Genomic DNA, 115,343 nt, shown 5'->3' with positions numbered 1-115,343 from the left:
ATCGTCCCGGCGCCCGCCTCGGACAGTCCGAAGTGGCGGACCTTCCCGGCCTCGACCAGCTCGCGGACCGCTCCCGCGACCTCCTCGATCGGCACGTCGGGGTCGACCCGGTGCTGGTAGAAGAGGTCGATCACGTCGGTGCCGAGCCGCTGCAGCGACGCGTCCGCGACCCGTCTGATCTGTTCGGGGCGTGAGTCGGTCCCGGCCATCCTGCCGTCCTGGATGTTCCAGCCGAACTTGGTGGCGATCACGACCTCGTCGCGCAGGGGGGCCAGCGCCTCGCCGACGAGTTCCTCGTTGACGTAGGGCCCGTAGACCTCGGCGGTGTCGAAGAAGGTGACGCCCTCCTCCTCCACGGCGTACCGGATCACGTCGATCATCTCGTCGCGGTTTCCCGGGTTGGGGCCGTAGCTCTGCGACATGCCCATGCAGCCGAGTCCGACGGCGGAGACCTCGAGTCCCTGTCCGAGTGTGCGCGTGTGCATGGTGTCTCCTCAGGCTTCGGGGATGTCGAGGGCGAAGTTCTCGCGGGTGATGTCGCCGGGTTCCGGGCCGCCGCGGACGCCGGTGTCCAGTGTGTCGATCGCCGCGAGCTGCTCGTCGGTGAGGTCGAAGTCGAACACGTCGAAGTTCTCCGCGATCCGGGACGGCGTCACGGACTTCGGGATCACCTGGCGGCCCCGCTGGAGGTGCCAGCGCAGCATCACCTGTGCGGGCGTCCTGCCGTGCTCGGCCGCGATCCCGCGGATCACCGGGTCCTCCAGCGTGGAGCCCTCCGAACCGTCGCGGTAGAACGTGATGCCCCCGATCGGCGACCAGGCCTGGTTGAGGATGCCGTTCGCAGTGTCGTACTCCAGTACCTCGGGCTGCCGGAAGTACGGGTGGACCTCGATCTGGTTGACCGCCGGTACGACCCCGGTCCGGGAGAACAGGCGGTCGAGGTGGCCGGGCATGAAGTTGGAGACGCCGATCGCGCGCACCCTGCCGTCGCCGAGGAGCTCCTCCAGCGCCTTGTACGCCTGGACGGTCAGCTCGAACTCGCCGGGCAGCGCCTGGTGCAGGATCAGCAGGTCGATCCGCTCGACGCCGAGCTTTCCGGCGGACTTGTCGAAGGCGTGCAGGGTCTCGTCGTACCCGTAGTCCGTGATCCAGACCTTGGTCTCCAGGAAGACCTCGTCGCGGGCCAGGCCGGAGCGGCGGACCGCCTCGCCGACCTCGCGCTCGTTCCCGTAGGCGGCGGCGGTGTCGATGTGCCGGTACCCGGTGGACAGCGCGGCCTCGACAGCGGAGACCGTCTGCTCGGCCGGGGTCTGGTAGACGCCGAACCCGAGGACCGGCATCTGCACACCGTTGTTCAGGGTGACGTTCGGAATGCTCATATGCTCACGCTAAGTCACGAAGGGCTCGCGGGGGAGTACCTGACGGGCCTGGTACTGGCAGTGCCCCCCACGGAGGCGGTCCCGGCGTCACGGAGCGTGGCGCCGGTCGGGGTACCGGCAGTACCTCCCACCGTGCTCGCGGGACGCCTACCGTGGAGGCATGGGAACGATGGACCTGCGCAGCGAGATCCGCGAGTTCCTGAGTTCGCGGCGTGCGCGCATCACTCCGGACCAGGCGGGCCTCCCGGCCTACGGCGGCAACCGCCGCGTCAAGGGGCTGCGCCGCGAGGAGGTGGCGATGCTCGCGGGCGTCTCGGTGGACTACTACGTGCGCATGGAACGAGGCAGCCTCGCCGGCGCGTCCGAGGGCGTGCTCGACGCCCTGGCCTCGGCGCTGAAGCTGGACGAGGCCGAGCGCGACCACCTGTTCGCCCTGGCCCGGGAGTCGGGTGCGCGGAGCAGCCGCCGCGGGCGGAGCACCCCGACGACCGTCCGCCCCGTCCTGCAACAGGTCCTCGACGCGATCACCGACGCCCCGGCCTGGATCCGCAACGGCCGCCACGACGTGCTGGCGATGAACCAGCTCGCCCGTGCCCTCTACGCTCCGGTGCTCGCCGACCCGCGGCGCCCGGCGAACACCACCCGGTTCGTCTACCTCCATCCCGAGGCGGCCAGGGAGTTCTTCGTCGACTACGACCGGATCGCCAACGACGCGGCCGCGATGCTGCGCCTCGAGGCGGGCCGGGATCCGCACAACCGGTCGCTCATCGCGCTGGTCGGCGAGCTCTCGACGCAGAGCGAACTGTTCCGCAAGCGGTGGGCCTCCCAGGACGTGCGTTTCCACCGCTCCGGGCGCAAGCGGCTGTGCCACCCGGTCGTCGGCCGGCTCGACCTCGACTTCGAGGCGATGGAGCTCCCCTCCGAGCCCGGCCTGCACCTGAACGTCTACACCGCCCCCGCCGGGTCCCCGGCGGCCGACGGCCTCAAACTGCTGGCGTCCTGGGCCGCCGGCCAGGAACGGCTGCCCACCGAGGAGCCCCCGGTCAACCGCTGAACCGGATCTTCCGCCCGGGCCGCCGTCCGGCCGAGTCCCGTGTCCGCCCCGCACCGGCGGGGACCGTTCCGGGCGGCGTGAAAATGGGCGGCCCGGTGCGCCCCGGGGCACACCGTTGGAGGGCCTTGCAGTGCTGTTGGGCTTCGGTGGAACCGGGGGCGGGCAGCGTCGGGAGGAGGACTCCCGAACACCGAGGGCGGACCATGAGCGACACGACGCACTCCCCGGACGCCGGCGGCGCCGAGAACGGCACACGCGCACGCGGGCTGGAGGTGCTGCGCGACCCCGTGCTCAACAAGGGGACCGCGTTCACCGCCGACGAGCGCCGCGCCCTGGGGCTGGAGGGCCTTCTGCCCGCCGCGGTCGAGTCCCTCGACCAGAGGGCGCGACGCGCCTACGGTCAGTACCGCGACCAGCCCTCGGACCTCGCCAGGAACATCTTCCTGGAGGCCGTCCGCGATCGTGACGAGGTGCTCTACTACCGGCTCCTGGGCGACCACCTCCAGGAGATGCTGCCCGTCGTCTACGATCCGACGGTCGCACGGGCCATCGAGACCTACAGCACCCAGTACCGGCGCCCCCGCGGCGTCTACCTGTCGGTGGACGACCCCGACGGCGTCGAGCGCGCCCTGGCCAACCTCGGTCTCGGCGCGGGCGACGTCGACCTTCTGGTCGCCTCCGACGCCGAGGAGATCCTGGGGATCGGCGACTGGGGTGCGGGCGGGGGTGCGGGGATCGCCGCGGGCAAGCTCGCCGTGTACACGGCGGCGGCCGGGATCGACCCGGCGCGGACGATCCCGGTGGCCCTCGACGTCGGTACCGACAACGAGGCGCTGCTCACCGGCCCCCGGTACGTCGGCAACCGTCACGCGCGCGTACGCGGAGAGCGCTACGACGCGTTCGTCGACGCCTACGTCACCGCGGCGACCCGGCTGTTCCCCGAGGCCGTCCTGCACTGGGAGGACTTCGGTCCCGCCAACGCCCGCCGCATCCTGGACCGCTACCGGGACTCGGTGCCCACCTTCAACGACGACGTCCAGGGCACGGGGGCGATCGTGCTCGCCGCGATGCTCGGGGCGGTTCGGGTCTCCGGCACACCCCTGCGCGACCAGCGGATCGTGGTCTTCGGCGCGGGGACGGCCGGGCTCGGTATCGCCGACCAGTTGCGTGACGCGATGGTGCGCGACGGCCTGACCGGGCAGGAGGCGACCGGCCGGGTGTGGCCCGTGGACCGGCAGGGCCTGCTGACCGACGACATGGACGGGTTGCGCGACTTCCAGGTCCCCTACGCCCGGCCCGCGTCCGAGGTGGAGGACTGGGCGCGCGAGGACGGCGCCATCGGCCTGCACGAGGTGGTGTCGCGGGTGCGGCCGACGCTGCTGCTCGGCACGTCAACCGTGCACGGGGCCTTCACCGAGGACGTCGTCACGACGATGGCCCGGCACACCGACCGGCCGGCCGTCTTCCCGATCTCGAACCCGACCGAGCGCATGGAGGCCTCGCCGGAGGACCTGCTGCGCTGGACCCGGGGGAGGGCGCTGGTGGCGGTCGGCGTCCCGGCGGAGCCGGTGTCGGTACGCGGCGTCGAGTACTCCGTCGCCCAGGCGAACAACGCCCTGATCTTCCCGGGCATCGGCCTCGGAGCGATCGTCTCCCGCACCCGCACCATCACCGACGCGCTCATCCGCGCCGCCGCCGAGGCCGTCGCCGCCATGGTCGACACCTCCGCGCCCGGCGCCTCCCTCCTGCCGCAGGTGGAGGACCTGAGGGAGGTCTCCGCCCGCGTCGCCGTGGCCGTGGTCCGCAGGGCCGAGCAGGACGGTCTCGCCCGCGTCGCGGTCACCGATCCGGTGCAGCAGGTGCAGGACGCCATGTGGCAACCGGTGTACCGTCCGCTGCACGCCCTGTGAGGCGCCGCCGGGCCCGTCCGGGGCGGGAGGTGGGTCCGGCGCCCCGGCCGTGCTGATGTGCCCGGGGCACCCGCACGCCGGCCCGTGCGGAGGCCCGACCGCCGCGGCCGTCCACCGGTCGCGTCGCGTCCGGCACCGTCACCGCGGCGGGTCCCGTGAGGTCGGCCCGCAGGCGTCCCGGCGAGGGCGCTGCGCCGGGGTGGGGGTGGTGGGGCGAACACGGGACCTGCTATTTTCCGTTCCGCGTTCTCCTTGGACACCTCACATGTATGGAGTGGTTGCGTATCCACCGCACTGGCCCCCGCGTCGCCGCGTCGGCGCTCATCCTCGCCCCCGCCATCGCCCTGGGAACCCCGGCACAGGCCGAGAACGTGACCGGATGCCTCGGTGAGGAGGGAGCCACCGTCGAGGAGGCACGGATCACCGAGGAGGTCCCCCAGGAGATCCTGGCCAGGTCCGGATTCGCCTCGGCCGTGGACGGCTTCACCAGGGACCTGTGCGCCGCGTCGGGGGTGGACGACGCGGGCGCGATCGTCGAGCGCCACGCGGACGCGCTGTGGCGGAAGGCGGTGGACCGGGTCCAGGGGACCGGGTCCGTCGAGGGGGACCTGAGCGCCGGGGACGACCGCCCCCTGTACTGGGCGCGGCTCGGTATGACCTCGGCCCTCCACCGCTGGGAACCGGGCTTCGAGCTGGAGGAGGCCGATCGCGCCGCACTCGTGGCCGACATGGACCGCCGCTCCCGGGGCCAGAACGGCGCCGGTCTCCCCGAGGCCGCCGGGGAGTCCGAGGTGTCCCACATCGTGGTGACCGGGTTCGACCCGTTCCGCCTCGACAACGACATCCGCCAGGCCAACCCCTCCGGTGCGGCGGCCCTCGCCCTGGACGGAGCGGTGATCGAGACCGCCGACGGCGTCGCGGTCGTCAGGACCATGCTCTTTCCGGTGCGCTGGCGCGACTTCACCGACGGCATGGTCGAGGAGGCACTCCTGCCGCACTACACCGGTGACCGGCCGGCGGACGCGGTCATCACCGTCAGCCAGGGCCGGGACGGCCGGTTCGACCTGGAGGCCCACAACGGGGCCTGGCGCGGCGGCTCCGACGACAACGAGTCGGTCGGCACGCCGGAGGTCGCACCCATCCCCGACGGCATCCCCACCGTCACCCCGCAGCCGCAGTGGTCGGACTCCTCCCTCGACCACCCGTCCATCGTCGAGGAGACCCACGGGGCGCCGTTCCCCGTCATCGACAACACCGAGGTGACCGAGATCCCCGTGGGCGGAACCGAGCCGGTGGTGCGCCCCGACGGACCGACGCCCGGCTCCGAGGCGCGGTCCGGTGGCGGGGGCAACTACCTCTCCAACGAGATCGCCTACCGCAACACCCTGCTGCGCGACGCCACCGGCCGGGACATCCCCGCAGGCCACGTGCACACGCCGATCCTGCACTTCGGGCCCGGCGACGGCATCACCGACGCCGAGTTCGAGCAGAACCGCGCGGCGATCGTCGGCCAGGTCGAGGACATCGTCGCGGCAGCCGTCAGGTCGTGACGTCGGCGGGGCGGGCGTTCCCACGGGCGCCCGCCCCCGCACCGGCGGCTTCCCCGGCTGCCGGGCGACGGCTCCGAGGGCACGCGTGCGGTCCCCGACCCAGAACGGCCGTCCGGCCTGCGTCCGCAGCGGGCCTCCCCGCGCGAGCCCCCTGCGCCGTGCCGGTGTGGGGGAGCGTCCGCAGCGGTGCGTCGCGGGAGTCGCTCCGCGCTCTCGCGGGTAGTACTGGTGAACGTCCGACGGAAGGTGGGTTCGAGCATGAGGCCGAGCGAGATCTCCGAGGTCCTGAACCATCCGACGAGCAGGGAACTCCTTGCCCGCGACCTGATCCGCCTGGCCTACGTGGCCGGGGACGGCACACCCCGGGTCGTGCCGATCGGGTTCGTCTGGAACGGCACGAACATCGTCATGTGCACGGCGAAGAACGCCCCCAAACTTCCGTCCCTGCGCCGTAACCCGGCGGTCGCCCTGACGGTCGACACCGAGGCGCACCCGCCGCAGATGCTGCTGATCCGCGGCAGGGCCGAGCTGGACGTCGTCGAGGGCGTTCCGGACGAGTTCCTGGAGTCGAGCGGCACCTACACGATGACGCCCGAGCAGCGGGTGGAGTGGGAGGCCGGCGTCCGCTCGCTCTACGACGGCATGGTCCGGATCGTCGTGAGCCCGACCTGGGCGAAGCTGATCGACTTCGAGACGACCCTTCCGAGCGCGGTGGAGGAGCTGATCCAGCAGCGGGACGCACGCGACGGAGCCTGAGCGTCCCGCGGCACGCGCTGCGCCTTCTCGTGGCGCAGCGGGCGGGGCACAGGTGGGGTGAGCCCGGCGGTCCGCCGGAACACGCGGACGAGTCGGACGACGCCGGGACACGCCTCGTTCGCGATGGCGGGTGGCCCGGGCGGTGGGCCCTGACCGCAGGGGGCCGTGACCGCGACCGGACGCGGCCCCCGGGTGGCCGCCGTGCCCGATTCCCCACGGGCGCGGCGGCCGACGCCTCTCAGGAACCCTGGGGCGCGCCCGCGCCGCGCAGGTGGGACATGCTGCCGTACAGGTCCTGGAGCCGCCGCACCTCCTCGGCGTCGACGAACTGCGCGATGCCGCGGCCGTAGTCCTTGGCGGTCTCGATGACAAACCGGACGGCGGTCTCCACGCTGCGCAGGTCCGTGGCCCCGGTGGCCGAACCGGCCACGGCGGTCTCGGTCACGATGGCCACCCCCACGACGGGGGCGGTGGTGGCCGTGGCCGGCTGCAGGATCGAGTTGACGTGGTAGACGCCGTTGCCGTACGGGGTGATGTCCTGCATGGTCAACGGCATGACGGCGGGTGCGCGCCCGGTGGTGCGGGAGACGATGTCGAGCAGGGTCTCCGGGACCCGGACGATCCATCCGTCGACGACGGCCGGGGTGATGGCGATGCCGTGGTGGTTGCAGACGCGGTTGCCCTTGGTGGTGTCCACCGACAGGATCGCGTCCATGGCGGGCAGGACCTCGTGCCGGTTGCTGACGTCCTGGTCCACGACCGAGTCCATGAACGGGACTGGGTCGTGGGGCTGGGTCGGGGCGTCGGGGTCGATGTGGGTGGCCAGCACGACGTCGCCCGGCAGGGTGTCCCCCCGGCGGCGCATGTCCAGGAGCTTGGCGGCCGCGGCGACGGCGGTGAGGGCGCCGTCGCCGTCGCTGACGAAGCCGATCTGCTCGGGGCGCGCGCCCAGGCCGCCGAGGCGGCCGAGGATGCCCAGGGTGGGGGCCGAACCGCCCGACGACGCCCCGTCGGTGCCGGCGATCGTCACCCGGATGAAGTCGGTGGACCCGCCCTCACCCTCGACGGTCTCGACGGCGACCTCGCCGTCGGTGGCGCCGTGCCGGCGCAGGTACTCCACGACTCCCGCCCCGCTCGCGGTCGGGGTGTCGAGCAGGTCGTGGGTCTCGATGACGTGGCTCCAGGACATGGGTGCCTCTCTCGGGTGGTGGGTGACCGCCGGCCCGGGCGGGCGGTGCGACCGGTGCGGACACCGGTCGCGGCGATCCTTCGGGGTGGGGTCGGGCCACGCGGTCGGTGCGCGGTCGACACGTTCTGCGGGTCTGGGGCTCAGCCTCCGGCTGCTCGCACGGCGGCCCGCGCGCCGGCGAGGACGGCGTCCACGACGGGGACGCCGACCCTGTCGGTGAGCCGGGCGTGCAGACCGATGGTGGTCATGCCGGTGCACGCGAACATCAGGGTGTCCGCGCCCATGGAGACGAGCTGCTCGGCGGCCCTCACCGAGGCGGTGAGTCCGGCTTCGGTCGCCAGGTCGTGGGTCCGGCGCACACCCTCGGGCACGAGCGCGGCGACGCGTGCGGACCCGAGCACGGAGGTGACCGACTCCGGGGTGCGGGTGGTCAGGTCCAGGACGCCGACCCGGGAGCCGAGTTCCAGGGCCCGGTGGGCCGCGGCCTCCCCGGCGCCGACGACGGGGACGCCGACCGCGGTGCGGGCCGCAGCCAGCCCCGGGTCGGCGGCGCAGCTGACGAGCAGTGCGTCCACGCGGTCCTCGCGTTCCATGCGCGCGGCGAGGTCGGCGACCTTGCCCGAGGCGAGCGCGAAGGTCGCGTCGTCGTGCACCCCGTGCGGCTGGTCGGGCAGGCACCGGGAGACGGTGTCCACACCGAACTCCTCCCGGATGACGCGGCCGTGGGCGTCCAACTGCTCCTCGTCGTCGGTGGTGACCACCCGGATGACGCCGATCCTCATACCGTCGCCCCCGCCCGCGCGTCGAGGGAGTCGAGGACCTCCGAGGCCAGGCGCACGCAGACCGATCGGGCCAGGACCACCGGCAGGCCCGAGGCGGCGGCCGCGCGGGCGCGCATCTCCTCGGTGTAGCCGATGCAGTCCAGGGCCAGGAGGTCGGCTCCCCCCTCGGCGAGGCGCCGCGCGGCGGCGGCGAGGTCGTCGAGGGTTCCGGTGTAGGGGGAGCAGACGTCGGTGACGACCCGGGCCCCGTCGGGGAGGCGGCGGCCGAACTTGGCCTCGGTGTCCTGCCGCTGCTCGGGCAGGGGGCACACGACGCCGACGCATCCGGTGTCGCCGAGCAGGGCCGCGGCGCCGAAGGCGATCAACCGGTCGGGGACGAAGAGCGGCTTGGTGTGCTCCAGTTCCGGGAAGGCGCCGGTGCAGGCGAGCAGTACCGCGTCGACCTCCTTCTCCAGGTCCGCGAGGATGCCGGGCAGGCGCTCCATGACCAGGGACTCGCCCAGGACGACGGAGGTGCCGTCGGCGAGGCGGGTGGTGAGGGCGTGATCGTCCGGTGCGACCGGCCGGGCCTCGATCTCGGCGCGGGTGAGGCCGTCGAGGACCCCCCGCTCGACCACGGTGGCCTTCGGCGCCAGGGCGGTGAGCTCCGGTGTCAGGTCCGGGCGCGGCGCCTGGCCGATGGTGACGACTCCGAGTCGTGTCATGGTCCCTCCCGGGGTCATCGGCTGAAGATGGTGCCGACGGAGTGGATGGAGTCACCGGCGATGAGGCCGGCGCCGACCAGGGCGATCTCCTGTTCGCCCTTCTCGCCGCGGCGGCGCTCCCACACGAGGCGGATCGCCAGACCGGCGAGGACGAGCCAGCCGGCGTTGGGTGTGGCCACGAGCAGGCCGGTGGCGAGCAGCACGCCCATCTGGCGCCGGGGTCCGCCCAGGAACTGGACGATGGCGCCGGGGATGGCCCACAGGGCGAGCTGGAGGAGGACCGACGGGTCGGTGAGGCCGGCCTTGATGGTGTCGGCGTAGACGATCGAGGTCGGCGGCACGGCGCCGTCCTCGAACAGGCCCTGCCACAGCAGCGCGACCATGCCGATGGCGACGGCGAACCCGATCATGGAGGAGAAGAGCTGCTGGCGGCGCCCGTCCAGCTCGTACGCGGTGTAGGGGCGCCGGTCGCGGCGCAGCACCCAGCCGGCCTTGAAGTCGTAGCCCATGTCCGCGAAGGCGGGGCCGGTGGCCGCGCAGTAGCCGACGAGCAGGGCGAGCGGCACCCCGGGGATACCGAGTGCCAGGCCCAGGATGAGGAAGATCAGGGTGACCGCGAAGGCGGGGAACCAGCCCGCGTGCATGGCGGCCAGTCCGACGATGAGCTCGTGGACCAGGGCGGCCACGGCGGCGAACAGGACGAACCCGAGGATGCCGAGCCAGCTCATGTCGGCCCAGATGCCGCCGGTGATCGCGAGGACGAGGGCGCCGAGGGCGAACAGGACGTAGCCCGAACCCAGGGCCCGGCCCAGTGTGGCGCGGTCGACCGTGTAGGCCAGGGACGGGTCTTCCCGGGCCTCGCGCTCGCGGGCCGCCTCGCGCTCGCTCTCCCGGCGGCTCTGCCGGCCGGCGAGGATGATGACGATCTGCACCAGCGCGACCACGCCCGCGCCGATCATGACGCCGTGCGGCACGTAGACGGAGTTGAGGTCGACCCCGATCATCGCGGGGGAGTACTGGGCGACGAGCAGGCCGACGGCGAACATGAGCAGGGCCCAGACGTTGCCGATCATCGCGATGCCCGCGGCCGACATCGGCATGCCCAGGAAGGACGCGCCGAGTCCCACGACGCCGCCGCCCACCAGGACGGCGGCCTGGCGGCCGCCCTTGTCCCCGGCCTTGATGGTCTCCGCGGCCGCGACCCCGGGGGGCCAGGCGGCATCGGCCGGCAGGAACCGGGAGCCGAACGCCTTGTACAGGACGAACACGTCGATGAGAAGGCCGAGGGACGCGCCCAGCAGCATCGGCCACACCAGGTCGGGGCGGCCGAAGAGGAACGGGATGGCGATCGGCGTGAGCAGCGAGTTCGCCGCGGCGAAGGTCGCGCCGGAGATCGACGACTGGATGAGGTTCTGTCGGTGGGTGTTGCGGAACGACCGCAGCCCCAGGAACCCGGCCCGGCCGATGAGCATGGCGATGACGGCGCCGATGACGCTCGTGTTGGGGGAGACGCCGAGCGTCGTGATCATGTGGATCCCGATGATCGCTCCGAGGAGGCTCACCAGGACGGTGACGATCACGACGACGGGCTCGAAAGCCCGCGGATGGCGCGTGCCCTCCGGGTGCTGCGGTTCGGTGGACGAACCGGGTGCCGACGGTTCCATGTGTGTCCTTCGAGGATGTCTCGCGTCCGGCGAGGACGGAGTGTCGCTGGTCGGAGGCCTGCGGTGCGCGAATGCCGCGTCCCGGCCCGTCACGCTCAGGCTGCCTCCCGTTCACCCGTCGGAGCAAAGGTTTCCCACTATGTGGGAGTTAAGATCACATTTCGATCCCCGGGAACGGGGTCCCCGCCCTGCGGTCGGACGTAGGGTGAGCCCCATGTCCACCGGTCCCACGGAACGCGCCGGCCCCCTCCAGACGGTCGACCGAGCGCTCGACGTCCTCCTCAGCTTCGACGAGTACCGGACGAGCTGGGGGGTCCTGGAACTCGCCGACGAGTTCGGCCTGACCAAGTCGACGGCCCAGCGACTCCTCGCCTCGCTCGCGGGCAAGGGGTTCCTGCGCGCCGACCCCGACACACGCCGCTACGGCATGGGCCCCGCCATGTGGCGCATGGCCGGGCTGTGGGAGCGGTCCGGCGGACTCTCCGCCCTGGCCGAGCCCCTGCTCGCCGAGCTGGCCCGCACCAGCGGGCGCACCTCCCTGTTCTGCGTGCCCGACGGTGCGCACGTGCGCTGCATCGCCGCCGTCAGCGGATCCGAGGGCCCCCGCCGCGCCCACCCCTTCCTCGACGAGCTCTACCCGGCCCACGCCGGGGCCACCTCCCGCGCCTACTTCGCCTTCCTCGACCCGGCCGAGCGCAGGGCTCTGCTGTCTGGCCGCCCCTCCGCGCGGTTCTCCGACCTCACGCCGTTCGACGAACGCGAGGTCGAGACGCTCTTCGACACGACCGTCGGCCAGGGGTACGCGCTCTCCCAGGGCGAGTACGACGCCGCGTCCCGCGCGCTCGCCGTCCCCGTGTTCGGCGGCAAGCGCCCTGTCGGCTCCATGACCCTGGTGGAGAACAAGTACTCCGACCACGGCGACGACCTGCTCGACCACCTGGCGCCGCTGCGCGGCGCCGGCGACGAACTCACCGGGCTGCTGTCCAACCGCCGCCCGGCACCGCCCACGCGCAGGTGGAGGCGGGGCCACGGCACCCGCCCCGCCCCGCACCCGACCACTCCCTGAAGGGGGACCATGCCCGAGCTGCTGCTCCTGTCCAACTCGACCAACCACGGCCGGGACTACCTCGACCACGCGTGGAAGGACGTGGAGGCCTTCCTGGGCGGGCGGGACACGATCGCGTTCGTGCCGTTCGCCGGCGGAGACCACGACGCCTACACCGCGCGGGTCGCCGAGGCCTTCGCCGCGCGCGGCATCCGGGTGACGGGGGTCCCGGCCGACGCCGGGGCCGCGCGCGTCCTCGACGAGGCGCAGGCGGTCTTCGTGGGCGGGGGCAACACGTTCCGCCTGGTGGCCACCCTTCAGCGCACCGGACTCCTGGACGACCTGCGTGACCGCGTCATCGCCGGACTGCCGTACATGGGGGCGAGCGCGGGCACCAACATCACCGCGCCCACGCTGCGCACCACCAACGACATGCCCATCGTGGAGCCGGCGTCGTTCACCGCCCTGGGGTTCGTGCCGTTCCAGATCAACCCCCACTACCTGGACGCCGACCCGCGGTCGACCCACAACGGGGAGACCCGCCAGACCCGGCTGACGGAGTTCCTGGAGGCCAACGACGTCGACGTGCTCGGCCTGCGGGAGGGTGTCCACCTGCGGGTGGAGGGTGAGGGATCGGACGTGGTCCGCGCGACCGTCGGCGGCGCCGCGGTGCAGCCCGACGCGCCCGGTCCGGCGATCGTCTTCCGCCGCGGCACGTCCCCCTTCGAGGTGTCGGGTGAGGTCACCGACCTGTTCGCCCGCACACCCCGATTCGACCACCCGGTCTGACGCACGGCGCCCGGCCCGCTCCCGTCCTCTTGCCGCCTCCTCGCCGGATCGCAGAGCTGACAGGAGGGGCGGGAGCCCGACTCCGCGGGGAACGAGACGGAGGAGGCGGCTTGCGGCGTCATGGTCCTGTGGCCTCCTATCAGAGGAGATGGCGATCCTCTTCTGTGTCTCTCGTTCCGAAAATCATTCTGTGGCGGAAAGGGCGCCGGAGTGAAGCGGGGGCAGTCGATCGCCGGAAACTCATTTCTGGCGTTCGAGTGTCGTTCCGCAGAACTAATAGTTGCCCAAATGACCATTTTGCGGGCTTGAGAAACCGTTCTCCGTCAGGTGCGTGTGCGTACTGAGCTGGGTACTTACCCCTCATGTCACCCTTGAACGCATTGGCTCTCGTGTGCAGTCTCAAGCCGTCGCCCGCTCCGTCGAGCAGTGAGCTGATGGCGCGACAGGTCCTCGACGCCCTGGTCGGCCGGGGTGTCACCGGTGACATGATTCGGGTGGTCGACCACGAGGTCCGGCCCGGTGTGAAAACCGACATGGGCGACAACGACGCCTGGCCGGGAATTCGAGAGCGTGTCCTCGACGCGGACATTCTCGTGCTGTCGACGCCGACGTGGGTCGGCCACATGTCCAGCGTCGCCCAGAGGGTCCTGGAGCGACTCAACGCGGAACTGGGCGAGACCGACGACCAGGGGCGGCCGAGCATGTTCGGCAAGGTCGCCGTGGTCGCGGTCGTCGGCAACGAGGACGGCGCGCACAAGATCGTCGCGGACCTGTTCCAGGCGCTCGGGGACACCGGGTTCACCATTCCGGCCCAGGGCAGCACCTACTGGAACAACGAGGCGATGAACCCCAAGGACTACAACGACCTGATGCACACCCCGGAGGCGGTCGCCTCGACGACGGCCACCCTGGCCCGCAACGCGGCCCATCTGGCACTGGCGCTGCGTGAGAGTCCCTACCCCGCGTCCTGATCCGGCCGTGGTGCGGGCCCGTATAGCCCGTTGATCGGGCGGGCCGTGATCTGCGCGTGGTCGGGGTGTACGGAGATTCACGGCTCCCGGAGGAGAGCGTGGAGGAGGCCGATGTTTCAGACGCCGGAGGTCGGTTAGTGCCGCAGGCAAGGACAGCGAAAGGAGCCGACCATGGTGGACAGCGTGGCTGAAGTGATGAGTCCCGGAGTGAGCACCGTTACCGCGGAGACGAGCCTGCGCGAGGCCGCGGAGGTCATGCGTGACGCCGACGTGGGCGACGTCGTGGTGACCGATCGCGGTCACCTGCGAGGCATCCTGACGGACCGCGACATCGTGGTGCGGTGTCTGGCCGACGGAGGAGACCCCGACGTGGTCCGGGTCGGGGACGTCTGCAGTACCGAGATGGTGACGGTACCGCGCCAGAGCAGCGTCAAGGACGCGGTGCACGCCATGCGCACGGCGACCGTGCGCCGCCTACCCGTTGTCGAGGGTGACGAGGTGGTGGGGGTCGTGACCATGGGCGACCTGGCCCGGGCGGTTGACAGGAACTCCGCGCTGGCCGACGTCAGCGCCGCAGATCCCAACCGGTGAGAGACCTGCCGCCGGAGGCGCCCCGGCTGACCGGGAGGGACGTCGGGGCGCCTCGCCTGTCCTCCGGCGCCGGACGGGGAGAGTTCCTGCTCGGGCCAGGGCCGGGCGGGGTCATCCTCTGCGCCGACGGCTGCGGAAGGCGCGCGCAGCGGTGCCCCGGGCCCGTGTCAGGCCCTCCGTAGGCCGACGGCCCGGTCAGGCGGCCGTCTCCAACCCCAGGTCCTCGCGGAGCTGCTCCAGGGTCGACCGCAGCAGACGGGAGATGTGCATCTGCGAGTACCCCAACCGCTCCGCGATCTCGGCCTGGGTGTGGTCGTGGAAGTACCGCAGCATCAGGATGTCGCGCTCCCGCTCGGGCAGGCGGGCCAGGGCCGGCTTCAGTGCCTCCCGGTCCACCACCAGATCCAGATGGTGGTCCTCCTGTCCCATACGCTCCTCCAGCGAGGAGCACTCCTCCCCGTCGGAGTCGGGGTTGTCGGGGGCGTCCAGCGACAGGGCGCGATAGAGGTCGGAGACCTGGCGGGCCTCGTCCACCTGGGCCGGGGTCATCCCCAGTCTGCGCCCGAGTTCTTCTCCGTCGGGAGCGCGTCCCAGCTCCTGGGTCATCTCCTGTTGGGTGTGACGCAGGCGGATCCGGTTCTCCTGGGCCGAGCGTGGCACCCGCATGGCCCAGGCGTGGTCGCGGAAGTAGCGCTTGACCTCACCGGTCGCGGTCGGCATCAGATATCCCAGAAAGGGCATCCCCCGCTCGGGGTCGAAGCCGCGGATCGCCTTGCACAACCCCACCATCGCCGTCTGGCTCAGGTCCTCCACAGGCTCTCCGCGCCCTGCGTAGCGGCGCGCGATCCGCTTCATCAGCGGTGCGTAGAAGGCCACCACCCTCTCGTGGAGTTCGGCCGCGCGGGGGTCGCCCCTGTCGAGGGCCTTGAACTGCCTGAGGAGGTCCTCACCCGGGTCCTGTTCTCCCGGTCCGGGGCGGCGCGGAGCCGGGACGAGGGGGCGGCGTGCGGACGAGGCGTGGAGTGGGAACGCGTCTGTATCGGTGGTGGACAAGTGAGAGACCCCCTGAAAGTTGGCCCGTGTGCATGTCACTGCCGGGACGGCAGAGCACCGCTCCTCTGAAGCGCGTACAGGTGCCATCCTTCCCTCTGAAAGGAGACTAAAAGTGATAGAGGGCACTTTTAATGTCAAGTTGACATAAAAGGGATATTTGGCGCAGGGGTCGACCGGCGGGTGGCCTCGCGTGCGAGTCGGCAGGCTTCCCGCAGCCTTCTGGCGTGGCGCGCCGTCTCTTCTCCCCTGCCGCGAGAGCCGCGGTGCAAACGCGACCGTCGGGACGCCTGGGGATCGCGCGGCGCGGCGACCGATCCGCCCCGGCCTCGCCTTCGGTGCCGATCCGGCGGGATCTTCCGTGTCGGGGGCAGGGTGTACGGCGCCGCCGCGTCGCTGTGTCCCCACTCCGCCCCGGTCACTTCTGGCGCCGGGGCGGGGGGCGGTCAAGGGTCGGGCAACCCTCGGTGGCGAGAGGGTGGCGCTCCGTCATATGGGTAGACGACCGACCATGAGACTCGGTGAACGCATCCGCGGGATCGAACGCGAGGGCCGCCTGGACCCGGCGGTCTCCCGTCTGAAGAGAATCGCCGCGCGCATCCCGTCCGGGGCGGTTCGCGACATGCTGCACGGCGTGCAGATCGGGCACCCCCTGCATCCGGTCGCGGTGCACCTGCCGATCGGCACATGGACGTCCGCCGTCCTGCTCGACATGCTGCCCGGGGACCACAGGCGCAGTGCTCACGCGCTGGTCAACACCGGTCTGCTCGCCACCCTGCCCGCGGTGGTCAGCGGGCTGGCCGACTGGTCGGAGCAGGGCGAGCGCCAACAGCGCGTGGGGGTGGTGCACGCGGCGGCCAACGGGGTGGGCGCGCTCCTGTTCGGTGCGTCCTCGCTGGCCCGGGCCGGTGGACGGGAGGGGTGGGGCAGGGCCCTGGCCGTGACCGGGCTCGGCGCCATCGGCCTCGGCGGCCTGCTCGGCGGTCACATCACCTACTTCCGCGCGAGCGGCGCCAACAGCGCCGACTACCTCGTGGACCTGGTGTCCGGGGACTGGCACGACCTCGGTCCGGTGGACGGCTTCCCCGAGGGCGCGGCGGGCCGTGGCGACATGGACGGCGTCCCCGTCGTGGTGGTGCGCACGGGGCAGTCGGTGTCCGCGCTGCTGGGCACGTGCACCCACATGGGCGCCCCCCTGGCGGAGGGCGAGGTGGTGGACGGATGCGTGCGCTGCCCCTGGCACGGGAGCGAGTTCCGACTGGACAGCGGTGCGGTCGCCCACGGGCCCGCGACCGCTTCGGCGGAGACCCTGCAGACCTCCGTCGTGGACGGCCGCCTGATGGTGCGCCTGCGTACCCCCGAGGAGTAGGGGCACGGCCGAACCGCCTCTCGCGGAGGGCCGTCGGATCCGGCGCGGCGGCCTCCGCGGAGGGGCGCCTCATTCCGGAACTCGGTACACGTGTGCTTCGTCCAGCTTCTCGGAACCGAACCGGACGGCCACGTCGAGCGCCTTCTTCACCTGCTCCATGCGCTCGGCGATCTGGAAGCAGGTCGCCTCGTCGAGGAAGACCGAACCGGGGACCAGTCGCAGTGCGGCGAGCGGTTCGCCCCCGCGCCCCGTGCCGTAGGCCGGGAGATGGCCGAGGACGACCCTGGCGTACGGGTTGCCCTCGTAACCGGCGAGCAGTCTGAACAGCCCGTGTGTGTAGCGGTTGGCGTCCGCGACCGCGGACGGGTCGGCCTCGCGCAGGAGGCTGAAGGCCGGTGTGCCGTCCGGCGGCACCGGCCAGTAGACCGAGGCGACTCCGTCGGCGAAGGGGGTGAGCAGCTCGAAGCCGCGGCTCGGCAGCAGGTCCATGAAGGACCGGTTCGCCATGAGGAGGTTCGCCAGGTAGACGCGGAAGCCGTCCACCCCCACACTCTGCACGGCCACCCACGCGGCCAGGACGGGCGCCGCGCTGCGCGAGTGCTCGATGGTGTGCATCAGCACGTTCTCGCCGTGCGGCCGGTGCTCGGCCTCGCCTCGGCCGCCCTCCACCCAGCGGTGCAGCTCGGCGGCGTCACGGGTGAGGAAGAGGCTGGAGGAGTAGGGAGCCAGTCCGGTCTTGTGGAAGTCGATGGTCATCGAGTCGGCTTCCCGCACCTGTGCGAGCAGCCGTGCCGTGGCCCGGACGCGGTCGGCCAGCTCGGGACCGAGGCCGAGGGGGTCGCCCGCGAAGTCGTAGTCGGTGAAGAAGAGCCATGGCCAGGTGACCACCGTGTCGAAGTGCACCAGGGGCCGGTAGGGCAGAGCGTGCGCCTCGCAGACGCGGTCGAGCGCGGTACGGACGGGACGCACCGGGTCGATGTCGTTGTGCAGGATGTTGCCGCCCGAGAGCACGACACAGGCGACAGGCCGCCCCTCGGCCAGCAGTGCGTCGACCGCCGCGGCGATCGCACCGGGTGCGGCCCCCTCGCCGGGGACGGAGGGTACGCGCACACAGGCGTCGGTGCCCAGGCCGAGCAGCGCGCAGACGGATTCGAGGCTGTCGTGGTTGTGGGCGGTGGTGACGACCACCGGTGGGCGGCCCGCGGGCAGGCCGTCACGGAACGAGTCGGGGCTGCACCGGTTCAGCCCCATCCTGACCGCGTAGAGCAGCCCGGCCTTGCCTCCGAACGAGAACACGCCTCCCGCCGTGTCCTGCCAGCCCGCGCGCCGGGCGAACTGCCGGACGAGTTGCCGCTCGACCTCGATCACCCCCGCGCTGCAGAAGTCCCAGAGCGCGTTGGGGCTGTAGAGACCGGTGATCGCGGTGATCGCCGCGGTGTCGAGCAGCGGCTGCGGGGTCATGTTGAACAGGGTGGCCGGGGAGTGCCAGCGCAGCTGACCGAGCAGGGCGCGGACCGCCGTGCCGAGCACCCGGTCGGCGTCCTGGGGGCTGTCGGGCAGATTCTCGTGCTCGGCCAACCACGCGTAGTCCCCGGGAGGACCGCCCAGCCAGGGGTCGTCGGAGTCGGTGTTCCGCGGGAGGGCGTCGAAGGCCACGCGGATCCGCCGGGCCAGTTCCTCACCTCCCTCCCCGGACGGGGAGGGCATTCTGCTCCGCAGTTCCTCGCGGACGGTCTCGAACGCTCGGCGGGACACGTCTTCCCCTTCCTGGGTATGTCCGGTGCCCGGCCGCTCCGGCGGCCCGGGGAGCGGGGGTCACCGCTCCGGGTAGGGGTACTCCTTGCCGTGGTCCCACGGGAACAGGTGGAGGTTCCAGGTGTTGAGCATGTTCACGTACAGGGCCAGGGCGCTGATCAGGGCGAAGTACTGCTCGCGGTCCTCCAGCAGGTCGAGCGCCTCGGTGGTCTCCCTGGTGAAGCGCTCCAGGGTGTGCAGGCCGGTGTAGCCCAGGAACTCCGACGGTGTGCGGATGAAGCCGGGCGTGATCTGCCGGAGGGTGTCCAGCGGGAGGTCGGTCGTCCGCACCAGCCGGAGCAGTCCGTTGAGCGCGCCGTATCCCAGGGGGCGCACCTCGCCGTTGAGGAAGACCATCGTGGAGAAGTACTGGTCCCTGCTCCCGGCCCGGCTGCTGATCCGGCCCGCGTGGATGTCGACGACCTCCTCGGGCGGAACCGTCCAGGACCGCTGCGTGGCGTCGTGGATCTCGTCGACGAGGCGTTCCACGGCGGGGATGCCCGTCCGGGGCGGCAGAGGGAGCGGGTAGTCGCTCACCCGGTCGCCCTTGCGGCGGATCCTGACCTCCACCGCCTCCTTGGTCGTGTAGGCCGCGTCCCAGCAGTGCCGGCCTGCACTGCGCAGGGCGTCGATGTCGTCGGGTACGACGCGGCCGATCGGGGCCGCGGGCAGGTACTCGGTGAGCGGACCGTACTTGATCCCGATGTGCTGCAACTGGGAGAGGAAGACGGTGCCGTCGGGCGCCTCGGTGCGGTCGTCCATCTTGTAGTCGGGGGCCCTGTACACCGGCTCCGCGCTGGGCAGGAGGTGGTACAGGTGGTCGCCGGAGACCAGCGCGTGGTTCTGCAGGCTGTTGTACGGAACGAGCCTGTCCCAGACCATGTCGGCCAGGTCCGGGTTGTGGTCGGTGAGGTCGGCGGTGACGGTGATCTGCGGCTGGACCCATTCGATCTCGAGCTGGCGCATGGCGGTACCCCCTGTGGTCGTGCGGACGGCGGACGTCTCAGCTGCGGAGAGCTCCGGTCGCCTGCTCTCTTATCGCGGCCCTGTCGGGTTTTCCGCGGGGGGTGAGCGGCAGGTCCGACAGGAGATCGACACGCGTGGGCGCGTGGACGGAGCCGAGGGTCTCGCGCACGGCGGTCGCGAGTTCTACGGTGAGGGCCGCGGTCCGCTCCGGGGGGACCGTGGTGGAGGGGACGACGGCGGCGTAGACGCTCTCCCCGGTGTCGGGGTCGGACAGCCCGACGACCACGGCCTGGGCCACCGCGGGGTGGGCGGTGAGCACCTGCTCCACCTGCTGGGGGTAGACGTTGTAGGCGTCCACGATGATGATGTCCTTGACGCGGTCGACGAGGTAGAGGTACCCCTCGTCGTCGGTGCGGCCCAGGTCCCCGGTGTGGAACCAGCCCGCGCGCAGGACCTGCGAGGTCAGGTCGGGCCGCTGCCAGTATCCGGCCATGATCGTGGGGGAGCGCAGGCACACCTCCCCGATCGAACCCGTCGGCAGCGCGCGGCCCTCCGCGTCGCGTATGGCGATCTCGACGTCGGGGAGGGGGCGGCCCACGGAGTTCAGCAGGTACCGCCCGGCCCGGACGTGGTCGCTCGGGTCGAGGCAGCTGATGAACCCCGCTTCCTGCATGCCGTAGTTGTGCATCAGGACCGGACCGAGCCTGGCGACCGCGTCCGCGATCCGTGACGGTGAGGAGGGGGCGCCTCCGTAGACGACCAGTCGCAGGTCCGGTAGGTCCGCGTCCCCCAGGCCGGGGGCGTGGACGAGTGCGTGCACCATGGAGGGGGATCCGAAGAAGTGCGTGATGTGCTCGCGCCTGAGGACCTCCGCCACCTCGTCGGCACGGAAGTCGTCCATGAGCACGGCGGTGCCTCCGGCGGCCAGGGTCCACTGCACGATCTCCCCGCCCAGGTCCGAGAGGGGGATCGCGACCAGGAAGCGCCAGGGGCCCGGGCCGTACATGTGGAGCGCGTTGTCGAGGAACCCCGACGCCGAGGCGAAGGTGTGCGCTATGCCCTTCGGCTCTCCCGTGCTTCCGCTGCTGAAGGTCACCATGGAGAGGCCGTCGTCCGGTTGGGAGCACTCCAGAGGGGCGTCCGGTTTCCCGTCCGCGAGATCCAGTACGTTCTCGCCGAATTCGGAGGCTCCGACGGACAGGGCGCGAGAGATTCCGGCCCGGGCGCACAACGACTCGGCCTCATCCCGCTGGTCCGGATCGAACACGAAAAGCGCCGGTCGCCCCTCCAACAGGAATTTCAGTTTCTCGCCGGTGGAGAAGAAGGGCCTGAGGCCGACGTAGCAGGCGCCGAGTGCCTGTGCCGCGAGGCGCACGATGACCGCCTCGGCGCTGTTGCCGTGCAGGTAGGCGACAGTGTCCCGTGGTCCGAGCCCGTGGTCGGCCAGCGCCCTGGAAACGGCCGAGGTGCGGCGGAGGAACTGTTCACCCGTGATCCTGTGCGCACCGGCGACCACGACGTCCCCGGTCCCCGCGGACTCCACGCCATGCACTATTCGAGAGACATAACCCATCGTCGACATGGCGTGCCGGCCGTTCTGTTCGCGTTGTGCGGAAGGCAGGTTCGGCTGGATTCCCGGGAAGCCCGGATGATGTCAGGAAACCCATCCGCGTGCCGAAAGTAACACCGCGGTCGGCGCTCCGACGGCAACGACACCCGGCAGGGTGCCGAGGCGCGGCCGTCCCCGCCCGGTGCGTCGTCCGGGGTGTGCGCGGGGGACACGGTCGCACTGCGCGGCCTCCCGCCCGGGACGAGGGCGGCCTCCCCTCGGCAAGGCGATCGGGAGCGGGCGCCTCCCCGCGCAGGCCTCACACCGGGTCCGTGCCGACTCCGTCCCGCGCCGCACGGGTCGGCGCCACCTCGCGGGGCCGGGCGGCCGAGGTGAGGAAACCGGCGGCGGCGACGAAGAGCAGGGGCGCAACCAGGGCACCGCGCAGGGTGTACGCCTCGCCCAGGAAGCCGAGCACGGGCGGCCCGACCAGGAACGCGACGTAGCCGACCGTCGCGACCAGCGAGACCCGCGCCGCGGAGTCGGGGCCGGAGTCGCCGGCCGCCGACAGCGCCACGGGAAAGCCCAGCGATGCTCCCAGGCCCCACAGGACAACGGCCGCCGCGGCCAGGAGCGGGCTGTCCGCTCCGGCCACCAGGCCCATTCCCACGACTCCGGCGAACGCACTGGCCGCGAGCACTCCGGCCCTGCCGAAGCGCGCCAGGAAGTACCCCCCGGCGAAGCGTCCCACCGTCATGGAGGCGGCGAACACGGCGTAGACCATCGATCCCGCCGCCGGGTCGAAACCGTGGCCGTCCACCATGATCAGGGGGAGCCAGTCGTTGGCGGTGCCTTCCGCCAGGGCCATCGCGAGCACGATGACACCGATCAGGACCAGGCGCGTGTCCTTCCACAGCGCGCGCCCGGCGCCGTCGGGGCCGTGGTCGGTGGAGCTGGGGCGCGCTCGCCCGGTGCCCGCCGGAACGGCTCCGACGACCACGGCCGTGGCGATCAGGGACAGGACGCCGACGATCACCAGATGCCACGCGACGGAGAACCCGGTGGCGGTGAACACGATGCCGGTGACGGCGCCCACCACGGTGCCCAGGCTGAAGAAGCCGTGCAGGCGGGGCAGCAGCGGCTGGGACAGGGCCCGTTCGATCTCGGCGCCCTCGATGTTCAGCGCGACCTCTCCGCCTCCCATGCCCAGGCCGAAGAGGAACAGGCCCAGGGCGACCACGAGGGCGGTAGACAGGGCCGCGCCCAGACCGATGGTGGGCATGCTCGCGATGCCGGCGACGGCTCCGAACACGATGATCGGCCGGGCTCCCAGACGGGCGACGAGCACCCCCGCGCCGAGGATGCCGATCATCGATCCGGCCGAGAGGCCGAACAGGACCAGCCCCATCTCGGCGGTGGAGGCCCCCAGCGCGTCGCGGATGGCGGGGGTGCGCGTGACCCAGGAGGAGATCCCCAACCCCGGGAGGAGGAAGAGCGTGCACAGCGCGAAGCGCCGACGGTTCATGGCGGTGCCCATGAAGAGCTCCTAGCGGTGAGCCGGCCAATAGTGTGTACAGACGTACACAGTAGGGCTGCCGGTCACCTCCGGGCGCGGGCGGGGTCACCCGCACACCACAATGGCTGTGGGGAGGGACGACATGGGCGGATCACGGCGGGTGGGCAACGACCCGCGGCGCAAGGACCGCATTCTCGCGGCGGCCCTGGAGGTGATCGGCGAGCGCGGGGTGCACCGGACGACCCACCGGGCGATCGCCCAGCGGGCCGCGGTGCCCCTGGGGTCGCTCACCTACCACTTCGACGGGTTGCAGGCGATCCTGGAGCAGGCCTTCGCGCACCTGGCGCGGACCATGTCGGAGCACTACGGGAGCAGGCTGGCGGCGGCCCGGGACCGGGAGCAGGCGTGCGAGGCCGTGGTCGACCTCATCTGCGGCCCCGAGTACGCCACCCCCCGCCAGTTCGTGCTCCTCTTCGAGATGTACTCCTACGCCAACCACAACGACGCGGCCCGGAAGGCCGTGCGCGAGTGGATGGCCGTCAGCCGGAACTCCCTGGCCGCGCACTTCCCGCCGGAGGCGTGCCGGGCGCTGGACGCCATGGTCGAGGGCTGGTCCATGCACCGGCACTTCGAGCGGGACGGCGGCGGCCCGGACCGTGACCTGGTGTCGGCGGCGGTGACCGCCGTCGCCGACCGGCTCGGCTGACCAGCCGCGCCGCCCCGGGCCGCTGCGGCCGCTCCCCGCTCAGTCACGCGGAGACCGCAGGCGGTAGGTCGCCTCGTCGAAGTCCGCGTGCAGGCCCCGCCCGCTCAGGTCCCAGACCCACAGGCCGACGAAGGCGCCGGTGAATCCCATGGTCCGGAGCCTTCCGTCCTCGATCTCCTCGGCGTGCTCGTCCGAGAGCACGGCGGCGTCCAGCGTCGGGCCCAGGGGAGCCCACCCCTCACCGGTGTCGCGGCGGAAGCACACCCGGGCTCCGTCCACGTCCACCCCGAGCCGCACCCGCTCGCCGGCGTCCGCAACGAGGGCCTCCGTCCGTTCCAGGGTGACCTCTCCCCGGTCACAGGCCGCCAGCCCCAGCACCGGTCGGCCCGTGTCGTCGACGCTGCGGTACAGGAAGAACCAGTTCCGGGTGTTGTAGTAGGCGGTGATCCCGGCCAGGTGGCGGGTGTCCGTCGGCCGGTACCGCATCGTCGCCTCGAACGAGCAGTGCGGCGAACTCACCCGCCGGGCGACCAGGCTCGCACCCACCAGGCTCTGCGGTGAGTTCCCGCCGCGCACCCGCAGGTGCGAGCGCCGCGCGGCCGTGGTGACCCAGTCCCCGGTCGCGGGACGGCGCAGCGTGGACCAGTGCGGTCCGAGCACGGGCCCGTCGAAGTGGTCGGTGCCCTCCCCGTGGACGTCCGTGGACGGATCGTCGGCTCCGCTGCCCGCGGTGCTGGTCGGAGATCCCCGGCCCGGTGCGGGGACACGTTGCTCGGGCCGCCCGCCGGGGACCCGGGGCCAGCCCCGCGCGGTCCAGGTGACGGGTGCCAGCGCTGTCTCCCGACCCAGCACGCACGGGCCGCGTCGCCCCAGGGGGCGGGCGACGAGGTAGGCCAGATAGGTCTCCCCGCCGGGGGTGTCCACCAGGCAGCCGTGCCCGGCCTTCTGCAGCGGAGCGTCGGGCCGGGCGCGGGAGGTGATCAACGGTCCGTCGGGGTCGCGTTCGTACGGCCCCGTCAGGGTCCTGGAGCGGGCGACCGCGACGCGGTGCTCGTAGCCGGTGCCCCCGTCCGCGGTGAGCAGGTAGTACCAGCTGCCGACGCGCCGGATCCGGGGGCCCTCGACCCATCCGGGCCCGGCCGGGAGCTCGATCCGGACCGGTGCGCCCACCAGCGTCCGCGCCCGGCGGTCGTAGCACACGGCCTCCAACCCCGAGGAACCGCCGTGTCCGGGACGCCAGTCGTGGGCCAGGCCCACCAGCCAGCTCTCGTCGCCGTCGTGGAGGAGGGAGGCGTCGAAGCCGCGCGCGTGCAGGGGGACGGGATCCGACCAGGGGCCGTGGACGGTCGGCGCCGTGACGAGGAGGTTGGGGCTGTCGGTGAACCCGCCGGCGTAGGACGTCACGTTGCTGTACACGAGGTGGAAGAGCCCGTCGGCGTGGCTGAGGTCGGGAGCCCACACACCCCCCGAGTCCGGTCGGCCCGCCAGGTCGAGCCACGGCGGCCCCGGCAGCGCACCGCCCAGGGGACGCCACCGGACCAGATCGGTGGAGTGGTGCAGGCGTACGCCCGGATACCACTCGAAGGTGGACGTGGCGAGGTAGAAGTCCCCACCGACGCGCAGGATGCACGGGTCCGGATGCGACCCCGGAAGGACCGGGTTGCGGATGGGTGCGGGTTCGGACGGCATGGGGGGTCCTCTCACGTCACTGGTCCGGCGGGGAGCCGGGTACGGATCTCCGGCCGCCACGGGGGTTCTCCCCCGATTCTCACCCGCCACCGTGACCGTGCGCTCACCAGGTGTTTCCGTTCGGGTTCTCAGGGTTCTCTCAGGAAGTTCTCGGGCTTCTCGTACCCCCGTCGGATTGTGTGCCCTCGGACGTCACCACGAGATGAGAGGAGGCACAGCGGCACCGGAACGAACAACGGCCACGAGGGGCGCAACGCAGAACGACGGCAGCGACGCCGGGCACCGGCTCAGGTCGCCCGGCAGGCTGCACGCCTTCAACCGGTACGAGCTGAAGTACCTGGTCCCCGTGTCCCAGGTCGCGGAGGTGCGCGCCGAACCCGGCGCGCGCATGACCGCCGACCGCAACGCCGGCACCAACGGCTACGCCGACCGGATCTGCGCGGTCGAGGACGGTGCCGTCGTCGAGTTCGGCACGCCGGACCGGATCATGACCGACGAGGTGCTCACCCGGGTGTTCGAGACCCCGGTCACCGTCATGGACGGACCGAACGGACCGCTCGCGGTCCACTACTGAGCGCCGTCCCCTCAGAGCCGGGGTCGGCCGCGTCCGTCGGCGTGTGTCCACGGCCCCTCGCAGGCCACCTCCGCCGCCTCCTCCGTACGGCCGTCCTCCAACAGCCACACGATCACGTGCAGCTGCTCCCGGTAGGCGATCTCCAGCACCCGCGCCGACGGCCGCCTCCGCGCGCCTAGCATGGCCCGTAGTCCGGCAGGCCGGCGCAACGTCCGCGGCCACCGCTGCCAGCCGTCCCGTGTGACCACCAGACCCCTCCCGTCGTGCCCGCCCCGGATCCGCCCGGGCGGCGGCCTTCCTGGGGATTCTCGCTCACGGGCCCGGGCCCTGCGTTGCGATCAGGCGAAGAGAGGTGCCGAGAAGATGAAGGCAGGATCGACGGGGGTGGCGGACCTGCGCGACCTCGCGCTCCTCGTGGAGGTGATCGACGCGGGATCGATCACGGAGGGAGCCCACCGGTGCCGGATGTCGCTGTCCGCCGCCAGCGTCCGCATCACCGCACTGGAACGCCACTACGGCCTGCGGCTGCTCGACCGTCGCCACCGGGGGGTGTCACCGACCCCGGCCGGTGAGGCACTGGCCGCGAGGGGCCGGATCCTGCTCGAAGAGGCCCGGGAGCTGGAGGCGGGCATGGCCGCCCGCGCCCGCGGACTGGAGAACAGTGTGCGGTTGGCGACCAACAGCTCCGCCGCCGACGCCCTCACCGAGTTCCTCGCCGCCACACTCAACCGCCTGCCCACCACGGCGGTCACCCTGGTCGAACTGGGCAGCGAGGCGGCCGTCGCCCACGTCCTCGACGGTCTCTCCGACATCGCGGTCGTCTCCGCGGTCCCGCCGGACGGGGCTTTTCAGACACGCCGACTGTGGGACGACGACCTCGTGGCCATCGGCCCCGTCTCCTCCCGGCCCCGGCCCCGGCGACCGCTCCGACTCGCGGACCTGCTCCGTGAACCCCTCGTCGGCCTCCTGCGGGGGAGCCCCCTGCAGGACCTCGTCGACCGCCAGGCACACGGGTCCGGAACGGAACCGGCCTACCGGGTCCGCCTGCCCTCGCTCGGGGCCGTCTGCGCCGTGGCGGGCACGGGAGTGGGGTGCGCCGTGGTGCCGCGGGAGGCGGCCCGGCGCCACGGGGTCTCCCCGGCGGCCCTGTACGAGTTGGACGAACCGTGGGCGCCGCGGCACGCCATCCTCGTCGCCGCAGACTTCTCCGCCCTCACCGAGAGCACGGCCGCGTTCGTCCGCCACCTCCTGGAATACTCTCCCGGCCCGGACGGGGAGGACTGACCCGCCGGAGCGGGAGCCGTCACGGGCGGACCCCGCCCGGGGCGCACGGCGGACGCGCGCCGCCACCGGCGTGCATCCGCGCCCCGGGACACCCGCCGCCCGTGGGCGCTCCGCGCGGGTCAGGCGGGCAGGGAGCCCCGGCGTTTGCCGTACCCGGACGGTCCATGGGATCCGTCCAGGGCCGCGACCGGGTAAGGCTTGTGCCATGGAAAACCACGACGACCGCATCCGAGTGCGCGGGGCCCGCATCCACAACCTGAAGAACGTGGACGCGGAACTCCCGCGTGACGCGCTGGTCGCCTTCACCGGCGTCTCCGGGTCCGGCAAGTCCTCGCTGGCCTTCGGAACCCTGTACGCCGAGTCCCAGCACCGGTACCTGGAGTCCGTCGCACCGTACGCGCGGCGCCTGCTCCAACAGCTGCCGGCCCCCGAGGTGGACGACATCACCGGGATGCCCCCGGCCGTGGCGCTCGCCCAGCCGCGCACCGCGCCGTCGGTCCGCTCCACCGTGGGCACCCTCACCACGGTCTCCAACACGCTGCGCATGCTCTTCTCCCGTGCGGGGGCCTACCCGCCCGGCGCGGACCGCCTGGACTCCGACTCCTTCTCCCCCAACACCGTGGTCGGGGCCTGCCCCGTCTGCCACGGCGAGGGGGTCGAGCACGAGGTCACCGAGGAGTCGCTGGTGCCCGACCCCGCGCTGAGCATCGCCGGGGGTGCCGTCGCCTCCTGGCCGGGGGCCTGGCAGGGCAAGAACCTGCGCGACATCCTCGACACCCTCGGCTACGACATCCACCGGCCCTGGCGGGAGCTGCCCCGGGAGGAGCGCGAGTGGATCCTGTTCACCGACGAACAGCCGGTGGTGACCGTCCACCCGGTCCGGGAGGCGGGCCGCGTGCACCGGAGCTACCAGGGCAAGTACAGCAGCGCCCGGCGGCTGGTGCTCAAGGCGTACGCCTCCTCCGCCAGCGAGTCGCGGCGCCGGCGGGCCGCGGAGTTCATGGTCGACCGGACCTGCCCCGAGTGCGACGGAAGGAGGCTGCGCCGGGAGGCGCTGCTCGTCACCTTCGCCGGTCACACCATCACCGAGATGGCGGGACTGCCCCTGACCGAGCTGGTCGCCCTGCTGCGCCCCTGGCGGGAGGACACGGGGGCGGCCGGGGCCCTGGCCGGGGAGATCACCGGCAGGGTCGAGGTCCTGGAGGAGCTGGGCCTGGGATACCTGAGCGTGGACCGCCCGGCTCCGACCCTGTCCACCGGTGAGTTCCAGCGGATCCGGCTGGCCACCCAGCTGGGTACGGGCCTGTTCGGCGTGGTCTACGTCCTGGACGAACCCTCGGCGGGCCTGCACCCGGCCGACTGCGAGGCGTTGTCGGGGATCCTCCGCCGCCTGCGGGACGGGGGCAACACCGTCTGCTTCGTCGAGCACGACCTGGACATCGTGCGCGGGGCCGACTGGATCGTGGACGTCGGTCCGGAAGCGGGTGAGCACGGCGGACGGGTTCTGTACAGCGGCCCGGTGGCGGGGCTGCGCGACGTTCCGGAGTCGGTGACCCGCCGCTACCTGTTCCACGACGCCCTGCCGGAGAGACGTCCCCGACCGCCCCGCGGGCGACTGGAACTGCGTGGGGTCACCCGCAACAACCTTCGCGGACTGGACGTCGACGTCCCCCTGGGCGTGTTCACCGCCGTCACCGGGGTGTCCGGTTCGGGCAAGTCCACCCTGCTGTCGGCGATCGGGGAGCGGGCCGCCGAGCACGGGCGGGCGGTGTGGGTCAGCCAGCAGCCGATCGGGCGGACCCCGCGCTCCAACCTGGCCACCTACACCGGGCTCTTCGACACGGTGCGCAGGCTGTTCGCCGGCACCGACGAGGCCCGGTCCCTGGGGTACGGGCCGGGACGGTTCTCCTTCAACGTCGTGGGCGGCCGCTGCGCGACCTGCGAGGGGGAGGGGTTCGTGTCGGTGGAGCTGCTGTTCCTGCCCACCACCTACGCCCCGTGTCCCACCTGCGGCGGGTCGCGCTACAACGACGACACCCTCCGGGTGCGGTACCGGGGGCGCACCGTCGCGGACGTGCTGGCGATGTCGGTCGAGGAGGCGGCGCGCTTCTTCACGGAGGAGCCGTCGGTGCTGCGGTCGCTGGAGACCCTCGCCGGGGTCGGGCTGGGCTACCTGCGCCTGGGGCAGCCCGCCACCGAACTCTCCGGCGGCGAGGCCCAGCGGATCAAACTGGCCACCGAGCTCCAGCGCCGCCGCGTCGCCGACTCGGTCTACCTGCTCGACGAGCCGACCACCGGGCTCCACCCCTACGACACCGACGTCCTCATGGGCCGCCTGGCGGAGCTGGTCGGGGCCGGTGCCACCGTCGTGGCCGCCGAGCACGACATGCGGGTGGTGGCCACCGCCGACCACGTCATCGACCTGGGACCGGGCGGCGGCTCCGAGGGCGGCCGGATCGTCGCCCAGGGGGGTCCGTCGAGGATCACCGCAGCGCCGGACAGTCGGACCGGCGCCTACCTGAAGGGGCTGCTGTGATGCGCCGCGCTCTCTACCTCCCGCCGTTCGGGGAGCTCGCCCACCCGAACGTGCTCGCCGATCTCGCCGCCTCGGCCGAGGGGGCCGGTTTCGACGGCGTCTTCCTGTGGGACCACGTCGTGCGCCCGCTCAACCCGGACCTCCCGGTCTGCGACCCCTGGATCGCGCTCGCCGCCATGGCGTCGCGCACCGAGCGGATCACCCTGGGCACCCGGGTCACCCCGCTCTCCCGCCGCAGACCACAGGTGGTGGCGCGGCAGTCGGTCGCCCTCGACCAGCTCAGCGGGGGGCGTTTCGTCCTCGGAGTGGGCCTGGGCGGGGACAACGGCGGAGAGCTCGGCAGCCTGGGAGAGGTCACCGGCCTCCGGGCCAGGGCGGAGATGCTCGACGAGGGTCTGGAAGTCCTTCAGCGGCTCTGGAGCGGTGAGGAGGTCCACCACGAGGGTCCCCACTACAGGGTGGACGGCCTGCGGTTCCTGCCCCCGCCGGTCCGACGGTCGGGGATCCCGGTGTGGGTCGCTGCCCAGTCCACGAAGGCGGCTCCGCTGCGCCGTGCGGCCCGGTTCGACGGCCTGTGCCCGGAGGTCCCACCGGAGGAGCTCCGCGAGATGCTGGCCGTCGTCGCGGACCACCGGGGCGGCCTCGGCGGCTTCGAGGTCGCCGCGGGCGGCCCGCCCGACGGGGACCCGGAACCCTACCGTGAGGCCGGTGCGACATGGTGGCTGGTCCAGTTCCCCGAGGTGACCGCGCGCGGTGAGGTGGAGGAGGCCATCGCGGGGGCGGCTCTCCACGGAGGGGCCTGACGCCTCCCGATCGGGAGGAGCACCCGCTCCGGACGTCCCGAGGGGATGAGATCCGGGGGGACGTCCCCGCCCACCCGAGGTGGACGGGGACGTCCGACGGAAGCGGTGCCCGCCGCCGCCAACCGTCTCCGGGCGGGCCCGGCACCGGAGAACGGCCGGCAGATCCCGAGGGCGGGGAGAGGTCGGATGTCCTATCGGACCTCAACCGTGCCCACGGAACGGGGAGCGTGTTGCTACGCCACCTTCTTCACGAACGCGGTCATGATCTGAGCGCCCGCGGAACCGGTGATCGGCGTTCCGGAGTTCGCGGTCGACCCCTGGGCCTTCCGACAGGCGAGAACCGCCGCGACGGTCTTGGAACCGTAGTCGCCGTCGATCTTGCCGGGCGTGTGGCCCGCACGTTCGAGCAGCTCCTGCAGGTACGCCACACTCTCGCTCTTGTCACCTTGCTTGAGTCCGATCATGTCACTCTCCGTTTCTGCAGGTGGGACTCTTGGAGACCCACGATGTGGTATTGCTGCAGGTCACGGGCCTTCATGTTGCGGATGGTGGCCCAGCGTGACAATAGTCCGGTGGATGGGTCGGAGCACCGGAGTACGGTCCGTGTCGCGTACCGGGTGGCCCGGTGCCGCGCTGCGGGGAGGCGCTCCCGGGGCGGGCCGCAGGGCGAAGGCCCCGGTCCGCGGGCGCTCGCTGTCACCCGGGCGGAGCCTCTGCCGCGGAGACCGGAGACCGGAGACCGGAGGGCGGCGACGGCGCGGGCCGCTCCGGTGCCCCGCACCACCCGGCCGGAGCCGACACGCCGTGCCCGCCACATCCTCGGGCCGTCGGCGTGTTCCGGGGCGGTGCGCCGCCCGGACGGCACGGGGGACGGGCGCCGGGGCGCGGCGGCCCTCCACGGCCCGTCCCGGAGCCCACCTCCCGTGTTCACCGGGGCACGAGTCTCAAGGTCGCCCCACGAGCGGTGGGGGCGACCATCGGATCGACGTAGGCACGGCTGTACCGGCCGTACTTGTCCTCGTAGGCGGCGTCGATCCGGCCGAGCACGTCGGGCTCGGTCTCCGCGCCGAAGACCACGTCCTTGTCCACACCTCCGGACTCGATGTGGCCCCGCCCGCTGCTCTCGGCGGCCGCGAACCACTTTCCGGCGTGTCCGCGGTAGGAGCGCACATAGAGGTCGTCACCGACCTGCACCACCCAGATCGGGGTGGTGCGGGCCGGCGATCCGTCGGCGTGCTCCGGTGTGATCCTCAGTTCGTCGGCTGCGCCGATCCGGTCCAGTTCCTCGTCGTTCCAGGCCACGGTACGTCTCCTTCACCGGTTGAACGGGCACGGCAGGATGTCTCAGACGCGTGTGCTGGTGCGCGCGCCGTGGTACTCCTCGTCGGTGACGTGGTCGAGCCAGGTGGTCTCCGGTCCGGAGTCGGGCCCGGGGTTCTCCCACAGGGCCAGGTGGACCATGAACCGGTCGGGGGCGGCCCCGTGCCAGTGCTCCTCGCCGGGCGGGGTGTAGACCACGTCCCCGGGGTGGGCCTCCAGGATCGGCCCGCCGCGGGACCGGACCAGGGCCACGCCCTCGACGATGTAGAGGGTCTGTCCCAGGCCGTGGCTGTGCCAGGCGGTGCGCGCACCGGGAGCGAACTTGACGGTGTTGGCGCGTGCGCGCGAGGGCTCCTGCCCGCTGTAGATGACGTCCCACCAGGCGTCCCCGGTGAAGAACTCTGCGGGTGCCTTGCTGGTCGCGGGTTGCCGGAGCAGTTCCATGGTTCTCCCTCTGATCGGCAGCGGGATCGTGAACCCCCGTGGTGAGCGGTCCCGGGGTCCGCCGCGTGCTCGGTCGCCGGAGGCGGGTGCCACGGGTGTTCTTCCTCGCCGCGCGCGCGGGTATGCCCGGCCCGCGAAAAGTTGGGGAGGCACATACCCGCCCCTGGTCCGGAACCCGCCCCCGGAGCGCGCGCGCTCGCCCCGCGGCCCGGGCGCCCCGCGGGTTCCGGGCCGGACGGGGCGGCGCGACCGCCCGGCGACCCGCGCCGGACCCGTCCGGCCCCCAGGCGTCCCTGACGGGTTCTGACAGGCCCTCCCACGGTCACCGCCCCGGCTGTTTGACTGCTTGCGAGGGCGGTCGGCGCACACGCGCCCGCCCTCCCGACCCGTCGCGCGAACGGTCATCGCCGCGCGCCGCGCGGTCGGCGGCACACCCATCGCACGCACATCCCTAGGAGATCCATGTCCTCCGTTCGCGCCTACACGGCCACCTCGCCGACCGCGCCGTTGGCGCCGGGCACGATCGAGCGCCGGGAGGTCGGCCCCAAGGACGTCCTCATCGACATCGCCTACGCCGGCATCTGCCACTCCGACATCCACACCGTCCGCGGGGACTGGGGCCAGGTCCCCTACCCGTTGACCGTCGGCCACGAGATCGCCGGAGTGGTGGCCCGGGTCGGCTCCGAGGTCACCCTCCACGAGGTCGGCGACCGGGTCGGTGTGGGCTGCATGGTCGACTCCTGCCGCGAGTGCGCCAACTGCCTGGCCGGAGCCGAGCAGTACTGCCTGCGCGGGTTCACCGACACCTACAACGGCACCGACCGGGACGGCACGGTGACCCAGGGCGGCTACTCCGAGCGCGTCGTGGTCGACGAGCACTTCGTCCTGCGCATCCCCGACGCCATCCCCTTCGAGAAGGCCGCACCGCTGCTGTGCGCCGGGATCACGACCTACTCGCCGCTGCGGAACTGGAACGCCGGGCCGGGCAAGAAGGTCGCCGTCGTGGGCCTGGGCGGCCTCGGCCACATGGCCGTCAAGATCGCCCACGCCATGGGCGCCGAGGTGACGGTGCTCTCCCAGAGCCTGAAGAAGCGCGAGGACGGCCTGCGGTTCGGCGCCGACCACTACCACGCCACCGGCGACCCGGCCACCTTCGAGCGGTTGGCCAACACCTTCGACCTCATCGTCAACACCGTCAGCGCCTCCATCGACATGGACGCCTACCTGAACCTGTTGACCCTGGACGGCACGATCGTCAGCGTGGGCGCCCCGCCCGAGCCTGTGCCGGTGACCCTGTTCACGCTGTTCGAGAACCGGCGCTCCTTCGCCGGTTCGAAGATCGGCGGCATCGCCCAGACCCAGGAGATGCTCGACTTCTGCGCCGAGCACGGCATCGCCCCGGAGGTCGAGATCATCGGCGCGGACGGGATCAACGACGCCTGGGAACGGGTGCTGGCCTCGGACGTGCGGTACCGGTTCGTCATCGACACCTCCACCCTGGCCACCGGCTGACCGGAGCGGAGACCGCGGTGGGGCCCCCCCCCCCCCGCCGGGGGCCGCCCGCGGGCGGCCCCGGTCCCACGTCCTACTGGCAGGCCTCGCACTCGGGGTCGTCGATGGAGCAGGCCTGGCCGTCCACGATCTCGAACTCGTCCTCGACCTCGGTGTTCACGGCGGGCGCCGCGACCGGCTCGGGAACGGGGGCGGGCGCGGGAGCCGCCGCCGGGGCGCTGCTCGCGACCGGGGTCGCCGCGACCGCGTTCAGGCGGCCGTCGGTGCCCTTGAGCGTGCTCTTCTCCACGTGCGTGGCGCTCTGCGAACGCAGGTAGTAGGTGGTCTTGAGACCGGAGCGCCAGGCGCGGCGGTACAGGGTGTCGAGCTTCCTGCCGCTCGGGGCCGCCATGTACAGGTTCAGGGACTGGGCCTGGTCGATCCACTTCTGGCGGCGCGAGCCCGCGTCCACCAGCCACTCGGGGTCGACCTCGAACGCGGTCGCGTACAGGGCCTTGAGGTCGTCCGGGACGCGGTCGATGGCGCCGAGGCTGCCGTCGTGCATCTTCAGGGCCGAGACCATGTCGTCGTCCCACAGGCCGCGCGCCTTGAGGTCCCGGATCAGGTACGGGTTGACGACGGTGAAGTCGCCGGACATGTTCGACTTGACGTACAGGTTGCGGTAGAGCGGCTCGATCGACTGGCCGACACCGGTGATGTTGGCGATGGTCGCGGTGGGCGCGATCGCCATCACGTTGGAGTTGCGCATCCCGGTCGACTTCACGCGCTCGCGCAGGGAGTCCCAGTCCAGGGTCTCGCCGCGGTCCATGTCGAGGTCGCCGCCGCGCGAGTCCGCGAGGAGCCGCAGCGAGTCGATCGGCAGGACGCCCCGGCTCCACAGCGAACCCTCGAAGGACTCGTAGGAGCCGCGCTCTGCGGCCAGCTCCATGGAGGCCTCGATGGCGTAGTAGCTGATGAGCTCCATGCTCTCGTCCGCGAACGTCACAGCGCCCTCGGAGGCGAAGGGGGTGCGCAGCTTGAACAGGGCGTCCTGGAAGCCCATGAGGCCGAGCCCGACGGGGCGGTGGCGCAGGTTCGCGCGGCGCGCCTCGGGGATCGTGTAGAAGTTCACGTCGATGACGTTGTCGAGCATGCGCACGGCGGTGCGGACGGTCCGGCGCAGGCGCTCGGCGTCCAGGCCGTCGGGGCCGACGTGCTGGGCCAGGTTGACCGAGCCCAGGTTGCAGACGGCGACCTCGTCGGCGCTGGTGTTCAGCGTGATCTCGGTGCACAGGTTGGAGGAGTGCACGACGCCGACGTGCTGCTGCGGCGAACGCAGGTTGGACGGGTCCTTGAAGGTGATCCAGGGGTGGCCCGTCTCGAACAGCATGGTCAGCATGCGCCGCCACAGGTCGACCGCGGGGAGCTTCTTGGCGACCTTGATCCGGCCCGCCTCGGCGGCGGCCTCGTACTTCTCGTAGGCCTCGGCGAAGTCGGTGCCGTACTTGTCGTGCAGGTCGGGGACCTCGTCCGGCGAGAACAGGGTCCAGCTGCCGCCCTGCTCCACACGCTGCATGAACAGGTCGGGAACCCAGTTCGCGGTGTTCATGTCGTGCGTGCGGCGGCGGTCGTCACCGGTGTTCTTGCGGAGGTCGAGGAACTCCTCGATGTCGATGTGCCAGGTCTCCAGGTAGGCGCACACGGCGCCCTTGCGCTTGCCGCCCTGGTTGACCGCGACGGCCGTGTCGTTGGCGATCTTCAGGAACGGGACGACGCCCTGGCTCTTGCCGTTGGTGCCGCGGATGTGCGAGCCGAGGCCGCGCACCGGGGTCCAGTCGTTGCCGAGCCCGCCGGAGTACTTGGACAGCATCGCGTTGTTGCTGATGCCGTGGAAGATGGCCTGGAGGTCGTCGCCGACGGTGGTGAGGAAGCAGGAGGACAGCTGCGCGCGCACCGTGCCGGCGTTGAACAGGGTGGGCGTGGAGGCCATGAAGTCGAACGAGGACAGCAGCTCGTAGAACTCGATGGCACGGGCCTCGCGGTCGTCCTCGTTGAGGGCCAGACCCATGGCGACGCGCATGAAGAACGCCTGCGGCAGCTCGTAGCGGACCTCGTCGCTGTGCAGGAAGTAGCGGTCGTAGAGGGTCTGGATGCCGAGGAAGGTGAACTGCTCGTCCCGCTCGGGGTACAGGGCGGCGCCGAGCCGGTCCAGGTCGAACCCGGCGAGCGCGGGGTCCAGCTGGCCCAGGTCGATGCCGCGGCGGACGTAGGCGGCCAGGTAGGCGGCGTAGCGCTCGCCCATCTCGGACTGCCCGGCGGCGTCGGGGGCGCCGCTGATGAAGGTGAGGGCCTCACGGCGCAGCTTGTCCAGCAGCAGGCGGGCGGCCACGAACGAGTAGTCGGGGTCCACCTCCACGAAGCTGCGGGCGGCCATGACCAGGGCGAGCTCGACCTCGGAGTCGGGGATGCCGGGGTAGAAGCCGCGGCGGGCCTCGGTGAGGACCTTCTCCGCCGAAACACCGGTGAGCCTGGCACAGGCCTCGGTCACGACGTGCTCGATCCGGTCGATGGCGGCGGGGGGCGCGCCCTCGTTGGTCGGCTCGGGCCGAACGGATACGGGCACGGCCTCGACGTCAAGGGTCATACAGCGGCTCCAACCTCGGTAGAAGAGTCCCGGCGGGGAGGGGACACGATAAGCAAGGTGCGCGGCACGCACCGGTGGACCGACGCACCGGGTGCGTGCGGTCGTCTGACCGGTGGGTCGCGGCGGCTCACCCTCGAAGCCCCGTCGTCGGCGCACGCTCGCGTGCGCACCGGCGGCAGGTCTTCGGGCTCGTGGGCGACCTACGCACCGTCGCTTCCCAGGGCCTTCGGGGGTCCCCGGTGCCTGTGACGGCTTCGTTCCCACATACCGCTGCGGGGCAGCCCCGGCTTCACACCGGGTTCCCTCTTGCCTCACCCCGAGGGGTGAACCACCAGCGGGACAGATACTACATCTAGGGGGCCCCGCGTTGGAACACCGCAAGATGATGGCGTGTCACCGATTTCTCGGATTCTTCGACGATCGTCGAACACACGCGCGGGCCGTGGTATGCGGGGGCCGCGAGCGCCCGGTTCAGGGGGATTGCGCGCCTCGTCGGGGCAGCTGGGAGGCGACCGGACACAGCCTAGATCGTCGCCGGGGCTCCCCGGGACCGCGCGGGTCCTCCGACGGGCCTCCGAACGTCCGGAATCCCGTCTCCGAAGCGGTTCGGACCGTACCGGACGACTCGGCGCCGCAGACCACACCGCCGTATCGGCGGCGGTCGGTGACGGGCCGGGGCGCCCGGACGGTGATCTGTCCGGGTGCCGCTCCGGGCGTGTCGGAGGGACGCCCGCACGTAGGAAAGCTCACTCCGCGGACGCCGACGCGGGCGTCCCCGGCCCGAACCTCCGGTGGGGGTGGCCCGGGCCGCCGCCGTACGGCGGCGGAGGTCACTCCTCGTCGAGTCTGCTGTCCAGCTGGTCCTCCGCCAGACCGAGGTCGGTGCGGATGCGGAACCTGATGCGCAGGAGCTCCACCAACAGGTCGCGGACGTAGGGCGAGGACTCCTGGTCGAGGAAGCGGCGCGCACCGACCGTCGCCCACCGTTCCGCGCCCTCCAGGTCGTCGTGCGCGTACAGTGCCTCGGCGACGTGGATGAAGGTCTGGAGTCCGGGCGGTTCCTCGCCCTCCAGGCGTGTGAGGTGGACGTAGGCCTGGTCGACCTCGTCCAGTTGCAGGAGCGCGCCGGCGCTGAGCGCCCGGGCGTCGATCACCGTGGCGCCGCCGTCGTCGATCGCCCGCTGGTAGGCCGCGCAGGCGCGCTCGAACTCCTGGGCGATCTCCCACTGCTCGCCCGCGCGCACGAACAGCTCGGCGCGCGAGACCTCGCTCCCGGCGTCGACCCGGTTGGCCAGGTCCAGCAGTTGGGCGGCGACCCGTCCGTGCTCACCGGACCGGACAGCGTGGAATTCCCAACGGTCGAGTTCAGCCGTCGTCACGTGGGTCAAGCGCATCGCCCCCATCCCCTACTCGCACTCCCGCGCCCCGTCAGGACCTGGCCCGCTCCAGGGCCTGCCAGAAGCCCTGGCGCAGCCCGTCGCGGACCTCGTCGCGCAACAGGTGGTCGATCGGCAGCGAGGAACCCTGGAGCAGACGCGCCTCCAGATCGGAGGGCATCCTGGGCCTGCGGGCGAGTACGGCCTCCACCCACAGAGCGGGCGCCTCGCGAGCGATCGACTCCGCGAAGTCGTTCCCTTCCTTGTGCGCAACATGCACCGCTTCGTCAACGGTATGCGCGGCGGGGCGTGTCTGCTGGGGATATCCAGGACTGGGACGGGATTCCTGGTAGCCGCCGGGACTGAACCGGTCGGCTGGTTCGGGACCAGTACGTGGCTGCCCCCCGTAGGGGGAGGCTGCCCCACCGCGGTGAGCGGTGTCAGTTTCCGTACTGGTCCCATAGGTAGGGTTTGCGTCGGCCGCTCCCCCGTATCCGGAACTGTCCCCCCCGCCGTAGCGCGGATCCTGACGTGGGTCCTGGGGTGGCGCGTTTCTCGGCGGTGGCGCGTGGCCGGGTTGGCCGTCCGGGGCGAACGAGCGCTGCGCCCCGGTGCCGGAGGCGAAGGACTGCTGGGGTCCCGTGCCGTTGAAGGACGGCTGCGGACCGGTCATCGGCTGCCCCTGGCCGGGCACCGACCTGCCCGGAAGGCCGTAGCCCCCCTGGTCGGCCCCCCGCATCGACGGGTGGCCCTCGGTGACGGGGTAGCCCTGCTGCCCGTTCTGTGCGGGGTGCCCCCCGGTCATCGGGCCGCCGGGGTAGGAGCCGTTGCCTCCCACGCCGGGCGGGGTCTGCCCACCGGACGGGAACCCGTTGGCGTCGATGCCGCCGGGCTGCTGGCCGCTGTCACCGCCCGGCCCGGCGAGGTGGTCGCCGCCGCGCTGCTGGGCGAGGGACCTGCGCATGGCGCGCAACTGGTCCATGGCGCTGCCCTGGGGAACGGGCTGGCCGCCGGTTCCCGCGAACATCGCCTCCAGGCCCCCGCTGGGGGAGCCCGCCGGGTCGACCCTGCTGCCGCCGGACTGCGCCGCGACGGGCTGCCTCGGGGTCTCGGGCGCCGACCGGGCGCGGCCGTTGGCGAACGGAGTGGTGGTCTTGGCCGCGGTCTCCTGGGGGGAGCCGCCGCTGGAGAGCAGGTTGACGTGCGGGCGCAGATGGCCCGCCCCGATCTCGATGAGGTCGTCGCACTCCCGGCGCAGGGCGCGGGAGATGGTCCAGTTGCCCTCGACGGAGATGTGCACGACGGTGACGCGCACGCCCATGTCCTGGACGTCGGCGACGACGGACGCCATGTCCTCGTCACCGCTGACCAGGACGGCGTCGCACAGGACGCCGGTACGGGCCAGCGTGGTGATGTCGCGCTGGACGTAGCTCTCCACGCCCTCGCGTCGACCGGGCCGTATCCTCGCGGCTCGGAACTTGATGCCGGGGATGTCGGCGATGCCGTCCTGTTCCTGGGAGCGCCGGTCGTCGGCGACGGCCTCGTACCAGTAGCAACGCAGCAGCGGAAGACCGGTGCGGTCCCGCGCCACCTCGTTGAGGAACTGGACGAGTCCGGAGTAGTCCCAGGAGACGGAGTCCCGGTTGCGGGTTCCGTGCACGGCCATCGCGCCGTCCGCGAGAAGGTATCCCGCGTCAACGAACAACGCGCAGCGGTCCACGTGACACCGCCCCCTTCCCTTTTGACTCTGGGGCCATATCCATGACCGGGGCACAGCCTAGCCAAGTCTGTCTCGTTTTGCGTGCCCTCCGTGAATACGCAAAGTCATGAGGTCACTACGCACAGGCGACCCCCCGGGGCGGATGGGGCTTCCCAGCCCCTCGGGCCAGGTTCGGAGCGCGGCGCGAATACCGGACTTCAGGTACGCATCGGGGCGGTCACCGCCACGACTCCCACCAGTACGGCGTCCTGCTCGGTGAGGATTCGGATATCCGTTTCCCGACCGAGTACCGCGTCGAATCGGACGACGTCGGTGCCGAAGGTGAGGGGGTCCCCCACCGCCCCGCGGGCCGAACCGGCGAACGCGTTGTCCGCCTCCCCGTACCCGCTGCTCGGCGCGACCACCTGGCCGTCCACCGTCACCCTGTCCCCCCGCAGGTCGGCGTCACCCTCCCAGGCCACCACGTCGACGTGCGAGGGGACCGCGGCGGGCAGCAGCCCCGACACCGGGAAGGACATGCCCGTGTCGTCCCGGAAGACGGCCCCGGTGTCGTCGAGCACCATCGCCTGGTTGTAGGAGCCGATGCCCGGGTCCTCCAGGACCACCACCAGGCTCCACCCGGCGTACACGCCCCGGCCCTCCCTCGCCGGTACGTCGCCCACCCACCACTGGCCGCCGCCCTGCGCCCGCACGAGGTCGGTGACGTCGGCGAACGCCTGGTAGGCGGGGTAGGCGGGCAGGTCCGCCACCTCCGTGTCGGTGGCGGCCACGGTCCGGTACTCCGTCATGCCCGGCCCCTTGACCCGGGCGGTGGGGGAGTCGGGGGCGCCCGCCGCCGAGAAGTACAGGCCCGCCCAGCGGACCGCGCCGCCTTCGGGGAGGTCCCAGGTCGCGGCGCTCGACGAGGTGGTGGTGGGGTCCTGGTCGTCGTCCAGCGGCGCCATCACCCAGTTGTCGTTGTCGCGGTGCCGCCCCTCACGGAGACGGGCCTCGGCACAGGGGCCGCCCGGAGTCTGCGCCCCCGCCCCGGGAGTCGGGGACGGGCCGGGGGCCGCCTCCGGGGACGGCTCGTTCCCGTGGCCGCCCTCCTCCGCGTCCTCCGCCGTTTCCGTGGGCGGATCGTTGTCCGGCGGGACGTCGGTGACGTCAGGCGCCCCCTCGCCCCCCTGGCCCCCGGGGTCCACTTCCCCCTCGGGGGGCACGTCCGCCTCGGGCTCCGTCGCCACCGGTTCCCGCGGAGCGCGGGACAGGTCGGCGTCCGGGGCGGTCGGCACGTCGGCGCCGGTGTCGGCGCCGTCGGGGAGCACCCCGGTCTCCGGGACGGCGTCGGGAACAGTGCCGGGGACCTCCGGCCATTCCGGCCAGGGCCAGGGCCACGGCCAGTGCCCTCCCGGAGGCCGTTCCGGCTCGACACAGGTCATCAGCGCGTTGCCGACGCTCTCGGTCCGTACCCGGCCCGCCGTCGCGTAGCGCGCGGTCACCCCCTCGGAGGTCACCCCCCGCTCCCCTGTCGCGCTGGCGGCCACGCGGCCGGAGGACACCGTCACCGACGCGGGGACGCCGACGTCGGCTCCGGCGTCCACGCGCACGTCGAGGAACTGCGTGCTGTTCTGCCCGGCCGACATACGCGGGTGCACGCACTCTCCGCCGCCACTGCCCGACGAGCAGCTCCAGTCCCCGTTGCCGGCCGCCATGGGGACCGCGCTCCCGGCACCGCCGGAGGAGACCATCTCGACCCCGGGCGGCAGGGTGATCATCGCGATGACGTCGTCGGCCGTGGGGGCACCGATGTTGCGCACGTCCAGGACCATGATCCCGTCGCTGCCGGGGAGGAGCGCGCCGACCGGGTCGATACCCGCCGCGAACAGCGGTTCGGGGGCGTCCTCGGGCACCTCCTCTTCCGGGACGTCGGCCGGCGGCGGGGCCGCTTCCGCCGGCGGGGCCGGCGCCTCGGGGCGGTCCGGGGCCTCCGGGGCCTCCGGACGCTCCGGGGCGTCCGGCGCGGCGGGAGGCGGGGCGTCCGCGGGCGGGGCGCCGGGAGGCGTGTCCGGAGGCGTGTCCGGAGGCGTGTCCGGTGCGGGCTCCGCGGGCGCTGGAACAGGTTGCTCCTGCGGGGCCGCGACCGGGGGCGGGTCGTACGGTGTCGCCGGCTGTTCCCCGCCGACCAGGGCGAGGGCGACCGCGACCGCCACACCGGCGGCGGCCGCGCCCCCCGCCGTCACCTGCTGTTGGCGGCGCGACATACGACCCCACCAGGCGCCCGTGGCGGTGCCGGCCGGGGTGAGGGCGAGGTAGCCCGCCGCACCGGAGCCGACCACGAGCGGAAGAACGATCCCGCGCAGGCCGACGTTGACGTCCATCAGTTCCGCGTACACCTCGCGGCAGTCCGCGCAGACGTCCATGTGCGTGTCGACCTTGGCGGTGTCCCGTTTGGACAGCCCTCCCCGGACGTAGCCGCCGAGGAGCCCGAGGGTCGGGCGGCACGCCTCGGCGGCGGCGCCGCCCGCCAGGTGCATCTGGAGGTAGGCCTGCCTGAGCCCCTCCCGCGCCCTGTAGGCGAGGGCGGCGACGCCGTTGGGGTTCATGCCGAGCAGGGGCGCGGCGTCGGCCGGCTTGGTGCCCTCGATCTCCGTGTGCCACAGGACGGACTGCCACCGCTCGGGCAGGGAGAGGAACGCGCGGGCGATCAGGGACCGCTCCAGTCCCTCCAGCGCCGGATCCACGAAGGGCTGGCCGGGGTCGAAGCTCTCCATGTCGTCCGTGACGAGCTGGCGCTTCTCCCCCCGCCCCCGGTCGTAGGCGGCGTTGCGCACGGCGGTGAGCAGGTAGGGGCGGAAGGAGTCCTCGGGGCCCTTGCCCCGCTGGATGACGCTGAGCACCCGGGTGAACGCCTCGGCGACGGCGTCCTCCGCCTCCGCCTCGCCCCGCAACAGCTGCCTGGCCAGTCCGCGCGCCGACACCACGTGCCGCTCGTACAGAGTCGCGTAGGCGGCGGTGTCCCCGCCACGCACACGCTTGATGACCTCAGCGTCACCAAGGAGTACCTCTGTGTGGTTTCTGTCGGCGTCGGGCACCGAGGTCCTCTCACTAGATCCCGTCACAAGCCAGGAAGAACACCGGCTCGGTGTCGGAAGAACACGTACTCGAAAAAATATCCCGCATCCGCGTCATGACCGCTACCGATCTCGGTAATCAGGGGTGAAGGCGAGCGGCGGAGGCCCGTCGCGGGGGCGCGGGTCCCCGCCGCTCACCGGAGTCGGACCGACGATCAGGAGCGACACCATGGGTGATGCCGAGACGGGAACCGGGACGCGGGACCGCGGGGTCCACGCCCGGCAACTGCGCGCCCCGTGGGGGCGGCGGAGCCGGGAGGCGGGCTGGAACCCCCCGGACGACTGGTGGACCCCTGCCGTGGACGCGGTGTGCGAGGCCTTCACGACCGGGACGGACCTGGCCGAGCCGTGCACGCGGCTGGGCGAGGCGCGGGCCCGTTCGGGGGTGGGGATCGGCCAGAGCCTGGACGACCTCGCCGCGTTCACGGCGCTGGCGGGGTGGCGGAGCCCACCGCTCGAACTGGTGCGGGCCCTCGCCGAGGGGTGGGCCGACGCCGGGCGGGGGCGGGAGACCTGCCAGGACGCGCTGACCGGCCTGGCCACCCCGGAGTACCTGAGGACCCGGATCGGCGAGCTGTACCGGAACGCCGACGGCGGCCCGGCTCCGGCGTGGGGCCACCGGCTGGCCGTCGTGTCGCTGGATCCGCAGATCGACCCGTGGCGGCGCGCGGCCCGGCTCATCGTCCTCGGGTACGAGCTGTGCCGGTTCTTCACCCGGGGCGAGTCGGTGTGCCTGCTCGGCCGGGGCCGGATCGGGGTGATCGCCCCCGACTCCGACGACCTGGACCGGGAGCTGGACGAGCTGCGCAGGGGCATCGGCTGGGAACACGGCGCCGCCGTGTGGTCGGTGGCACTCCCTCCCACGCACCGGGAGGCACTGGCGTTGGTCGGGGGCCTGGAGAGGCCCGGATGACCGAGTGACGCCGTCCTGGCACCGGTCGGCCCCGCCCCGAGGGGTGTGCGGCCCCGTGCCGGACGGCGGTCGGCCGGACCGCGGACTCGCTGAGGGGACGACCGCGTCCGGCCGTCCGCCCGCCGAGCGGAGGCCCCGGGTTCTCCGGCCCCGGGAGAGGACGACCCGGGACCGTTCGGCGGAAGGGGGAGCGCCGCGCGCCGGCGCCCCCGGAGGCGTGTCCGCAAGGGGAGGCGGACGCGCCTCCTCCTCATGTCACCCGAGGTTGAGCCGCCCCCGGGTGGCGCCGAAGACCACGCGCTTCCAGGCAGTCGCCGGGACGGGCCTCACCGCGGCGATCCGCTGCTCGAACCCTCCCGGGACGGGAACGTGACCGTCGCTCGCGGCCACGGCCGCCATCGCGGCCACCTCGGTCACCGTGGGACCGGCCGCGCCCGCCGTGCCCGCGGCCTCGATCCAGGACTCGATGCCCGCGGTCTCCGGCGGAACGGACCGCGGGGGGACGTCCGCCGGGGCGGGGTGGTCCACCTGCGGGGGAGGATTCGCGGAGCCGGTCTCCGGCCGCCCGTCCCGCTCGGGGCGCCCGTCCGGACGGGACCAGTCGGACTGCGCCGGCGGTCCGGGCTCGTGCGCCTGCTCGAAACCGGTCAGGCCCTCGAACCGCTCGGCCGCTTCGGCGCGTTCGAGCCCGTCGGACCGCCAGCCCTCCGTGTAGGGCGCGGCGGGGATGTCCAGGAAGCCGGTCACCTCCAGGGGACCGGCGCTCCCGGGACCGACGGCGACCGTGTCGAACGGCGGCACGGGGTCCGGGCGGGCCGGCGTGACCGGTCCCGACGGGGGCCGCTCGGGACCGGACCGCGGCGCGGTCACGGGCCCCGGGTCGACCGACGGAGCGGGCTCGGGCGGGGCTGCGGCTCGTGAGCCCCCCTGCGCGGATGCGCGGGCGTCCTCCACCGCCTCGGCGCCTGTCGGCCCGGGCTCGGTGACGACCTCGTCACCCGCCCCCGCGGTCGGGGCGGCCTCGGTGGCGGAGGACGTCTCGGGAGCCGCTTCGCTGCCAGGAGCGGGTTCGCCGCCCGCGCCGTCGGTCCGCGCCGGGGCGGGAGCGGTCTCGTCCCCGCCGAGCAGGGAGACGCCCCGGTACAGCAGTGACGCGTCGCCTTGCCCCGTGTCCGCGGGGGCCGGGGGTGTGGGGGGCGACGCCTCGGCCCGTGTCCGCGGGAGCGCGTCCGGAGCGTCTGCGGTGTCGGCGGCCCCGGAGTCCTCGGCGGTCTCGTCCTTCTCCTTGTCCTTGCGCGCACGCCGGTCGGCTCCGAGGACGAGGAAGACGTCCGTCTCCTCGGCGTCGGGGTCGGCCCCGCCCGCGTCCTCGCCGGGGGCGGTCGGCGGGTCGGCGGGGCGCGGCGGCCCGACCTCGCGGGGCGCCCGCGTCCTGTCGGCCGCGGGCCGCGGGTCCGCCGGTTCCGGAGGCGTCCCCGTCCCGAACCAGGCGCGGGCCGGGGGGACCTCCGTGTGGGCGGTCGCGGGCGGCTCGTGCCGGGGCGGCCGGGGAGCCTGCGGGGGCGGTGTCCGGGGCGGAGCGGATGGGGGCGGAGCCGACTGAGGCGGTGCGGGGGCGGACGCGTGGTGCGCGGGTCCGCCCGGGGTCGCGTCCCGCACGGGGTGCGGCCACATCGGCTGCTGCGGACCCGAGGGCGGGCGCTCCCACGGCGACTGCCCGGGTCCGGGCTGCGGGCGCGCCTCCGACCCCTGCGGACCCGACAGCGGTCCGCCCGGCCGCTGGGGAGCGTTCCGGAACGGCTCCTGGGGCCCGGACCGGGGACGGACCTGCGGCTGCTGCGGGCCCGACCGGGGACCGCCCGGCCGCTGGGGAGCGTTCCGAAGCGGCTCCTGAGGCCCGGACGGCGGACCGCCCGGCTGCTGCGGAGCTCCCCGGAGCGGTTCCCGGGGATCCGACGGCGGAGCCTCCCACGGCGAGCGCTGCGGGCCCGACGGTGAGTGCTGCTGCGAGGACGGCTGCCCGCCGGGGAGCGCCTGCGCACCGGGGTACGGCTGCTGCGGACCGGACGGCGGCCGTTCCCACGGTGTGTGCTGCGAGCCGGGGTCGGGCGGCGGCGGCGGCGGAGCAGGCGTCGGCATCGGGGCACCGGACAGGAACGCCTCGGCCATCGAGTCCTGGGCGAAGGTCCGCGGCTGCTGCGGCTGCTGCGGCGGCTGCTGCGGGGCCGGGGCCGGGGGGTTCTGCGGGCCGGAGGGCCCCGCCCACGGCGGCTGGTTGGGTCCGGTGGGTTCGTGGGGGCGCGGCGTCTCGACCGCGTAGGGGGTCGGGGGGAACGGGCCCGGCGGCGGGTGGCCGCCCTCGTCCGCACGGCCCTGTTCGGGACCTACCGGGAACCACGGGGCGGGCCGGCGCGCGGACGGCTGCGCACCGCTGTCACCCCACTGCGGCGGCGGGGCCGGCCGGCCCTGCGGTCCGGTCCCGGTCGGCGGGTGCGGCGGGGCGGCGCCCGCGCGGTTCGGGTACGGGGGGACCTGCGGACCGCTCGGCGCGGAGTTCTGCCACGGCTGCGGGTTCGTGCCCACGGCCGGAGCGGGGGGCCCGTGGCCGGGGGGCGTGCGCGGACCGGAGCCGTCCGGTCGGCCGCCGGCGGGCGCGTCCCGGCCCGTCCCGGGGCCGCCGTGCGGCGGCGTGCCCGGGTCGGGGTGGCGCGGGCGATCGCCGGAGGGGTTCTCCGCTTCGTCGTGGGGCGCGGGGCGCTCGTCCCCCCTCCCCGGGGTCCCCCGGGGAGGGGTGCCCTGCTCGGGATCGGTCCCGTGGTGCTGGTTCACGGACTACTCCCCTCCTTCCGTGCGTGCGCGTGCGGGCGGGGCGCCGCCGACGGCGCGGCCCAGTGCCTCCGCGGCGACGAGCTGGACCATCCGGTGGGTGGCCTCGCCGATCAGTCGCGGGAGCACGGCGGCGCCCTGCGCGACGTGCCGGTCGTGCGGCAGGACCACGACGGCGGCACCGCTCTCGGAGATGATCCGGACCGTGCGCGCCACGTCGAACTCCGGGTCCTCGCGCCGCTGCTCGTCGAAGACGACCACCACGGTCCTCTCCGCCTCGCCCCGCCCCCTGCCGGCCAGGGAGTCCAGCTCGCGCCCGACCCTCAGCGCGGACTCGCGCGTCGCCCGGACCACCCGCACCCGGGAGTGCGCGCCCGCGCCGACGGCGGCGGAGAACGCGCCGTCGTCGCGACCCGCGACGAGCGTCACCCCGAAGAACCTGGAGATCGGAAGCAGTCCGGCGGAGTAGGCGTCCGCCCGCTCCGGGTCGGCCCTCACCGTCCACAGGCCCTCGTTGACCTCTCCGAGGCTGCCGCACACTGACTCGAACCCGGTGGAGTCCACCCCGTCCAGGTCGCCCGGCTCGGCGGCTCCCAGGCGGTCGGCCATCGAGGGCTCCCGTCCGGTGGCGTCCACCGCCAGCACCCGGTCGTGGCGGAAGTGGGCCAGCGCGCGGGCGACGAGGGCGGTGACCGCCGCCGCGTCCGCGCCCGTCCCCAGGTCGTCGACGAGGATCCGGCGCCCCGTCGAGGTGGGGCGCTGCAACCGCCGCCCCAGCTCGATGGCCTCCGCCACCGCGTCCACGGGCCGGAAGGGCCGCAGGACCGTGCGTCCGACCCTGCGGGCCCAGCCGTCCGCGGCCACCGGCCGGGACGGGGCGTCGGGTGGAGCCGGGTAGGCGTGCACGGGAGGCGCCCCCGGTGTGTGGGTCTGTGAAGCGTTCATCGTCCCCCGCTCAGAAGGTCGTGAGGAGTCGCTGGTAGGTGCCGAACGCACCGATCGCCAGGGGCACCAGGACGACGACGGCGACCGCCTCGAACCTGCTCGTGACACCGCGGAGCCTGGCGCGCACGTGCTCGGGCTGTTCGATGGACAGGACCACCGCCGGGATGGCCGCGACCGCGACCGCGATCCCCAGCGCGGGCCACACACCCCACGCCACGGCGTCGGCCCACGCGAACAGGAAACTCACCAGGACCACCAGGCTCGCTCCGATGAGTGCCGACTTCTGGGCGACCAGGGGGAAGAGCCGGGCCCGGCTGGCGACCACCAGGGCCAGCACGACCGACAGTCCCGCCGTCCACCAGTCGAAGTGGGTGGCCAGGCCGATCCCGGCGGTGGCCGTGGCCACGGCGACCGAGACGGTGGCGATCACCAGGCTGCGGTGGGCCCCGGCCACCGACGTGAGGACGTCGCCGCGGGCCACGGCGTCGCCGGAGCTGCGCCGGTCGTCCAGCACGGCGAGCCCGGAGAACGTCAGGGCCAGCCGCAGGAGCAGGCTCAACAGGATCACGCAGGCCACGGTCATGATCGCGGCGACCTGGTAAGAGGGCAGGCCGAACGCGGCGCCCGCCGACCACACGGCCGCCAGGGCGAGCCCCACGCCGCCGCCGGTCAGGCCGCCCCGGCCCAGGGCCGAGGTGAGCCCGAGGAGCAGGACCAGGCCGGACACGAGGGCGGCGGTGCCGCCCCAGCGGGCCCATTCGGCCCAGCCGAACTGGTCGCAGGCCAGCCACAGGGCCAGCCCGCCGACCGCCGTGCCGCTGATCGCCAGCGCCGTGCCCAGGGGTTCGCGCCAGGTCGGTCCGATCGCCGCACCGACCGCCACCAGGAGGGCGGCGACCACGGCCAGGCCGACGACGCCACCGCCCGCGGAGAAGTACCCCTGGAGGACCCACCCCGCCCCGAGGGAGAGGACGACCAGCGCGAGTGTCGCGGTCCACCGGGCCGCCTCCGGGCTCCAGCGCCCCAGGTGGCCGTCCAGTGCCATGGACACCGCCTCGGGCACCTCGTGCACGACGGGCGCCGGCACCGGCTCCTCGGCCCGGACGAGCCGCAGCACCGCCCCGTCGGCGACCTGCCGGTCGGCGAGGGTGGTGTCGCCGTCCAGGACGATCCCGGAGGCTGTCACCAGGTGGCGCAGCTTCGCGGGGTTCTCCACCTGGTCCCCGAGGAGGTCGAGGACCTCCGGCATGAGCGCGCCCACGGGTTCGCTCGCGGGCAGGACGGCGTCGACCCTGCGCTCCTCACCGACGAGCGTCACCCGGCTCCAAGCGGTCATTGCCTTCCAATCCTGCTCTTGCGTCTCGGGTGGCGGTCCACCACCGTTTTCGGGCCCGGACACGGGGGCGGCCCCGTGTCGGCGGGGTCAGGCGGGTACGTCGCTGACGGCGATGCGCTCCAGGTAGCCGTTGCCGACCAGCCAGCGGACCGTGGGGGCGGGGGGAACCTCGGAGAACCCGGCCGTGTCGAGCGTGAAGCGGATCCCTCCGCCGGGCAGGTCCTCGTGCGCGGGCGCGGTGGTGGCGCTCACCTGGAAGGGGTGGATGACCCGGAAGCGGTGGTAGAGCTCCTCGCCGCCCGCTCCGGTGCGGGCGTATCCGGGCAGACCGCGCTCGTCGAACGGGGTCCCGTCGGGGAACAGGTACCGGCCGCTCTCCTGCCCGAAGGAGTCGACGACGTCGCCGACCTCGAGACCGTGCAGGTAGGAGCCGCCGCTGCGCTCCTCCAGGCTCTCGCGGACGTCGGTGACCAGCTCCGCGGAGGCCTCCGCGGCCTCGCCCTCCTCCGACTGCGTGAGGACGGTCGGCGGGGGCTCGGTGGTGGCCAGTTCCTGGTAGAGCCAGCGGGCGGCCTGGTCCTCGGTCGTGAACTCCATGCCGGGGCGGCCCTGGTCGAAGTCGATGACGGCCGCGGCCAGGTAGCCCTCCTCGTCCTGGGTGATCAGGTAGTAGCTGTCGACCGTCTCGGGCGCGGGGCGGGGGTCTCCGGGGAGCACGTACAGGCTCGCGGGGACCCCCGCACCGTCCAACTCCTCGCGGGCCAGGTCGAGGGTGACCTGGGCGCCGACCCAGTCCCCGGGGATGGGCGGCACGGCGTTGTTGGCCGGGCCGGACGCCTCCTGCTCCTGTTCGACCCGCTGGGTGCTGAGCTGGGTGCTGACGAACGACCAGCCGACGGTGCCGCCGCAGATGACGGCGGCGAGGCAGGCACTGATCGCGACCTTGCCGAAGTTCTCGTCAAGGCGGCGCCGGGTGCGCTGCCCTCCGAAGAGGACCGCCTCCCGGAGGCGCTGTCGGCGCACGGCGACGGACTCCAGCAGCTGACTGTCGTAGTCGCGTGCCAACCGTGCTCCCCGTTACCTCTCGTGTGTCTCCCGCCCCGCCCCGGGACCGGTCAGATGTTCTGGACCGCGGAGTTGGCGCGGCTCAGGGTCTCCTGCGCGGTGGAGTCGTTGGTCTCCAGCGTGTCGCGCACCAGCCGGATGATCTCACGGACCTCGTTGCCCGCGTTGTGCCACTTGAGTTCCTTGGCGCTGTACTCCTCGGACACTCCGGTGGCCTCGAACTCGGCCATGGCCGCGCTGACATCGGTGTCGCGCTCGCCGATCAGCGTTTCGAGGCGGTTGGTGATGGTGTTGATGTTGGCCTGGGCCTCCTGGGAGGCTCCGACGTCGTAGGCGTTCGAGCTCATGCGGACTCCTCAGGAGTGATCAGCGGAACTTGGCCGCGTCGAAGTTGGCCGCGCCCATGTTCTGGTTGGCGTCGTCGGCCATGGTGTCGGCACCGGTGGTGAAGGCCGCGTTCATGCCGCCCTGCCCCTCCTGGATGGAGCCGAGGCCGGCGCGCAGGTCGGCCGTGATGCTGTCGGCCTGCAACTTGAAGGAGTCGAAGGCCGCCTTGCCGGCGCCGTCGAACTTGCCTGCGAGCGGTTCCGCTGCCTGGACGAGTTGCTGGATGAGGCTGGTCAGCTCGTCACCGGAACCACCGGTGTTCTGGGCCAGCGTGTTCAGCGTGCTATCGCCGACTTCCCAGCGTGACAACTGTTCACCTGCTTTCCTCGGGGGAACTCGCGAGGCGGTCGCCTCCCGAAGGGGAGGATGCACGCGGAGTGCCCGTGGTTCGGAGGGAGAGTCCCGGAACCAGAGAATGGACTCGATCGCCCCTGTGGGGGAGGAACTGCATAATACAAGCGACCTGTGACGGAGAAATAGACGCACTCCGCAACCTGTGGACAAGGGGCGCCGCGACACGGGCCCGGGTCCCCGCAGCCGTCCGCACCCGGGGAGACGGGGCAGGTGGCGGCTGTTACCGGCCCCGGGATCCCCTCCCCCTCCATCGCGACCGATCCGTCGGCGTCGGCGCCGGCCGGGCGGAACGATAAGCGGGTGCGCAGGTCAGAGCGGACATATACGCCTTGAATTCCCCGGAGAATCCGTGTCGGCGCACGGAAACCCCCCGCGGACGCCCCCGTCTCATTTCCGGGGCGAGCTCACCGCCCGTCCCCGCGTCCCTCCACCCCGCCGACCACGGCGGACGGTCGGAGGCGTCCGGGAGGAGGGGTGGGAGGACGGGTGGGAGGACGGGGCCCGGGCTCCGGCCCCCGCGACACCCCCTCCGCTCACCGAGCGTGGGTGGCCACATCCGGCCAGTGCCCCGCCCTCACGGCTCCGGTCCGCGCGCAGCGCGCGCCGACGCCTGCCGCACGCTCCCTCCCCGGGGCGGGCCGCTCCCCCCGCACCGCGCTACGGAACCCGTCCGGCGGAACCGCCGTCGTCGGAGCCGCCCGGGGGCCGCCCCGCGCCCGCTCCCGCGGCCGTGCCGCTCCCCTCCCGGCGCCGTTCCGGACGGCCCTGGCCCCGCCGTCGGTGCACCCCGTGGTCCGGGACGATCGCGACCGGGCCCTCACCACCGGTTCGGTAGGGTTCTCCGCGCCAGGTGACACTCCCGAAGGAGCCCTCTTGAGTCACGACGTGGTCGCCCTGCTGACCGAGGCCCCCGCCCGGCGCAGCCTCATCGACGCCCTGGTCGCGGCCGGGCCCGCACTGCGCGTGCGCTCGGTCTCCGAGGGCGCGGTCATCGAACTGCGCGACGACTCCGGCAGGCTCGTCGCCGCCATGCAGGCCGCCCAGCGGCTGGCCCTGTCCGCCGAGGCGGACCGGCTCCTCACCGACGGGGTCAGCGACGACCTGCCCGCCCAGCCCTACTGGGTGGAGGCCCGAGGCGCCGAACTCGCGGACGTCGACACCGCCGCGCTGGTGCTCCGGTTCGCCGAGCACCTGGTCGAGCGGCACGGCGGAGCGGTGTGGGTCCCGGAACCGCGGCTGACCGGGCGCGACGGCAACCTCACCGGCGCCACGGACCACCCCGCCGTCACCACCCTGACGGAGAAGGCGTTCGTGGTGGTCCAGGACCGCCCCCTGGTCCCCATGAGCGGATGGCTCGTCGACGCCACGGCCCGGTACGGCCGTGACGGCCGCCACCTCCAGGTCGTCACCCCCGCGGACAGCAGGATCACCCACTCCCTCCGCTCCCTGCTCACCGACCGCACCGCGCGCTGGGTCGTGCGCAACCGCGACGGGGGCCACCACGACGGGTTCTCCGGCGTCCCCCTCGTGTGGGACCCGGAGTCCGCGTTCGTCGTGGACGGGCCCGCGGCCCCCGGCGCGCAGCCCCATCCCGACTTCCGCTGGTCCGAGGCCGACGGCGCCCCCGGCACGCAGCTCCTGCTCGACTTCCAGCTCGTCCACCCCGCCACCGTGAGCCTCCGGCTGGGCGGGGCCGTGGAGCTGGTCGCCGGCCACCTCGCCGGCTCCGCCCCCGCCCTGTGGGGTACCAGCGAGCCCCTGACGCACGCCTGGGACCGCGGCCGGATCACCGACCTGTGCCGCCGCCGAGCCCCCGGGGCCACATGGCTGACCTTCACGGGCCCGCCGGAGAGCGTGCGCGGGAAGGACGCCCTGCCGTTCACCGGGACCCTGCGGGTCAGCACGGTCCCCGACGGCGTCCGGGAGAGCGTCACCCTCGCCGTGGGCCGTCCTCCCGGTGAGGAGCCGGACTTCTCCGCCCTGAACGCCATGGTCAAGGAGCTCTCCGCGAACGAGGCGCTGCGCAGCCTGACCGTCCAGCGCCTCCTCGGCCGGGGCGACCTCACCTACGCCCCTCGCTGGTCCGGCCTGCCGGTCCCCGTGGGCCTGGCCGTCGGCGTCGACGGCGTCTCCTCGATGGGCACGGACCGCGCCCTGTCCGCGCCCGTCAGGGGCGTGCCCTTCGGCCCTCCGATGACGCCCGCCGTCTGGTACCGGATCGGCGACGGCACCGAGCCCGACTCCTGGGACCGCTTCCGGGCCCTCATGGACCACCTCCGCCCGGCCGACACGGCGTCCGCCTGACCCGGCGCCCCGCTCCGCGGTCCGGGGCGGGGTCGCGGGTCGCTTGGGCGGCCGGGGCCCCCGGCCGCCCGGACCGTACGCCCTCCCCCGCGCCCGTGGCCCAGGTCCCGTGGCTCTCCGGGACTCCTCGCGGGACAACGCTTTCTTTCACCCCGTCGCGGTGGAACCATCGGAGCGGAACGCGCATCACACCCGGTGTCCGAGAAAAGTACGCGGACGCGTGACGACGAGAGGCAGTGCCACGCCGGCCCCGGAGGTCGACCCCGTGACGTCCGACCTGATCGAGCCCCCCGCCCCGGAGTGCCCTCCGAAGGGCGCCGAAGACGCCGCCCCGTCCGCGCGAGCCCCCGCGGACGGCCCCACGGCCGCTCCGGGAGCCGCAGCTCTCTCCGCCCCCGGCGGCTGACCCCTCACCCGAACCGCAGCGACCTCCCACCGCGGCCGACCCCCGCGGCCGACACGCGACGCCAGACCCGCGCCGCCCCCGACGTTCGTCCCCCGGCGGCCCCCGGCAGCACCCCGGCCGCACGTCCGGAAAGGAACAAGTCGTGTCACAGTGGAACATCCAGCCCGCTGCGGTCGGCGGCGTGCTGACGGCCGTCGTCGGACACCTCGGCGAGGAGGGCGGCGGAGACGGCCTCATCGGCGTCATGCAGAAGGTCGAGGAGCACATCGTCGACTCCGGCGACTACTCCAAGAGCCCCATCATCGGCATGGCCCTGGGCGAGTTCGCCGAGCACTACTTCGGGATCATGGGCGACATGGCGGGCCTGACCGTCGCCGCCGTCACCGGCGCCAGCGAGGCGACCACGCACTACGTCGAGGGCGACCTGGAGATGGCCGCGGAGTCCCAGGCCAACGCCGGGGTCATCCCCGAGCCGGAGCCCGCTCCGAACCACGGCCCCAACCAAGCGGTGTAGCGCTCCTCCCCCGACTCCCCCTGCCGGAGCGGTCCCCGCCCCCGGCACGAGGGCCCGGACGCCCCCGCGTCCCGCCCCCCACGTACGCACCCCGGGAAACCCCACGGTCCTCGAACCCGTCCGCGGTCTCCCCAGCACACAGGTAACGGTGGCGACTTTGTCCGACGACGGTCTGATCGACCCCAGTGCGTTCCCCATCCCCGAGACCCTCACCTACCTCCTGGACTCGGTGGCGTCGAAGCTCAAGACCGACGGCACCGACCTGTCCGACACCGGTCACGACATCACCGGCGCGTGGGCCGGCCTGGACGGCATCTACGCCGCCCCGGAGTCGGAGACCCTCTTCGGCGTCCTCGCACCGGTCGCGAGCGACGGCGACGAGGTGTCGTCGGCGCTGTCCGGCGCCTCCGACGCGCTGACGGAGTTCGCCGAGACCGCGCGCGGCATCAAGGACCGCTGGTACACCCTGCGCACCGACTCCTACGCCTTCCTCGCGAGCATCGACTACGGGGACAAGGAGGACTGGGACGAGGGCAGCGGCATGCTCTGGTGGAAGGAGGAGAGCCCCAAGGTCGCCGAGCACAACGCCCTGCTCGAGCGGGCGGCCGGACTCCAGCACGAGTTCGAGGAGGCCGAGCGCACGTGCGCGAACGCCATCACCGCCCTCTTCGGCGGCACCACCTTCATCGCGCAGAGGGCCGACGGCAGCGTCGAGGCGGGCGTGGGCCAGTTCGTGTACGGCTTCGACGAGCCCCTCGAGGGCGTGGAGACGGAGTGGGGCTCCCCCCAGACCACCGACTACGCCTGGTACACCGACGCCACGGACGCGGTCGGGGACTACGTCGTCGGCATGGCGGAGGACCTCGGCGGCATGGTCGGGGCGCACGGCCCCGAGGGATGGTTCTCCGGTTCGTGGGGGGACAACCTCTGGGAGTACTGGGGCGGAACCGTCGAGTCCCTGGGGTCCCTGGCGGGCGTGTCCAAGGACGAGAGCGGCAACTGGGGCTTCTCCTGGGAGACCGCCGGGAACGCCTGGACCGAGGCCGCCCACTCGGTGGTCCCGTGGCGTGAGTGGGGCGAACGGCCCTGGTACGTCATCGGCACCGCGGCCCTCAACATCGGCGCGACGGTGGGCGGCGCCCTGCTGACCGCCACCGGCGTGGGCGCGGTCGTCGGCGTCCCGCTGCTGGCCTGGCGCGGTTCACGCATCCTGGACGGCGTCAACGGCGGCCGGACGGACGCCGACCTGCCCGACGCCGACAGGGTCGACCTGGACACCCTCCTGGCACGCGTGCCCAGGTTCGGCGACGGGTCCGTCACTCCGGTGGACCTCAGCAGGCTCGCCGACCTCGACATCGACTCGGGGAGCTTCGACCGCATGAGCGAGGCCCTCCGACGGCTCGACGCCACGACCGGCGGCGACGGGGCCGACCTGCCGTCCGGCGGGGACGGGCGCCGCACCCCGACGGGCGACACCGACGACGGCGCCTCCCCGGACACGACCCCGCGCTCCGGGACCGACCCGGAGGCCGAGGAGCAGCACGGACCCGCGGGGGACGGGAACGACGGGCGGGCGGACCGGGACGCCGACGAGCCGACCTATCCGACCACCGAGCTGCTCGACTCCAGCCAGGACTTCCTCGACGGCGTCGACCCCGATTCCGTCCGCGGTCTGCGGGAGGGGATGGACGACCAGGAGAACGACTGGGTGACCTCGCAGGTCCCGGACGACCTCTCCTCGCTCGACGACACCCCGGTCCAGCGCTACGAGAACGACCCCTCGCGTGTGGAGGCCGACGCCGAGCGGCCCGAGGAGCTCGCGCGCGTGGGCGGCGGCGAGTACGAGATCGCCGAAGGAGCCGACGGCAACCGCGTCGACGCGCGCAACGACGGCACGGTGAACAACAGCGCGGGCTCCACGACGAACGCCGACACCCCGCGCGGAGGCACCACCGTCATCGAGACCGACTCCGGCCGCGGCGGGTCCGGTGGGGGCGGCGGAGGCGGCGGCACGGGCGGCGGAGGCCCCGGCGGCGGGTCGCCCTTCCTCCCCGACGGCGGGGACGGGTCCGGCCCGGACGGTCCCGGAGACGGCACGAACGGGAACGACGGCGGCGACGGCGACAGCGACCTGCCGAGCAGCGTCGACGACCTGAGGAACCACAGCTGGGGCGACACCCCGGAGGGCAGGAGGCGCTTCTACGCGCACTTCGAGCGTCTCCTGAACGACCGCGCCAACGGGATCTTCGACGAGTTCTACAAGTCGAACGGCCACAGGCTGAGCCGTTTCACCACCGTGGGCCCGGACCGTTTCACCCTGCCGAAGCTCGGCTGGTTCGACGGGGAGCAGAGGTGGGTCGTCAAGGACGCCCTCGCCCCCGCCGACCCTCCGTCCTACAGGGGAGACCTGAGCAAGGCCGACGCGCTCTTCCCGCGCGACCCCGGCAACCCCGCCTTCGACTACCTCGACCGCTTCGCCGAGGACCGGAGGAACGCCATCACCGCGGACACGGGCGCGCAGCGCGAACTCAGCAGGCTGGAGACGCAGTACAAGGACCACCTCGCCTCCGGCGGCGACGTCCCCCAGGACCTCGCCGACGCCAGGACCAGGTACGCCGAGCTGCACACGGAGATGGGCAGGGCCTCGGAACGCTTCGGCGAGGCGACGGCGGACATCGCCGTCCCCGCGGAGTTCGACGGTCGCCCGGTCCTGGACCAGGACGGCAATCCGGTCCTGGACGACCAGGGCGACCCCGTCCACAGGCCGAAGGTCGTCGAGCAGATCGCCCTGCCCGACACGGGGCCCAGGAGCGGGGCCCACCAGTTCGACCAGATCTGGCGCACGGAGGACGGCGGGATCGTCGTCGTCGAGGCCAAGAGCAGCACGAACACCGCGCTCGGCGAGCGTATCGTCAGGGGGGACGGCGGGAAGCCGACGAGGGTCTCCCAGGGCACGCAGGCCTACCTCGAATCCATCATGGAGAGCATGAGGGAACGAGGGGAGAAGGACGGGACCAACTCCTTCACCGAGGAGGACCTGGCCGACGAGATCCAGCAGGCCCTCGACGGAGGCAAACTCCACTATGTGGAGGTCAAGGGCAACCCGGTCACTCAGGCCGATGGCCAGGGAGCCTCTCAGGACCGGAGCGCAGGGTACTCCTTCCGCGAATTCAACCTGACCCGGAGGTAGGAACATTGGCCTATCGCATCGCACGTCACACGATCGACATCCCCGCCTACCGGGCCAAGGAGAAGCAGTTCCCGGAGAAGCGGGCCAAGAAGATCGCCGACCTCTCGCAGCACCCGGAATCCATCGGTATGACCTCCTCCACCGTGTTCCGGTACGCGAAGATCGCCCTCACCCTGGACCCCGAGGGCGGCAGACTGGAGACCTGGGAGGCCTGGACCTCCGCGATGCAGGTCCTCAACGCCGTCTTCGACCTGAGCACCGCCCCGGAGGGCACCGAGATCCAGTGCCTGATCGACCAGGAGGTGCGCACCCTCACCGCCACGGGCCCACGCCTCTTCACGAATCCCGGCAACTGGGAGACGGCGTTCTTCCTCGCCGTCACCTGCCGTGACGAGAAGCGCTGGCGCACACTCTGCGAGATCCCCGTCGACCTCCTCCGCGAGCACGGGGGAGACCGCTACAACGCGTACACCTACCACTGGATCGCCGCGCTCCAGGCGTTCGTGCTCAACCGCCCCGGGCTGGTCGACCACCTCGCCAGAGCCGTGGAAGCGTCCTACCCCCGCAACGGCGCCTTCGGCGGCGACATCCTCGACGACATCGTCCGCCCGGAGATGAACGCCTTCAGGTTCTTCGTCACCGAGGACTCCGACGAGTTCAACAGGGCTCTCGCCCAGGGGCTCGCCAGCTTCCACGCGCACTTCACCGCCGACGCCGAGCGCGCCGAGGACGTCCACGGCACCGTCCCCCTGGGCCTGCTCGCCCTCGCCTGCTGGGCCCACGACCGCAGTCGGCACCACGCCGGGTTCACCCTGGACGTCGAGTCCGGCTACCTGCCCCCCTACATCCTCGACGGCGGCTGGGTCGGAGAGTTCCCCACCTGACGGGCGACGCCCCGGAGGACCACACCGTCGGGCACACCGCCCGGGGCCCGGCGGCCGTGGGGTCGTGGACGGGTCCGCCGGTGCGCGGGCCCGTCCCGCACGGGCCGGGGACGCGAACCACCCGGGCACTCCCGGTATCCCATCCGGTATCGGTCCCCCCGAGTACTGAGGAGGCTCCTTGAGCCACGACGCGGTCGCCCTCCTGGCCGGTCCCCCCGACCGGCGCGCCCTCACCAAGGCCCTGGTCGCCGCCGGCCCCGACCTGCGGGTGCGGTTCTCGGCCGACGGAGCCGTGGTCGAACTGCTCGACTCCGAAGGCCGCCTGTTCGCCGCCATGCAGGCGGCCCAGCGGCTGGCCCTGTCCGCCGAGGCCGAGAGGCTCCTGGCCGACGGCATCGGCGACGACCTGCCCGCCCAGCCCTACTGGGTGGAGGCCCGCGGCGCCGAACTCGCGGGAGCCGACACCGCCGGAGCCGTCGGCCGCTTCGTCAGGAACCTCGTCGAGCGGCTCGGCGGGGCCGTGTGGGAGCCCGAGCCGCGGCTCGCCCGCGGCGACGCCTTTCTGGACGGCACCACCGACCACCCTGCCGTCACCACCCGCACCGACAGGGCCGTGGTCGTGGTCCAGGACCGCCCCCTCGTCCCGCTGTCCCCCTGGATCGTGGACGCGGTCGCCGTCCACGGGCGCGAGGGGCGGCGGCTCCAGGTCGTCACCCCCTCCACCAGCCGCATCACCCACGCCCTTCGCTCGGTCCTGGTCGACCCCACCGCGCGCTGGGTGGTCCAGGCACCCGACGGCGCCTACTTCGACGGCTTCTCCGGGGTCCCCCTCGTCTGGGACGAGCAGGAGGCCTTCGTCGTCGACCGGAGCGCCCGGGTGGAGGACGGGCCGCACGAGGCGTACCGCGCACCGGTCGGCGTCCCGGGCTCCCACCTGCTCGTCGAACTGCGCGTGGAGCACCCCGCGGGCCGCGCCCTCGTCCTGGGCTCCGCGGCCGAACTGCTCGCCGAGCGGCTGGGCGGCTCCCCTCCCTCGCTCTGGGGCACCAGCGAACCCCTGCCCCAGGCGTGGGACCGCGCGGTCGTGACGCGCCTGTGCCGCGAGCGCGCGCCCGGCCAGACCATGTTCGCGTTCACCGGCCCGCCCGAGAGCGTGCGCGGGGAGGGCGTCCTCCCCTTCAGCGGCATCCAGCGGGTGGTCCGTTCGGCGAGCGGGGTGCGCGAGAGCGTCTCGCTGGCCGTGGGCCGCCCCGCCGGGGAGGAGCCCGACCTGGACGTGCTGTCGTCGTTGGTCGCCGAACTCGCCGGGAGGGACGTCCTCCGGACCATGACGGTGCAGCGCGCCGCCGGGCGACCCGATCTCACCTATGAGCCCCGCTGGTCCGGATTCCCGCTGCCGGTCGGCCTGGCCGTCGGGGCGGAGGGCGTCTCGGAGATCGGCGCCGACCGGGCCCTGTCCGCGCCGGTGCGCGGGGTGCCGTTCGGGCCGCCGCTCACCCCCTCGGTCTGGTACCGGGTCGGGGACGGCACCGAGCCCGGCGCATGGGAACGCTTCCGCGGACTCATGGGCCATCTGCACCCGGACGGCGATCCCGCAGGTCCTCCCTCCGGGGGGACCTGACCGGTGCCCGCGCGACGCTTCGTCCCCCGATGGACGGCCAGGACCGCTGAGTCCCGTCTTCGGTAGGGTTCTCCCGAGCACGGGCGCCCCCGCCCCCACGCCCTCGTCTTCCCGCCCCTGCGCCGAGAGGAAAGCCGATGAGCCTTCGCGTCGTGCACCGGCCGACACGAACCGTCCATCCCACTCCGGTCCAGGACCCGCACGAGGTGGAGGCCCCGCCGACCCTCCCCGACGGCAAGGCCCAGGGCAACCCCCTGATGACCATCCTGCCCATGGTCGGCATGATGGCGTCGCTGACAATCATGATGGTCATGCGCAACCCGGCGTTCATGGCCCTGGGCGGCGTCGTCCTGGTCGTCGCCCTCCTCGCCGCCCTGGGCATGCTGTTCTCGCGGCGCGGCCAGGTCGCCCGTCAGCGCCGCAACCAGCGCGAGCTGTACCTCCAGTACCTGGAGGAGCTGCGGGAGGAGCTCGGCGGGTGGGAGCAGCGCACCCGCGCGCACGCCCGCCTGCTCGACCCGCCCCCCGAGGCCCTGTACGACGTCGTCCGCGACCCCACCCGCCTGTGGGAGCGCCGGCGCAGGCACCGCGACTTCCTCCGGGTGCGCGTGGGCAGCGGCCTGACCGAGGGCCGCCCCCTCCGCCTCGCCGAGCAGGGGACCGCCCTCACCCCCACCGACCCGTTCATGCTCTCCGAGGCGCAGGCGGCCATCCGCCGCTTCGAGTCCGTCCCGGAGATGCCGCTCACCCTCCCCCTGGACATGGCCGGGAACGTCAGCGTCATCGGTGAACGCGAGGACGTGATGCGCCTGGTCAGGTCGCTCGCCTCGCAGTTCGGCGCCTTCCACGCCCCCGAGGACGCCGGGCTGGCCGTGTCCTACCCGGCCGAGAACGCCGACGACTGGTCCTGGCTGCCGTGGCTGCCCCAGGCCCTCGACCCGCAGCGGCGCGAGGGCGGCGCCGCCGTCCGCCTCATCGCCCCGACCCCCGCCAAGCTCGGCGGACTCATCGCCGACGAGCTGCGCTCCCGCACCGACTTCGCGTCGGAGGTCCGCCGGGGCATGGGCAAGCGCGAGGCCTACCGGATGATGCGTCGCCTGCTGGTCATCCACGACACCCACGGCGAGGTGGCCGCCGAACTGGTGCGGCCGGACGAGGCCGTCGACCCGGCGGACCTCGGCGTCACCGTCCTGCACCTGGTGTCGCGCCAGGTCGACGAGCCCGGCGACGTGAACCTGCGGGTCACGGTCCGCGGCGACCAGGTGCGGATCGAGGAGCTGCGCGGCGCCGACCCGGTGGTCACCAGCGGCACCGTCGACGACGTCTCCGCCGCGACCCTGACCGGCCTGGCCCGCATGCTGGCCCCGCTCCGCCTGTCCCCGGAGTCGATCGAGGAGACCGCCCAGGAGGGCGGCAGCGTCGACTTCCCCGCGATGATGGGCGTGCAGGACCCCGGCGCCGTCGACGTGCAGCGGCTGTGGGCTCCGCGCAGCGAGCGGGCGTTCCTCCGCGTGCCGATCGGCGTGGACGACATGGGCCAGCCCGTGATCCTCGACCTCAAGGAGTCCGCGCAGCTGGGCATGGGCCCGCACGGCCTGTGTGTGGGCGCCACCGGTTCCGGCAAGAGCGAGATGCTGCGGACCCTCGTCCTGGCGCTGGCCGCCTCCCACCCGCCCGAGCGGGTGAGCATGGTCCTGGTCGACTACAAGGGCGGCGCCACGTTCGCCCCGTTCGAGGACATGCCGCACGTCGCCGGGGTGATCACCAACCTGGAGGACGACGCCGCGCTGATCGAGCGCGTGTACGCGAGCCTGTCCGGCGAGGTGCAGCGCCGCCAGCAGATGCTCCGCGACGCCGGCAACGTGTCCAACATCGGCGACTACACGTACAAGCGCGAGCACGACCCGAGCCTCCCGCCGCTGCCGCACCTGCTGGTGATCATCGACGAGTTCGGCGAACTGCTGACCGCCCGCCCCGACTTCATCGAGCTGTTCCTGTCCATCGGCCGCATCGGCCGGAGCATCGGCGTGCACCTCCTGCTGTCCAGCCAGCGCATCGAGGGCGGCAAACTGCGCGGCCTGGACACCTACCTCTCCTACCGGCTGGGTCTGCGGACCTTCTCCGAGGAGGAGAGCCGCACCGTCCTCAACACCCCGGACGCGTTCCACCTCCCGTCACTTCCGGGGTTCGGCTACCTGAAGGTCGACACCAGCGTCTACCAGCGGTTCAAGGCCGGGTACGTGTCCGGCGCCTACCGCGGCCCGGTGGCGGAGGAGGAGGTCACGGAGGGCACGCCGTCCGTGCGCCCGTACACCGCGTACAACGGCGAGGCCGAGCAGGACCCGGCCGCCGCGACCGGATCCGCCGGCGAGGACACACCGATGCCGACCCGGACGGTCGGCCCGACCCTGCTGGACGTGATGGTCGGCCAGTTCGGCCGCCACGGGGAGCGGACCCGGGAGATCTGGCTGCCCCCGCTGCCGTCCGCGACCACCCTGGACACGGTGGCGGGAGCACCGGAGGAGGGCGAACGGGGGCTGCGCCTGCCCGGCGCCCACGAGCCGATGCACGTCCCGGTCGGGGTACTGGACGACGCCGCCAAGCAGTGGCAGGGCGTGTGGAAGCTCGACCTGACCGCGTCCGGCGGCCACGCGGCCGTCATCGGCGGCCCGCAGAGCGGCAAGACGACACTGCTGCGCACCCTCGTGCTGTCGCTCGCCCTCACCCACACACCGGACCAGGTGACCGTGTACTGCCTGGACCTGATGGGCGGCGGCCTCCAGTCGCTGGCGTCGCTGCCCCACGTGGGCGGGGTGGCGGTGCGGACCGACAACGAGCGGGTCCGCCGCACCGTCGAGGAGATCCAGGGGATGCTGGAGCACCGGCAGACGGTGTTCCGCGACCGCGGGATCGACTCGGTCGCCCAGTTGCGCCGCATGCACTCCCGCGGCGAGGTCCCCGAGCTGGCCAGTGCCGACGTGGTGTTCTGCATCGACGGGTTCGGCGCCCTGCGCAAGGACTTCGAGGACATCGACCCGAAGGTCACCGACCTCCTCCAGCGCGGCGGCGGGTTCGGCGTCCACGTGGTGGCGGGCATGCTGCGCTGGAACGATGTCCGGATCGCCGCCCAGTCCAACTTCGGGCAGAAGGTGGAGCTGCACCTGAACGACTCGTCGGACTCCACGATCGACCGCAAGCTGTCGGAGACGATCAGCGCGAAGGCCCCCGGGCGCGTCCTCACGGACTCCGAGCTGTTCGGCCAGGTGGCGCTGCCCCGGATCGACGGGGTGGCGGACGGCGACAACCTGGGCGAGGTCGTGGAGAAGACCGTCCGGTCCGTGGACCAGGCCTGGCGGGGCAAGCGCGCCCCCAAGGTGCGCATCCTGCCGCACAGGCTGTCCGCCCGCACGCTGCCGACGGTCGAGTCGGAGCCGCGCACGGTGCCGATCGGCGTGGACGAGCGGGCCCTGGAGCCCGTCCTGCTGGACCTGTTCGACCGGGATCAGAACCTGCTGGTCCTGGGCGACGGCGAGTGCGGCAAGACCAACCTCCTGCGGCTCATCGCCGAGGGGATGGTGGAGCGCTACTCGTCGGACGAGGTGGTGTTCGCGGTCATGGACCCGCGGCGCACCCTGCGCAACGTGGTCCCGGAGGAGTACATGGGCGGCTACGCGAGCAGCCCGCGCGTGTGCGCCGGGCTGGCGGGCGGCGTGGCCAAGGAGGTGGAGGGCCGTCTGCCCGAGGACGGGGACGTCGACTCCCTGGAGCCCGGCTCGTTCAAGGGCCCGCGCATCGTGGTGCTCGCGGACGACTACGACGTCCTCACCACCGCGGGTCAGAAGCCGCTGGCCCCGTTCGTGCCGTTCGTGCCGAACGGACGCGACATCGGCCTGCACTTCGTGGTGGCCCGCCGGGTGGCGGGGTCGGGGCGCGGCATGTACGACCCGCTGGTGCAGGCGATGCGTGAGATCGGCACGAGCGCCCTGGTGATGTCGGGCGACCGGAGCGAGGGGCAGCTGCTGCCCCGGGTGTACGCGGCCCCCCAGCCCCCCGGCCGCGGCAAGTGGGTGACCCGCGGGGACACGGGACGGCTGATCCAGACGGCGGTGCGCGAGGCCCCGATCCCGGACCGGGCCTGACGCCCGCGGTGCCGGATCACGGCGGCCGGACCGGGAGCGCGTCCCGGCCCGGCCGTCCCGCCCCGGCACGGCGGTCCCCCGATCTCCCACGGCACCGGTGCCCGTTACATCCGGTCACGGGCGAAAACATCTGGATGGCCGCCGTCCGCAGCTGGTAGCTTCTCGCGATGAAGCGATTCGCAGGGTTTCTCGTCGGTGCCGGATTCGGCCTGGCGTTCGTTCTCGCCAACTCCGGTCCGCCGCTGCCCTCCGCGGTGGCACTCGTCCTCCGCGTCCTCGCGGTCGCCGCGCTGGTCGCCATCGTCGCCCTGGTCGTCTCGATCGGCCGCAGGCCCGTCGGAGAGCCGGGCCCCGACGCCCCGCGGATGCGGTTCGACGCGTTCTTCGCCGTGGTCCTGGTCGTCGAGGTCGTCGCGCTGGTCGGCGGGATCCAGGTGCTGAGGATGCTGGACGCGCCGATGCAGGCCAACGTCGCCTGGATCGCCCTCGTGGTCGGACTGCACTTCCTACCCCTGGCCCGGCACTGGCGGACCCGGTCGTTCGCGTACGCCGCCGCCACCATCTCCGCCCTCGGCCTCGCGGGGCTGGTGATGGCGTTCACCGGGTACCCGGAGTGGGTGCCCTTCGTGAGCGGCGTGGTCAACGGTGCGGGCATGCTCGCCGGGATCGTGGTCTCGCTCACCGCCTCCCACCGGCAGGCCGCGACGGCGCCCGTGGACGCCTGACCGCACCCTCGCCGCCCCCGTCGCACGGCACCGTGCGCGGGGCGCGGGCGCCGGCCGGGGGGACGGCCGGCACCTCAGGACATACCGCGCAGTCCGACGAGGAGGTCCGCCAGCGCCTCGGATGCCCCCTCGGGCGACGTCTCGCGCACCGTCCAGCCGCGCATGCCGGCGAGCCGCGCCACGTGCGCGAGGGCCGGGTCGGTGAGCAGGTAGCCGCAGGGAGCGTCCGGCCAGTCGGCCACCACGGGCAGCTGCTCGGACCGGTAGGCGGGCGGCTCGCCGGAGGGCGGGGCTGCGGGCTCCGCGCCGTCCGGGCTCTGCGAGCGGACGAGGTCCGCCCGGTTGGCGCTGCCCGGCTGGGGCAGGAACGCGTCCACCAGCACGTAGGCGAACACCGGGCGGTGGGCAGCCCGCTGCGCGGCGCCCACCGCGCCCAGCAGCGGCCCCGTCCCGCCCTCGGCGACCAGTGCCGTCGGCGCGTCGGGCGCGACCAGCCGGTTGATCTCCAGGCTGGCGCGTGCGACGTAGCGGGCCGCGTGCGGCGGGAGTTCGTCGCCGCCCACCTCGGGTCGGACGGCGGTCAGCCCGTGCCCGGGCAGACTCCGGGCCAGGTCGGGCAGGCGGGTGGCGGCGCCGAGGGGCGGGGGGAGGAGGACGGCGATCACGCGGTGCCGTCCCCCCTGGTCTCGTCGCGCACCCATGCCAGGTACGAGGGGTTCCCCCCGGTCACGGGCACGGCGACGACCTCGGGAACGTCGTAGGGGTGGATCCCGACGATGTGGGCGGTGAGGTCGTCGAGCCGGTCCGCGGCGGTCTTGGCGACCACCGTCCACTCCTCGTCGTGCTGGACCGCGCCCTCCCAGCGGTAGAAGCTGGTGATCGGCCCGCCCACCTGTGCGCACGCCGCGAGGCGGTGCTCGACGAGGGACCGCGCCACCCGTTCGGCGGCGTCCCTGGAATCGACGGTCGTCTCGACCCGGACGGTCTCGTGCTGCGGCATGGTCGCCCCCCGACCCGGACGCCGCGGTCCGGACCGCCCGACCGGGTGTTCTAGGCTCACTGATCATGAGCGAACGTGATGAACTCCTGCGTCAGATCAACAATAAGGCGGTCGTGCGCGGGAAGGTGACCCTGTCCTCCGGTCTGGAGGCGGACTACTACGTCGACCTGCGGCGGATCACCCTGGACGGGGAGGCCGCGCCGCTGGTCGGATCGGTCATGCTGGACAACGTCGCGGATCTGGAGTTCGACGCGGTGGGCGGCCTGACGCTGGGCGCGGACCCGGTCGCCACCGCGATGGTGCACGCCGCGCACGCGCGCGGCCGCAGGCTCGACGCCTTCGTGGTGCGCAAGTCGGGCAAGGCGCACGGCCTGCAGAAGCGGATCGAGGGTCCTGACGTGCGGGGGCGGCGCGTCCTCGCCCTGGAGGACACCTCGACCACGGGCGGTTCGGTGATGGCGGCCGTGGAGGCGCTGCGCGAGGAGGGCGCCGAGATCGTGGCGGTCGCGCTGATCCTGGACCGGGGCGCCCGCGAGCGGATCGCGGAGGAGGGCCTGGACTACCGGGCGGTGTACGACGTGTCCGACCTGGACGTGTAGCCCGGCCGTCCGTCGCCGGGGTGCCCGGCTCCGGCCGGGGACTCCCGGTTCGGGGCCGTCGGCGTCGGGAGCGGAGCCCGTCCGCCCGACGCCCGGGGGAGCCGTGGTCAGCCGTCTATCGTGAAGCTGTAGCCGGGTTCGCGGTCGGCGATGTCACGCGGGTTGCCGTTGACGAAGACGTCGACGGCGGCGGGTTCTCCTATGGTGACCTCGAGCCCGCCCTCGGCGCTCGCGTAGTTGACCGACTGGCCGTGGGTGACCTCCTGGTCGAGGAGGACGTCACCGCCGGGTACGCGGACGAAGACGTTGCTGGACTCGCCGGTGACACGGATGTGCAGCACACCCATGTTCTCCGGTTCCTCCGCTTCCGCCGCCGTTCCCGAGGCGTTGGCGCTCACTCCGGTGCCGGTGCCCGGGATGGAGCGGTACAAGAAGAATCCGCCGAGGGCCAGGAGCGTCACCAGGAGCACGACAGCCCCGACGATGGCCATCACCTGGCCAACGCCGCGAGGGTCATTCCTATGCCTTCCCACGGCGTTGAATGTAGCGTGTATCACGACAAAAAGCGACAGTGATCAGCCTTCTGTCCTGGGCTTCCCATGATGCGTTCATATTCGACCGTCGAACGCACAACTTTTCACACCGATCGCTCGGGCCCGGAATCGCCCACCCCGCCAGCTGCGAGGACGCCGACACCCTCGGACAATTTGGTCTAGACCTTTTCAAGAGCTCCGTGAATTCGGGATACTTGGGTGACACCTGGTGGACACGTCCGGACGCACGGCCCTCCCCATGGGCCTTCCTCCGCGCTCCGGCCCCCACCGGGAACGCACGTGGGGTGCCGTCGGCACGAGACCGGCGGCCGCTCGCTCCAGGCCGAATCCAGGGAGAGTCAAGCCATGCCCATCGCCAGTCCCGAGGTCTACACCGAGATGCTCAGCCGCGCGAAGTCCGAGGGCTTCGCCTACCCGGCGATCAACGTGACCTCCAGCCAGACGCTGCACGCCGCCCTGCGCGGCTTCGCCGAGGCCGAGAGCGACGGCATCGTCCAGATTTCGACGGGCGGAGCCGAGTTCCTCTCCGGCGCCTCGATCAAGGACATGGTCACCGGTTCGGTCGCCTTCGCCGAGTTCGCCCGCGTCGTGGCCGACAAGTACCCGGTGAACGTCGCCCTCCACACCGACCACTGCCCGAAGAACAAGCTCGACGCCTTCGTCCGTCCGCTCCTGGAGATCTCCAAGGAGCGCGTGGCCAAGGGCCAGGAGCCGCTGTTCCAGTCCCACATGTGGGACGGCTCGGCCGTCGAGCTGGAGGAGAACCTCCAGATCGCCGAGGAGCTGCTGGCGGCGTCCAAGGCGGCCCGCACGATCCTGGAGATCGAGGTCGGCGTGGTCGGCGGCGAGGAGGACGGCATCGTCGGCGAGATCAACGAGAAGCTCTACACCACCCCGGCCGACGCCCTGCGTACCGCCGAGGTGCTGGGCCTGGGCGAGAAGGGCTACTACCTGACGGCCCTGACCTTCGGCAACGTGCACGGCTCCTACAAGCCGGGCTTCGTCAAGCTGCGTCCCGAGGTGCTCAAGAACGCGCAGGAGGCCATCGCCGAGAAGCACGGCAAGGCCCAGGCGTTCGACTTCGTCTTCCACGGCGGCTCGGGCTCCAGCATCGAGGAGATCCACGAGGCCATCGGCTACGGCGTCGTGAAGATGAACATCGACACCGACACCCAGTACGCGTACACGCGCCCGGTGGTCGACCACATCCTGAAGAACTACGACGGCGTGCTGAAGATCGACGGCGAGATCGGCAGCAAGAAGGTCTACGACCCGCGCTCCTACGGCAAGGCCGGCGAGGTCGGCATGGCCAACCGCGTGGCGGAGGCCGCCCAGCAGCTCAAGTCGGCGGGCAACAAGATGAAGTAGGGGTCCGTCGCCCGCCGCCGCGGCGGGCACGACCCGGCGCACGGTGCCCGGCGGCCGTTCACGGCAGCCGGGCGCCGTGCGTCACGGCACCGGGCCGTGCCGCGCCCTCCGCGCCGTGCCGCGCCCTCCTGAGCCCGCCCCCGGACATCCGCCCTGTGGACGACCCGGAGACGTGCCCCGACCGGGGCATCCTGAGGGTCCGGACCGGAGGAGGGGCGGATGCGCGACGTCGTGGGAGGCACCGTGAGGGGTGTCGTACCGGTGGCAGGATGGGGTCATGAACCTGCACCAGAACCTGCTCAACGAGCCGCCCGAGACGCGTCTGGCCGACAACCCCGAGGCCCGGGAGGCCCTGGCCGCGGCGGACGACCCCACTCCGGTCGCGGGACGCTTCCCCGAGTACTCGGCCGCGTGGGCGCGACTGGCCGAGCTGGCCCTGGCCGACGGCGAGCCCGTCGCCGCCTACGCCTACGCCCGCACCGGCTACCACCGCGGACTGGACCAGCTGCGCCGCTCCGGCTGGAAGGGCCACGGCCCGATCCCGTGGGAGCACGAGCCCAACCGGGGCTTCCTGCGTGCACTGCACGCCCTGAGCAAGGCCTCCGAGCAGATCGGAGACGCCGAGGAGTCGGAGCGCTGCGCCACCTTCCTGCGCGAATCCAGCGCCGAGGCCGCCAAGGCCCTCAACGCCTGACCCACTGCCGCCGGGGTCCCGCGCGGACCCCGGCGGTGAGGGCGGCCCGGCCGCGGGCCCTGCCCCGAGCCGGGCGGCTCTCTCCGCCCCGCGGTCGGCACCTCGGGGCGGGGCGTCGGTCCGCCCCGGCGCTCCTGCCCGAGGCCGACCGTCGGAGCGACCGCCCTCAGGAGCGCGGAGCGGCCGCGTAGAGGCCGACCAGCCGGGCCAGGTGGGCTCCGGCGATCCGCAGCGGCGCCTCGTCCCGCGCGACCTGGGCCGCCATCTCGGCGCCCTCCAGGGTGCTGATCACGGTGTACGCCAGTTCCCGGGCGTCGTCCCCGGCGAAGCCGTGCTCCCGCAGCCGCTCGGCCACCAGGCTGCGCCAGTGTGTGAAGGCCTCGTCCGCGGCACGCCGGATGTCGGGCACGCTGCCCGTCACGCCCAGGGCCGTGGAGGCCACGGGGCACCCGTCCGCCCAGTCGGACTCGCGCATCCCCTCGGCCAGGCTCCGGGCGCAGGCGGCGATCCCGTCGGCCGGGTCCTCGGCCGCCGCGAGGCAGCGGGCCAGCTCTTCCGCGAACTCCCTCTCCCCGTGCCGGATCGCGGCGACCGCCAACTCCTTCTTCCCGCCGGGGAAGAAGTGGTACACCGAGCCGAGCGTCGCAGCGGCCCCCGCGGCGATCTGCTTGACGCCGGTGCCCGAATAGCCCTGTCGCTGCATCAGCCGTGACGTCGCCACGACGATCCGTTCACGGGTGCCGGGCCCGGCGTCCCCTTCGTCGTCGCTCTCGTGTCGCGCGTTGGTTGTCACCCCCGCACTTTAGCGAATAGAACGCTCGTTCTAGAGCCGTGCTATGTTTTCGCCACTAGATAGAACGTTCGCTCTAGAAAGGGGCACGCATGGAGACCCAGCAGGAGCCGGCGGGAGTGACCGTGATCGGCTTGGGCCCGATGGGGCGGGCCATGGCCGCGGCCTTCCTCGATCGCGGACACCCCGTCACCGTGTGGAACCGCACGGCCGCCCGCGCGGACGGCCTCGTGGCCAGGGGCGCGGTACGGGCCGCGGACGTCGGGGAGGCACTGGCCGCGAACGAGGTGGTCGTACTCAGCCTCACCGACCACGCCGCGATGTACGCCCTCCTCGGACCCGCGGCCCCCGCCCTCCACGGCCGCGTGATCGTCAACCTCGGCTCCGACACCCCGGAGCGCGCCAGGGAGGCGGCGCGCTGGCTCACCGGCCACGGCGCGCACCACCTGACCGGGGGCGTCCAGAGCGACCCGTCGGGCATCGGCTCCCCCGGGTCCTCCACCTTCTACAGCGGCCCCGAGGAGGTGTTCCGACTCCACCGGGGGACGCTGCGGGTCCTCACCGACACCACCTACCTGGGCGAGGACCCGGGACTGGCCGCGCTGTACTACCAGCTCCAGATGAACCTCTTCTGGACCTCCCTGCTCGGCTGGCTCCAGACCCTGGCCATGGCCGGGGCACACGGCATCACAGCCGCGGACCTGCTCCCGCACACCGAGACGGAGTCCCTCGCGGCCATGTTCCGGTACTACTCGCCGCGGATCGACGCGGACGACCACACCGGCGGCGCCGAACGGCTCTCCATGGAGGTCGCCAGCGTCGGACACGTCGTCGCCACCGCGGCGGAGGCCGGTGTGGACACCACCCTGCCGTCGGCCCTCCTCGCGCTCTCGCGCCGGGGGTTGGACGCGGGCTACGCCGAGTCCAGCTTCACCAGCCTGGTGCGGATCCTGGCGAAGCCCTCCGACGCGCGGGACGTCCCGCCCCCCGCCCGGGAGGTGCGGGCCTGGGAATGAGCCCCGGTCAGGAGGCCAGGGCGGAGCTCCGCGCCGGTGTCCGGCTCCGGCCCGGCCGGCTCCCCGCGGGCGGCCGGGCCCCTCCGGCCGCCGGGAAGGGCGGCCCGGCCGGCGTCGGGGCGTGTGGCGAAGGTGCCACAGCGCCCCACTTAACCCGGATGCGCAGGTCGTGTACGCTCAATACGCAACGGCCCCTGTCGCTGCCTTGCGCCAGGGGTTCATCCATGTTCGGGGTGGAACCCCGGCCAGGTGTCGAGCGAAAAGGTAGAGATCCAGATGCCGGCGATCACGCTCGTGGGTGCCCAGTGGGGCGACGAGGGCAAGGGCAAGGCGACCGACCTCGTCGGCGACCGCGTGGACTACGTGGTGCGCTACCAGGGCGGCAACAACGCCGGCCACACCGTCGTCATCGGCGACAAGAAGTACGCGCTCCACCTGCTCCCGTCGGGCATCCTGTCCCCCAACGTGGTGCCGGTGATCGCCAACGGCGTCGTCATCGACCCGGGCGTCCTCCTGGAGGAGCTCCGCGGCCTCGACGAACGCGGCGTGGACACGTCCCGCCTGCTCATCTCGGCCAACGCGCACCTGATCATGCCCTACCACCGGGCCCTCGACAAGGTCAGCGAGCGCTTCCTCGGCAAGGGCAAGATCGGCACCACCGGTCGCGGCATCGGCCCGACCTACGCCGACAAGGTCTCCCGCCAGGGCGTGCGCGTCCAGGACATGTTCGACCCGTCGATCCTGCGCAAGAAGATCGAGCTGGCGCTGCACGACAAGAACCAGCTGCTCACCAAGGTGTACAACCGGCGCGGTCTGGAGGCCGAGCCGATCATCGAGGAGTACCTCGGCTACGCCGAGCAGCTGCGCCCGTACGTCGCCGACACCTCGCTGATCCTCAACAAGGCGCTCGACGAGGGCAAGACCGTCTACCTCGAGGGCTCCCAGGGCACGCTGCTGGACATCGACCACGGCACCTACCCCTTCGTGACCTCCTCCTCGCCCACCTCGGGCGGCGCGGCCGCGGGTTCGGGCATCGGCCCCACCCGCATCACCAAGGTCGTGGGCATCCTCAAGGCCTACACGACCCGTGTCGGCTCCGGCCCCTTCCCCACCGAACTGCTCGACGAGCAGGGCGAGTGGCTGCGCACGCAGGGCGGCGAGTACGGCGTGACCACCGGGCGCAACCGCCGCTGCGGCTGGTTCGACGCGCCCATCGCGCGCTACGCCACCCGCATCAACGGCATCACCGACTTCTTCCTCACCAAGCTCGACGTGCTCACCGGTCTGGAGCGCATCCCGGTGTGCGTCGCCTACGAGGTCGACGGGGTCCGCCACGACGAGATCCCGATGACCCAGACCGACTTCCACCACGCGAAGCCCGTCTACGAGTACTTCGACGGCTGGTCCGAGGACATCACCGGCGTCCGCGAATTCGACGAACTCCCCAAGAACGCGCAGGCCTACGTGCGTACCCTGGAGGAGATGGCGGGCGCCCCCGTCTCCGCCATCGGTGTCGGCCCCGGCCGAGACGAGACGCTCCAGCTGCGTTCCCTGGTCTGACCCCGCCCGTCCGCCTTCAACACGAAGAGGCCCCCTGTAGTGAAAGCCCTCGTTCTCGGCGGCGGAGGCCGCGAGCACGCACTCGTCCGCGCCCTCTCCCTGGACCCGGGTGTCACCGGCATCCACAGCGCGCCCGGCAACCCGGGAATCTCCGAGCTGGCCGAGAACCACGTCATCAACGTGACCGACGGTCTCGCCGTGACGGAGCTGGCCGCGCGCATCCGCGCCGAGCTGGTCGTCATCGGCCCGGAGGCCCCGCTGGTCGCCGGCGTGGCCGACGCCCTGCGCGAGCGGGGCATCCCCGTGTTCGGCCCCGACCAGGAGGCCGCTCGGCTGGAGGGCTCCAAGGCGTTCGCCAAGGAGGTCATGGAGGCGGCGGGCGTTCCCACCGCCAAGGCGCGCGTGTGCCGCTCCGCGAGCCAGGTCTCCGAGGCGCTCGACGAGTTCGGCGCCCCGTACGTGGTCAAGAACGACGGTCTCGCCGCGGGCAAGGGCGTCGTGGTGACGGACGACCGCGCCCTCGCCGAGCAGCACGCCAGGGAGTGCGGCCGCGTGGTCATCGAGGAGTTCCTCGACGGCCCCGAGGTCTCCCTCTTCGTGCTGAGCGACGGCGTGCACGCGCTGCCGCTGCTGCCCGCGCAGGACTTCAAGCGCGCCTACGACGGCGACCAGGGCCCCAACACCGGCGGCATGGGCGCCTACGCGCCGCTGCCGTGGGCTCCGGCGGGCCTCGTGGACGAGGTGATGGAGTCGGTCGTGCGGCCGACCCTCGCCGAGATGAACCGGCGCGGCACCCGCTACCAGGGCCTCCTCTACGTGGGTCTGGCGCTCACGTCGCAGGGCCCGCGCGTGGTCGAGTTCAACGCGCGGTTCGGCGACCCGGAGACCCAGGTGGTCCTCGACCGGCTCGCCACCCCGATCGGCGCGGTCCTCCAGGCCACCGACACGGCCGGGCTGGGCGGCATCGGCTCCCTGCAGTGGAAGTCGGGCGCGGCCGTCACCGTGGTGGTCGCCGCGGAGAACTACCCGGGCGACCCGGCCAAGGGCGATGTGATCGGCGGCCTGGCCGCCGCCAACGCGCTGGAGGGCGCGTACGTCCTGCACGCGGGCACCGCGTGGGAGGGCACCGACGGCGTCAAGGCGAACGGCGGCCGAGTCCTCAACGTGGTCGGCACAGGCTCCGACCTGCGCCAGGCACGCGAGCGGGCGTACGAGGCGGCGTCCCGGATCGAGCTCCGCGGCTCGTTCTACCGCACCGACATCGCCGAACGCGCCGCAGCCGAGCTGTAGAAGGACCGGAGAACCCACATGAGCGGCTTCGTCGTCACCCCTGAACCAGTCCGCGTCGAAGGGCTCACCCACCTGCACACCGGCAAGGTGCGCGACCTGTACGCGGCGGCGGACGGCAGTCTGGTGATGGTGGCCAGCGACCGCGTGTCGGCGTACGACTGGGTGCTGCCCACCGTGATCCCGGGCAAGGGGCGCCTGCTCACCCAGCTGTCCCTGTGGTGGTTCGAGCAGCTGCGCGACCTCGTTCCCGACCACGTCCTGTCCGACGTCCCTCCGGAGGGGGCCCCGGCCGACTGGGCGGGGAGGACCCTGGTGTGCCGCCGGCTGGACATGGTCCCGGTGGAGTGCGTGGCACGCGGCTACCTGACCGGTTCCGGCCTGGCCGAGTACCGGGTGGACGGCACGGTGTGCGGGGTGCCGCTCCCCGACGGGCTCGTCGACGGCTCGGAGCTGCCCGAACCGATCTTCACCCCGGCGACCAAGGCCGAGGTCGGCGACCACGACGAGAACGTGTCGTTCGAGGTCGTGGCGGACCGGCACGGGGCCTCCCTGGCCGCCGAGCTGCGCGACCTCACCCTGCGGGTCTACCGGCGCGGCCGGGAGCTCGCGAGGGAGCGCGGCGTCCTCCTCGCCGACACCAAGTTCGAGTTCGGCCGGGACGCCGACGGCGCCCTGGTGCTGGCCGACGAGGTGTTCACCCCCGACTCCTCCCGCTACTGGCCCGCGGACTCGTGGGCTCCGGGGCGCCCGCAGACCTCCTTCGACAAGCAGGTCCTGCGGGACTGGCTGTCCTCACCCGAGTCGGGGTGGGACCGGGCGTCGGAGACCCCGCCGCCCGCGCTTCCCGAGCACGTGGTGGAACGCACGCTGGGGCGCTACACGGAGATCTACGAGCGCCTGACCGGCCGGAAGCCCAGCCTCTGAGCCAGGACTCGGCAGTGATTCGGCGCACGCGGCAGTCGTTTCACGTTCGAGACCACGTATGGTGGTGACGTTGTGCGCGGCGCCCCGCCGGTGCTCAGCCACGTGCACGGCATCCCTGAACTTTCCCTTGGGCCGAATACCTCTTTGACTGTTTGGCCGGTCTCTATGCACGATCGGCGGGTATACCACGTTCTGTGCCGGTACAGGCGGGTGGGTGCTATAGAGTCGTCGCGAGCACCGGTTCACTGGCCGCGCAGGTCACGCGTGAGATGGTCGCAACGTTTCAGGGGAAACCAGCGTCTCAACGCACATAGGTGAAACCCGACGAGGGTGACCTATTTTCACATCTGCCTCACGAAGGAGCACATGAGCATGGGCCAGGAGGTTCGTTACCGCGTCCGCGGCGGACGCCCCCTCAGTGGAACGGCGTTCATCCAAGGCGCGAAGAACGCCGTCCTGCCGATGATCGGGGCCGCTCTACTGGCGGCCAAGGGTCGTACCGTGCTGCGGAACGTGCCCGTCATCGAGGACGTCTACCGCGCACTTGAACTCGCCGACCACGTGGGTGCCAAGGTCGAGTTCCACGAGGCCGAGCGCACCGTCGTCATCGACGCGTCCCGTCTCAACGACCCCGAACGCGCCGTCCTGCCCGCCGAGATCGCGGCCCGCTTCCGCGGCTCCGTGCTCTTCGTCCCCGCGCTGATGCACCGCACCGGACGTGCCCGCATCGAGGGCGTCGGCGGTTGCAACCTGGGCAGCCGCAACCTGGACTTCCACTACCGGGGCTTCGCGCGCCTGGGCGCCGAGGTCACCGAGGACCCCGAGCGCAACCACATCAACGTCGAGGCCAGCAACCTCCGCGGTGGTCGCCTCTACCTGGACACCCCGTCCCACACGGGCACCGAGAACCTGCTCATGGCCGCCGTCCTGGCGCCGGGCACCACGGTGATCGAGCACGCCGCGCTCGAGCCCGAGGTCATCGACGTCATCAACTTCCTGAGTGCCATGGGCGCGAAGATCAGCGGTGGCGGCACCGGCCTCATCACCGTCGAGGGCGTCGAGGAGCTCACGGCGGTCGAGCACACCATCATGTCCGACCGCATCGACGCCGGTGTGTTCGCGATGACCGTCGCCGCCACCGGTGGCGAGGTCAGCCTGGTGGGCGCCCACCTGGACCACCTGGGCGTGGCCCGCTGGAAACTCGAGCAGATGGGCGTGGGCTTCTCCCAAGAGGGTGCGGTCCTGCACGTACAGAGGGACCCCTCTGTTCCGCTGCGCCCGATCAACGCGGTCACCTCTCCGTTCCCGGGCTTCGCGACCGACCTCCAGTCGCCGCTGATGGCCCTGGCCACCCTGGCCGACGGCGAGAGCTACATCCATGAGGCCATCTACGACGGCCGGTTCGCCCTGGCCGACGAGCTCAACAAGATGGGCGCGAAGATCGAGGTCGAGGGCACCCGCGCGATCGTGCACGGACCGACCAACCTGCGCGGGGCCGAGGTCATCGCCCACGACCTGCGCACCGGTGCGGCCCTCGTCCTCGCCGGACTGGTCGCCGAAGGTGAGACAATCGTGGCGCCCGGATACCTGGTGGACCGCGGTCACACTCAGTTCGCGACGAGGCTCGCTGCGCTCGGTGCGGACGTGGAGCGCCTCGGCGACTCGTAGGAAGCCGAAAGCGCAGTTCAAGCCGGGGTGGGGGCTTGTCTCCCACCCGGGCTTTCGGCGTTGATATCGAAAACGATCTTCTTTGGCCCCGCACAATGGGTACGATCTCGGCAATCATGCCGTGACAGAGATCGGGTCGGGAAACCAGTGGGCGCACATAGTGAAGAGCGTGGAATGGTAGCGGGGAGCAACCCGAGGTGAGTGCCCAGCGTACTGGCGATTTGACGATCGGCGTCATAGGGCCCCATGAGGTGGTCGAACGGGTCATGCTCATGGGCCCGGGGTCCACTGGGCCCCTCAACGCCAGACTCATCGCAGCCGCGTACCGAGATGAGCAAGAGGCGACGGACAAGGTCGTCAGACTGGGTTCGGCGATCGATGCCTATCTGTTCGCCAGCCCTGTCCCCTACGAGTTCGCGCGCAAGGCCGGGGTCCTGACGATGCCCGCCACCTTCGTGCCGCTCGGCGGGGCCAGCCTGCACGAAGCCCTGCTCCGAGCGACCCTGGACGATCGCTACGACCCGACCAGAGCAAGCCTGGACGTGCTCAGCCGTGCCGACGTGGTCGAGGCCTACTCCGAGGTCGACCTGCCCGTGGACGGCATTCACGTGCACGAGGAGCTCACGAACACGGCGCAGCTCACGTCCTTCCACGAGGGCCTGTGGCGGCGCAAGGCCACCCGCATGGCCATCACCTGTGTACGCGGTGTGGCCGAGCGCCTGGAGGCCATCGGCGTGCCCGTGATCCGGCTGCGGCCCACCAACGCCGGCGTGCGCAGCGCCCTGCAGACCGCGGGTCTGCTGGGCGCACACCACCGGCTGGAGGAGGCCCAGCTGGGTGTCGTGGTGGTGGACGTGCCCACACTGCGGGACTCGTCGCGCAGGTCCACGCCCCGGTACTGGCGCGAGGAGCTGCGGCTGTCCCTGCACCGGCTGCTCCTCCAGGAGGCCCACCGGATCAACGCCACCGCGCACCGCCTGGACGATCATTCGTTCATGGTGACCGCGACGCGGGGTTCGCTGGTGACCGCGACCGAGGGGTTCCGGCAACCGCCGTTCGTGGAGCGGATCAAGGCGGAGCTGGGGATCGCGATCGAGGTCGGGATCGGCATGGGACGCACCACACAGGACGCCGAGGCGCACGCCCGGGCCGCCCTGAACCGCGCCCAGGCGTCCCGTCAGAGCTTCGCGGTGGACCGCGAGGGTCGTTCCCTGGTCCCGGCGCAGCGCGCGCCCGCACGGCAGTCCTCCGAACCGCTGCGCACCAAGGGTCGCGAGACGTTGATTCGGCTTTCGGAGAAGATCGCCGAGGAGGACGGCCCGCTGGTGGTCGACGCGGAGAACGCCGGGCGCATGCTCGGTGTCACCTCCCGGACCGCGCGCCGACTCCTGCGCACCCTGGTCGAGGAGGGGCTGGCCTGGCCGCTGCCCCCGAACCGCACCCTCCAGCCCGGCCGTCCGCGTCAGCTGTACCGGCTGATCGTGGAGAAGCTGGACAAGGACGCGGCCGGCAAGTAGGCGGCAGGCCTGTAGGCGTCACACGTGCGCGAACGGGGGCGGTTCCGATCGGGACCGCCCCCGTTCGCGTGCCGCCGCGGAGGCGATCTCAGGCCCGGAACGTCCGGCGGTAGGCGTCCGGCGGTACGCCGATCGTCTGGTGGAAGTGGCGGCGCAGCGTCGTCGCGGTGCCCATGCCCGCGGCCGAGGCGATGGTGTCGACGCTGTCGTCCGTGGTCTCCAGCAGCTCCTGCGCGCGGCGGATCCGCTGCGCCAGCAGCCACTGGAGCGGGGTGGTGCCGGTCACCGAGCGGAAGTGGCGGGTCAGGTGGCGCGAGCTCATGTTCGCCCGGCGGGCCAGGTCCTCCACGGTGAGCGGCTGGTCCAGCCTCCGCATCACCCAGGTGAGCAGCTCGGCCAGGGGATGGCCGTCCCGGGCCGGCACCGGTGTGGTGACGAACTGGGCCTGGCCGCCGGCCCGGTGGGGCGGCACGACCAGGCGGCGGGCGACCACGTTGGCGACCGCCGAGCCGCGGTCTCGACGGACCAGGTGCAGGCACAGGTCCATCGCCGCCGCCTTGCCCGCGGAGGTGAGCACACGGCCGTTGTCGACGTAGAGCACGTCCGGGTCGACCTCCACGCGGGGATGGCGCGCGGCCAGTTCCTCGGTGTGGGCCCAGTGCGTGGTCGCGCGCAGCCCGTCAAGGAGGCCGGCTGCGGCGAGCACGAACGCTCCCGTGCACAGGGAGACCACCCGCGCGCCCGCCTCATGGGCCGCGCGCACCGCCTCGACCAGGTCGGCCGGCGGGTCCTCGTCGACGTCCGCCAGGGCGGGCACGATCACGGTGTCCGCCCGCACCAACCGGTCGAGCCCGCTGTCCGGCTCCAGCAGGAACCGGCCGACCCGGACGGGGTGCGTGCCGCACACACCGACGTCGTACCAGGGTCCCGGCAGGGCGGCCGGGGCCGAGCCGAAGACCTCGTAGGCCAGGGCCAGTTCGAAGTGCAGCATTCCGTCGGTGGCGGCGACAGCGACAGAGTGCGGGTCAGACGTCATGTCGGGAATTGTACGGGCCATGTCGTTCCGGACACTGTCGGCGAGGGGGCGATCGGGACAGGATTTCCCTCGTGGATCACTTCGAGCACACGGGAGCAGACATGGCATCGGGTCGGAACGTGGCGGTGTACGGCGCCTACGGGCACACCGGGCGGTTCGTGGTCGAGGAGTTGCGCGAGCGCGGACACGTCCCCCTGCTCCTCGGCCGCGACAAGGACAAGCTGCTGGCGCTGGATCGGTCCCGACCGGGCCCCGGGACGCGGCAGGCGTCGGTCGACGACGCGGCCTCGCTCGACCGCGCGCTGGACGGCGCGGCCGCCGTGATCAACTGCGCCGGGCCCTTCGCCACGACCGCCGCCCCTCTGATCGAGGCGGCGCTGCGCGCCGGCATTCCGTACGTCGACGTCGCGGCCGAGATCGAGGCGAACCTCGACACGTTCGCGCACTTCGCGGAGCGCGCCCGCGCCGCGGGCACCGTGGTGGTCCCGGCGATGGCCTTCTTCGGCGGTCTCGGCGACCTGTTGGCCACCATCGCGATGGGCGACCGGGCGGCGGCGGACGAGGTGCACATCGCCTACGGCCTGAGCAGTTGGCACCCCACCGCCGGGACGCTCGACGCGGGCGCGGTCTCGAGGCGCCGAAGGGACGGCCGCCGTGTCCGCTACACCGGTGGGCGGCTGGAGTACCACGACGACGCCCTGACGACCCTGGAGTGGCCCTTCCCCGCCCCGCTCGGCCCCCGGAGCGTCATCGGGGAGTTCACCATGGCCGACGTCGTCACCGTCCCCAGCCACCTGGACGTCCCGGAGGTGCGCACGTACATGACGGCCCGGGCCGCCGCGGACCTGTCCGCTCCCGACGCCTCGGCGCCGACCGCCGTCGACGGGCGCGGCCGCTCGGCGCAGACCTTCGCCGTCGACGTCCTCGTCCGCTCCGGCGGTACGGAACGCCGCGCGTCCGCCACCGGCAGGGACATCTACGCCGTCAGCGCGCCGCTCGCGGTGGAGGCCGTCGAGCGCATCCTCACCGGTCGGACCCGGACCACCGGCGTCGTCTCCGCGGGCGCGGTGTTCGACGCCTCGGACTTCCTCCGCGCCCTGGCCCCGCACCTCTCGCTGCACCTCCCGCCCGACACGCACGGCTGACCTGTGTCCGTGCCGGGACGCGGCCGGTGCGGCCGACCGCACCCACGGGCGCCGGGCCGTCCGGGTCGGGCGGACAGGTCGCCCGGGGGCGGGGAGACGTGGTTGTCCACAGGCGGCGGGGGAACCTTGCCGGCCGAACCGCCTGGTGGGAGCCTCGAACACGGAGGCGCCGCGCGCAGGCCTCGGGCCGGTGGGGCTTCCGCGGGCCGACACCCACCCGCAGCGCTCCTTTTCCGCCCTTTCCATCCACAGGCTGTGGATAACCACCTGACCCGCGCCGCCTCCGACTGTCGGACTCCCCGGCACGAACGACGACGGGACGCCCGTGTCCGCGGACTCCGGAAACGGCGGCAGTGGCAGCGACGGCGGGAGGATCAGCGGAAGGGACGGCGCGCACACGGCTCCTCCTCGTCGGCGGCCGTTCCGGGTCGGCAAGACCACGGCCGCGTGGGAGGTGTCGGCGATGCTCCGGCGGCGCGAGGTCGCGCACTGCCTGGTCGAGGGCGACTTCCTGGACCAGGCGCACCCCGCCCCGGCCGACGACCCGCACCGGTCGCGGATCACCGAACGCAACCCCACCGCGGTCTGGGCCGGCTACGAGGCGCTGGGCCACCACCGTCTGATCTGCACGAACACCGTGAGCGTCCTGGAGGAGGACATGGTCATCCGCGCCATGGGCGGCGGAGGCACCGGGATCACCCGCGTCCTGCTCGGCGCGGGCGAGGAGACGGTCAGGGGGCGGCTGACCCGTAGGGGGTCCGGCTCCCAGCCGCTGCCCCACCTCGAACGGAGCCGACGGGCGGCGCGGCTCCTGGACCCGGAGGCGCCGCCGGGCACCGTCCGCGTGCCCACGGGCGGTCTCACCGCCGAGGAGGTCGCCGCACGGATCGTGGCCGCCACGGCCTGGTGACACGTGGGGCCGCCGACCGCTCCGGGCCCCTCCGGCCGTCCCCCGCCGAGGGCGGCGGGACGGCCGGGTCAGGGGTCCGGCGGCCGGCGGTGTCGCCCCGGGACCCCGGAGCCCGGGGCGACGCGGCGAAACCCCTAGCGGCGCTTGGCGTAGGAGGTGGCGGCGGCCAGGAACACGTCGTTCTCCTCCGGCGTGCCGAGGCTCACCCGCGCGCCCTCACCGGCGAACGGGCGCACCGAGACGCCGACCCGCGCGCACGCGGCGGCGAAGTCGAGCGTGTCCCCGTCCACCCGCAGCCACACGAAGTTGGCCTCGGTCGGCGGCACGGTCCACCCGGAGGCGATGAGCGCGTCGCGGACGCGGTCGCGTTCCTTGACGGTGGCCGCGACCCGCTCCATCAGCTCGTCCTCGGCGGCGAGGGAGGCGATCCCGGCCGCCTGGGCGAGGTGGTTCACCGCGAACGGCACCAGGGTCTTGCGGACGGCGTCGACCACCGGCGGGTGGCCGACCAGGTAGCCCAGGCGCACCGCCGCCAGGCCGTAGGCCTTGGAGAACGTGCGCAGCACGGCGACGTTGGGCCGGTCCCGGTACAGGGTGATCCCGTTCGGCACGCGGGGGTCGCGCACGTACTCCAGGTACGCCTCGTCCAGGATCACCAGCACGTCGTCCGGGATCCGGTCCAGGAAGGCGACCAGTTCCTCCTCGCGGACCGTGGTGCCGGTCGGGTTGTTGGGGTTGCACACGATGACCATGCGGGTGTCGGCGGTGACCGCGTCGGCCATCGCGTCGAGGTCGTGCGTCTCGTCCCTCAGCGGGACGTGGACCGGCGTGACCCCGGCGAGCCCGGCGAGCAGCGGGTACGCCTCGAAGGACCGCCAGGCGTAGACGACCTCCGCCCCGGGTTCGCCGACCGCCTCCAGGAGCTGCTGGAGCATGCCGACGGAACCGGCCCCCAGTGCCAGGTGCCCCTCGGGGACGCCCAGGTGCCGCGCGAGCCGGGAGGTGAGCTCCTCGGCGCCCGGGTCCGGGTAGCGGTTCAGCTCGGCGGACGCCTGGGCGATGGCCTCACGCACCGACGGGAGCGGACCGTACGGGCTCTCGTTGGAGGAGAGCTTGATGGACCGGCCCTCGGGGCCGACGACCTTCTTGCCCGGCTTGTACGGCGGGATGCTCTCCAGCACCGACCGCAGATATGGCGATTTCGACTCCGACACCATTGTCCTTCCTCAATACTTTGTGCTAACCCCGCGACACGCTCAGCGATCTCGCGCCCGGGTCGATCACCGCTCCCAGCGGAAATATCGCACAAACGAGGAGATAGCACCATGCGCTTGCGTCCCTGCCCTGCCAGCTCAGCTCAGATTTCGGCTGGTCAGAACCCCCACCTGAGGGGAGGGCGCGCATACGTCCGGCCATTGGCTCTCCCCATGGTCCTACCCGTGGTGCTCATGCTCAGCGCGTGCGGTGGCGGGGCCGAGGAGAGCGACGATCCCAACGCCGAAGCCGCCGCCGCCCTGTACGACGCGCATCCGCTGCACGTCCGCGACGCCACCCTCGTGCCCGAGGGAAGCGAGAGCGGTACCTACTCCGAGCTTGTCACAGTGCAGTACAGCGCGGATGTGCGGGCCTCCACCGAGCTGGACAAACCCGAGTGCATGGACGCCGCGAACGCCTGGGGGGAGCTGGACGGGGTGCAGGAGGCTCCCGCCTCCGTGGCCGCCTACGAGTGGGCCGAGGGCTCGGTGTCGCACATGCTGGTCCAGCTCGACGAGGGCACCGCCGCGGGGGCGCTGGCCGCCAGGCCGCCGGCGAGCTGTGCCGCGTACACCGCCACCTACGAGGACGGAACCACCACGGACTACGGGGTGAGCGACCTGGAGGAGGTGGCGGGGATCGGCGACGAGTCGCGCGCCTACTCCATCGAGGTGGTCACCGGGGAGGAGGAGAACCGCATGTTCAGCCTCATGTACCGCAACGGCGGCCTCGTGGGCACCACGTCGATCCTCGGCCCCGGCGAGCTGGAGGACTACGAGGAGATGCTCGTGGACTTCAGTGAGGCCGCCGTCGAACGCCAGAACCAGATGCTGGGCTGACGCGCACCGGCCCTACAGCGCCGCCGCGTGCCGGGCCCCCGCCGCCCGGGGCCGGGCGGGTGTGCGCGCCCGGTGACAGGACCCCCGGGGCCGGGCCGGTGTCCTCGGACGCCCCGACACGGGACCGGCTCCGGCCGGAGCCGGTCCCGTGCGGGCTCCGCTCACACCGGCTGGCCGGTGTCGGCGTCGCGCTCGTCGGGGATCCGGCCGGCCGGGTGCTCGCGCGCCAGCTGGAGCGTCTCCGCGGCCCTGGCCGCGTCGTGCCGCTCCGCGTCCCGCCTGGCCGCCTGGCGCGGTCGGGGCAGCTTGCGGGGCGGCCCGAGCAGTTCGAGGCTGGTCACGGCGCCGAAGGACGCGATCACCGCTCCGCTGCCCCGGTCCACGAGCACCGCGCGCACGGCGGTGCGGCGCCGCCCGCCGACCCGGACCGCGTACACCACGTCCATGCGCCGCCCGTGCCGCATCCCGTCGTAGCGCAGGAACCGCCAGCACCCGTGTCGCCACACGTCGTCCGGCTCGGGCTTGATCATCACGTTCTCGTTGGTGCGCCACACGTCGCTGCGGCGCAGCCTCCGCATGGTCCGGCGCATCGAGAACTCGCGCTGCTCGCACGGCTCCCGATGGAAGGTCCGGGCGGCGACCTCCCGCAGCTCGGGGCTGAGCGCCGCCAGGAGAAGCAGCGCCGCGCCGAGGACCCAGGCGTGCAGCGGCGCGGGAGCGGTGGCCACCTGCCATCCGTTGGGTTCCAGGCCCAGTGTGGCCAGGGCGGCGACGGACAGGAGCCCGGCGCGGGTGAGCGTGCGCCAGCCGATCGGGGCGCGGCTCAGTCCCCCGAAGCAGCCGCAGCCCGCCTCCGGGTCGCGTCGGCGGGCCAGGACCAGGACGACCACGGACGCCGCGAACACGGCGGCGGTGCCCGCGCGCACCGCTTCGCCCAGCACGCCGGTGAGGGTCAGAAGGCCGACGGCGAGCCCGACCTCCATCAGGCCGGTCCCGACGGTGACGGGGCGGCGCAGGCGCTCGGGCACCAGGACGGCCAGGCCAGAACCGGCGGCCTGCCTGGTGGTCTTGCTCACGGCGCCGAGCAGGAGCAGGACCGCCAGGAGCGGTAGCTGGACCTCGCGGACAGCGTCGACGATCTCCGGCAGCATGGTCATCCCTCCCCGTTGTGAACCGTCATGGTCGCGTTGAAGCAGCCGTCCTCCAGGCGCCCTCCGAGTGCGACGAACGCGGTCATGGTGAGGGAGGCGATCCGCCCGGCCCCCTGCCCCCCGCAGGTGGGGCACAGGTCGCACATCCAGCTGTCGGCGGCGGCACAGTCCACGACGGGGAGCACGGCGGTGCCCCGCGTGCAGTCGTTGCGCAGGCTCAGCGTCGCACCCGCGGACAGCAGGGGAAGCGGGACGCAGGAGGTGCGCCGGTCGCACTCCGCGTCGTGGCCGACGGGGTCGAGCGCCGGATAGGCGACGCCGTCGACGCGGGCGCGCGGGTCCAGGTGGGACGAGCGCCCCCAGGCGGGGTCGTACCAGGTGGCGATACCGCTCAGCGTGGTGGCGTGGCGGGGCGTGGGCGGCCTGGGCGGTGTGGCTCTGAGCGGATAGGGCGGTTGCGTGGTGGCGGGCCGGGCCGCCCACACGGCCCCGTCACGCCAGACCCCGACGGCGTCGAACACGTAGCCGGGTTCCAGTCGCGGGTGGCGGACCGTGATCCGACCGGAGGTGCGGTAGGGCAGGACGACGGTCAGGTGGGGGCGGCCGTGTCCGGGGTCGATCTCCAGGCTGTCGTCGTCGCGGTCGACGATGACTCCGGTCGCCCTGGCCGCCTGCGCCCACACGCGTTCGGCGACGAGGCGGCCGTCGTGCGAGCAGAGCACCACGACGTCGTCACCGTTCCTCAGGTCGCTGGACTGGACCTCGCCGCCCCGCCAGAACGAGGTGACGCGTTCGTACAGGAACCGCGACTCACCGCCGGGCGTGGCCAGGCAGAGCATGTACGGGGTGGCTTCGACGATCACGCCGCGCACGACGCGGTCGCCCACCGGTGTGGGTTCGAGCGCGGTCTCGGGGCCGAGTACCGCCGCGGTGAACCTTCTGCGGTCCCGTCCGCTGTCCGTCATCACTGACATGTCGTCTGCGCCCCCTTGTCACCCGACTCGTCACTCTCTGCCCATTGTCCCGATCCGTCCCGCGCGGCACTGCCCACACGCCGACACGCACCTGTTCGTGTCGTCGGCATGTCCTGGCCATTGCCCGCGGCAACGCTCCGGGATCCACATGCGACCGGCGGGGAACTCCACGCGGATCTCCCGCCGCACCAGGACAACGCCTGCGCACGACCGAGTCCAGCCTGTGGCCGCAAAGGTGCGGATAGACCCTATACACACCGAATGATCCATAAAAATGACCAAGAACCTGCGCGGGGCGATCAACCCCGCCCCGCCGTCGTGGGCGTCCTGGGCGACCGTTTCCCCCGGCGGACTCGGCCGCCGCCACGCCTCGCGGGCGCCGTCGACCGCCCTGCCACGGCCGTCTCCGCGGGGGATCGCGGGCAGCCCGACCCCCGCACACCGGGACTCGCCCCCGGACTCCGCGCCCGCAGCGGAGGAGCCGGGAACCCCTGCCGTCCCGTTTGTCGGCTCGTGGGGCACAGGTGCCTGGATGTTTGCTTTCGCTGTGTGAGAGTGAGGGGGAGAAAGCATGACAGAGCAGCACGCAGCACCTGTGAGAGTCGGTGGTCGGCGTGACGGGAACTACCCGGACCCCCAGGTACGACGAGTTCAGCCGTTACGTGGCCGAGCGGGGCCCCGCCCTGCTGCGCATGGCCCGATCCCTCACGAACAACCTCGCCGACGCCGAGGACCTGCTCCAGGCCGCCCTCGTCAAGACGTTCCTCTCCTGGGAGCGGATCGCCAACCCGAAAGCGCGTGACGGCTACGTGCGCCGGGCGATGGTGAACACCCAGATCTCCGAGTGGCGCCGCAAGCGCCTGGACGTCTACCCGACCGACGACGTCCCCGAGCAGCGCGTGGACGACCCCACCTGGCGGAGCGACCTCGCCGACGTGGTCGGCCGTGCCATCGGGCGGCTCCCCGACCGCCAGCGCGCCACGGTCGTGCTCCGCTACTACGACGACCTCACCGAGGTGCAGATCGCCGAACGCATGGGTGTGACGCTCGGGACCGTGAAGAGCACGCTGTCCCGTGCCGTGGACAAACTGCGCCGCGACGCCGACCTCATCATCGAGCGCACCACCGGCTGAACCCTCCGCCCCGTCGGCGCGGTCTCCGCGTTGGCCCACCGTGCTGGCCCGCACAGAACCGCGCGGGCCCTTCGCACGCCGCCCGGGCGCGGCCGACGACGGGCCACGGGGTCGAGCGCATCCCGCCCCGGGGCGACGACGATCTGGGACGCCGTACCGTGACGCACGGCCCGGTGCCCTCCGGCGGAACCGCCTGCGGACTCGACTCCCCCGCCCGCACCGCGCGCCCTCCGTCACCCTCGGTCGCACGACAACCGCCCTGGGGCATGATTATTGGGGTTCTCGGCGGGAATGTCCTGGTCCGGTAGGTGGAACTGAGGACCAGCGGCATGCGACCGCGCGGCCCGGTTCCCGTGAACAGGGCGTCGACGAGGCAGGACCGGACACCGCCGTCTCCGACAGGAGCCGACGGTGTCGACGGATCCGGTGCGCGTCGGCGCCCGGCGCGGAACCGCACCGGGCGAGGGCCGCACTGCGGCGCCGCCGCACCGCGTCCACGACGACTCCGGCAGACCGGGCGGAACCCGGTTCCGCACGACACGGGGGTCGTGGCACGGAGGCGCGGCGCCACGGTCCGCAGCCGCCCGCCGACGAGGGAAACGACGGACACCGAGAAAGGAGAGGCGTCCCATGACCCTGGTAGACGTCCACATCCAAGATCGATATCCGACGCGCGTGGACTCCGGCTCCGGCCGGGCATGGATCGTCCGCGACGAGCCGGCCGTCCGGCCCGGAGTGCAGAAAGGCCCTGCCTCCGCCGCCGAACTCACCGACCACGCCCGCGACGGGTTCCACATCCAGCGGGACCTGCTCTCCGACCAGGAGGTCGCGGGCTGCCTGGACGAGCTCCGGGAGATGACGAACGACCCGGCGCTCCGCGCCGACGAGCGCACGATCATCGAGCCGGGCTCCGACGAGGTCCGCTCGGTCTTCGACGCCCACCTGATCAGCGACCGGATCGCTCACCTGATCCGGGAGCCCCGCATCCTGGACAGGGCACGGCAGATCCTCGGGTCCGAGGTCTACGTCCACCAGAGCCGGGTCAACTTCATGCCGGGTTTCCGGGGCAACGGGTTCTACTGGCACTCGGACTTCGAGACGTGGCACGCCGAGGACGGAATGGCCGACATGTCGGCCGTCAGCCTGTCCATCGGACTGACCGAGAACCACGCCTTCAACGGCGGGCTCATGCTCATGCCCGGCGCCCACAGGACGTTCGTCCCGTGTCTGGGCCGAACCCCGGACGAGAACTACAGGTCCTCGCTCCGGGCCCAGAAGGTCGGCGTCCCGCAGGAGGAGGACATCGCCGAACTGGCGCACCGCCACGGGATCGAGCAGTTCACCGGTGCGAGCGGTTCGGCACTGTGGTTCGACTGCAACAGCATGCACGGGTCGGGCAACAACATCACGCCGTACCCGCGTTCGAACATCTTCGTCGTGTTCAACAGCGTGGAGAACGCTCTGGTCGAGCCGTTCTCCGCGCGGGAGCGCCGGCCCGGATTCGTCGCCTCGCGCGACTTCACGCCGCTGCGTCCCTGACAGGAGAGCCGCGCCCGCGGATGACCGTGCGCGCGTCCGTCCGGCCCGTCCCACGGCGGGCCGGACCCGTGTGTCCGCGATGACGCCGGCGCACCGCTCGACGGGTGGGGTCCGGCCGGGGACTCCGCCGCTTCCCGCGCCCCGGGGCAGGACACTTCCTCCCGTGGCGGCCACGACGTCGCCGGTCTCCACGATCAGTGGACCGAGGCGGCGCCGGTCCCTCCGCCGTGGAGGGAGTCGGCCGGCGGCTGCCCGGCTCGGCTGCCCGCCGGGGCTCCGTCGGTCCGGCCCAGCCAGACGTCGGCCTCCACCACTCCGGAGGAGTAGGAGCGCTCCGAAGCGACCCGTCGCGCCCGCTCGTGGAGGTGGCGCGCGCGGGAGTGCTCGCCGCGCGCGGCCGCGAGGCGGCCCAGACGGAACAGCGTCTCGATGGCGTCGACCCACAGGCCCAGTTCCTCGGCGGCCCGCAGATCCTCCTCCAGCAGGTCGGTGACACCGAGGTCGTCGGGACCGATCTCCGCGGCCCGGGCCAGCGACGCGTTCGCCCGCAGCAGCCCCCAGCGGTCCGCCAGGTCCAGAAAGGTCCCGGCGCTGCGCCGGGCGTCGGCACGCGAGGCGGACACGTCGCCGTCGTCGAGGCGGTGCCCGGCGCGCTCCGCCAGCGCCGCGGCCTCCACCCAGCGGTCACCCGTCTCTCCGGCCCGGGCCAGCGCCTTCTCCACGAGGCCGCGCCCGGCCTCCCGCTCACCCGCGCGGTAGAGGACCGACCCCGCGAACCAGAGCAGCCGCGACGCCGCCGCATCCACGAGGCCGTCCTCGCGGAGCACGCGCCCCTCGAAGGCAGCGAGCCAGCCCTCGGCGAGGCACCGTGCACGCGGGGGCCCGCCCGGGATCCGCAGCGCTGCGTCGAAGGAGCGTCGCGCCTCGGCCACCCGGTTGCGCAGGCGCCAGTACCACGCCAGCGCGTCGACCAGCCGCAGCGCCGCGTCGGCGTCCTCGCCACGCACGGCCAGCTCCAGCGCGTGGCGCAGGTTGACCGTCTCGGCGTCGAACCACGCCAGGGCCCGCCGCTGCCGGGCGCCCCTCAGGAGCGGGTCCTTGCGCTCGGCCTCCCGAACGTGGAAGGCGATGAACCTGCGGCGCGCGTCCTCCAGTTCGCCGGACTCCGCCAGCCGTTCGAGGCAGTACGCCGCGACCGACTCCAGCAGCCGGTACCGCTCACCCTCGCGCACCACGAGGGACCGGTCGACCAGACGCGACAACACGTCGAGCACGTCGTGCCCGTCAGCGCAGACGGCCCGCGCCCCCTCGAGCGTGCACCCGTCGCGGTGCACCGCCAACAGGCGCAGGACCCCGCGCTCTCCGTCGGCCAGCAGGTGCCAGCTCCAGTCGATCATCGACCGCAGTGTCTGCTGCCGGGTGGGCCGACCGCGTCCCGGCCCGGTCGGCAGGGCGAAGCGGTCGTCCAGACCGGCGGCGATCTGCTCGGTCGTGAGCGCGCGCAGCCGGGCCGCGACCAGCTCGACGGCGAGGGGGATGCCGTCCAGGCGGCGGCAGATGGCGGCGACGGCGGGGGCGTTCTCCGCCGTCAGCGCGAATCCGGGCGACGCTGCCCGGGCCCGCTCGACGAAGAGCCGCACCGCGCTGGAGGAGGCGATCATCTCCCGCGGATCGCGGACGCGCTCGGGTAGCGTCAGCGGCGCCAGCGGGAAGACGGTCTCCCCGGGCACGTCGAGCGACTCCTGCGTGGTCACCACGATGCGCACGCCGTCGACGGCCAGCAGCGTCCCCGCCAGCTCCGCGACCTGTGCGACCACGTGCTCGCAGTTGTCCAGGACGACGAGTGTCCGCCGACCCTCCAGAGCCCCGCGGAGCCACTCCACCAGGTCGGAGCACGGGTCCGTGACTCCTTCGCACAGCCCCAGCGTGGTGATGACACGCTCGGTGAGCTCGGCGGCCGTCGCCCCGCGGTCCACCCCGGCGAGTTCCACGATCCACGCGCCGTCGGGGAAGCCCTCGGCCAGCGACCTCGCGACGGCGATCGCCAGGCGGGTCTTGCCCACGCCCCCCGGGCCGGTCAGGGTCACCAGGCGGTCGCCGTGGGGGGCGGAGAGCAGCTCGCGAACGTGCGCGCTCTCGGACTCACGGCCGATGAGCGCCGTCGGCGGACTGGGCAGGTTGCTGCGAGGTCGGTCCGCGACGCGCGGAAGCACGCTCGCCTCCGGTTCCTGGCGCAGGATCGAGGTGTACAGCGCGCTGATCGCCGGGTCGGGGTCGACCCCCAACTGGTCGCGGAGCCTGGTGCGCAGGTCGTGGAAGACCCGTAGGGCGTCCCCCTGCCTCCCGGCCCGGAACAGGGCCAGCATGTACAGGCCGTGGAGCCGCTCCCGCAGAGGGTGCTCCTCCACCAACTCCCGCAGCCCGGCGACCGCCCCGGCCCCCTCGCCGGCTTCGATGCGCGTCTCGCCCAGGCGCTCCGCGGCCCCGACCCTCAGTTCCTCCAGACAGGCGGCCTCGGCGCGGACGAACGGCTCGTCGGCGAAGGCCGGCCCCCTCCACAGGCCCAGCGCCTCGGCGAGCAGCCGCGCGCGGGCACCGGGGTCGTCGGTCCGGTCCGCTTCCTCGACGGCCCGCCGGAACCGGGCGGAGTCGAGCTCGCCCTCCTCGACGCGGACCCGGTAGCCGGCCGGGGAGCGGAGCACGCGTTCGGCTCCCAGGGCCCTGCGCAGCTGGGAGATCTTGGTCTGCAGGGTGTTCAGGGGACGGCCGGGCGGGAGCCCCTCCCACAGGTCCTCGATGAGCTGGTCCGCGGAGACGGGACGGCCGTGGTGCACCAGCAGGTCGGCCAGGACCCTCAGGACCTTCGTCTCGGTGATCGGGACCTCGTCGCCGTCGGAGTCCCGCACAGTGAGCGAACCGAGCACCCCAAAACGCATGGCGTCAGCATACAAGTCGCTCTCGGACCGCCGTGCGCGCCGCGTGCGGGCGACGTGCGCGGCCCCCAGGAGGCTGGAACCGTTCCGATGACGAGAGGAGCCGTGACATGACACGCCCCAGCAGTGGAAGGGCCGGCCCGGTGGAGTGGGCCGGGTTGGCCGTGCTGGCCCTGCCCACCGTTCTCCTGGGTCTGGACCTCACCGTCCTGCACCTGGCCCTGCCTTCCCTCGCCGTGGACCTGAGCCCCAGCGGCACACAGGAACTGTGGATCGTGGACGCCTACGGCTTCCTGGTCGCCGGGTTCCTCATCACGATGGGCACCCTCGGGGACCGCATCGGCCGCCGCCGGCTCCTGATGATCGGTGGGGTCGCCTTCGTCGCCGCCTCGTTCGCGGCCGCCTACGCGCCCACACCCGAGGTGCTCATCGCCTCCCGCGCCGCGCTGGGCGTGGCCGGGGCCACGCTGATGCCCTCCACGCTCGCGCTGATCAGCAACATGTTCCACGACTCCCGTCAGCGGGCGCTGGCGATCGGCCTGTGGGCCACGTTCTTCGCCGGCGGCATGGCGGCCGGGCCGCTGGTCGGCGGTGTGCTCCTCCAGTACTTCTGGTGGGGTGCGGCCTTCCTGCTGGCGGTCCCGGTGATCGGCCTGATGCTCGTGCTGGCACCGGTCCTGCTGCCCGAGTACCGCGCCCCGAGCAGTGGCCGCTTCGACCTGCCCAGCGTGCTTCTGTCACTGCTGGCCCTCCTGCCGGTCGTCTACGCGGTCAAGGAGTTCGCCAAGGAGGGGCCGAGCCTGCCGGTGCTCACCGCGGCGGCGGCCGGCGCGGTCTTCGCGGTGGTCTTCGTCCGCCGCCAACTCCACCTCCGGAACCCGCTCCTCGACGTGACCCTCTTCGGGAACCGCGCCTTCAGCGTCTCCCTGGGGATGATGCTCGTCGGTCTGGTGGGCGTCGGCGGAACCATGTTCCTGACCACCCAGTACCTACAGCTCGTCGAGCGGCTCCCTCCCCTGGTGGCCGGCCTGTGGTACGGGCCGCCCGCGCTCATGATGATGCTCTCGTCGATCCTCGCTCCGGTCCTGGCTCGGCGCGTCCGCCCGGGGTACGTGGTGGCGGGGGTGTTGGGGCTCTCCTCCGCGGGCTATGCGCTGATGGGCCTCGTGGGACCGTCCGGCGGGCTGTACCTGGTGGTCGGGGCCTTCTCGCTGGTGTACCTGGGGCTCGGCGCGATCGCGGCCCTGGGCACCGACCTGGTGGTCGGTGCGGCTCCCCCCGAGAAGGCCGGGTCCGCGTCGGCCATGTCGGAGACCGTCCAGGAGCTCGGACTGGCGGCCGGTATCGCCCTGGTCGGCAGCCTGTCCGCCTCTCTCTACAGCAGCAGGATGGACACGGAGGCGCTGGCCGCCCTCCCGGCGGACACGGCACGGACGGTGGAGAACAGCCTTTCCGGAGCCGCCTCCGTCGCCGAGGAGATCCCCGCGCCGGTGTTCGGGCAGGCGCAGGAGGCGTTCATCGTCGGCCTGAACACGGTGGGCTGGACGGGTGCCGCGGTCGTCCTCGTCCTCGCGGTGGTGACCGCGGTGATGCTCCGGCACCTGGGCGCAGGGGACGCCGTCGGCCCCGAGGACGGCGCCGGGGAGATCCGGTCCGACCCCGGTGGGGCCGCCGACGCCGCGGGCCGTACCGCCGCCGACTCCGCACGATGAGGCCGCGGCCTGCCCCGAGGCCGTGCCACCGAGCGGAGCGCCTGTGACGGAAGGCACCGCGGACGGGAGGGGCACCGCTGGAGGGCCCTACGGCGGGCCATAGGGACCTCCTGAATCTAGTCGTGCTCCTGGGTTCGCTGACCCTCACGAGCACTCGCTCGAAGGGCTTGAACCAAGCCGACAATGCCGCCGGCGCCGCTCGCACCTAACGGGACAGCGAAGGCGGCCCACAAGCCGCCGGCTACGAGCGCCCACACGGCCAGAGCCTCGAACAGGCAGCAGATCAGGATGGCAATCGCTATGGCGATACTGCGGGGGAAGCGACGCGGTGTGCCCCTAGGGCAATGATCTCCGACCCGTCAGGGGCGCGGGCCGGGGACTTCGGTGGGCGGGGGCGTGGGGACGTCGCCCTCGGTTGGCGTGGGCTCCTCCGATGGGGGCGTCCCGATGGGCGTCTCGAACTCGTCGGCCATGGTGCGCATGAAGAGCGCGGTGTCGGCCGCGGCGGTGTCGGGGTTGTCGAGTTCGGCGGTGCCGACCTTGGCGATGGGGCCGTCGCCGACCTGAACGTAGACGTGCACGGGAACCATGGGTGCCTCCGAGGGTGAGAGTGGGGTGCCCCGGTCGGCCGCCCCTCAAGCGGCCAGCCGGGACGTGCCCGGACCGGGTCGACGCGCACGACCTCCCAGAGGTGCGCGGGCATCGGGTCTCGGGCCCGAGGCGCGGCCGGGGTTCACCCGGGTTTGCGCCGGTCTCCGGTGTAGACCCCGGTGACGTCGTGGTGCCAGGTCTGGCAGATGCGTCGGGCCCTGTCGGGGTCGACGTACTCGGTGAGGTGGCGGACGCACCGGGTCCAGTCGCCCGGGGTGCCCCAGCGGATGCGGAGTGCCCCGGGGCCGGTCGTCCAGTAGAGCTTGAGCTGGTTCGTGGCCACACGCACTTCTCGACGCTGCTGTGCCTTCCCGGTTGTCCTGGTGTCCGCCTGTGGCCAAACGTCCTGAGGGGGTCTTGGCGCCCGTCTACGGTGGCGGCATATCCCAGCGCTGCCTTCGGAGACGCCTGTGTCGTACCCCCCGCCCCCGGGCCAGGACCCCTATGGCCATCATCAGCAGCCGCACCACCAACAGCCGTACTACCCGCCGCCCCAGCAGCTTCCGCCGCCTCCGCCGATGCCCCGGTACTCCAAGAGCGTGGAGAAGCGGCGCGGCCTCGGTGGGCTGGCGAACTCGACGCACCTGCTGCTGACGATCTTCACCTGCGGCATGTGGCTGATGATCTGGATCCCGTGGTGGATCTTCCGGGTGATCGTGCCTCGGCGGCGCGTCACGAAGACCTACTACCGGTGAGGGCCGCCATGCGGCACTCCACGAAGCTGTTCATCCTGGTCGGCGTCGCCCTCGTGGTGACCGGTGTCGTCGCGGGGCTCCTACCCATCGAGCCCATCGCCCCCGTCCAGTCCGGGCCCCTGGCCATAGGCGAGTGCGGGAAGGTGTTCGATCGCGAGAGCAGCTACCTCGGAGGCCCGGAGTGTGCGGCCGCTTGGTCGAACCGAACTCTGCTTGTGTGGGGGTCGATTGTCCCGGGCGCCGTGCTGGCCTTCGGTGCGCTGATCATGGACCCGTCGGTCGGCAAGAAGCGGGACCCGGCGGTGAGGTAGTCGCCCGCCCCGCCAGCCCCCGCCATTGAGGAGAGTTCCGTGACCCCTGTTCAGGTCATCCGCACGGTGGCCATCGCGCTGATCGCTGGCGGCGCAGCCCTCGGGCTGGTTCCCAGCGGGTCCTGTGGGGCTGGGTGGTGGTCCCCAGCGAGCATCAATGCTTCCTACGGGTGGTTCGCTTACACGCAGGAGCCGCCGCCCATGATGATGGCCGATGTGTGCGGGACGGCCATGGCACCGGTTGGTTCGTGGGCGATCGCGCTGATCGTAGGCGGGGTGGCCCTGTTGGTCTCGGTGTGGATCAACACCTCGTACCAGGTGAGGGGCGAGCCCCAAGCGAAGTAGTCACCCGCCCCGCTCGACGCGCCTCCCCCTCAGGGACGCGGAGCAGGGCGGGACGTTGGGCGCCCGGCAGTCGGGGACGCATCACGGGGTGGATGCTTCCTGCCAGGCGAGTCAGGTGGAAGGGACAGATGGTTTCTGCGTCCCGCGTGAGCGTGGTGGGCTTCCTGGTGGCGGGCGATCGACTGGAGGTGGCGCGCGTCTCAGCCCCATGGCTTCCGAATCGGCCGAGGGCATGGTGTCTGCCATGTGACCCGATCGGGCGTCCTAGCGGAGGACCCTGGGCCAATAACGGCCATGTAAGGATCCTTCTGAAACGCCACTTGGCGTGAAGGATCGCTACAGGGAGACTCATGGGCGCGGTCAAGAAGACGTTGGCGACCATCGCGGCGACGAGCATGCTGCTGGCCGGGGGCGTCGCGACAGCAGCACCAGCATCGGCGGCCGACATCGATAGCGGCATCTGGTCGGTGGCCGGCGAGGCACAGCCGCCCACCACGCTGCAGACCTGGCTCGACTGGAGCTACATGACGTCGACCACGAACCGGCACAGCCCGCGATCGATTAATTCTGGTGGCGCCACGATTGAGGTCCGCTCGGGCACCTACAACGGTGTGCAGTACGGGTGGGGGCGCGTAATAAACGCGCTCGCACTTAGCTACATTCGGTTCGAGGTCGACACCAACGGTGACCGCCGACCCGACCTCCAAGATTGGGAGAACGCGCAGAACGGATCCACTAAGTGGACCGATGGCTACCCCACCTCTTCGTCGAGCAACCGGGCCTTCCGCGCCTGCGCAACTTGGGGCTATGACGTCACCTGCAACCTGGCCGGCCCGTCCAACACCACCGACTGGTGGTGACATCTGGGAGGCAGTAGGTGAGCCCCGTTCCGTCTCGACGTGCTTCCCTCTCAAGGACACGGAGACAGGGGCGGGACGTGGGGCGACCGGCGGTGGGGACGCGCTGGCGGGGCCGGTGATGGGCTGCAGGGCGGGGCAGTGAAGGACGGATTGTCCGGCCCCCGGCTTACGCTGCTCGCAAGTGCATTGGGAGGAATTCAGATGGCCAAGTACAAGATCAACGAAGGCGTTTCCGGTCTCCCCGACGCCTTGAAGCCAACGGTTGAAGCGGACTTCTTCGATATCGACGAGAACTTCATCACCTTCAGCCGCTTCGGCGATCCGAATTTCGAAGTCTTCGCGATTCGACAGTCCCGCGTTGAGGTTCTGAAGCGCATCGAGGAGTAGGAACGACGACGGCCCCGACCGTGTCCCGGTCGGGGCCTTCTGGCGTCTTCAGGCACAGCTTCGCCACTGCTGTGAACCCGTCAGATAGAAGACTACCACCTGTAATGGGTATTGTGTGCTCACTCCTTACGGTGCTTGTAGTGGATCCGGCGGGCGGCCTCGGCGGTGTACACCTGCGACAGCCAGAATTTCCGGGGCCTGCCGCTGCCGGGGATCGGGCGGAGCTGTCCGCGGCGTACCCACGTGTCGATGGTGTCCGGGGAGACCCCGACTTCCTCGGCGACTTCCTTGCCGGTCATCCTCGCGTCGCCCTGGTGGCTCATGCGCTGATCCCTTCGGTGATGGTGTGCCATTGGGTGGCGTGCCACTGGTGTCGGCGGGGCGCGGTCTCGTCGTCGCACGGGCAGGCGGGGTCATCGCACCAGCAGGCCGTGTTGGAGCACGTGACCACGCCCCGGTCGGCGAGCTCCCGCAGGCTCTTCGCCCCGCAGTACGGACACCGGGCGGTGAGGCGGCGAACCTCGCCGAAGTCGCCGAGCGCCCACCGGGCGCGCGCGCGGAGCCGGTAGGCCTCGGCGAGCACGTGCGTCATGAGGTCGTCGACGGCGCCCACCTTCGGGAACAGCTTGATGATGTTGCCGATCCTGCGGTTCGTGGTGGCCGCCCCGCGCACCTGCGGGGCGACCCGTTCCCGGACGGCCTCTTCGAGGTCGGCGATGTCGGTGTCGATGTCGCGGCGGGTCTGCATGACGGTGAGGTCGCCGGGCGCCGGGGATGCGCCGAGGGGCTTGAGTCCGCGGGCGAGCTGGGTGAGGGCGTCGTGCCGCTCCTGGGCGTGCACGCGGTGATCTCCTCGGCGATGGGCACGGCCAAGAAGAAGAAGCTCATCACGGTGAACCCGTGCGACTTCTTGGAGTTGCCCAAGGCGAAGAAGTCCCGTCCGCTGGCGTGGACGGCGGAGCGGGTGCGCCGCTGGCAGGAGAACCGGAAGCGTCCGGCGCGGGTGATGGTGTGGACGCCGGCGCACGCGGGCGCGTTCCTGGACTACGCCGAGTCGACGCACGAGCGGCTGTTCCCGCTCTTCCACCTGGTGATCACGCGGGGCCTGCGTCGTGGGGAGGTGGCGTCCGCGCTGTGGGTGGACACCGACCTGGACGACGCGAAGACCATGAGCGTGCTCGCCGGACCGGACGAGGAGGACGAAGGGCCCAAGACCGAGAAGTCGGTCCGCACCTTCAGCCTCGACGAGGCGAACATCGCCCTGCTGCGCAAGTGGCGCGCGGCCCAGAACGCCGACCGTCTGGCGGCCGGCGAGAACTGGGTCGACTCCGGGCTCATCTTTGCCCGCCCGGACGGGTCCGCGTTCCGCGACGAGTATCTGAGCGAGCGCTTCGCGGCCGTGACGAAGGCGGCGAGGCTGCCCCCGATCCGGTTCCACGACGCGCGCCACTGTGCGGCGAGCTTCGCCCTGGCGGCCGGGGTGGACATGAAGGTGGTGTCGGCGACGCTGGGGCACTCCCGCTACAGCTTCACCGCGGACACGTACACGTCGGTGGTGCCGGAGGTCGCGGCTGCCGCCGCGGAGGCGACCACGGCGATCATCCCGCGCCGGAGCAGCTTGGGCGCGGTGTAGGCCGTCTCAACCGTTTGGCCTCACGTTGGCCTCACATCGGGGCCCAGAGAAGACTGAAGGGGTCCCGTACCGAAGCACGGAACCCCTTCCACCTGCGGAGGATCGGGGATTTGAACCCCGGAAGGCGTTGCCACCTAACCGCATTAGCAGTGCGGCGCCATAGACCTGACTAGGCGAATCCTCCTGGCTGGGACAAGACTACAGACACCACGGACCGTTGCGCAAAACGAATGCCCGGGGAGCACCGGGACCGCGGGCTCCGGAGGGCCGGTCGGCCGTGCGGAACCGCGGTCGGGGCGGTGGCGCCGCCGGACGGCGCTCCCCCGTCCGCCCCTGGCAGGACGGGGCCCGCGGCGGGCCCCGTCCTCGGGGTCACGGGCTGCGGGGCGTACGCCCCGCGGCCCTCACGGGGGTCAGCCCGTGTAGTTCGGGTCCCGCTCCACCGGGGGAGCCGGAACAGCTTCGGGCGCGCCCGAGCCCGGGTTGGGGGGCGACGCGACGGGGCTCTCCTCGTCCGGGGCCGGCGCCGGGGTGCCGGGCTCCTCGCACGGCTCCTGCGTCCAGGGGCCGTCGGCCTCGTCGGGCTCTGCGGCCTCGGACCCGCCCTCGGTGGGCTCTGCGGGGACGGCGGTGGGCTCCTCGTAGCACTGGCCGGGGGAGGGCGGGGCGGACGGGTCGTCGGCGGCGAACGCAGGGGCGGCGCCGAACAGGGCGAAGGCCGCGATACCGGTGGCGAGCAGGCAGGTCTTCAGACGCATGGTGGGTCCTTCGGGTCGGTCGTTGTGCGCGGGGTACCGCCCCGCGCGGCGGTTCGGAGGCCGGGTTCAGCCGGAGATCTCGACCGGTGTGCCGATCGGCAGGTTCTCCGCCATCCACGTGACGTCGTCGTTGGAGACCCGGATGCACCCGTGGCTGACCTGGCGTCCCAGGGCGTCCTCGTCGTTGGTGCCGTGGACGGCGAGCTGGCCGGGGCCGCCCGCGAAGGTCTCCAGCGTCTCGGAGAAGCCGCTCAGCCCGAAGGCGTAGACGCCGTAGTCCCCGTCGGGGTCCGGGGGCTGGAGCAGCTCGGTGAAGTAGTAGCGGCCGGGCGGGGTGGGGGTCTCGCTCTCCCCCGTGCCGATCACCCCGGCGCGCACCTCTTCCTCTCCGTCGTGGACGGTGAACTCGAAGGCCTCCGTGTCGATCTCGACGCGGAACCTGGTGGTGGACAGCTCCACCTCGTCGCTCCTGATCCAGCCGGTGGTCCCGTTGGGCCGGACCGGGAGGAGCACCTCCAGCCACTCGCCCTCGTTCTGCTCGACGAGGAACGTCCGGTCCACCCCGAAGTCGTTGGGGCTCTCGAGGGTCTGCGACACCTCGTCGCCCCCCTCCTCGGTGTGGACGTCGATCGCGTCACCGACGACCGTGGCGAGCTCGGCCCCCTCGGCCCCCTCGGCCCCGGTGGTCCCGGCGGCCGGTTCCCCGGTCTCCGGGACGTCCTCGGACGCGGGGGCGGACGAGCAGGCCGTGAGCGCGGCCAGGGCCGCGGCGGCCGCGAGTGACGGCAGGGCCCCGGCGGTTCGTCGGGGCGGCGTGGATCGACGCATGGATTTCATCCGGCTTCGTTCGGGAGGCGTCCGGCGGACCGTTCCGTGCCGGACGAGCTCGAAGACTGGCGAACGAATGTGAAGAACCCGTGTTCCCGTCGTGTGTGTCCTGTGTGGTGACCTGGAGCGGCCCGAAACCGCCGGTCCGGGTCCCGTGGGGGGCACATACGATCGAGCCGCGGCCGCCCCCCCGGAGCCCGGCCCGCCCAACCGAGTCGAGCGGAGGTCGCCGTGTGCGCGCATGTGCTGGTCGCCGAGGACGACGTGAACCAGGCCGACCTCATCCGGCGTTATCTGGAGCACGAGGGGCACTTCGTCCGCGTCGTGCACGACGGCCGCGCGGCGGTCGAGGAGCACCACCGCGAACGGCCCGACCTGGTCGTCCTCGACGTGATGATGCCGGTCATGAGCGGCCTCGAGGCGTGCCGGACGCTCCGGGCCGAGTCGGACGTCGCGGTCCTGATGCTCACCGCGCGCTCCACCGAGGAGGACCTGCTGACCGGGCTGGACCTGGGTGCGGACGACTACGTGACCAAGCCGTACAGTCCGCGCGAGCTGATGGCGCGGGTGCGCACGCTGCTGCGCCGGTCGCGGAGGGACCCCGACGAGCAGGACCGGGTGCTGCGCGCGGGGCCGGTCGCGGTGGACCCCTCGCGTCACGCCGTGCGGGTGGACGGCGCCCCGGTGGAGTGCACTCCCGCCGAGTTCCAGCTGCTCGCCGCGCTCGCCGCCCAGCCGGGACGGGTCCTCACCCGGGCCCAGCTGCTGGAGTACATCCACGGCATGAGCCGGTTCATCACCGAGCGCACGATCGACGTCCATGTGAAGAACCTGAGGAAGAAACTGGAACCGAACCCCCGCCGGCCGGTGCGGCTGGTCACGGTCTACGGCGTCGGCTACAAACTCGTCGGGACGGGCGATGGCTCGTCCCAGGGTTAGGGGCGCCCTGCGGCACAGCCTGCTGGCACGCCTCCTGGCGAGTTCGGTGCTGGTGGCGGTCTGCTCGATCACCGCGACGGCGTGGCTCGCGGTGCAGGGGACGTCGGAGTCGATCAACGTCCAGCAGGGGGAGACCCTCGCGGTGGACACCCGTATCCACGACACGCTCGTCGCGTACGCGGCCACCCATCCCGTGTGGGAGGGGGTGGGGGCGACGGTGGAGGAGCTGGCGGACGAGACGGGTCGGCGGATCGTGCTGACCACCGAGAACCACGGCCTTCTGGTGGACTCGGCGGGCGGGGAGCAGCCGCTTCCGTTCCGCACGTCCTCGGTGGTCGACCCGCTGGCGGTGGACGTCACGCTGGCGTCCGACCTCTCCGGGCGCATCGACCCGCGCGCGGTCGGCCCGTTCGCCCTGCCCGAGGAGGATCGGGCGCGGCTGCTGGAGGTCGCGGAGTCCGGAGCGGCCTGCCTCAACGAGGTGTACGTGTTGGCGGTGGAGGTGGAGGCCGGTCCGAGCGGGCGGCCCACCGTGACCGGGGACCCGGTGGACGAGTCGGTGTGGGCCGCCTGCGGGCTCGACGCGTTGGACGAGCCGACCGAGGGCGAGCAGGAAGCCCTGGCCGAGCTGAACAGCCTGGTCCTGGCCTGTCTGGACCTCGGTGAGGACGAGCTCCCCGAGGCCGGGTTCCGGATGGACGGCGCCACCGGGGTCCCCGTGGCCGAGCCCTTCGCGGCGTGGGACATGCCGGACGCGGACGAGGCTCGCGCACCGCGGGAACCGGAGGCGGGCGGGCCCACGGAGACCGACGCCGACCCCGGCATGCCCCAGGCTCCGAGCGACGCACCCGCGGACGGCGGGGCGGGCTGGGGCGGAGCCGAGGAGCCCGCTCCGGCGGACCCCCCGATGGAGCAGGAGGCCCCGGCCCCGCCCCCGGGCACCGCGATTCCGTACGCGATCCCGGACCCCTCGGATCCGCAGTCCTTCGGTTCGCCTCCGCCGCCCGCGCCCCCGCGGTTCGACGCGCGGACCTCCGCCTGCCTCGACTCGGGTGTCCGCGAGCAGCTCGACCCCTACGTGGCCCCGGCCGCGCTGCTGTTCATCGACGACCCGTCGGAGGAGCCGGAGTCCGGGCTGTCGCTGTCCCGGGAGGGCCTCCTGCGCGTCGCCGGGGTGGTGTTGCTGGTGCTGGTGCTGACGGTGGTGGTGAGCGTGGCGGTGTCAACCCGGCTCGTCCGGCCGGTTCGCGCGCTGACCGACGCGGTGCGGCGCATGCGCGCCGGTCAGGGGACGACGCGGGTCGAGGTCCGCGACTCCGGGGAGATCGGGCAGCTCGCGGCCGCGTTCAACGAGATGTCGGAGCACCTGACGCGTCTGGAGGACCAGAGGAAGGCCATGGTCAGCGATGTCTCCCACGAGCTCCGGACCCCGTTGAGCAACCTGCGGGGCTGGCTGGAGGCCGCCCAGGACGGGGTCGCGGACCTGGACCGGGAGCGCATGGGGATGCTGGTCGGCGAGACGCTGCTGCTCCAGGACATCATCGACGACCTCCAGGACCTGGCGTTGGCGGACGCGGGGAAGCTCCGGCTGTCCCCGGAGCCGGTGGACGTGGGCGCCCTGGTGCGCCAGGTGGTGGACGGTCAGCGGCTGCGCGCGGAGACGGCGGGGCTGCGGCTGCTCGCGGAGGTCGAGGACTCGGTGGCCGTGGTCGACAGGACGCGGGTGCGCCAAATGGTCGGGAACCTGGTCGGCAACGCGCTGCGGCACACACCCGCGCCCGGGACGGTCGCCGTGCGGGTCCGCCGCGAGGGCGGGGCCTCCGCCGGGTCCGCGGACACGGGTGCGGGTACGGGCGGGCCGCACGGGGGCACGGGCGGCGAGGTGGTCGTGGAGGTGGAGGACACGGGGGTCGGCATCGCCGCGGAGGACCTCCCGCACGTGTTCGACCGGTTCTGGCGTGCCGACAAGTCCCGCAACAGGCGGACCGGCGGCAGCGGGTTGGGCCTGGCCATCGTGCGGGGCCTGGTGGAGCTGCACGGGGGCTCGGTGTCGGTGGAGAGCGTGCGGAGCGTGGGCACCGTCTTCACGGTGCGGCTGCCGATCGCGGGGCCGCCGGAGCCGCCGGGGCCCTCGGCGCCCTGAGACGGGGACCGGTGCCTCCGGCCCCGGCGGTCGGCCGGTCGTGGCGCCCGGGCTGCGGCCCGGACGCCACGTGGGCGCGTGCCGGATGCGCACGGCCCGACCGGCCCCACCCGTCCCCCGGTGTCCGGGCGCGCCCCGACCGGCTCCCGGGGCCCTCGCGGTCTACTCCAGTCCGCGGCGGCGCAGCAGGGGCCCCATCTGCGGGTCGCGGCCGAGGAAGCCGCGGAAGGCGCCCATCACGTCGGTGCTCCCTCCCACCGACAGCACCCGGGAGCGGAAGCGGTCGCCGTTCTCCCGGGTGGGCCCGCCGTTGGCGGCGAACCACTCCTCGTTCTCGGCGGCCAGGGCCTCGCTCCACACGTACGAGTAGTAGCCGGCGCTGTAGTCGTTGGAAAACACGTGCATGAAGTAGGCGCTGCGGTAGCGGGGGCGCACCTGCGTCAGGGCGATCCCCCAGGACTCCAGGGCCCGTTCCTCGAAGGTGGCCGGGTCCACGGTCTCCCCGGCGCCGACGCGGTGCCAGGACCAGTCGAGCAGCGCGGCCGCGAGATATTCGACGGTCGCGAAGCCCTGGTTGAACCGCGCGGCCGCGGTCATCCGCTCGACGAGTTCGGCGGGCACGGGCTCGCCGGTCTCGTGGTGTCGCGCGTAGTTGGCGAGGATCTCGGGCCAGTGCGCCCACATCTCGTTGACCTGGGAGGGGTACTCGACGAAGTCCCGGGGGACGCTGGTGCCCGAGAAGCGGGGGAAGCGGACCGCCGAGAACAGGCCGTGCAGGGTGTGGCCGAACTCGTGGAAGGCCGTGCGGACCTCGTCCAGGGTGAGCAGTGTCGGCCCGGACGCGGGCTTGGTGATGTTGAGGTTGTTGACCACCACGGGCCGTTCGTCCATGAGGTACGACTGGTCGACCAGGTTGTGCATCCAGGCGCCGCCGCGCTTGGTGGGGCGGGCGTACGGGTCGAGCAGGAACAGCCCGAGCGCGGCGCCGTCCTCCTCGAACACCTCCCACACGCGCACGTCGGGGTGGTAGCCGCGCAGGTCGGCGCGTTCCGTGAAGGTGATCCCGTACAGGCTGCCGGCGGCGTGGAACACGCCGTCCCGGTAGACCCTGTCCAGCTCGAAGTAGGGCCGCAGGGCGTTCTTGTCGAAGTCGTGGCGCGCCTTGCGGACCTTCTCGGCGTAGAAGGACCAGTCCCACGGCTCGATGGGGTGTCCGGCCTGTTCGGCCAGCGCCTCGGCCTCCTTCAGGGCGTTGCGGACGGCGGGGCCGACCAGCTGCCCGAGCCGGTCCTCGACCGCCCCGACGGTCTCGGCCGTCTGGTCGGAGACCTTGTGGGCGGCGTGGTCGGGGTAGCCGAGGAGGTTGGCCCGCTCGACCCGCAGCTCGGCGATCCGCGCGGCGAGGTCGAGGTTGGCCGGCGCGCGCTCCACGCTCAGGGTGTACAGCCGCTCGCGCGTGGCGCGGTCGGTGAGCTGGGCGAGTGCGGGCTGCATGGTGAAGTTGAGCAGCGGGAGGACGTACTCCCCGTCCTTCTCGATCGCTCTGATCTGGGCTTCGTCCAGTCCGTCGAGCTGGGCGGGGTCGCGGACGACGAGCGCCGACTCGGAGGTGGCGCCGAGCACGTTCTGCGCGAAGTCCGTGGCGAGTCCGGCGAGCGTCTCGTTGAGCTGCCGCAGCCTGTCCTGCTCGTCGGCGGTGAGGTCGGCTCCGGCGTTGACGAAGTCGGTCCGGTACCGCTCCAGGAGGCGGGCCTCCTCCGGGTCGGAGGCGGTGACCCGCTTGATCCTCTCCCACAGTCCGCGGTGGAGCGAGATCGCGTCGCGGTGGTTCGCGGCTCTGGGCGCGATCTCCTTCTCGATCTCCCTGATCCCGTCGGTGGCGTCGGAACCGGCGAGGGTGTGGAACACGGTCTCGACGCGGTGGAGGGTCCGGCCGGACCGTTCCAGGGCGACGAGCGTGTTGTCGAAGGTCGCGGGCTCGGGATCGTTCGCGATGGCCTCGACCTCGTCGAGGTGTTCCGCCATGCCCCGCGCGAACGCCGGGACGAAGTGCTCCTCGCGGATGCCGGCGAAGTCGGGCAGCTGGTAGGGCAGACCGCTGGGAGCGAAGAACGGGTTGTCGGTCAAAGCTCGGACTCCTCGTGTTCGTGCGCGTGGCCCGGAGATCCGCGTGCCGGGAATGCCGGTGCTGTTCTATCGTGACCGGCCTGCCCTGTCACGCCGCATATGCACCTCACCCGGGGAAACCGCGCGAAATCCCGGCCCTGTCGGGCTTCAGGGAACCCCATTCCTGTCCAGAACGTCCGACAAGGGGCCGATGATGCCGGATTCGTCCGGTCTCTTCCACGGCGGGCGCGGCTCCGGCCCGACCGCGTTTCCCCCACTCGCGGACCCAGGGGAGGACCCTGTGCAGCATCCCCCGTCGCCCCCGCCCCCTCCGGTCGGGACGCACGCGCACGGCGCCCGGAGCTATGTCCGGGAGTACGAGCTCCGGCTCGTCACCGGGTACACCCTCATAGGTGTGATGTCCACGTTCCAGCTCGCGAACTTCGCGGCGGTGGTCGTCGCCGCCGAGACGCAGGGCCCCTTCGGGCTTCTCAGGGGCATGGCATGGGCGCCGTACGCCCCGGCCTGGGCCGACGCGATCGGCGTGCTCACCCTGGTGGCCGTTCCGCCGCTCGTGTGCGTGTTCCTGGTGTGGCTGCTGAACCTGTGGCCCGCACCGAACCTGCTTCCCCCGTGGACGACGCCGGAACACCTGCGCGCCGCCCGGGTCCTCCACCGCCACGGCCGGCTCGGCGGCGATCCCCGCACCGCCATGGTGGCCCGGTCCCTGTCGGAGGCGCTCCTCGTTCACGCCGACCTGATCACCCCGCGGTTCCGGTTCGCGTTCACCGCCGTGACGATCGCCTGCTCGGCGTTCATGGTCGCGGTAGGGCTCTACCTGACCGTGCGGTACCTCGGACAGGACGACCTGAACGGTCTCGCGTCCGGGGCGAGCGCCCTCGCCTTGTTCGTCGGCTTCCTGTGCCTGGTCCCCCTCCCGATCGCCACGCGGTCGAGGGCACGCCGGTACCGCGACCTGTACGACGCGGCCCACCGCGGACCGCTCCGCCGGGGGGCGCCCCGGTGAGCCGGGGGCCGGGTCCGGGTCCGGCCGCCGATCCTTCACGACGCGATGTGCCCCGGCCCGGCTACCGGGCCATGTCCCGGTACCGCCGGACGCAGAGCGGGAAGAAGACCGCGACGATGAGCAGGGGCCACACCACCGCCATGAGCAGGGCGTTCTGTGCGATCCAGGTCTCACCGCCACCCCACCCCGGGTTGCCGAACAGCTCACGGGTGGCCGTGACCGTGGACGACAGCGGGTTCCAGGCCGCGACGGTTCCCAGCCACAGCGGCATGGTCGCGGTGGCGACGAACGCGTTGGACAGGAAGCCCAGCGGGAACTCCAGGGTGTGCACGGCCGTGACCGCCCCCTCGCCCCGGGCGAGCAGGCCGACGTAGATGCCGAGCCACACGAGGGAGAAGCGCAGGAGCAGGAGCAGGCCGATCCCGGCGGCGGCCTCGCCCCCGGTGCCGTTCCACTGCCACCCCGCCAGCAGGCCGCAGCCGACGAGGACGGCCAGCGTGATCGTGGACTTGAGCATGTCCGCGGCGCACCGCCCCACCACGACGGCCGACGGCGCCATGGGCATGGAGCGGAAGCGGTCGGTGACGCCGCGCGCGACGTCGCCGGACACGGCGGTGACCGTCTCGCCCACGCCGAAGACCATCGTCATGGCGAACATGCCGGGCATCAGGAACTCGCGGTAGTCCCCGCCTCCGGGCACGGTCATCGCCCCTCCGAAGAGGAACCCGAACATCAGCAGCATCATCACGGGAAACAGCAGCCCCGCGACGAGCTGGCCCGGTCGGCGCAGCCAGTGGAGGAGGTCGCGCCGGGTGATGGTCCACCCGTCCGCGACCGCCCAGCGGACGCGGTGGGCGATGCCGCCGTCCTCCTCGTGGGCGACGCCTCCGGCGGTCGCGTCGGCCGGGGCCGCCGGGGCGGCGGTGGCGTTCATCGGACGGGTGCCTCCTCGTTCTCCGTGAGGTGCAGGAACACCTCGTCCAGGCTGGGTCGGCGCAGGGCGATGTCCTCGACCTCGACCCCGTGGTCCTCCAGGGCCCGCGCCACCTCGGTGAGCGCGGCGACCCGGTTCTCGACGCCGACGCTGATCCGGCGGTTCTCCGCGTCCGTCTCCGGCCGCGCGCCGACGACCCGTCGGACGAGGCCGGCGGTGGCGTCGAGCTCCGCCGGGTCGCGGACCACCAGGTCGAGCCGGTCGCCGCCCAGGCGGGACTTGAGCTCCTCGGGGGTGCCCTCGGCGACGACCCGGCCGGAGGAGACCACCGAGATCCGGTCGGCGAGGCGGTCCGCCTCCTCCAGGTACTGGGTGGTGAGCAGGACGGTCGTGCCGCCCGCGACCAGTTCGCGCACCGCGCCCCACACCTCGTTGCGGCTGCGCGGGTCGAGCCCGGTGGTGGGCTCGTCCAGGAACAGCACGGGCGGCGCCAGGATCATGCTCGCGGCGAGGTCGAGACGGCGCCGCATGCCGCCGGAGTAGGCGCCGACCGGCTTCCTCCCGGTGTCGGCGAGGCGGAACCCCTCCAGCAGCTCGTCCGCCCGCGCGGCGGCCCGGCGGGCGCCCAGGTGGTGGAGGCGCCCGAACATCTCCAGGTTCTGGCGCCCGCTCAGCACCTCGTCGACGGCCGCGTTCTGTCCCACCAGCCCGATCCGCCGACGCACCCGGCCCCCGTGGGCGGTCACGTCGTGGCCGGCGACGCGGGCGGCGCCCTCGTCGGCGCGCAGCAGGGTGGTGAGCACGCGCACGGCGGTGGTCTTGCCCGCCCCGTTGGGTCCGAGGAGTCCGCAGACGCTGCCCGCGGGCACGTCGAGGTCGAACCCCCTCAGGGCCCAGCTCGTCCCGTACCGCTTCCCCAGACCGCGCGCGGTGACCGCGCTCTCGGTCGTCTTCACGGTGTTCCCCTCTCCGGCAGCCGTCCCCGATTTTCCGTACGCCGTACTGTACGGCTTACGTTTCGAGGAACACAAGGACTCCGCGGATAATTCCGTACGGAGTAAGGTATTTCTCGGAGGGCCGCTGACAGGCCCCTCGCCCGGCCCCGGCGAACCCGGACCCGGCGCCCACGGTGAGCCGGTCGGCACGGGCGGGCCCTGCGCTGCGCCCCGGGATCGCCGCACGGCGGCGCCGCGCGACCCCGCGCCCGGCCGACGGCGGCCGTCCGACCGCGACACGCCCACCCGTCCCCCGGACCGTCGGCGGCCTCCGGAACAATGCGGGGGACCGCAGTCGAGACCGGAGGAGCACCCATGCCCGACCAGGACCAGCGCTGCGCCTGGGCCAGGAACGCGTCGGAACTCATGACGGCCTACCACGACGAGGAGTGGGGCCGGCCGTCCCGGGACGACGCGTACCTGTTCGAGATGCTCGTTCTGGAGGGCGCACAGGCAGGGCTCTCCTGGTCCACCGTGCTCAACAAGCGGGAGAACTACCGCCGCGCCCTGGAGGGCTTCGACCGCACCCGGGTGGCGGAGTACGGCCAGGAGGACACCGACCGGCTCCTCGCGGACCCGGGCATCGTCCGCAACCGGCTCAAGGTGGCCTCCGTGGTGCGCAACGCACGCGCCTTCGAGCGCGTGCGCGGGGAGTACGGAACCTTCGCCGACTACCTGTGGGGGTGGGTCGAGGGCGAGGTCCTCGTCAACCGCTTCACCGACGCGTCCCAGGTGCCGACGAGCACGCCGCTGTCCGACCGCGTCGCCAAGGACCTCAAGAAGCGCGGCTTCAACTTCGTCGGCACCACGATCGTGTACTCCTACCTCCAGGCCGTCGGGGTGGTCGACGACCACCTGGTCGGGTGCCCCGCCAAGCCGTCCTGACCCACTCCCCCGCGAGGTCCGCCCCGGCCCTCCCACGCCCGTTTCCGTACGGTGTACTGTACGGCATACGGCAACGGCGGGCCATGCCGCCGCCCCACAGCAGAAGGAGAGCCATGACGTTCCTCGTCGCGGGAGCCACCGGCACGGTCGGCCGCCACGTCGTCGGTCAACTGCTCGACGCCGGACATCCGGTGCGCGCGCTCACACGGGACCCCGGCCGGGCCCGCCTGCCGGAGGGGGCGCAGCCGGTGCGGGGCGACCTCACCGAACCCGACAGCCTCCTCCCCCACTTGGAGGGGGTCACCGGCCTGCACCTGATCACGTTCGGAGGGGACGACTACGCGCCCCTCACCACGGCGGCACGGCTCGTCGAACTCGCGACCCGGGCGGGGGTCCGCCGCGTGACGGTGCTGTGCGACTTCTACCCCGGCCCCGTCGAGGAGGCCCTGGCCGCGAGCTCCCTCACCTGGACTCTCCTGCACCCGGTGGAGTTCATGGCCAACACCCTGGACTGGGCGGAGTCCGTGACGGGGGACGGCGTGATCAGGGAGGCGCGCACGCACCCCAGCGCCCTCGTCCACGAGGCGGACATCGCCTCCGTGGCGGTCACGGCGCTCACCGGGGACGGCCACGGAGGCCGCGCCTACGCCCTCACCGGCCCGGAGGCGCTGACACCCGGGGAGCGGGTGGCAGTGCTGTCCCGGGTGGTCGGCCGGGAGATCTCACTGGTCCGCATCGGCCCCGAGGAGGAGGCCGAGCGGCTGCGCGCCCTGGGCCACGACGAGGAGTACGTCCGGTTCGCGGTCCAGCTGGCCACGGAGCCCCCGGAGGTCGGCACCCGGGTCGTGCCCACCGTCGAGGAGGTCACGGGCAGGCCGGCACGCGGGTTCGAGGCGTGGGCCGAGGAGCACAGGGACGCGTTCCTCCCCCGGGGCTGATCGCACGCCGGAGGTCCTGCCCGGGGAGGGCGGCGGCCCGCGCACGGGAACCCTGACGGGGCCGGAACCGGGGACCGCGGGGCATGACCGCCCTGCCGTACACTGACCGGGCACCGGACCGGAAGAGCAGGGCCGTCAATGTCCACGCAGCACACCACGAGCGGCGACCCCGCGCGCAGCCTCGCCTTGCTGTGGCGCACCCAGGAGCCCACCAGCAGGCGCAACAAGCCGGACCTGAGCGTGGACCGGATCGTGTCGGTGGCCTCCGAACTCGCCGACTCCGACGGGCTCGGCGCGCTCTCCATGCGCAAGGTCGCCGAGCGCCTGGGCGTCGGCACGATGTCGCTGTACACCTACGTCCCGGGCCGGGGCGAGCTGGTCGACCTGATGCTCGACGCCGCCTACGCGGGCCTGCACGCGGGCGGTGCGCGGCCCGACGGATGGCGGGACCGGCTGGACGCGATCGCGCACGCGAACTGGCGGCTGTTCCTGCGCCACCCGTGGATGCTCCAGGCCTCCCGCGGACGCCTGCTGGGCCCCCACCTCGTCGCCAAGTACGAGTACGAACTGGCCGCCGTCGACGGCCTGGGCCTGACCGACGACGAGATGGACTCCACCGTCAGCCTGGTCAACAGCTACGCGGAGGGCGCCGCCGGCCAGGCCGTGGCGGGCAGTGAGACCGAGCGGGCGTCGGGCATGACCGACGGCCAGTGGTGGCGGACGCACGGCCCGATCCTCGCGACCCTGGTCAGGGAGAGCGACTATCCGATCGCCTCCCGCGTCGGGAGCGCCGTCGGGCGTGAGCACCGGGCCGTCTACCCCGCCGAGCACGCGTTCGCGTTCGGCCTGGAGCGCGTCCTCGACGGAGTCCAGGTCCTCGTGGACTCCCGGGCCCCCTCGGCACGGGACACGTAGCCCTCGCGGGGCACGCCGCCCGATCCCGCCGACGCGTCCGCCGGGCTCGCGCGCGGGCGCGGTCCCGCCGCCGCGTGACCGGTCCGTCCGGTGTGCGCCCTCCTGCCCGCGACCCGCCGGGGGAGCCGACGCGCTTTTCCCGTCCGGAGGCGCCCGGATCGATACGGTGAGGTCCGGAACCACACGGAGCGAACCCGGGGAGCGGTATGGGGGACATCGGCCTGACGTTGATCGGGGACCTGTACCGCAGGTACCGCGAGCCCCTGGCGAAGGTGCGCGACGCGCAGCGCGGGTTCCTCCGGGACATGCGGGGCCGCATGACCCCGCAGCTCGACGACCTGGAAGCGGAGATCACCTATCTGCTCCTGCGCGAGACCCGGCCGGACACGGTGATGGAGCTGGGCACGTTCCACGGCTGGTCCACGACGTGGATCCTGTCGGCGCTGCGCGACAACGGGGCGGGGACCCTGCACTCGTTCGACATCGTGGACAACGTGGTGGAGAACGTGCCCGCCGACCTGTCGCTGGGCCGCTGGGAGTTCCACCAGGGCGACGTCCGGGAGAACATGTCGCAGGTCCCGGAGGGGATCGGCTACCTGTTCGTGGACGCCGCCCACAACGGCCGGTTCGCGCGGTGGTACCTGTCCGAGCTCTTCCCCCGTATCGCCCCCGGCACCCCGGTCAGCGTCCACGACGTCTTCCACGGGAAGCGGGCCCTGCCGCTGACCGAGGGCGCGGTCGTGCTGGCGTGGCTGCGGAGGACGGGCACGGACTTCTTCACACCCTCCCGCAGGAGGGCGCCCGCCCCGTACACGGCGCTCCTGGAGCTCAGGGAGGACCTGGGACTGGGAGAGCCCGTGCGCACCAGCACGGACAACCCGATGATCTACTTCCGGATGCCCGGACTCCCGCCCGCCGCCTGAGCCGCGCCCCGGCTCGTTCCGGGCACGGCGCCGGGGCCGCCGGGCCTCCGCCGACCGCGCGGCGCGTCCCCCTCGGACGGGCGTCCCGTCGGGGCCGGCGCCCGGCCGCCCCCTCGGCGGCCGCGGGCAGGACCCCGGTCAGGGGGCGACGGCGCCCCGCTCCTTGACGAACTCGGTGATGGAGGAGACCACGTAGTCGATCATCTCGTCCGTGAGGCCCGGGTAGACCCCGGTCCAGAACGTCTGGTCGGTGGCGATGTCACTGTTGTCCAGGTTCTCCGCCACCCGGTGCGGGCGGTCGAGGTAGGCGGGGTGACGGGTGAGGTTTCCCGCGAAGAGCAGCCGGGTGCCGATTCTGCGGGATTCCAGGAACTGGACCAGCTCCGCCCTGCCGAACGGCGCCTCCGGATCGACGGTGAGGACGAACCCGAACCAGCTCGGGTCGCTGCCGGGTGTGGCCTCCGGGAGGATCAGGCCGGGGACTCCGTCCAGGCCCTCCCGCATCCTGCGCCAGTTGCGCCGCCGGGCCTCCCCGAAGGAGTCCAGCTTCTCCAGCTGGCTGAGGCCGAGCGCGGCCTGGAGGTCGGTGCCCTTCAGGTTGTAGCCGACGTGCGAGAACGTGTACTTGTGGTCGTACCCCTGCGGCAGGGTGCCCAGCTGGTAGCTGAAGCGCTTCCGGCAGGTGTCGCTCTCACCCGGCTCGCACCAGCAGTCCCGGCCCCAGTCGCGCATGGACTCCACGACGCGCGCCAGCATGAGGTTGGACGTCAGCACGCACCCGCCCTCACCCATGGTGATGTGGTGTGCCGGGTAGAAGCTGACCGTGGAGAGGTCCCCGAAGGACCCCGTCACCTGGCCGTCGTAGTACGAGCCCACCGCGTCGCAGTTGTCCTCGACGAGGAACAGGCCCCGGTCCTCGGCGATCTGCGCGATCTCCCGGGCCTGGAACGGGTTGCCGAGCGCGTGGGCGATCATGATCGCCCGGGTGCGGGGGCCGATCGCCCTCTCCACGCGCTCCGCCGTCGTGTTGTACGTGCGCAGTTCGATGTCCACGAACACGGGAACGAGCCCGTTCTGGAGGATCGGGTTGACGGTCGTGGGGAACCCGGCCGCGACCGTCACGACCTCGTCGCCGGGGCGCAGCCGGTCGTCCTCCAGCAGGTGGGAGGTCAGGGACGACAGCGCCAGCAGGTTGGCGGAGGACCCCGAGTTGGTCAGGTGGGCCTTGCGCCTCCTGAGCTTCCTGGCGAACACCGACTCGAATCGGCGCGCGCTCCTGCCCGCCGCGATGCGCATGTCGAGGGCGGCCTCGGCGAGCGCCACCCGGTCGTCCTCGTCCAGGACGGCGCCGGACGGCCAGATCTCCGTCACGCCCGGCACGAACTCGCGCTCGGTCCGCCTGGACCGGTGGTAGGCGCGGACCGCGTCGAGCACGGCCGCGGCCTCGTCACTCGTCTCCATGCGTGGTTCTCCCCTCCTGGGCGGGCGGTGCGGGAGGGCGCAAGCGCTGCCGACCGCCCCCGTGGACACCGGACCTCGACCGTCCGGGGTCTGTGCGCCCCGGCACGGCGCCGGACACACTAGGGCATGTTCCGCGGAAGCCCACCCGCCGCGCGGGTGCCGGCGCCCGCGCGCTCCGGGGGGAGCGGGGACCGCCCGGCCTCCGGCGGGCCGTCCCCTGGCCGGGCCCGGGTACGGCGGTGTCCCCCTCCGTCGCGCTCTGGCAGTATGTGCGGCGGCGCGACCGGAGTGGGCCGCGGCAGCCGGCGCTCGGGAGCCGGCCGACACGAGGGAGGTCGTGTGTCCTCGACGCTCGGAAGGACGGGAGCGCCGGTGCGGCTCGGGGTGCTCGGCTGCGCCGACATCGCGTGGCGGCGCGTCCTGCCGTCCGTCGCGGCGACGCCCTCGGTGCGGCTCGTCGCGGTCGCCAGCCGGGACGCCGCCAAGGCGCGCCGGTTCGCGGACCGCTTCGGCGGCGAGGCGGTCACGGGCTACGCGGACCTCCTCGCGCGGGACGACCTCGACGCCGTGTACGTGCCGCTGCCCGTCGGCCTGAGGCACGAGTGGGTCGGGCGCGCCCTGGCGGCGGGTCTGCACGTCCTCTCCGAGAAACCCCTCACGGTCGGCCCCGACACGTCGGCCGAACTGCTGACCGAGGCCGGGCGGCGCGGCCTGACCGTCATGGAGAACTTCGCCTTCCGGTACCACCGGCAGCACCACGAGCTGAGGCGGCTGGTCTCGGAGGGCGCGATCGGGCGCCCGCGCGCGCTCATGTGCGAGTTCGGGGTGCCCGAGCGCGCCCCCGGGGACATCCGGCACGACCCCTCGCTGGGCGGCGGGGCGCTCCTGGACGTGGGCGTGTACCCGCTGGCGCTGGCGCAGTTCCTGTGGGGCGACGGGCTCCGGGTGAGCGGCGCGGTCCTGGAGCGCGGCGCCGACACGGGGGTGGACGTGCGCGGCTCGGTGCTGCTGCGCGCACCGGACGGCGGGACGGCGCAGGTGGGGTTCGGGTTCGGGCTGCACTACCGCAACGAGTACACGGTCTGGGGGGAGGCGGGCGCCGTCCGGCTGGACCGCGCCTTCACCCCGCCGGAGACGCTGGAGCCGGCGTTGGAGCTGCGGACCGGGGCGGGGGCCGAGGACCGGCTGTTGGAGCCGGACCACCAGTTCCGCAACCTCCTGGCCGCCTTCGCGGAGGGGGTGCGCGGTCCGGTGCCGGTGGACACGGCGCCGGTCCTGGAGCTGGCCGACCTCGTCGACCGCGTCCGCCGGAGCGCGGCGGAGGCCGTCACCGGCTGACCGACCCGGGGTTCAGCCGCGTGTGAGTCCCACGAGCGCGTCCGCGAGTTCGGCCGGGGACGGCAGGGCCGCCATCGCCTCGCGCACGCCGGCGGCCCCCTGGGCGAAGGACGGGTCGTCCAGGAGCCGGGAGGCCGACCGGCTGATCGTCTCCGCGGTCATGGCCCGGTGGGGGACGGTGATGGCCGCTCCCCCGTCGGCGAGCATGTCGGCGAGCATCGGGTCGTCGAACCAGCTGGGGACGATCACCTGCGGGATGCCGTACGCCAACCCGGTCAGGACCGTCCCCCATCCTCCGTGGTCGACCATGGCGTCGCAGGTGGGGGCGAGTGCGTGCAGGGGCACGTACTCGGTCAGGCGGGTGTTGGCGGGGACGGGGCCGAGGGCGTCCTGTTCGTGGGCGGGCAGGGTCGCCACGACCTCCACGTCCAGGTCGGCCAACCCCTCCAGCAGTGCGCGGAACAAAGCCTTGCCCCCGCTGTCCTGGCCCATGAGGGTCGTGCCGAGGGTGAGGGCGACGCGGGGGCGTTCGGGTGGGGTGCGCAGCCAGTGGGGGACGACGGCTCTGCCGTTGTAGGGGACGTAGCGCATGGGCAGGTAGGTGAGGTCGTGGGGGGTGGGGACCCTGAGGGAGGCGGGGATCTGTTCGAGGGTGGCCTGTCCGTGGACGAGGGTCTCGGAGTACTCGACGCCGTGGCGGGCGGCGCGGGCGCCCAGCCAGGCGGACAGGGGGTCCTCCCGCTCGGCGGCGGGCTGCTCGGCCATCCGCGCCAGGAAACGGCGGCGGGTGCGGGCGAAGATGTCGGCTCCCCACAGGTAGCGCACGTGGGCCGCCCCGCACGCCTGCGCCGCGATCGCCCCCGCGAAGCTCACCGATCCCCAGACGACCAGGTCGGGCCGCCACTCCCGGCAGAACGCGACCAGGTCCTGCTCCATGGGGTCGTTCACCATCCGCCACCACCACGGGACGACCGTGCGGTAGCCCTCCAGCAGGTACTCCCAGGAGACCTCGTCGTCGGGGGCGGTCACCCGCCCGAACAGCGGGGCGTCGTTCAGGGTGTCGTGGAGGTCGAAGACCTTCATCGTCCGCCAGAAGCCGTGGTCCCGGCCGACCGGGACGAACGGCAGACCGGTGTGCCGGACGACGGGAGCCAGCGCGGGCTGGCTCGCCACCCGCACCTCGTGCCCCGCGGCCCGCAGGGCCCACGCCAGGGGCACCATCCCCAGGAAGTGCGGCTTCTCCGCAGCCACCGTCAACAGCACACGCAACGTCCCGCACCTCCTCGAAGCGCTTCGGAGACTAGGGGAGGGGACGCGGCGCGTCCACCCGGGGCGGTCGGTTCGGGCCGAGTGGCGCCCCGGCCGGAACTGGTAGACATGGCGCCGCGCCGCGGGATGCCCCGCGCGTCGTCCGAACCCCCCCAGCGCCGACGTCGGCCGCGACCCGAGGAGAGCCCACCGTGCGCATCGTCGTGGCGTCCCTGGCAGAGAAGACGAACTTCCTGAGCCTGGTCCCCCTGGCCTGGGCCCTGCGCGCAGCCGGGCACGAGGTGCGGGTGGCGAGCCAGCCCGCGCTGGCTCCCGTCGTCCGGCACACCGGTCTGCCGTTCGTCCCGGTCGGCCGGGACCACGGCTTCTGGCGGCACCTGACCGCGCGCTCCTCCTTCGACGGGCTGCGCGGAGGGGTACCCCTCTTCTCCGCCTTCGGCAGCGGGCGCGGGCAGCGCCCCTGGGCGGAGGAGCTGGAGGACTACAAGCAGGTCGTCACCTGGTGGTGGCGGATGGTGAACGACCCCATGGAGCAGGACCTGGTCGCGTTCTGCCGGGAGTGGCGGCCCGACCTCGTGGTCTGGGAGCCCATCACCTTCTCCGCGGCGATCGCGGCGCAGGCCTGCGGGGCGGCCCACGTGCGCCATCCCTGGGGCGCGGACGTCTTCGGCGCCGTGCGCGCGCGTTTCCTGGCGCGGATGGCCGAGCAGCCCGCGGCCGAGCGGGAGGACCCCCTGTCCGCCTGGCTGGGCGCCCGCGCCGCCCGCCACGGCGTCGAGTACTCCGAGACCCTGGTCCACGGACAGGCCACCCTCGAACAGATCCCCGCCTCCCTCAGGGTCCCCACCCCCCACGACCTCACCTACCTGCCCATGCGCTACGTCCCCTACAACGGCAGAGCCGTTATCCCCCACTGGCTGCGCACCCCACCCGAACGCCCCCGCGTGGGATTGAGCCTCGGGTCGAGCACGGCGGCGTGGCTGGGCCGTTCCGGTGTGGACGTGCCCCTGGTCCTGGAGGGGTTGGCCGACCTGGACGTGGAGGTCGTGGCGACCCTGCCCGCCCACGAGCAGGACGCCCTCGGCCCCGTCCCCGCCAACACCCGCCTGACCGAGTACGTGCCCCTGCACGCACTCGCCCCCACCTGCGACGCCATGGTCACCCACGGGGGGACGGGCACCGTCCTCACCGGGCTGGCGCACGGGGTGCCCCAGCTGGTCTCCCCCCGGCCCACGTTCGACGAGTCCCTGCTGGCCTCGTCCGTGGCCGGTATCGGTGCGGCCCGGGTGCTGGATCCCGACCAGGTCACCCCCGACGCCGTGGCCGCCGGGGTGCGCGCACTCCTGCACGACCCCCGCCACACCGGAGCCGCCGACGCCCTGCGCCAGGAGATGGCCGCCATGCCCTCCCCCGCCGACCTCGCCCACACCCTCACCGCCCTCACCGACCAGCGCTGACC

Annotated in this window: 99 protein-coding genes, 1 tRNA gene and 1 riboswitch (1 of these 101 running past the window's edge); of the genes, 53 read left to right on the top strand and 47 right to left on the bottom strand. The window is 72.7% G+C overall.

What is annotated here, in order from left to right:
- On the bottom strand, positions 1-485 hold the start of the coding sequence (locus Q8791_RS18715) for an aldo/keto reductase (protein WP_330093028.1). It extends 505 nt beyond the left edge of the window; the window shows 485 of its 990 coding nt (coding positions 1-485); its start codon is at positions 483-485; its stop codon lies off the left edge, out of view.
- A 9-nt stretch (positions 486-494) separates the two neighbouring features.
- Positions 495-1,379 (bottom strand): aldo/keto reductase, encoded by an 885-nt coding sequence (locus Q8791_RS18710; RefSeq protein WP_330093027.1) that lies wholly within the window; start codon positions 1,377-1,379, stop codon positions 495-497.
- Positions 1,380-1,539: 160 nt separating this feature from the next.
- Here Q8791_RS18710 and Q8791_RS18705 point away from each other — a divergent pair, with 160 nt between their 5' ends.
- The 4 genes from Q8791_RS18705 (at position 1,540) to Q8791_RS18690 (ending at position 6,649) form a co-directional block, all read left to right on the top strand.
- A complete protein-coding gene (locus Q8791_RS18705; RefSeq protein WP_407942024.1) occupies positions 1,540-2,433 on the top strand; it encodes a helix-turn-helix transcriptional regulator in 894 nt (297 codons plus the stop codon).
- A gap of 203 nt (positions 2,434-2,636) precedes the next feature.
- Positions 2,637-4,343, top strand: coding sequence for an NAD-dependent malic enzyme (locus tag Q8791_RS18700; protein ID WP_330093026.1), 1,707 nt, complete (start codon positions 2,637-2,639; stop codon positions 4,341-4,343).
- Between the two features lie 278 nt (positions 4,344-4,621).
- On the top strand, positions 4,622-5,893 hold the full coding sequence (locus Q8791_RS18695) for a pyroglutamyl peptidase (protein WP_407942025.1): 1,272 nt from the start codon (positions 4,622-4,624) through the stop codon (positions 5,891-5,893).
- Between the two features lie 258 nt (positions 5,894-6,151).
- Positions 6,152-6,649, top strand: a complete 498-nt coding sequence (locus Q8791_RS18690) for a pyridoxamine 5'-phosphate oxidase family protein (protein ID WP_330093024.1) — start codon at positions 6,152-6,154, stop codon at positions 6,647-6,649.
- Between the two features lie 238 nt (positions 6,650-6,887).
- Here Q8791_RS18690 and Q8791_RS18685 read toward each other — a convergent pair whose 3' ends face one another.
- The 4 genes from Q8791_RS18685 to Q8791_RS18670 all read right to left on the bottom strand — a co-directional run bounded on the left by Q8791_RS18685 (position 6,888) and on the right by Q8791_RS18670 (position 10,988).
- The gene (locus tag Q8791_RS18685) at positions 6,888-7,838 is read right to left on the bottom strand and encodes a DUF1177 domain-containing protein (RefSeq protein ID WP_330093023.1); all 951 of its coding nucleotides are present in this window, start codon (positions 7,836-7,838) and stop codon (positions 6,888-6,890) included.
- 140 nt (positions 7,839-7,978) lie between these two features.
- Positions 7,979-8,620, bottom strand: a complete 642-nt coding sequence (locus Q8791_RS18680; protein ID WP_330093022.1) for an aspartate/glutamate racemase family protein — start codon at positions 8,618-8,620, stop codon at positions 7,979-7,981.
- On the bottom strand, positions 8,617-9,324 hold the full coding sequence (locus Q8791_RS18675; RefSeq protein ID WP_330093021.1) for an AroM family protein: 708 nt from the start codon (positions 9,322-9,324) through the stop codon (positions 8,617-8,619). Before Q8791_RS18675 ends, Q8791_RS18680 begins: the two co-directional genes overlap by 4 nt.
- A 14-nt stretch (positions 9,325-9,338) precedes the next feature.
- On the bottom strand, positions 9,339-10,988 hold the full coding sequence (locus Q8791_RS18670) for an OPT/YSL family transporter (RefSeq protein ID WP_330093020.1): 1,650 nt from the start codon (positions 10,986-10,988) through the stop codon (positions 9,339-9,341).
- A gap of 214 nt (positions 10,989-11,202) precedes the next feature.
- On the opposite strand from Q8791_RS18670, the gene Q8791_RS18665 reads away from it, so the two are divergent.
- The 4 genes from Q8791_RS18665 (at position 11,203) to Q8791_RS18650 (ending at position 14,384) form a co-directional block, all read left to right on the top strand.
- Positions 11,203-12,054 carry an IclR family transcriptional regulator gene (locus tag Q8791_RS18665; protein WP_330093019.1) on the top strand — a complete coding sequence of 284 codons (852 nt, stop codon included), beginning with the start codon at positions 11,203-11,205 and terminating at the stop codon, positions 12,052-12,054.
- Between the two features lie 9 nt (positions 12,055-12,063).
- Positions 12,064-12,822 carry a dipeptidase PepE gene (pepE, locus tag Q8791_RS18660; protein WP_330093018.1) on the top strand — a complete coding sequence of 253 codons (759 nt, stop codon included), beginning with the start codon at positions 12,064-12,066 and terminating at the stop codon, positions 12,820-12,822.
- Between the two features lie 362 nt (positions 12,823-13,184).
- Positions 13,185-13,793 (top strand): flavodoxin family protein, encoded by a 609-nt coding sequence (locus tag Q8791_RS18655; RefSeq protein ID WP_330093017.1) that lies wholly within the window; start codon positions 13,185-13,187, stop codon positions 13,791-13,793.
- Between the two features lie 171 nt (positions 13,794-13,964).
- Positions 13,965-14,384, top strand: coding sequence for a CBS domain-containing protein (locus tag Q8791_RS18650; protein WP_330093016.1), 420 nt, complete (start codon positions 13,965-13,967; stop codon positions 14,382-14,384).
- A gap of 195 nt (positions 14,385-14,579) precedes the next feature.
- Here the strand turns inward: Q8791_RS18650 and Q8791_RS18645 are convergent, their stop codons facing one another.
- Positions 14,580-15,437: a SigB/SigF/SigG family RNA polymerase sigma factor gene (locus Q8791_RS18645; RefSeq protein ID WP_330093015.1), complete on the bottom strand. Its 858-nt coding sequence runs from the start codon at positions 15,435-15,437 to the stop codon at positions 14,580-14,582.
- 508 nt (positions 15,438-15,945) lie between these two features.
- Here Q8791_RS18645 and Q8791_RS18640 point away from each other — a divergent pair.
- On the top strand, positions 15,946-16,803 hold the full coding sequence (locus Q8791_RS18640) for a Rieske (2Fe-2S) protein (RefSeq protein WP_330093014.1): 858 nt from the start codon (positions 15,946-15,948) through the stop codon (positions 16,801-16,803).
- Positions 16,804-16,872: 69 nt separating this feature from the next.
- On the opposite strand, the gene Q8791_RS18635 is transcribed toward Q8791_RS18640, so the two are convergent.
- The 4 genes from Q8791_RS18635 to Q8791_RS18620 all read right to left on the bottom strand — a co-directional run bounded on the left by Q8791_RS18635 (position 16,873) and on the right by Q8791_RS18620 (position 22,649).
- On the bottom strand, positions 16,873-18,558 hold the full coding sequence (locus tag Q8791_RS18635; RefSeq protein ID WP_330093013.1) for a pyridoxal phosphate-dependent decarboxylase family protein: 1,686 nt from the start codon (positions 18,556-18,558) through the stop codon (positions 16,873-16,875).
- A 60-nt stretch (positions 18,559-18,618) separates the two neighbouring features.
- On the bottom strand, positions 18,619-19,563 hold the full coding sequence (locus tag Q8791_RS18630; RefSeq protein ID WP_330093012.1) for a cucumopine synthase-related protein: 945 nt from the start codon (positions 19,561-19,563) through the stop codon (positions 18,619-18,621).
- Positions 19,564-19,600: 37 nt separating this feature from the next.
- Positions 19,601-21,106: an AMP-binding protein gene (locus tag Q8791_RS18625; RefSeq protein ID WP_330093011.1), complete on the bottom strand. Its 1,506-nt coding sequence runs from the start codon at positions 21,104-21,106 to the stop codon at positions 19,601-19,603.
- Positions 21,107-21,431: 325 nt separating this feature from the next.
- Positions 21,432-22,649: an MFS transporter gene (locus Q8791_RS18620; protein ID WP_330093010.1), complete on the bottom strand. Its 1,218-nt coding sequence runs from the start codon at positions 22,647-22,649 to the stop codon at positions 21,432-21,434.
- Positions 22,650-22,770: 121 nt separating this feature from the next.
- Between Q8791_RS18620 and Q8791_RS18615 the strand changes: the two genes are divergently transcribed.
- Complete coding sequence (locus Q8791_RS18615; protein WP_330093009.1) at positions 22,771-23,334, top strand: TetR/AcrR family transcriptional regulator; 564 nt, start codon at positions 22,771-22,773, stop codon at positions 23,332-23,334.
- A gap of 39 nt (positions 23,335-23,373) precedes the next feature.
- On the opposite strand, the gene Q8791_RS18610 is transcribed toward Q8791_RS18615, so the two are convergent.
- The gene (locus Q8791_RS18610) at positions 23,374-25,023 is read right to left on the bottom strand and encodes a family 43 glycosylhydrolase (protein WP_330093008.1); all 1,650 of its coding nucleotides are present in this window, start codon (positions 25,021-25,023) and stop codon (positions 23,374-23,376) included.
- 202 nt (positions 25,024-25,225) lie between these two features.
- On the opposite strand from Q8791_RS18610, the gene Q8791_RS18605 reads away from it, so the two are divergent.
- The gene (locus tag Q8791_RS18605) at positions 25,226-25,597 is read left to right on the top strand and encodes a hypothetical protein (RefSeq protein WP_330093007.1); all 372 of its coding nucleotides are present in this window, start codon (positions 25,226-25,228) and stop codon (positions 25,595-25,597) included.
- A gap of 11 nt (positions 25,598-25,608) precedes the next feature.
- On the opposite strand, the gene Q8791_RS18600 is transcribed toward Q8791_RS18605, so the two are convergent.
- Positions 25,609-25,779 carry a hypothetical protein gene (locus Q8791_RS18600; protein WP_330093006.1) on the bottom strand — a complete coding sequence of 57 codons (171 nt, stop codon included), beginning with the start codon at positions 25,777-25,779 and terminating at the stop codon, positions 25,609-25,611.
- A 181-nt stretch (positions 25,780-25,960) separates the two neighbouring features.
- Between Q8791_RS18600 and Q8791_RS18595 the strand changes: the two genes are divergently transcribed.
- From Q8791_RS18595 to Q8791_RS18585, 3 genes are all read left to right on the top strand, one after another.
- Entirely contained in the window at positions 25,961-26,881 is a 921-nt protein-coding gene (locus tag Q8791_RS18595; protein ID WP_330093005.1) for a LysR family transcriptional regulator, read from the top strand.
- A gap of 205 nt (positions 26,882-27,086) precedes the next feature.
- Positions 27,087-29,417 carry an excinuclease ABC subunit UvrA gene (locus Q8791_RS18590; RefSeq protein WP_330093004.1) on the top strand — a complete coding sequence of 777 codons (2,331 nt, stop codon included), beginning with the start codon at positions 27,087-27,089 and terminating at the stop codon, positions 29,415-29,417.
- Positions 29,417-30,220 carry an LLM class flavin-dependent oxidoreductase gene (locus Q8791_RS18585; protein WP_330093003.1) on the top strand — a complete coding sequence of 268 codons (804 nt, stop codon included), beginning with the start codon at positions 29,417-29,419 and terminating at the stop codon, positions 30,218-30,220. The genes Q8791_RS18590 and Q8791_RS18585 overlap by 1 nt, the downstream gene beginning before the upstream one ends.
- Positions 30,221-30,453: 233 nt before the next feature.
- Here Q8791_RS18585 and Q8791_RS18580 read toward each other — a convergent pair whose 3' ends face one another.
- The 3 genes from Q8791_RS18580 to Q8791_RS18570 all read right to left on the bottom strand — a co-directional run bounded on the left by Q8791_RS18580 (position 30,454) and on the right by Q8791_RS18570 (position 31,984).
- Positions 30,454-30,684 carry a peptidoglycan-binding domain-containing protein gene (locus Q8791_RS18580; RefSeq protein ID WP_330093002.1) on the bottom strand — a complete coding sequence of 77 codons (231 nt, stop codon included), beginning with the start codon at positions 30,682-30,684 and terminating at the stop codon, positions 30,454-30,456.
- Positions 30,685-31,147: 463 nt separating this feature from the next.
- Positions 31,148-31,522, bottom strand: coding sequence for a DUF2255 family protein (locus tag Q8791_RS18575; protein ID WP_330093001.1), 375 nt, complete (start codon positions 31,520-31,522; stop codon positions 31,148-31,150).
- Between the two features lie 42 nt (positions 31,523-31,564).
- Entirely contained in the window at positions 31,565-31,984 is a 420-nt protein-coding gene (locus Q8791_RS18570) for a (R)-mandelonitrile lyase (protein ID WP_330093000.1), read from the bottom strand.
- Between the two features lie 462 nt (positions 31,985-32,446).
- Between Q8791_RS18570 and Q8791_RS18565 the strand changes: the two genes are divergently transcribed.
- The gene (locus Q8791_RS18565) at positions 32,447-33,496 is read left to right on the top strand and encodes an NAD(P)-dependent alcohol dehydrogenase (RefSeq protein WP_330092999.1); all 1,050 of its coding nucleotides are present in this window, start codon (positions 32,447-32,449) and stop codon (positions 33,494-33,496) included.
- A gap of 73 nt (positions 33,497-33,569) precedes the next feature.
- Here the strand turns inward: Q8791_RS18565 and Q8791_RS18560 are convergent, their stop codons facing one another.
- From Q8791_RS18560 to Q8791_RS18545, 4 genes are all read right to left on the bottom strand, one after another.
- Positions 33,570-36,119, bottom strand: coding sequence for a ribonucleoside-diphosphate reductase subunit alpha (locus Q8791_RS18560; RefSeq protein WP_330092998.1), 2,550 nt, complete (start codon positions 36,117-36,119; stop codon positions 33,570-33,572).
- A 157-nt stretch (positions 36,120-36,276) separates the two neighbouring features.
- Positions 36,277-36,467, bottom strand: a riboswitch (cobalamin riboswitch).
- A 482-nt stretch (positions 36,468-36,949) separates the two neighbouring features.
- The gene (locus Q8791_RS18555) at positions 36,950-37,522 is read right to left on the bottom strand and encodes a hypothetical protein (protein WP_330092997.1); all 573 of its coding nucleotides are present in this window, start codon (positions 37,520-37,522) and stop codon (positions 36,950-36,952) included.
- 25 nt (positions 37,523-37,547) lie between these two features.
- Positions 37,548-39,215, bottom strand: a complete 1,668-nt coding sequence (locus Q8791_RS18550) for an NYN domain-containing protein (protein ID WP_330092996.1) — start codon at positions 39,213-39,215, stop codon at positions 37,548-37,550.
- 197 nt (positions 39,216-39,412) lie between these two features.
- Entirely contained in the window at positions 39,413-42,289 is a 2,877-nt protein-coding gene (locus Q8791_RS18545) for a sigma-70 family RNA polymerase sigma factor (RefSeq protein ID WP_330092995.1), read from the bottom strand.
- A 208-nt stretch (positions 42,290-42,497) separates the two neighbouring features.
- Here Q8791_RS18545 and Q8791_RS18540 point away from each other — a divergent pair, with 208 nt between their 5' ends.
- Complete coding sequence (locus tag Q8791_RS18540; RefSeq protein WP_330092994.1) at positions 42,498-43,241, top strand: hypothetical protein; 744 nt, start codon at positions 42,498-42,500, stop codon at positions 43,239-43,241.
- Positions 43,242-43,496: 255 nt separating this feature from the next.
- Here the strand turns inward: Q8791_RS18540 and Q8791_RS18535 are convergent, their stop codons facing one another.
- From Q8791_RS18535 to Q8791_RS18510, 6 genes are all read right to left on the bottom strand, one after another.
- On the bottom strand, positions 43,497-44,900 hold the full coding sequence (locus Q8791_RS18535; protein ID WP_330092993.1) for a hypothetical protein: 1,404 nt from the start codon (positions 44,898-44,900) through the stop codon (positions 43,497-43,499).
- A gap of 1,173 nt (positions 44,901-46,073) precedes the next feature.
- Positions 46,074-47,012, bottom strand: coding sequence for an ATPase (locus tag Q8791_RS18530; protein WP_330092992.1), 939 nt, complete (start codon positions 47,010-47,012; stop codon positions 46,074-46,076).
- Between the two features lie 10 nt (positions 47,013-47,022).
- Complete coding sequence (eccD, locus tag Q8791_RS18525; protein WP_330092991.1) at positions 47,023-48,348, bottom strand: type VII secretion integral membrane protein EccD; 1,326 nt, start codon at positions 48,346-48,348, stop codon at positions 47,023-47,025.
- An 87-nt stretch (positions 48,349-48,435) separates the two neighbouring features.
- Positions 48,436-49,413 carry a TNT domain-containing protein gene (locus Q8791_RS18520; protein ID WP_330092990.1) on the bottom strand — a complete coding sequence of 326 codons (978 nt, stop codon included), beginning with the start codon at positions 49,411-49,413 and terminating at the stop codon, positions 48,436-48,438.
- A 50-nt stretch (positions 49,414-49,463) separates the two neighbouring features.
- On the bottom strand, positions 49,464-49,760 hold the full coding sequence (locus Q8791_RS18515; protein ID WP_330092989.1) for a pore-forming ESAT-6 family protein: 297 nt from the start codon (positions 49,758-49,760) through the stop codon (positions 49,464-49,466).
- Positions 49,761-49,779: 19 nt separating this feature from the next.
- Positions 49,780-50,109 (bottom strand): hypothetical protein, encoded by a 330-nt coding sequence (locus tag Q8791_RS18510; RefSeq protein ID WP_330092988.1) that lies wholly within the window; start codon positions 50,107-50,109, stop codon positions 49,780-49,782.
- 918 nt (positions 50,110-51,027) lie between these two features.
- Here Q8791_RS18510 and Q8791_RS18505 point away from each other — a divergent pair.
- The 7 genes from Q8791_RS18505 to Q8791_RS18475 all read left to right on the top strand — a co-directional run bounded on the left by Q8791_RS18505 (position 51,028) and on the right by Q8791_RS18475 (position 63,937).
- A complete protein-coding gene (locus Q8791_RS18505) occupies positions 51,028-52,458 on the top strand; it encodes a DUF6177 family protein (protein ID WP_330092987.1) in 1,431 nt (476 codons plus the stop codon).
- 548 nt (positions 52,459-53,006) lie between these two features.
- Positions 53,007-53,378, top strand: a complete 372-nt coding sequence (locus Q8791_RS18500) for a DUF6507 family protein (protein WP_330092986.1) — start codon at positions 53,007-53,009, stop codon at positions 53,376-53,378.
- Between the two features lie 148 nt (positions 53,379-53,526).
- Entirely contained in the window at positions 53,527-56,568 is a 3,042-nt protein-coding gene (locus tag Q8791_RS18495) for a hypothetical protein (protein ID WP_330092985.1), read from the top strand.
- Between the two features lie 5 nt (positions 56,569-56,573).
- A complete protein-coding gene (locus tag Q8791_RS18490; RefSeq protein ID WP_330092984.1) occupies positions 56,574-57,452 on the top strand; it encodes an immunity 49 family protein in 879 nt (292 codons plus the stop codon).
- 178 nt (positions 57,453-57,630) lie between these two features.
- Entirely contained in the window at positions 57,631-59,073 is a 1,443-nt protein-coding gene (locus Q8791_RS18485) for a DUF6177 family protein (protein ID WP_330092983.1), read from the top strand.
- Positions 59,074-59,210: 137 nt separating this feature from the next.
- On the top strand, positions 59,211-63,212 hold the full coding sequence (gene eccCa / locus Q8791_RS18480; protein WP_330092982.1) for a type VII secretion protein EccCa: 4,002 nt from the start codon (positions 59,211-59,213) through the stop codon (positions 63,210-63,212).
- 167 nt (positions 63,213-63,379) lie between these two features.
- A complete protein-coding gene (locus tag Q8791_RS18475) occupies positions 63,380-63,937 on the top strand; it encodes a hypothetical protein (RefSeq protein WP_330092981.1) in 558 nt (185 codons plus the stop codon).
- Between the two features lie 74 nt (positions 63,938-64,011).
- Here Q8791_RS18475 and Q8791_RS18470 read toward each other — a convergent pair whose 3' ends face one another.
- Complete coding sequence (locus Q8791_RS18470) at positions 64,012-64,602, bottom strand: hypothetical protein (protein WP_330092980.1); 591 nt, start codon at positions 64,600-64,602, stop codon at positions 64,012-64,014.
- On the bottom strand, positions 64,599-64,937 hold the full coding sequence (gene cutA / locus Q8791_RS18465; protein ID WP_330092979.1) for a divalent-cation tolerance protein CutA: 339 nt from the start codon (positions 64,935-64,937) through the stop codon (positions 64,599-64,601). Before cutA ends, Q8791_RS18470 begins: the two co-directional genes overlap by 4 nt.
- A 65-nt stretch (positions 64,938-65,002) precedes the next feature.
- Between cutA and pyrE the strand changes: the two genes are divergently transcribed.
- Entirely contained in the window at positions 65,003-65,536 is a 534-nt protein-coding gene (gene pyrE / locus Q8791_RS18460) for an orotate phosphoribosyltransferase (RefSeq protein ID WP_330092978.1), read from the top strand.
- A gap of 107 nt (positions 65,537-65,643) precedes the next feature.
- On the opposite strand, the gene Q8791_RS18455 is transcribed toward pyrE, so the two are convergent.
- On the bottom strand, positions 65,644-66,027 hold the full coding sequence (locus tag Q8791_RS18455) for a RodZ domain-containing protein (RefSeq protein ID WP_330092977.1): 384 nt from the start codon (positions 66,025-66,027) through the stop codon (positions 65,644-65,646).
- Positions 66,028-66,435: 408 nt separating this feature from the next.
- Between Q8791_RS18455 and fbaA the strand changes: the two genes are divergently transcribed.
- A complete protein-coding gene (gene fbaA, locus Q8791_RS18450; RefSeq protein WP_330092976.1) occupies positions 66,436-67,458 on the top strand; it encodes a class II fructose-bisphosphate aldolase in 1,023 nt (340 codons plus the stop codon).
- Between the two features lie 277 nt (positions 67,459-67,735).
- On the top strand, positions 67,736-68,152 hold the full coding sequence (locus Q8791_RS18445; protein ID WP_330092975.1) for a DUF3151 domain-containing protein: 417 nt from the start codon (positions 67,736-67,738) through the stop codon (positions 68,150-68,152).
- Positions 68,153-68,318: 166 nt separating this feature from the next.
- Here the strand turns inward: Q8791_RS18445 and Q8791_RS18440 are convergent, their stop codons facing one another.
- Entirely contained in the window at positions 68,319-68,945 is a 627-nt protein-coding gene (locus tag Q8791_RS18440; protein WP_330092974.1) for a TetR/AcrR family transcriptional regulator, read from the bottom strand.
- 89 nt (positions 68,946-69,034) lie between these two features.
- On the opposite strand from Q8791_RS18440, the gene Q8791_RS18435 reads away from it, so the two are divergent.
- From Q8791_RS18435 to Q8791_RS18410, 6 genes are all read left to right on the top strand, one after another.
- Positions 69,035-69,958: an NAD(P)-dependent oxidoreductase gene (locus tag Q8791_RS18435; protein WP_330092973.1), complete on the top strand. Its 924-nt coding sequence runs from the start codon at positions 69,035-69,037 to the stop codon at positions 69,956-69,958.
- Positions 69,959-70,234: 276 nt separating this feature from the next.
- Positions 70,235-71,518, top strand: coding sequence for an adenylosuccinate synthase (locus Q8791_RS18430; protein WP_330092972.1), 1,284 nt, complete (start codon positions 70,235-70,237; stop codon positions 71,516-71,518).
- 39 nt (positions 71,519-71,557) lie between these two features.
- Positions 71,558-72,808 (top strand): phosphoribosylamine--glycine ligase, encoded by a 1,251-nt coding sequence (gene purD, locus Q8791_RS18425; protein ID WP_330092971.1) that lies wholly within the window; start codon positions 71,558-71,560, stop codon positions 72,806-72,808.
- 18 nt (positions 72,809-72,826) lie between these two features.
- Complete coding sequence (locus Q8791_RS18420; RefSeq protein ID WP_330092970.1) at positions 72,827-73,732, top strand: phosphoribosylaminoimidazolesuccinocarboxamide synthase; 906 nt, start codon at positions 72,827-72,829, stop codon at positions 73,730-73,732.
- A 372-nt stretch (positions 73,733-74,104) separates the two neighbouring features.
- Positions 74,105-75,400, top strand: coding sequence for a UDP-N-acetylglucosamine 1-carboxyvinyltransferase (gene murA / locus Q8791_RS18415; protein ID WP_330093072.1), 1,296 nt, complete (start codon positions 74,105-74,107; stop codon positions 75,398-75,400).
- A 251-nt stretch (positions 75,401-75,651) separates the two neighbouring features.
- Positions 75,652-76,917 carry a transcriptional regulator gene (locus tag Q8791_RS18410; RefSeq protein WP_378553683.1) on the top strand — a complete coding sequence of 422 codons (1,266 nt, stop codon included), beginning with the start codon at positions 75,652-75,654 and terminating at the stop codon, positions 76,915-76,917.
- Positions 76,918-77,005: 88 nt separating this feature from the next.
- Here the strand turns inward: Q8791_RS18410 and Q8791_RS18405 are convergent, their stop codons facing one another.
- Positions 77,006-77,953: a helix-turn-helix domain-containing protein gene (locus Q8791_RS18405; protein WP_330092969.1), complete on the bottom strand. Its 948-nt coding sequence runs from the start codon at positions 77,951-77,953 to the stop codon at positions 77,006-77,008.
- A gap of 101 nt (positions 77,954-78,054) precedes the next feature.
- Between Q8791_RS18405 and Q8791_RS18400 the strand changes: the two genes are divergently transcribed.
- Both Q8791_RS18400 and Q8791_RS18395 read left to right on the top strand, forming a co-directional pair.
- On the top strand, positions 78,055-79,098 hold the full coding sequence (locus Q8791_RS18400; protein WP_330092968.1) for a saccharopine dehydrogenase family protein: 1,044 nt from the start codon (positions 78,055-78,057) through the stop codon (positions 79,096-79,098).
- 325 nt (positions 79,099-79,423) lie between these two features.
- Positions 79,424-80,008, top strand: a complete 585-nt coding sequence (locus Q8791_RS18395; RefSeq protein ID WP_330092967.1) for a hypothetical protein — start codon at positions 79,424-79,426, stop codon at positions 80,006-80,008.
- A gap of 134 nt (positions 80,009-80,142) precedes the next feature.
- Here Q8791_RS18395 and hisC read toward each other — a convergent pair whose 3' ends face one another.
- Positions 80,143-81,225, bottom strand: coding sequence for a histidinol-phosphate transaminase (gene hisC, locus Q8791_RS18390; RefSeq protein ID WP_330092966.1), 1,083 nt, complete (start codon positions 81,223-81,225; stop codon positions 80,143-80,145).
- Between the two features lie 210 nt (positions 81,226-81,435).
- Between hisC and Q8791_RS18385 the strand changes: the two genes are divergently transcribed.
- Complete coding sequence (locus Q8791_RS18385; RefSeq protein ID WP_330092965.1) at positions 81,436-82,101, top strand: hypothetical protein; 666 nt, start codon at positions 81,436-81,438, stop codon at positions 82,099-82,101.
- Positions 82,102-82,262: 161 nt separating this feature from the next.
- Here Q8791_RS18385 and Q8791_RS18380 read toward each other — a convergent pair whose 3' ends face one another.
- A complete protein-coding gene (locus Q8791_RS18380) occupies positions 82,263-83,252 on the bottom strand; it encodes a MauE/DoxX family redox-associated membrane protein (protein ID WP_330093071.1) in 990 nt (329 codons plus the stop codon).
- A 2-nt stretch (positions 83,253-83,254) separates the two neighbouring features.
- Complete coding sequence (locus tag Q8791_RS18375) at positions 83,255-84,226, bottom strand: hypothetical protein (protein ID WP_330092964.1); 972 nt, start codon at positions 84,224-84,226, stop codon at positions 83,255-83,257.
- A 605-nt stretch (positions 84,227-84,831) separates the two neighbouring features.
- Between Q8791_RS18375 and Q8791_RS18370 the strand changes: the two genes are divergently transcribed.
- The gene (locus Q8791_RS18370; RefSeq protein ID WP_330092963.1) at positions 84,832-85,359 is read left to right on the top strand and encodes a SigE family RNA polymerase sigma factor; all 528 of its coding nucleotides are present in this window, start codon (positions 84,832-84,834) and stop codon (positions 85,357-85,359) included.
- A gap of 630 nt (positions 85,360-85,989) precedes the next feature.
- Positions 85,990-86,898 (top strand): ectoine hydroxylase, encoded by a 909-nt coding sequence (gene thpD, locus Q8791_RS18365; protein ID WP_330092962.1) that lies wholly within the window; start codon positions 85,990-85,992, stop codon positions 86,896-86,898.
- A gap of 194 nt (positions 86,899-87,092) precedes the next feature.
- Here thpD and Q8791_RS18360 read toward each other — a convergent pair whose 3' ends face one another.
- A complete protein-coding gene (locus tag Q8791_RS18360) occupies positions 87,093-89,834 on the bottom strand; it encodes a BTAD domain-containing putative transcriptional regulator (protein WP_330092961.1) in 2,742 nt (913 codons plus the stop codon).
- 107 nt (positions 89,835-89,941) lie between these two features.
- Between Q8791_RS18360 and Q8791_RS18355 the strand changes: the two genes are divergently transcribed.
- A complete protein-coding gene (locus Q8791_RS18355) occupies positions 89,942-91,543 on the top strand; it encodes an MFS transporter (RefSeq protein WP_330092960.1) in 1,602 nt (533 codons plus the stop codon).
- A gap of 359 nt (positions 91,544-91,902) precedes the next feature.
- Here the strand turns inward: Q8791_RS18355 and Q8791_RS18350 are convergent, their stop codons facing one another.
- Together Q8791_RS18350 and Q8791_RS18345 are read right to left on the bottom strand one after the other, a co-directional pair.
- Positions 91,903-92,124 (bottom strand): hypothetical protein, encoded by a 222-nt coding sequence (locus Q8791_RS18350; protein ID WP_330092959.1) that lies wholly within the window; start codon positions 92,122-92,124, stop codon positions 91,903-91,905.
- 152 nt (positions 92,125-92,276) lie between these two features.
- Positions 92,277-92,477: a hypothetical protein gene (locus Q8791_RS18345; protein WP_330092958.1), complete on the bottom strand. Its 201-nt coding sequence runs from the start codon at positions 92,475-92,477 to the stop codon at positions 92,277-92,279.
- A 235-nt stretch (positions 92,478-92,712) separates the two neighbouring features.
- Here Q8791_RS18345 and Q8791_RS18340 point away from each other — a divergent pair, with 235 nt between their 5' ends.
- The 5 genes from Q8791_RS18340 (at position 92,713) to Q8791_RS18320 (ending at position 94,792) form a co-directional block, all read left to right on the top strand.
- On the top strand, positions 92,713-92,889 hold the full coding sequence (locus Q8791_RS18340; protein WP_330092957.1) for a hypothetical protein: 177 nt from the start codon (positions 92,713-92,715) through the stop codon (positions 92,887-92,889).
- Positions 92,890-92,897: 8 nt separating this feature from the next.
- Complete coding sequence (locus Q8791_RS18335) at positions 92,898-93,200, top strand: hypothetical protein (protein ID WP_330092956.1); 303 nt, start codon at positions 92,898-92,900, stop codon at positions 93,198-93,200.
- 39 nt (positions 93,201-93,239) lie between these two features.
- Positions 93,240-93,545 carry a hypothetical protein gene (locus Q8791_RS18330; RefSeq protein ID WP_330092955.1) on the top strand — a complete coding sequence of 102 codons (306 nt, stop codon included), beginning with the start codon at positions 93,240-93,242 and terminating at the stop codon, positions 93,543-93,545.
- Positions 93,546-93,895: 350 nt separating this feature from the next.
- Positions 93,896-94,405 carry a hypothetical protein gene (locus Q8791_RS18325; RefSeq protein ID WP_330092954.1) on the top strand — a complete coding sequence of 170 codons (510 nt, stop codon included), beginning with the start codon at positions 93,896-93,898 and terminating at the stop codon, positions 94,403-94,405.
- Between the two features lie 201 nt (positions 94,406-94,606).
- A complete protein-coding gene (locus tag Q8791_RS18320) occupies positions 94,607-94,792 on the top strand; it encodes a hypothetical protein (RefSeq protein ID WP_330092953.1) in 186 nt (61 codons plus the stop codon).
- 119 nt (positions 94,793-94,911) lie between these two features.
- Here the strand turns inward: Q8791_RS18320 and Q8791_RS18315 are convergent, their stop codons facing one another.
- The gene (locus Q8791_RS18315) at positions 94,912-95,115 is read right to left on the bottom strand and encodes a MerR family transcriptional regulator (RefSeq protein ID WP_330092952.1); all 204 of its coding nucleotides are present in this window, start codon (positions 95,113-95,115) and stop codon (positions 94,912-94,914) included.
- Positions 95,112-95,633 carry a hypothetical protein gene (locus tag Q8791_RS18310; protein WP_330092951.1) on the bottom strand — a complete coding sequence of 174 codons (522 nt, stop codon included), beginning with the start codon at positions 95,631-95,633 and terminating at the stop codon, positions 95,112-95,114. The genes Q8791_RS18315 and Q8791_RS18310 overlap by 4 nt, the downstream gene beginning before the upstream one ends.
- On the opposite strand from Q8791_RS18310, the gene Q8791_RS18305 reads away from it, so the two are divergent.
- A complete protein-coding gene (locus Q8791_RS18305; RefSeq protein ID WP_330092950.1) occupies positions 95,613-96,425 on the top strand; it encodes a site-specific integrase in 813 nt (270 codons plus the stop codon). The genes Q8791_RS18310 and Q8791_RS18305 overlap by 21 nt on opposite strands.
- Positions 96,426-96,520: 95 nt before the next feature.
- Here Q8791_RS18305 and Q8791_RS18300 read toward each other — a convergent pair.
- The 3 genes from Q8791_RS18300 to Q8791_RS18290 all read right to left on the bottom strand — a co-directional run bounded on the left by Q8791_RS18300 (position 96,521) and on the right by Q8791_RS18290 (position 98,020).
- Positions 96,521-96,609 (bottom strand) — tRNA-Ser (locus Q8791_RS18300).
- Between the two features lie 229 nt (positions 96,610-96,838).
- A complete protein-coding gene (locus tag Q8791_RS18295) occupies positions 96,839-97,183 on the bottom strand; it encodes a hypothetical protein (protein WP_330092949.1) in 345 nt (114 codons plus the stop codon).
- A gap of 66 nt (positions 97,184-97,249) precedes the next feature.
- Positions 97,250-98,020: a L,D-transpeptidase gene (locus tag Q8791_RS18290; protein WP_407942023.1), complete on the bottom strand. Its 771-nt coding sequence runs from the start codon at positions 98,018-98,020 to the stop codon at positions 97,250-97,252.
- A 222-nt stretch (positions 98,021-98,242) separates the two neighbouring features.
- Here Q8791_RS18290 and Q8791_RS18285 point away from each other — a divergent pair, with 222 nt between their 5' ends.
- Positions 98,243-98,950: a response regulator transcription factor gene (locus Q8791_RS18285; RefSeq protein WP_330092947.1), complete on the top strand. Its 708-nt coding sequence runs from the start codon at positions 98,243-98,245 to the stop codon at positions 98,948-98,950.
- Positions 98,931-101,093, top strand: a complete 2,163-nt coding sequence (locus Q8791_RS18280; protein ID WP_330092946.1) for an ATP-binding protein — start codon at positions 98,931-98,933, stop codon at positions 101,091-101,093. Before Q8791_RS18285 ends, Q8791_RS18280 begins: the two co-directional genes overlap by 20 nt.
- Before the next feature lie 162 nt (positions 101,094-101,255).
- On the opposite strand, the gene Q8791_RS18275 is transcribed toward Q8791_RS18280, so the two are convergent.
- Entirely contained in the window at positions 101,256-103,220 is a 1,965-nt protein-coding gene (locus tag Q8791_RS18275) for a M3 family metallopeptidase (RefSeq protein ID WP_330092945.1), read from the bottom strand.
- Between the two features lie 280 nt (positions 103,221-103,500).
- Here Q8791_RS18275 and Q8791_RS18270 point away from each other — a divergent pair, with 280 nt between their 5' ends.
- Positions 103,501-104,226: a hypothetical protein gene (locus Q8791_RS18270; RefSeq protein ID WP_330092944.1), complete on the top strand. Its 726-nt coding sequence runs from the start codon at positions 103,501-103,503 to the stop codon at positions 104,224-104,226.
- A 61-nt stretch (positions 104,227-104,287) separates the two neighbouring features.
- On the opposite strand, the gene Q8791_RS18265 is transcribed toward Q8791_RS18270, so the two are convergent.
- Together Q8791_RS18265 and Q8791_RS18260 are read right to left on the bottom strand one after the other, a co-directional pair.
- On the bottom strand, positions 104,288-105,160 hold the full coding sequence (locus Q8791_RS18265) for an ABC transporter permease (RefSeq protein WP_330092943.1): 873 nt from the start codon (positions 105,158-105,160) through the stop codon (positions 104,288-104,290).
- Complete coding sequence (locus Q8791_RS18260) at positions 105,157-106,116, bottom strand: ATP-binding cassette domain-containing protein (protein WP_330092942.1); 960 nt, start codon at positions 106,114-106,116, stop codon at positions 105,157-105,159. Before Q8791_RS18260 ends, Q8791_RS18265 begins: the two co-directional genes overlap by 4 nt.
- Positions 106,117-106,470: 354 nt before the next feature.
- Between Q8791_RS18260 and Q8791_RS18255 the strand changes: the two genes are divergently transcribed.
- From Q8791_RS18255 to Q8791_RS18240, 4 genes are all read left to right on the top strand, one after another.
- Complete coding sequence (locus tag Q8791_RS18255) at positions 106,471-107,040, top strand: DNA-3-methyladenine glycosylase I (RefSeq protein ID WP_330092941.1); 570 nt, start codon at positions 106,471-106,473, stop codon at positions 107,038-107,040.
- A 113-nt stretch (positions 107,041-107,153) separates the two neighbouring features.
- Positions 107,154-107,978: an SDR family oxidoreductase gene (locus Q8791_RS18250; RefSeq protein ID WP_330092940.1), complete on the top strand. Its 825-nt coding sequence runs from the start codon at positions 107,154-107,156 to the stop codon at positions 107,976-107,978.
- Positions 107,979-108,116: 138 nt separating this feature from the next.
- The gene (locus Q8791_RS18245) at positions 108,117-108,893 is read left to right on the top strand and encodes a TetR/AcrR family transcriptional regulator (RefSeq protein WP_330092939.1); all 777 of its coding nucleotides are present in this window, start codon (positions 108,117-108,119) and stop codon (positions 108,891-108,893) included.
- Positions 108,894-109,099: 206 nt separating this feature from the next.
- Positions 109,100-109,816 carry a class I SAM-dependent methyltransferase gene (locus tag Q8791_RS18240; RefSeq protein ID WP_330092938.1) on the top strand — a complete coding sequence of 239 codons (717 nt, stop codon included), beginning with the start codon at positions 109,100-109,102 and terminating at the stop codon, positions 109,814-109,816.
- Positions 109,817-109,954: 138 nt separating this feature from the next.
- Here Q8791_RS18240 and rfbH read toward each other — a convergent pair whose 3' ends face one another.
- A complete protein-coding gene (rfbH, locus tag Q8791_RS18235) occupies positions 109,955-111,277 on the bottom strand; it encodes a lipopolysaccharide biosynthesis protein RfbH (RefSeq protein WP_330092937.1) in 1,323 nt (440 codons plus the stop codon).
- Positions 111,278-111,616: 339 nt separating this feature from the next.
- Here rfbH and Q8791_RS18230 point away from each other — a divergent pair, with 339 nt between their 5' ends.
- Positions 111,617-112,615, top strand: a complete 999-nt coding sequence (locus Q8791_RS18230) for a Gfo/Idh/MocA family protein (RefSeq protein WP_330092936.1) — start codon at positions 111,617-111,619, stop codon at positions 112,613-112,615.
- 12 nt (positions 112,616-112,627) lie between these two features.
- Here Q8791_RS18230 and Q8791_RS18225 read toward each other — a convergent pair whose 3' ends face one another.
- A complete protein-coding gene (locus Q8791_RS18225; RefSeq protein WP_330092935.1) occupies positions 112,628-113,884 on the bottom strand; it encodes an activator-dependent family glycosyltransferase in 1,257 nt (418 codons plus the stop codon).
- Between the two features lie 191 nt (positions 113,885-114,075).
- Here Q8791_RS18225 and Q8791_RS18220 point away from each other — a divergent pair, with 191 nt between their 5' ends.
- Positions 114,076-115,341 (top strand): activator-dependent family glycosyltransferase, encoded by a 1,266-nt coding sequence (locus Q8791_RS18220; protein WP_330092934.1) that lies wholly within the window; start codon positions 114,076-114,078, stop codon positions 115,339-115,341.
- The last annotated feature ends 2 nt before the right edge of the window (positions 115,342-115,343 follow it).

The organism is Nocardiopsis codii (genome assembly GCF_036327455.1).
Classification (GTDB): Bacteria; Actinomycetota; Actinomycetes; order Streptosporangiales; family Streptosporangiaceae; genus Nocardiopsis; species Nocardiopsis codii.
This window is presented reverse-complemented; position numbering and strand designations above follow the sequence as displayed.

Coding starts and splice junctions, on each gene's coding strand:
- Q8791_RS18710 (WP_330093027.1), bottom strand. CDS start 1,379: ATGAGCATTCCGAACGTCACCCTGAACAACGGTGTGCAGATGCCGGTC.
- Q8791_RS18705 (WP_407942024.1), top strand. CDS start 1,540: ATGGGAACGATGGACCTGCGCAGCGAGATCCGCGAGTTCCTGAGTTCG.
- Q8791_RS18700 (WP_330093026.1), top strand. CDS start 2,637: ATGAGCGACACGACGCACTCCCCGGACGCCGGCGGCGCCGAGAACGGC.
- Q8791_RS18690 (WP_330093024.1), top strand. CDS start 6,152: ATGAGGCCGAGCGAGATCTCCGAGGTCCTGAACCATCCGACGAGCAGG.
- Q8791_RS18685 (WP_330093023.1), bottom strand. CDS start 7,838: ATGTCCTGGAGCCACGTCATCGAGACCCACGACCTGCTCGACACCCCG.
- Q8791_RS18680 (WP_330093022.1), bottom strand. CDS start 8,620: ATGAGGATCGGCGTCATCCGGGTGGTCACCACCGACGACGAGGAGCAG.
- Q8791_RS18675 (WP_330093021.1), bottom strand. CDS start 9,324: ATGACACGACTCGGAGTCGTCACCATCGGCCAGGCGCCGCGCCCGGAC.
- Q8791_RS18670 (WP_330093020.1), bottom strand. CDS start 10,988: ATGGAACCGTCGGCACCCGGTTCGTCCACCGAACCGCAGCACCCGGAG.
- Q8791_RS18665 (WP_330093019.1), top strand. CDS start 11,203: ATGTCCACCGGTCCCACGGAACGCGCCGGCCCCCTCCAGACGGTCGAC.
- pepE (WP_330093018.1), top strand. CDS start 12,064: ATGCCCGAGCTGCTGCTCCTGTCCAACTCGACCAACCACGGCCGGGAC.
- Q8791_RS18655 (WP_330093017.1), top strand. CDS start 13,185: ATGTCACCCTTGAACGCATTGGCTCTCGTGTGCAGTCTCAAGCCGTCG.
- Q8791_RS18650 (WP_330093016.1), top strand. CDS start 13,965: ATGGTGGACAGCGTGGCTGAAGTGATGAGTCCCGGAGTGAGCACCGTT.
- Q8791_RS18640 (WP_330093014.1), top strand. CDS start 15,946: ATGAGACTCGGTGAACGCATCCGCGGGATCGAACGCGAGGGCCGCCTG.
- Q8791_RS18630 (WP_330093012.1), bottom strand. CDS start 19,563: ATGCGCCAGCTCGAGATCGAATGGGTCCAGCCGCAGATCACCGTCACC.
- Q8791_RS18620 (WP_330093010.1), bottom strand. CDS start 22,649: ATGGGCACCGCCATGAACCGTCGGCGCTTCGCGCTGTGCACGCTCTTC.
- Q8791_RS18615 (WP_330093009.1), top strand. CDS start 22,771: ATGGGCGGATCACGGCGGGTGGGCAACGACCCGCGGCGCAAGGACCGC.
- Q8791_RS18610 (WP_330093008.1), bottom strand. CDS start 25,023: ATGCCGTCCGAACCCGCACCCATCCGCAACCCGGTCCTTCCGGGGTCG.
- Q8791_RS18605 (WP_330093007.1), top strand. CDS start 25,226: ATGAGAGGAGGCACAGCGGCACCGGAACGAACAACGGCCACGAGGGGC.
- Q8791_RS18600 (WP_330093006.1), bottom strand. CDS start 25,779: ATGCTAGGCGCGCGGAGGCGGCCGTCGGCGCGGGTGCTGGAGATCGCC.
- Q8791_RS18595 (WP_330093005.1), top strand. CDS start 25,961: ATGAAGGCAGGATCGACGGGGGTGGCGGACCTGCGCGACCTCGCGCTC.
- Q8791_RS18590 (WP_330093004.1), top strand. CDS start 27,087: ATGGAAAACCACGACGACCGCATCCGAGTGCGCGGGGCCCGCATCCAC.
- Q8791_RS18585 (WP_330093003.1), top strand. CDS start 29,417: ATGCGCCGCGCTCTCTACCTCCCGCCGTTCGGGGAGCTCGCCCACCCG.
- Q8791_RS18580 (WP_330093002.1), bottom strand. CDS start 30,684: ATGATCGGACTCAAGCAAGGTGACAAGAGCGAGAGTGTGGCGTACCTG.
- Q8791_RS18570 (WP_330093000.1), bottom strand. CDS start 31,984: ATGGAACTGCTCCGGCAACCCGCGACCAGCAAGGCACCCGCAGAGTTC.
- Q8791_RS18565 (WP_330092999.1), top strand. CDS start 32,447: ATGTCCTCCGTTCGCGCCTACACGGCCACCTCGCCGACCGCGCCGTTG.
- Q8791_RS18560 (WP_330092998.1), bottom strand. CDS start 36,119: ATGACCCTTGACGTCGAGGCCGTGCCCGTATCCGTTCGGCCCGAGCCG.
- Q8791_RS18555 (WP_330092997.1), bottom strand. CDS start 37,522: ATGGGGGCGATGCGCTTGACCCACGTGACGACGGCTGAACTCGACCGT.
- Q8791_RS18540 (WP_330092994.1), top strand. CDS start 42,498: ATGGGTGATGCCGAGACGGGAACCGGGACGCGGGACCGCGGGGTCCAC.
- Q8791_RS18530 (WP_330092992.1), bottom strand. CDS start 47,012: ATGAACGCTTCACAGACCCACACACCGGGGGCGCCTCCCGTGCACGCC.
- eccD (WP_330092991.1), bottom strand. CDS start 48,348: ATGACCGCTTGGAGCCGGGTGACGCTCGTCGGTGAGGAGCGCAGGGTC.
- Q8791_RS18515 (WP_330092989.1), bottom strand. CDS start 49,760: ATGAGCTCGAACGCCTACGACGTCGGAGCCTCCCAGGAGGCCCAGGCC.
- eccCa (WP_330092982.1), top strand. CDS start 59,211: ATGAGCCTTCGCGTCGTGCACCGGCCGACACGAACCGTCCATCCCACT.
- Q8791_RS18475 (WP_330092981.1), top strand. CDS start 63,380: ATGAAGCGATTCGCAGGGTTTCTCGTCGGTGCCGGATTCGGCCTGGCG.
- cutA (WP_330092979.1), bottom strand. CDS start 64,937: ATGCCGCAGCACGAGACCGTCCGGGTCGAGACGACCGTCGATTCCAGG.
- pyrE (WP_330092978.1), top strand. CDS start 65,003: ATGAGCGAACGTGATGAACTCCTGCGTCAGATCAACAATAAGGCGGTC.
- Q8791_RS18455 (WP_330092977.1), bottom strand. CDS start 66,027: ATGGCCATCGTCGGGGCTGTCGTGCTCCTGGTGACGCTCCTGGCCCTC.
- fbaA (WP_330092976.1), top strand. CDS start 66,436: ATGCCCATCGCCAGTCCCGAGGTCTACACCGAGATGCTCAGCCGCGCG.
- Q8791_RS18445 (WP_330092975.1), top strand. CDS start 67,736: ATGAACCTGCACCAGAACCTGCTCAACGAGCCGCCCGAGACGCGTCTG.
- Q8791_RS18435 (WP_330092973.1), top strand. CDS start 69,035: ATGGAGACCCAGCAGGAGCCGGCGGGAGTGACCGTGATCGGCTTGGGC.
- Q8791_RS18430 (WP_330092972.1), top strand. CDS start 70,235: ATGCCGGCGATCACGCTCGTGGGTGCCCAGTGGGGCGACGAGGGCAAG.
- Q8791_RS18420 (WP_330092970.1), top strand. CDS start 72,827: ATGAGCGGCTTCGTCGTCACCCCTGAACCAGTCCGCGTCGAAGGGCTC.
- murA (WP_330093072.1), top strand. CDS start 74,105: ATGGGCCAGGAGGTTCGTTACCGCGTCCGCGGCGGACGCCCCCTCAGT.
- Q8791_RS18405 (WP_330092969.1), bottom strand. CDS start 77,953: ATGACGTCTGACCCGCACTCTGTCGCTGTCGCCGCCACCGACGGAATG.
- Q8791_RS18400 (WP_330092968.1), top strand. CDS start 78,055: ATGGCATCGGGTCGGAACGTGGCGGTGTACGGCGCCTACGGGCACACC.
- hisC (WP_330092966.1), bottom strand. CDS start 81,225: ATGGTGTCGGAGTCGAAATCGCCATATCTGCGGTCGGTGCTGGAGAGC.
- Q8791_RS18385 (WP_330092965.1), top strand. CDS start 81,436: ATGGTCCTACCCGTGGTGCTCATGCTCAGCGCGTGCGGTGGCGGGGCC.
- Q8791_RS18380 (WP_330093071.1), bottom strand. CDS start 83,252: ATGCTGCCGGAGATCGTCGACGCTGTCCGCGAGGTCCAGCTACCGCTC.
- Q8791_RS18375 (WP_330092964.1), bottom strand. CDS start 84,226: ATGTCAGTGATGACGGACAGCGGACGGGACCGCAGAAGGTTCACCGCG.
- thpD (WP_330092962.1), top strand. CDS start 85,990: ATGACCCTGGTAGACGTCCACATCCAAGATCGATATCCGACGCGCGTG.
- Q8791_RS18360 (WP_330092961.1), bottom strand. CDS start 89,834: ATGCGTTTTGGGGTGCTCGGTTCGCTCACTGTGCGGGACTCCGACGGC.
- Q8791_RS18355 (WP_330092960.1), top strand. CDS start 89,942: ATGACACGCCCCAGCAGTGGAAGGGCCGGCCCGGTGGAGTGGGCCGGG.
- Q8791_RS18340 (WP_330092957.1), top strand. CDS start 92,713: ATGCCCCGGTACTCCAAGAGCGTGGAGAAGCGGCGCGGCCTCGGTGGG.
- Q8791_RS18335 (WP_330092956.1), top strand. CDS start 92,898: ATGCGGCACTCCACGAAGCTGTTCATCCTGGTCGGCGTCGCCCTCGTG.
- Q8791_RS18325 (WP_330092954.1), top strand. CDS start 93,896: ATGGGCGCGGTCAAGAAGACGTTGGCGACCATCGCGGCGACGAGCATG.
- Q8791_RS18320 (WP_330092953.1), top strand. CDS start 94,607: ATGGCCAAGTACAAGATCAACGAAGGCGTTTCCGGTCTCCCCGACGCC.
- Q8791_RS18315 (WP_330092952.1), bottom strand. CDS start 95,115: ATGAGCCACCAGGGCGACGCGAGGATGACCGGCAAGGAAGTCGCCGAG.
- Q8791_RS18295 (WP_330092949.1), bottom strand. CDS start 97,183: ATGCGTCTGAAGACCTGCCTGCTCGCCACCGGTATCGCGGCCTTCGCC.
- Q8791_RS18290 (WP_407942023.1), bottom strand. CDS start 98,020: ATGAAATCCATGCGTCGATCCACGCCGCCCCGACGAACCGCCGGGGCC.
- Q8791_RS18280 (WP_330092946.1), top strand. CDS start 98,931: ATGGCTCGTCCCAGGGTTAGGGGCGCCCTGCGGCACAGCCTGCTGGCA.
- Q8791_RS18265 (WP_330092943.1), bottom strand. CDS start 105,160: ATGAACGCCACCGCCGCCCCGGCGGCCCCGGCCGACGCGACCGCCGGA.
- Q8791_RS18255 (WP_330092941.1), top strand. CDS start 106,471: ATGCCCGACCAGGACCAGCGCTGCGCCTGGGCCAGGAACGCGTCGGAA.
- Q8791_RS18250 (WP_330092940.1), top strand. CDS start 107,154: ATGACGTTCCTCGTCGCGGGAGCCACCGGCACGGTCGGCCGCCACGTC.
- Q8791_RS18245 (WP_330092939.1), top strand. CDS start 108,117: ATGTCCACGCAGCACACCACGAGCGGCGACCCCGCGCGCAGCCTCGCC.
- Q8791_RS18240 (WP_330092938.1), top strand. CDS start 109,100: ATGGGGGACATCGGCCTGACGTTGATCGGGGACCTGTACCGCAGGTAC.
- rfbH (WP_330092937.1), bottom strand. CDS start 111,277: ATGGAGACGAGTGACGAGGCCGCGGCCGTGCTCGACGCGGTCCGCGCC.